107 protein-coding genes and 1 tRNA gene (2 of these 108 only partly in view) are annotated in these 115,343 nt (G+C 45.3%); 71 read left to right on the top strand and 37 right to left on the bottom strand.

Annotated features, from left to right (window positions below):
- From PCO85_13105 to PCO85_13075, 7 genes are all read left to right on the top strand, one after another.
- Positions 1–602, top strand: partial view of a chemotaxis response regulator protein-glutamate methylesterase gene (locus PCO85_13105; GenBank protein ID WJV52190.1) — the 3' portion only. The gene continues 451 nt to the left of window position 1, outside the view; the window shows 602 of its 1,053 coding nt (coding positions 452–1,053); its start codon lies off the left edge, out of view; it ends in the stop codon at positions 600–602.
- 34 nt (positions 603–636) lie between these two features.
- A complete protein-coding gene (cheY, locus tag PCO85_13100; GenBank protein ID WJV52189.1) occupies positions 637–1,026 on the top strand; it encodes a chemotaxis response regulator CheY in 390 nt (129 codons plus the stop codon).
- A gap of 9 nt (positions 1,027–1,035) precedes the next feature.
- Complete coding sequence (gene cheZ / locus PCO85_13095; protein WJV52188.1) at positions 1,036–1,680, top strand: protein phosphatase CheZ; 645 nt, start codon at positions 1,036–1,038, stop codon at positions 1,678–1,680.
- Between the two features lie 230 nt (positions 1,681–1,910).
- The gene (gene flhB, locus PCO85_13090) at positions 1,911–3,062 is read left to right on the top strand and encodes a flagellar biosynthesis protein FlhB (GenBank protein WJV52187.1); all 1,152 of its coding nucleotides are present in this window, start codon (positions 1,911–1,913) and stop codon (positions 3,060–3,062) included.
- A complete protein-coding gene (gene flhA, locus PCO85_13085; GenBank protein WJV52186.1) occupies positions 3,055–5,136 on the top strand; it encodes a flagellar biosynthesis protein FlhA in 2,082 nt (693 codons plus the stop codon). Before flhB ends, flhA begins: the two co-directional genes overlap by 8 nt.
- A gap of 122 nt (positions 5,137–5,258) precedes the next feature.
- On the top strand, positions 5,259–5,459 hold the full coding sequence (locus PCO85_13080) for a flagellar protein FlhE (GenBank protein WJV56081.1): 201 nt from the start codon (positions 5,259–5,261) through the stop codon (positions 5,457–5,459).
- A complete protein-coding gene (locus PCO85_13075) occupies positions 5,449–5,556 on the top strand; it encodes a flagellar protein FlhE (protein WJV52185.1) in 108 nt (35 codons plus the stop codon). The genes PCO85_13080 and PCO85_13075 overlap by 11 nt, the downstream gene beginning before the upstream one ends.
- Positions 5,557–5,605: 49 nt before the next feature.
- Here PCO85_13075 and flgN read toward each other — a convergent pair whose 3' ends face one another.
- From flgN to flgA, 4 genes are all read right to left on the bottom strand, one after another.
- Positions 5,606–5,887 carry a flagellar export chaperone FlgN gene (gene flgN, locus PCO85_13070; GenBank protein ID WJV52184.1) on the bottom strand — a complete coding sequence of 94 codons (282 nt, stop codon included), beginning with the start codon at positions 5,885–5,887 and terminating at the stop codon, positions 5,606–5,608.
- Between the two features lie 5 nt (positions 5,888–5,892).
- On the bottom strand, positions 5,893–6,045 hold the full coding sequence (locus PCO85_13065; GenBank protein WJV52183.1) for a hypothetical protein: 153 nt from the start codon (positions 6,043–6,045) through the stop codon (positions 5,893–5,895).
- Between the two features lie 5 nt (positions 6,046–6,050).
- The gene (flgM, locus tag PCO85_13060) at positions 6,051–6,347 is read right to left on the bottom strand and encodes a flagellar biosynthesis anti-sigma factor FlgM (protein ID WJV52182.1); all 297 of its coding nucleotides are present in this window, start codon (positions 6,345–6,347) and stop codon (positions 6,051–6,053) included.
- Between the two features lie 139 nt (positions 6,348–6,486).
- Positions 6,487–7,104, bottom strand: coding sequence for a flagellar basal body P-ring formation chaperone FlgA (flgA, locus tag PCO85_13055; protein WJV56080.1), 618 nt, complete (start codon positions 7,102–7,104; stop codon positions 6,487–6,489).
- A 207-nt stretch (positions 7,105–7,311) separates the two neighbouring features.
- Here flgA and flgB point away from each other — a divergent pair, with 207 nt between their 5' ends.
- The 11 genes from flgB (at position 7,312) to flgL (ending at position 17,673) form a co-directional block, all read left to right on the top strand.
- On the top strand, positions 7,312–7,725 hold the full coding sequence (gene flgB, locus PCO85_13050; GenBank protein ID WJV52181.1) for a flagellar basal body rod protein FlgB: 414 nt from the start codon (positions 7,312–7,314) through the stop codon (positions 7,723–7,725).
- A 30-nt stretch (positions 7,726–7,755) separates the two neighbouring features.
- Positions 7,756–8,160, top strand: coding sequence for a flagellar basal body rod protein FlgC (gene flgC, locus PCO85_13045; GenBank protein WJV52180.1), 405 nt, complete (start codon positions 7,756–7,758; stop codon positions 8,158–8,160).
- Between the two features lie 12 nt (positions 8,161–8,172).
- Positions 8,173–8,847: a flagellar hook assembly protein FlgD gene (gene flgD, locus PCO85_13040; protein ID WJV52179.1), complete on the top strand. Its 675-nt coding sequence runs from the start codon at positions 8,173–8,175 to the stop codon at positions 8,845–8,847.
- A gap of 63 nt (positions 8,848–8,910) precedes the next feature.
- The gene (gene flgE, locus PCO85_13035) at positions 8,911–10,119 is read left to right on the top strand and encodes a flagellar hook protein FlgE (GenBank protein WJV52178.1); all 1,209 of its coding nucleotides are present in this window, start codon (positions 8,911–8,913) and stop codon (positions 10,117–10,119) included.
- 21 nt (positions 10,120–10,140) lie between these two features.
- Positions 10,141–10,899 carry a flagellar basal body rod protein FlgF gene (locus PCO85_13030; GenBank protein WJV52177.1) on the top strand — a complete coding sequence of 253 codons (759 nt, stop codon included), beginning with the start codon at positions 10,141–10,143 and terminating at the stop codon, positions 10,897–10,899.
- A 27-nt stretch (positions 10,900–10,926) separates the two neighbouring features.
- The gene (gene flgG, locus PCO85_13025) at positions 10,927–11,709 is read left to right on the top strand and encodes a flagellar basal-body rod protein FlgG (GenBank protein ID WJV52176.1); all 783 of its coding nucleotides are present in this window, start codon (positions 10,927–10,929) and stop codon (positions 11,707–11,709) included.
- 129 nt (positions 11,710–11,838) lie between these two features.
- Positions 11,839–12,555: a flagellar basal body L-ring protein FlgH gene (locus PCO85_13020; protein WJV56079.1), complete on the top strand. Its 717-nt coding sequence runs from the start codon at positions 11,839–11,841 to the stop codon at positions 12,553–12,555.
- A 16-nt stretch (positions 12,556–12,571) separates the two neighbouring features.
- Positions 12,572–13,681: a flagellar basal body P-ring protein FlgI gene (locus tag PCO85_13015; protein WJV52175.1), complete on the top strand. Its 1,110-nt coding sequence runs from the start codon at positions 12,572–12,574 to the stop codon at positions 13,679–13,681.
- Positions 13,681–14,640: a flagellar assembly peptidoglycan hydrolase FlgJ gene (gene flgJ, locus PCO85_13010; protein ID WJV52174.1), complete on the top strand. Its 960-nt coding sequence runs from the start codon at positions 13,681–13,683 to the stop codon at positions 14,638–14,640. The genes PCO85_13015 and flgJ overlap by 1 nt, the downstream gene beginning before the upstream one ends.
- A 118-nt stretch (positions 14,641–14,758) precedes the next feature.
- Entirely contained in the window at positions 14,759–16,678 is a 1,920-nt protein-coding gene (gene flgK, locus PCO85_13005; GenBank protein ID WJV52173.1) for a flagellar hook-associated protein FlgK, read from the top strand.
- 32 nt (positions 16,679–16,710) lie between these two features.
- The gene (flgL, locus tag PCO85_13000) at positions 16,711–17,673 is read left to right on the top strand and encodes a flagellar hook-associated protein FlgL (protein ID WJV52172.1); all 963 of its coding nucleotides are present in this window, start codon (positions 16,711–16,713) and stop codon (positions 17,671–17,673) included.
- 232 nt (positions 17,674–17,905) lie between these two features.
- Here flgL and fliR read toward each other — a convergent pair whose 3' ends face one another.
- The 13 genes from fliR to fliF form a co-directional block, all read right to left on the bottom strand.
- Positions 17,906–18,688 carry a flagellar biosynthetic protein FliR gene (gene fliR, locus PCO85_12995; GenBank protein ID WJV52171.1) on the bottom strand — a complete coding sequence of 261 codons (783 nt, stop codon included), beginning with the start codon at positions 18,686–18,688 and terminating at the stop codon, positions 17,906–17,908.
- Positions 18,689–18,690: 2 nt separating this feature from the next.
- Positions 18,691–18,960, bottom strand: a complete 270-nt coding sequence (gene fliQ, locus PCO85_12990; protein ID WJV52170.1) for a flagellar biosynthesis protein FliQ — start codon at positions 18,958–18,960, stop codon at positions 18,691–18,693.
- Between the two features lie 48 nt (positions 18,961–19,008).
- Complete coding sequence (gene fliP / locus PCO85_12985) at positions 19,009–19,791, bottom strand: flagellar type III secretion system pore protein FliP (GenBank protein WJV52169.1); 783 nt, start codon at positions 19,789–19,791, stop codon at positions 19,009–19,011.
- On the bottom strand, positions 19,788–20,204 hold the full coding sequence (gene fliO, locus PCO85_12980) for a flagellar biosynthetic protein FliO (protein ID WJV52168.1): 417 nt from the start codon (positions 20,202–20,204) through the stop codon (positions 19,788–19,790). Before fliO ends, fliP begins: the two co-directional genes overlap by 4 nt.
- A complete protein-coding gene (gene fliN / locus PCO85_12975; GenBank protein WJV52167.1) occupies positions 20,204–20,620 on the bottom strand; it encodes a flagellar motor switch protein FliN in 417 nt (138 codons plus the stop codon). Before fliN ends, fliO begins: the two co-directional genes overlap by 1 nt.
- Positions 20,613–21,635, bottom strand: a complete 1,023-nt coding sequence (gene fliM, locus PCO85_12970; protein ID WJV52166.1) for a flagellar motor switch protein FliM — start codon at positions 21,633–21,635, stop codon at positions 20,613–20,615. Before fliM ends, fliN begins: the two co-directional genes overlap by 8 nt.
- A gap of 5 nt (positions 21,636–21,640) precedes the next feature.
- Positions 21,641–22,126, bottom strand: coding sequence for a flagellar basal body-associated protein FliL (gene fliL, locus PCO85_12965; GenBank protein ID WJV52165.1), 486 nt, complete (start codon positions 22,124–22,126; stop codon positions 21,641–21,643).
- 149 nt (positions 22,127–22,275) lie between these two features.
- Positions 22,276–23,565: a flagellar hook-length control protein FliK gene (locus PCO85_12960; GenBank protein ID WJV52164.1), complete on the bottom strand. Its 1,290-nt coding sequence runs from the start codon at positions 23,563–23,565 to the stop codon at positions 22,276–22,278.
- Entirely contained in the window at positions 23,562–24,008 is a 447-nt protein-coding gene (gene fliJ / locus PCO85_12955; protein ID WJV52163.1) for a flagellar export protein FliJ, read from the bottom strand. The genes PCO85_12960 and fliJ overlap by 4 nt, the downstream gene beginning before the upstream one ends.
- Positions 24,005–25,387: a flagellar protein export ATPase FliI gene (gene fliI / locus PCO85_12950; GenBank protein ID WJV52162.1), complete on the bottom strand. Its 1,383-nt coding sequence runs from the start codon at positions 25,385–25,387 to the stop codon at positions 24,005–24,007. The genes fliJ and fliI overlap by 4 nt, the downstream gene beginning before the upstream one ends.
- On the bottom strand, positions 25,387–26,094 hold the full coding sequence (fliH, locus tag PCO85_12945; protein ID WJV52161.1) for a flagellar assembly protein FliH: 708 nt from the start codon (positions 26,092–26,094) through the stop codon (positions 25,387–25,389). Before fliH ends, fliI begins: the two co-directional genes overlap by 1 nt.
- Positions 26,087–27,079, bottom strand: a complete 993-nt coding sequence (gene fliG / locus PCO85_12940) for a flagellar motor switch protein FliG (protein ID WJV52160.1) — start codon at positions 27,077–27,079, stop codon at positions 26,087–26,089. The genes fliH and fliG overlap by 8 nt, the downstream gene beginning before the upstream one ends.
- Positions 27,076–28,806 (bottom strand): flagellar basal-body MS-ring/collar protein FliF, encoded by a 1,731-nt coding sequence (gene fliF, locus PCO85_12935; protein ID WJV52159.1) that lies wholly within the window; start codon positions 28,804–28,806, stop codon positions 27,076–27,078. The genes fliG and fliF overlap by 4 nt, the downstream gene beginning before the upstream one ends.
- 339 nt (positions 28,807–29,145) lie before the next feature.
- On the opposite strand from fliF, the gene fliE reads away from it, so the two are divergent.
- Complete coding sequence (gene fliE / locus PCO85_12930; protein ID WJV52158.1) at positions 29,146–29,460, top strand: flagellar hook-basal body complex protein FliE; 315 nt, start codon at positions 29,146–29,148, stop codon at positions 29,458–29,460.
- A gap of 159 nt (positions 29,461–29,619) precedes the next feature.
- Here the strand turns inward: fliE and fliT are convergent, their stop codons facing one another.
- The 3 genes from fliT to fliD are packed head-to-tail and all read right to left on the bottom strand — an operon-like array spanning position 29,620 to position 31,896.
- Complete coding sequence (gene fliT, locus PCO85_12925; protein WJV52157.1) at positions 29,620–29,985, bottom strand: flagella biosynthesis regulatory protein FliT; 366 nt, start codon at positions 29,983–29,985, stop codon at positions 29,620–29,622.
- The gene (gene fliS / locus PCO85_12920) at positions 29,986–30,396 is read right to left on the bottom strand and encodes a flagellar export chaperone FliS (protein ID WJV52156.1); all 411 of its coding nucleotides are present in this window, start codon (positions 30,394–30,396) and stop codon (positions 29,986–29,988) included.
- 27 nt (positions 30,397–30,423) lie between these two features.
- Positions 30,424–31,896, bottom strand: coding sequence for a flagellar filament capping protein FliD (fliD, locus tag PCO85_12915; protein ID WJV52155.1), 1,473 nt, complete (start codon positions 31,894–31,896; stop codon positions 30,424–30,426).
- A gap of 289 nt (positions 31,897–32,185) precedes the next feature.
- Here fliD and PCO85_12910 point away from each other — a divergent pair, with 289 nt between their 5' ends.
- The 14 genes from PCO85_12910 (at position 32,186) to PCO85_12845 (ending at position 53,644) form a co-directional block, all read left to right on the top strand.
- On the top strand, positions 32,186–33,385 hold the full coding sequence (locus PCO85_12910; protein WJV52154.1) for a FliC/FljB family flagellin: 1,200 nt from the start codon (positions 32,186–32,188) through the stop codon (positions 33,383–33,385).
- A gap of 144 nt (positions 33,386–33,529) precedes the next feature.
- On the top strand, positions 33,530–36,076 hold the full coding sequence (locus PCO85_12905) for a glycosyltransferase family 2 protein (GenBank protein ID WJV52153.1): 2,547 nt from the start codon (positions 33,530–33,532) through the stop codon (positions 36,074–36,076).
- Positions 36,052–37,212, top strand: coding sequence for a hypothetical protein (locus PCO85_12900; GenBank protein ID WJV52152.1), 1,161 nt, complete (start codon positions 36,052–36,054; stop codon positions 37,210–37,212). Before PCO85_12905 ends, PCO85_12900 begins: the two co-directional genes overlap by 25 nt.
- A 652-nt stretch (positions 37,213–37,864) precedes the next feature.
- A complete protein-coding gene (locus PCO85_12895; protein ID WJV52151.1) occupies positions 37,865–41,386 on the top strand; it encodes a glycosyltransferase in 3,522 nt (1,173 codons plus the stop codon).
- 92 nt (positions 41,387–41,478) lie between these two features.
- Positions 41,479–42,603 (top strand): DegT/DnrJ/EryC1/StrS family aminotransferase, encoded by a 1,125-nt coding sequence (locus PCO85_12890; protein WJV52150.1) that lies wholly within the window; start codon positions 41,479–41,481, stop codon positions 42,601–42,603.
- An 80-nt stretch (positions 42,604–42,683) separates the two neighbouring features.
- Positions 42,684–43,754, top strand: coding sequence for a class I SAM-dependent methyltransferase (locus PCO85_12885; GenBank protein WJV52149.1), 1,071 nt, complete (start codon positions 42,684–42,686; stop codon positions 43,752–43,754).
- A gap of 133 nt (positions 43,755–43,887) precedes the next feature.
- On the top strand, positions 43,888–45,066 hold the full coding sequence (locus PCO85_12880) for an ATP-grasp domain-containing protein (GenBank protein WJV52148.1): 1,179 nt from the start codon (positions 43,888–43,890) through the stop codon (positions 45,064–45,066).
- A complete protein-coding gene (locus PCO85_12875; GenBank protein WJV52147.1) occupies positions 45,066–46,193 on the top strand; it encodes a Gfo/Idh/MocA family oxidoreductase in 1,128 nt (375 codons plus the stop codon). Before PCO85_12880 ends, PCO85_12875 begins: the two co-directional genes overlap by 1 nt.
- A 66-nt stretch (positions 46,194–46,259) precedes the next feature.
- Positions 46,260–48,692 (top strand): glycosyltransferase, encoded by a 2,433-nt coding sequence (locus tag PCO85_12870; protein ID WJV52146.1) that lies wholly within the window; start codon positions 46,260–46,262, stop codon positions 48,690–48,692.
- 413 nt (positions 48,693–49,105) lie between these two features.
- Positions 49,106–49,828 carry an RNA polymerase sigma factor FliA gene (locus PCO85_12865; protein WJV52145.1) on the top strand — a complete coding sequence of 241 codons (723 nt, stop codon included), beginning with the start codon at positions 49,106–49,108 and terminating at the stop codon, positions 49,826–49,828.
- Positions 49,829–49,879: 51 nt separating this feature from the next.
- Positions 49,880–50,392, top strand: a complete 513-nt coding sequence (fliZ, locus tag PCO85_12860) for a flagella biosynthesis regulatory protein FliZ (GenBank protein WJV52144.1) — start codon at positions 49,880–49,882, stop codon at positions 50,390–50,392.
- 525 nt (positions 50,393–50,917) lie between these two features.
- Positions 50,918–51,706, top strand: coding sequence for a phosphate starvation-inducible protein PhoH (gene phoH, locus PCO85_12855; protein WJV52143.1), 789 nt, complete (start codon positions 50,918–50,920; stop codon positions 51,704–51,706).
- A 293-nt stretch (positions 51,707–51,999) separates the two neighbouring features.
- Positions 52,000–53,108, top strand: a protein-coding gene (locus PCO85_12850; GenBank protein ID WJV52142.1) for an IS3 family transposase whose coding sequence is annotated in 2 segments (ribosomal slippage) — positions 52,000–52,252 and positions 52,252–53,108 — 1,110 coding nt in all. Because the reading frame shifts where the segments join, the coding sequence is not laid out codon by codon here.
- 65 nt (positions 53,109–53,173) lie between these two features.
- Positions 53,174–53,644: a VOC family protein gene (locus tag PCO85_12845; protein WJV52141.1), complete on the top strand. Its 471-nt coding sequence runs from the start codon at positions 53,174–53,176 to the stop codon at positions 53,642–53,644.
- Between the two features lie 301 nt (positions 53,645–53,945).
- Here the strand turns inward: PCO85_12845 and PCO85_12840 are convergent.
- Positions 53,946–54,035 (bottom strand) — tRNA-Ser (locus tag PCO85_12840).
- A 186-nt stretch (positions 54,036–54,221) separates the two neighbouring features.
- Positions 54,222–54,860: an RpiB/LacA/LacB family sugar-phosphate isomerase gene (locus tag PCO85_12835; protein WJV52140.1), complete on the bottom strand. Its 639-nt coding sequence runs from the start codon at positions 54,858–54,860 to the stop codon at positions 54,222–54,224.
- 169 nt (positions 54,861–55,029) lie between these two features.
- On the opposite strand from PCO85_12835, the gene PCO85_12830 reads away from it, so the two are divergent.
- Positions 55,030–55,188, top strand: a complete 159-nt coding sequence (locus tag PCO85_12830) for a hypothetical protein (GenBank protein ID WJV52139.1) — start codon at positions 55,030–55,032, stop codon at positions 55,186–55,188.
- 467 nt (positions 55,189–55,655) lie between these two features.
- Here the strand turns inward: PCO85_12830 and fabA are convergent, their stop codons facing one another.
- Both fabA and PCO85_12820 read right to left on the bottom strand, forming a co-directional pair.
- Entirely contained in the window at positions 55,656–56,174 is a 519-nt protein-coding gene (gene fabA, locus PCO85_12825; protein ID WJV52138.1) for a bifunctional 3-hydroxydecanoyl-ACP dehydratase/trans-2-decenoyl-ACP isomerase, read from the bottom strand.
- 86 nt (positions 56,175–56,260) lie between these two features.
- Complete coding sequence (locus PCO85_12820; protein WJV52137.1) at positions 56,261–57,994, bottom strand: Lon protease family protein; 1,734 nt, start codon at positions 57,992–57,994, stop codon at positions 56,261–56,263.
- Between the two features lie 207 nt (positions 57,995–58,201).
- Here PCO85_12820 and matP point away from each other — a divergent pair, with 207 nt between their 5' ends.
- Positions 58,202–58,657 carry a macrodomain Ter protein MatP gene (matP, locus tag PCO85_12815; protein ID WJV56078.1) on the top strand — a complete coding sequence of 152 codons (456 nt, stop codon included), beginning with the start codon at positions 58,202–58,204 and terminating at the stop codon, positions 58,655–58,657.
- On the opposite strand, the gene PCO85_12810 is transcribed toward matP, so the two are convergent.
- Positions 58,635–59,183 (bottom strand): DUF523 domain-containing protein, encoded by a 549-nt coding sequence (locus PCO85_12810; GenBank protein ID WJV52136.1) that lies wholly within the window; start codon positions 59,181–59,183, stop codon positions 58,635–58,637. The two genes, matP and PCO85_12810, sit on opposite strands and share 23 nt — an antisense overlap.
- Positions 59,184–59,291: 108 nt before the next feature.
- Positions 59,292–59,477 carry a GhoT/OrtT family toxin gene (locus PCO85_12805; GenBank protein WJV52135.1) on the bottom strand — a complete coding sequence of 62 codons (186 nt, stop codon included), beginning with the start codon at positions 59,475–59,477 and terminating at the stop codon, positions 59,292–59,294.
- 682 nt (positions 59,478–60,159) lie between these two features.
- Here PCO85_12805 and PCO85_12800 point away from each other — a divergent pair.
- The 5 genes from PCO85_12800 to mdoH all read left to right on the top strand — a co-directional run bounded on the left by PCO85_12800 (position 60,160) and on the right by mdoH (position 68,095).
- Positions 60,160–60,432: a hypothetical protein gene (locus PCO85_12800; protein WJV52134.1), complete on the top strand. Its 273-nt coding sequence runs from the start codon at positions 60,160–60,162 to the stop codon at positions 60,430–60,432.
- A gap of 146 nt (positions 60,433–60,578) precedes the next feature.
- Complete coding sequence (locus PCO85_12795; GenBank protein WJV52133.1) at positions 60,579–60,854, top strand: hypothetical protein; 276 nt, start codon at positions 60,579–60,581, stop codon at positions 60,852–60,854.
- A gap of 658 nt (positions 60,855–61,512) precedes the next feature.
- Positions 61,513–63,183: a methyl-accepting chemotaxis protein gene (locus tag PCO85_12790; protein ID WJV52132.1), complete on the top strand. Its 1,671-nt coding sequence runs from the start codon at positions 61,513–61,515 to the stop codon at positions 63,181–63,183.
- Between the two features lie 840 nt (positions 63,184–64,023).
- Positions 64,024–65,559, top strand: a complete 1,536-nt coding sequence (locus tag PCO85_12785; protein WJV56077.1) for a glucan biosynthesis protein G — start codon at positions 64,024–64,026, stop codon at positions 65,557–65,559.
- A complete protein-coding gene (gene mdoH, locus PCO85_12780; protein ID WJV52131.1) occupies positions 65,552–68,095 on the top strand; it encodes a glucans biosynthesis glucosyltransferase MdoH in 2,544 nt (847 codons plus the stop codon). The genes PCO85_12785 and mdoH overlap by 8 nt, the downstream gene beginning before the upstream one ends.
- Before the next feature lie 108 nt (positions 68,096–68,203).
- Here the strand turns inward: mdoH and mdtG are convergent, their stop codons facing one another.
- On the bottom strand, positions 68,204–69,430 hold the full coding sequence (gene mdtG, locus PCO85_12775) for a multidrug efflux MFS transporter MdtG (GenBank protein WJV52130.1): 1,227 nt from the start codon (positions 69,428–69,430) through the stop codon (positions 68,204–68,206).
- A gap of 145 nt (positions 69,431–69,575) precedes the next feature.
- Positions 69,576–70,496, bottom strand: coding sequence for a Kdo(2)-lipid IV(A) acyltransferase (locus PCO85_12770; GenBank protein ID WJV52129.1), 921 nt, complete (start codon positions 70,494–70,496; stop codon positions 69,576–69,578).
- 372 nt (positions 70,497–70,868) lie between these two features.
- Here PCO85_12770 and PCO85_12765 point away from each other — a divergent pair, with 372 nt between their 5' ends.
- Complete coding sequence (locus tag PCO85_12765; protein WJV52128.1) at positions 70,869–71,918, top strand: rhodanese-related sulfurtransferase; 1,050 nt, start codon at positions 70,869–70,871, stop codon at positions 71,916–71,918.
- A gap of 240 nt (positions 71,919–72,158) precedes the next feature.
- Here the strand turns inward: PCO85_12765 and bssS are convergent, their stop codons facing one another.
- The 3 genes from bssS to pyrC all read right to left on the bottom strand — a co-directional run bounded on the left by bssS (position 72,159) and on the right by pyrC (position 74,183).
- Positions 72,159–72,413, bottom strand: a complete 255-nt coding sequence (gene bssS / locus PCO85_12760; protein ID WJV52127.1) for a biofilm formation regulator BssS — start codon at positions 72,411–72,413, stop codon at positions 72,159–72,161.
- A 360-nt stretch (positions 72,414–72,773) separates the two neighbouring features.
- The gene (gene dinI / locus PCO85_12755; GenBank protein ID WJV52126.1) at positions 72,774–73,013 is read right to left on the bottom strand and encodes a DNA damage-inducible protein I; all 240 of its coding nucleotides are present in this window, start codon (positions 73,011–73,013) and stop codon (positions 72,774–72,776) included.
- 126 nt (positions 73,014–73,139) lie between these two features.
- Entirely contained in the window at positions 73,140–74,183 is a 1,044-nt protein-coding gene (gene pyrC, locus PCO85_12750; GenBank protein WJV56076.1) for a dihydroorotase, read from the bottom strand.
- Positions 74,184–74,364: 181 nt separating this feature from the next.
- Here pyrC and PCO85_12745 point away from each other — a divergent pair, with 181 nt between their 5' ends.
- Positions 74,365–74,652: a putative quinol monooxygenase gene (locus tag PCO85_12745; GenBank protein ID WJV52125.1), complete on the top strand. Its 288-nt coding sequence runs from the start codon at positions 74,365–74,367 to the stop codon at positions 74,650–74,652.
- Between the two features lie 76 nt (positions 74,653–74,728).
- On the opposite strand, the gene rne is transcribed toward PCO85_12745, so the two are convergent.
- Entirely contained in the window at positions 74,729–77,935 is a 3,207-nt protein-coding gene (gene rne / locus PCO85_12740) for a ribonuclease E (GenBank protein ID WJV52124.1), read from the bottom strand.
- 583 nt (positions 77,936–78,518) lie between these two features.
- Between rne and rluC the strand changes: the two genes are divergently transcribed.
- Positions 78,519–79,475: a 23S rRNA pseudouridine(955/2504/2580) synthase RluC gene (gene rluC / locus PCO85_12735; GenBank protein ID WJV52123.1), complete on the top strand. Its 957-nt coding sequence runs from the start codon at positions 78,519–78,521 to the stop codon at positions 79,473–79,475.
- A 44-nt stretch (positions 79,476–79,519) separates the two neighbouring features.
- Here the strand turns inward: rluC and PCO85_12730 are convergent, their stop codons facing one another.
- The gene (locus PCO85_12730) at positions 79,520–80,104 is read right to left on the bottom strand and encodes a nucleoside triphosphate pyrophosphatase (GenBank protein ID WJV52122.1); all 585 of its coding nucleotides are present in this window, start codon (positions 80,102–80,104) and stop codon (positions 79,520–79,522) included.
- Positions 80,105–80,243: 139 nt separating this feature from the next.
- Here PCO85_12730 and yceD point away from each other — a divergent pair, with 139 nt between their 5' ends.
- From yceD to PCO85_12620, 22 genes are all read left to right on the top strand, one after another.
- Entirely contained in the window at positions 80,244–80,765 is a 522-nt protein-coding gene (gene yceD / locus PCO85_12725; GenBank protein WJV52121.1) for a 23S rRNA accumulation protein YceD, read from the top strand.
- Positions 80,766–80,781: 16 nt separating this feature from the next.
- On the top strand, positions 80,782–80,952 hold the full coding sequence (gene rpmF, locus PCO85_12720; GenBank protein WJV52120.1) for a 50S ribosomal protein L32: 171 nt from the start codon (positions 80,782–80,784) through the stop codon (positions 80,950–80,952).
- 28 nt (positions 80,953–80,980) lie between these two features.
- Positions 80,981–82,024 (top strand): phosphate acyltransferase PlsX, encoded by a 1,044-nt coding sequence (plsX, locus tag PCO85_12715; GenBank protein WJV52119.1) that lies wholly within the window; start codon positions 80,981–80,983, stop codon positions 82,022–82,024.
- 6 nt (positions 82,025–82,030) lie between these two features.
- Positions 82,031–82,981: a beta-ketoacyl-ACP synthase III gene (locus tag PCO85_12710; GenBank protein ID WJV52118.1), complete on the top strand. Its 951-nt coding sequence runs from the start codon at positions 82,031–82,033 to the stop codon at positions 82,979–82,981.
- A gap of 18 nt (positions 82,982–82,999) precedes the next feature.
- Positions 83,000–83,929 carry an ACP S-malonyltransferase gene (gene fabD / locus PCO85_12705; GenBank protein ID WJV52117.1) on the top strand — a complete coding sequence of 310 codons (930 nt, stop codon included), beginning with the start codon at positions 83,000–83,002 and terminating at the stop codon, positions 83,927–83,929.
- A gap of 13 nt (positions 83,930–83,942) precedes the next feature.
- Positions 83,943–84,677, top strand: coding sequence for a 3-oxoacyl-ACP reductase FabG (fabG, locus tag PCO85_12700; protein ID WJV52116.1), 735 nt, complete (start codon positions 83,943–83,945; stop codon positions 84,675–84,677).
- A gap of 155 nt (positions 84,678–84,832) precedes the next feature.
- Entirely contained in the window at positions 84,833–85,069 is a 237-nt protein-coding gene (gene acpP, locus PCO85_12695) for an acyl carrier protein (GenBank protein ID WJV52115.1), read from the top strand.
- Positions 85,070–85,153: 84 nt separating this feature from the next.
- On the top strand, positions 85,154–86,395 hold the full coding sequence (gene fabF, locus PCO85_12690; protein ID WJV52114.1) for a beta-ketoacyl-ACP synthase II: 1,242 nt from the start codon (positions 85,154–85,156) through the stop codon (positions 86,393–86,395).
- A 312-nt stretch (positions 86,396–86,707) separates the two neighbouring features.
- On the top strand, positions 86,708–87,511 hold the full coding sequence (gene pabC / locus PCO85_12685) for an aminodeoxychorismate lyase (protein WJV52113.1): 804 nt from the start codon (positions 86,708–86,710) through the stop codon (positions 87,509–87,511).
- A gap of 5 nt (positions 87,512–87,516) precedes the next feature.
- Complete coding sequence (mltG, locus tag PCO85_12680) at positions 87,517–88,533, top strand: endolytic transglycosylase MltG (GenBank protein WJV52112.1); 1,017 nt, start codon at positions 87,517–87,519, stop codon at positions 88,531–88,533.
- A complete protein-coding gene (gene tmk, locus PCO85_12675; protein WJV52111.1) occupies positions 88,533–89,186 on the top strand; it encodes a dTMP kinase in 654 nt (217 codons plus the stop codon). The genes mltG and tmk overlap by 1 nt, the downstream gene beginning before the upstream one ends.
- Positions 89,186–90,199, top strand: a complete 1,014-nt coding sequence (gene holB / locus PCO85_12670) for a DNA polymerase III subunit delta' (GenBank protein WJV52110.1) — start codon at positions 89,186–89,188, stop codon at positions 90,197–90,199. The genes tmk and holB overlap by 1 nt, the downstream gene beginning before the upstream one ends.
- 18 nt (positions 90,200–90,217) lie before the next feature.
- Positions 90,218–91,015 (top strand): metal-dependent hydrolase, encoded by a 798-nt coding sequence (locus tag PCO85_12665; GenBank protein ID WJV52109.1) that lies wholly within the window; start codon positions 90,218–90,220, stop codon positions 91,013–91,015.
- A gap of 317 nt (positions 91,016–91,332) precedes the next feature.
- Positions 91,333–92,766 carry a PTS glucose transporter subunit IIBC gene (gene ptsG, locus PCO85_12660; GenBank protein WJV52108.1) on the top strand — a complete coding sequence of 478 codons (1,434 nt, stop codon included), beginning with the start codon at positions 91,333–91,335 and terminating at the stop codon, positions 92,764–92,766.
- A gap of 169 nt (positions 92,767–92,935) precedes the next feature.
- A complete protein-coding gene (locus PCO85_12655) occupies positions 92,936–93,997 on the top strand; it encodes a malate/lactate/ureidoglycolate dehydrogenase (protein ID WJV52107.1) in 1,062 nt (353 codons plus the stop codon).
- Positions 93,998–94,107: 110 nt separating this feature from the next.
- Positions 94,108–94,458, top strand: coding sequence for a purine nucleoside phosphoramidase (hinT, locus tag PCO85_12650; protein WJV52106.1), 351 nt, complete (start codon positions 94,108–94,110; stop codon positions 94,456–94,458).
- Between the two features lie 152 nt (positions 94,459–94,610).
- Complete coding sequence (gene lpoB / locus PCO85_12645; GenBank protein WJV52105.1) at positions 94,611–95,186, top strand: penicillin-binding protein activator LpoB; 576 nt, start codon at positions 94,611–94,613, stop codon at positions 95,184–95,186.
- Positions 95,146–96,030, top strand: coding sequence for a phosphotransferase (locus PCO85_12640; GenBank protein WJV52104.1), 885 nt, complete (start codon positions 95,146–95,148; stop codon positions 96,028–96,030). Before lpoB ends, PCO85_12640 begins: the two co-directional genes overlap by 41 nt.
- A 54-nt stretch (positions 96,031–96,084) precedes the next feature.
- Positions 96,085–97,113 carry a beta-N-acetylhexosaminidase gene (nagZ, locus tag PCO85_12635; protein ID WJV52103.1) on the top strand — a complete coding sequence of 343 codons (1,029 nt, stop codon included), beginning with the start codon at positions 96,085–96,087 and terminating at the stop codon, positions 97,111–97,113.
- A 59-nt stretch (positions 97,114–97,172) separates the two neighbouring features.
- A complete protein-coding gene (gene ycfP / locus PCO85_12630; GenBank protein WJV52102.1) occupies positions 97,173–97,715 on the top strand; it encodes an alpha/beta hydrolase YcfP in 543 nt (180 codons plus the stop codon).
- A 300-nt stretch (positions 97,716–98,015) separates the two neighbouring features.
- Positions 98,016–99,323: an NAD(P)/FAD-dependent oxidoreductase gene (locus PCO85_12625; GenBank protein WJV52101.1), complete on the top strand. Its 1,308-nt coding sequence runs from the start codon at positions 98,016–98,018 to the stop codon at positions 99,321–99,323.
- Positions 99,324–99,652: 329 nt separating this feature from the next.
- Complete coding sequence (locus tag PCO85_12620) at positions 99,653–100,192, top strand: glycine zipper 2TM domain-containing protein (GenBank protein WJV52100.1); 540 nt, start codon at positions 99,653–99,655, stop codon at positions 100,190–100,192.
- Between the two features lie 203 nt (positions 100,193–100,395).
- On the opposite strand, the gene PCO85_12615 is transcribed toward PCO85_12620, so the two are convergent.
- The gene (locus tag PCO85_12615) at positions 100,396–101,466 is read right to left on the bottom strand and encodes a LacI family DNA-binding transcriptional regulator (protein WJV52099.1); all 1,071 of its coding nucleotides are present in this window, start codon (positions 101,464–101,466) and stop codon (positions 100,396–100,398) included.
- A gap of 316 nt (positions 101,467–101,782) precedes the next feature.
- On the opposite strand from PCO85_12615, the gene PCO85_12610 reads away from it, so the two are divergent.
- The 3 genes from PCO85_12610 (at position 101,783) to PCO85_12600 (ending at position 106,456) form a co-directional block, all read left to right on the top strand.
- Entirely contained in the window at positions 101,783–103,084 is a 1,302-nt protein-coding gene (locus tag PCO85_12610; protein ID WJV52098.1) for an MFS transporter, read from the top strand.
- Positions 103,085–103,117: 33 nt separating this feature from the next.
- Entirely contained in the window at positions 103,118–105,481 is a 2,364-nt protein-coding gene (locus PCO85_12605; GenBank protein WJV52097.1) for a glycoside hydrolase family 31 protein, read from the top strand.
- A gap of 165 nt (positions 105,482–105,646) precedes the next feature.
- Complete coding sequence (locus PCO85_12600) at positions 105,647–106,456, top strand: arylamine N-acetyltransferase (GenBank protein WJV52096.1); 810 nt, start codon at positions 105,647–105,649, stop codon at positions 106,454–106,456.
- A 129-nt stretch (positions 106,457–106,585) separates the two neighbouring features.
- Here PCO85_12600 and yegD read toward each other — a convergent pair whose 3' ends face one another.
- From yegD to mfd, 3 genes are all read right to left on the bottom strand, one after another.
- Positions 106,586–107,941 (bottom strand): molecular chaperone, encoded by a 1,356-nt coding sequence (gene yegD / locus PCO85_12595; protein WJV52095.1) that lies wholly within the window; start codon positions 107,939–107,941, stop codon positions 106,586–106,588.
- A 168-nt stretch (positions 107,942–108,109) separates the two neighbouring features.
- Positions 108,110–109,615 carry an EAL domain-containing protein gene (locus PCO85_12590; protein WJV52094.1) on the bottom strand — a complete coding sequence of 502 codons (1,506 nt, stop codon included), beginning with the start codon at positions 109,613–109,615 and terminating at the stop codon, positions 108,110–108,112.
- A gap of 92 nt (positions 109,616–109,707) precedes the next feature.
- The gene (gene mfd, locus PCO85_12585) at positions 109,708–113,157 is read right to left on the bottom strand and encodes a transcription-repair coupling factor (protein ID WJV52093.1); all 3,450 of its coding nucleotides are present in this window, start codon (positions 113,155–113,157) and stop codon (positions 109,708–109,710) included.
- A 137-nt stretch (positions 113,158–113,294) separates the two neighbouring features.
- Between mfd and lolC the strand changes: the two genes are divergently transcribed.
- The 3 genes in view from lolC to lolE are tightly spaced (each overlapping or abutting the next) and all read left to right on the top strand, a layout consistent with a single transcriptional unit that may run on beyond the window.
- Positions 113,295–114,497, top strand: a complete 1,203-nt coding sequence (lolC, locus tag PCO85_12580; GenBank protein ID WJV52092.1) for a lipoprotein-releasing ABC transporter permease subunit LolC — start codon at positions 113,295–113,297, stop codon at positions 114,495–114,497.
- A complete protein-coding gene (lolD, locus tag PCO85_12575; GenBank protein WJV52091.1) occupies positions 114,490–115,185 on the top strand; it encodes a lipoprotein-releasing ABC transporter ATP-binding protein LolD in 696 nt (231 codons plus the stop codon). Before lolC ends, lolD begins: the two co-directional genes overlap by 8 nt.
- Positions 115,182–115,343, top strand: the start of a protein-coding gene (gene lolE / locus PCO85_12570; protein ID WJV52090.1) for a lipoprotein-releasing ABC transporter permease subunit LolE. Its footprint extends 1,086 nt past the window's final position; only the first 162 of its 1,248 coding nucleotides appear in the window; it begins with the start codon at positions 115,182–115,184; its stop codon lies beyond the right edge, outside the window. Before lolD ends, lolE begins: the two co-directional genes overlap by 4 nt.

Below are 115,343 nucleotides of genomic sequence, written 5' to 3'. Positions count from 1 at the left end.
TGCCATTGCTCAGCAGTGAGAAACTGATCGCAATCGGGGCTTCTACAGGAGGAACAGAAGCAATTCGTCATGTATTGCAGCCGTTACCTCCAACTAGCCCAGCTTTGTTGATCACGCAGCATATGCCACCGGGGTTTACCAAGTCTTTCGCCGAACGTCTGAATAAATTGTGCCAGATAACGGTTAAGGAAGCTGAAGATGGTGAACGTGTTCTGCCTGGTCATGCCTATATTGCACCAGGTGCCAGACATCTTGAGTTAGCGCGAAGTGGCGCGAATTATCAGGTGAAATTGCATGATGGCCCACCAGTCAATCGGCATCGCCCATCAGTTGATGTATTATTTCGTTCTGTAGCACAGTATGCAGGAAGAAATGCAGTGGGCGTTATCCTGACTGGCATGGGAAATGATGGTGCGGCTGGTTTACTAGAGCTTCACCAGGCAGGAGCCTATACCTTGGCTCAAAATGAGGCAAGTTGTGTGGTATTTGGTATGCCTCGCGAGGCTATTGCTCTCGGTGGTGTTGATGAAGTGGTGGATTTGCACCAGGTGAGCCAGCGAATGCTGGCACAAATTTCCGCCGGACAGGCGTTACGTATATAGCAGCTCCGGGTGAGCAATAAAATTAGGAGTAGGTATGGCTGATAAAGAACTCAGATTTTTAGTAGTCGATGATTTTTCAACAATGCGGCGTATTGTTCGAAATCTACTAAAAGAGCTGGGCTTCAACAATGTGGAAGAAGCAGAAGACGGCTCTGACGCGCTTAATAAGTTGCGTTCTGGTGGTTTTGACTTTGTCATTTCTGACTGGAATATGCCCAACATCGATGGGTTAGAACTGCTAAAAACCATTCGTGCTGATGCTGCCCTTTCCAAACTACCAGTATTGATGGTAACCGCTGAGGCCAAGAAAGAAAACATCATTGCTGCGGCACAGGCCGGTGCTAGCGGTTATGTAGTTAAACCATTTACTGCTGCTACGTTGGAAGAAAAGCTGAGTAAAATTTTCGAAAAACTGGGTATGTAAGGAGATGCTATGAAGTCACATCCGATGCCCATTAACGATAACGCATCAGCCACAGAGATCATTTCTCGTATTGGGCAGTTAACGCGTATGTTACGTGATAGCCTGAAAGAGCTCGGGCTGGATCATGCGATTGCGGAAGCTGCGGAAGCTATTCCTGATGCCAGAGATCGTCTTGATTATGTTGTACAAATGACGGCACAAGCAGCCGAACGTGCTTTAAACTGTGTTGAAGCCGCACAACCACGTCAGAATCAGTTGGAAGCTGATGCCAAGTCTTTAAAAGCTCGTTGGGATCAATGGTTTGAAAACCCGATAGAGCTAGCAGATGCACGTGAATTGGTTACCGATACACGCAGTTATCTGCAGGATGTACCAGAGCATACGTCGTTTACTAATGCGCAATTGTTGGAAATCATGATGGCTCAGGATTTCCAGGATCTGACGGGTCAGGTTATCAAGCGTATGATGGACGTTGTTCAGGAGATTGAAAAACAGTTATTGATGGTATTGTTGGAAAATATCCCGGAAAAACAGAGTCCAGCCAGACGTGAGAGTGACGGTTTGCTTAATGGACCTCAAGTCGATAAGAGTGCTGCCGGAATCGTATCGAATCAAGACCAGGTTGATGATCTATTAGATAGCTTGGGATTCTGATTAACGTCCTGCGAACGCCGCTGTATTCAACAAGTAGTACGCAGTTTCTGACTGTACATGTGTGGTTTTTTGCGATCGGGAGCATTCCCGGTCGTAAATTCCCATGCTTATTTTCTTATGCTTTAAATAGCCATGTCTTTTCTCCTTTTTTCCACCCATAAAGTTTGAACATATTTGTCATGCTAAGCAGAAGATATTTCATGACTGCCAAGTGATATAGGTACGCTGTAGTGGCTGATGATAGTGATCTAGAAAAAACAGAAGATCCTACCCCCCAACGAGAGGAAAAAGCTCGAGAAGACGGCCAAGTACCTCGTTCCCGGGAACTAACCTCTATTTTTATGCTTATCGCTGGACTGTCTATCTTATGGATGGGGGGGACCGCGATGGCGCATAAGCTCGCGGTCATGTTGACTCAAGGGTTGTTTTTTGATCATAACATCATCAGCGATGACAAGCAGATGATACGACATGCCGGGGTCATGATTAAATTAGCTGCATCTGCATTGATTCCTATCTTGCTTGGAAGTGTGATAGTGGCTTTGGCTGCCCCCATGCTTTTGGGCGGGATATTATTTAGTGCAAAAGCGATTAAATTCGATTTAAAAAAGCTCGATCCTATTGCGGGAATAAAGCGTGTGATTTCGACGCAGGCATTGGCCGAGCTTTTCAAAGCTATTCTTAAAGCCGTGATGGTAGGAGCCATAACCTACTGGTTTTTATTGTATAACTGGCCAAAGATGTTGCACTTGGTTTCAGAGTCGCCGGTTACTGCATTGAGTGATGCATTAAATCTGGCAGTTAAATGCGGTTTTTTGGTCATCATGGGACTGATTCCTATGGCGGCGTTTGATGTTTTCTGGCAAATCTGGAGTCATATTAAAAAGTTACGTATGACAAAACAGGAAATCCGTGACGAATATAAGGAAAGTGAGGGTGACCCTCATATCAAGGGCAAGATTCGTCAGCAGCAACGTGCCATGTCTCAACGGCGTATGATGTCAGATGTCCCTTATGCTGATGTGATCGTTACCAACCCAACACACTATGCTGTAGCTTTGCAATATGATGAGAAAAAAATGAACGCGCCTAAAGTCCTTGCCAAAGGTGCAGGGCAAGTAGCGCTACGGATTCGTGAGTTGGGGAGCGAACATCGGATTCCTGTTTTGGAAGCACCCCCATTAGCACGTGCGCTTTATCGACATTCTGAGGTCGGACAACATATTCCCGCCGTGCTTTATGCGGCAGTGGCTGAGGTTCTTGCCTGGGTTTACCAACTGAAGCGGTGGAAACGTGAAGGCGGTTTAATACCGCAGAAACCTAAACATTTGCCGGTGCCAGAAGCGCTGGATTTTGCTAAAGAGAATATGACTGATGGCTAATCTGGCCGCTTTACTTCGTTTACCCAGTAATTTGAAAGATACTCATTGGCAAATACTGGCAGGGCCGATATTGATCCTGCTTATTTTGTCGATGATGATATTGCCATTACCACCATTTGTATTGGACCTGTTATTTACGTTCAATATCGCACTGTCCATCATGGTTCTGCTGGTAGCGATGTTCACCCATCGTACTCTTGATTTTGCTGCATTCCCTACTATTTTGCTTTTTTCAACCTTATTACGGTTATCACTGAATGTTGCTTCAACCCGTATCATTCTAATGGAAGGGCATACTGGGGCAGCAGCAGCTGGCCGTGTAGTCGAAGCCTTTGGGCATTTTCTGGTTGGCGGTAATTTTGCCATAGGGATCGTCGTATTCATTATTCTGGTGTTAATCAACTTTATGGTTATCACTAAAGGTGCAGGTCGTATTGCAGAAGTCGGTGCACGTTTTGTGCTGGATGGAATGCCTGGTAAGCAGATGGCCATCGATGCTGATTTGAATGCGGGGCTGATTGGTGAAGACGAAGCTAAAAAACGACGTTCTGAAGTCACTCAGGAAGCTGATTTTTATGGTTCGATGGATGGTGCCAGTAAATTTGTTCGTGGTGACGCAGTTGCTGGATTAATGATTATGGCCATCAATATTGTTGGTGGCTTATTAGTCGGGGTTCTTCAGCATGGTATGTCGTTAGGGCAATCAGCCGAAAGTTATACCTTACTTACCATTGGTGATGGGCTGGTTGCTCAGATACCTGCACTTGTGATATCCACTGCGGCAGGTGTCATTGTGACACGTGTCAGCACCGATCAGGATGTTGGCCAGCAAATGGTCACACAGCTTTTTAATAATCCGCGAGTAATGGTATTAAGTGCCGGTGTGCTTGGCCTGGTTGGGTTAGTACCTGGCATGCCAAACCTGGTTTTCCTTCTGTTTACTGCTGGGCTGCTTGGTCTTGCCTGGTGGATGAGGAAAGATGCGGTAAAAATGCCTTCCCTGGCGGCAGAACCTTCTGTGGCTCATGACTCTCCGCAGATCGTTGAGGCTAGCTGGTCTGATGTGCAACTGGAGGATCCATTAGGTATGGAAGTAGGATACCGGCTTATTCCAATGGTGGATTTTCAGCAGAACGGTGAGTTATTGGGTCGAATTCGCAGTATCAGGAAAAAATTTGCCCAGGAAATGGGTTACCTGCCACCTGTAGTACATATCAGGGACAATTTAGATCTACAGCCGGCCAGTTATCGTATTCTGATGAAAGGCGTCGAAATCGGGAGCGGTGAAGCGCATCCAGGGCGTTGGATGGCGATTAATCCTGGAAATGCGGTAGGTGATCTACCTGGGGAAGTAACAAAAGATCCTGCTTTCAATTTACCCGCGGTATGGATAGAAAGTGCACTTAAAGAACAGGCACAAACCCAGGGTTATACAGTGGTTGAAGCGAGCACGGTAGTTGCGACACACCTTAACCATTTACTTGGTATGCACGCCAGTGAACTGTTTGGCCGCCAAGAGGCACAGCAGTTGATGGAGAGAGTTTCTCAGGAAATGCCTAAGCTAACAGAAGACTTTATCCCAGGTGTTGCTACTCTAACTACGTTACATAAAGTCCTGCAAAATCTGTTGAGTGAAGGAGTTTCAATTCGTGATATGCGTACCATCATTGAAACACTGTCTGAACATGCCCCTGTGCAGACTGATCCTTACGAATTAACGACCGTCGTTCGTATTGCATTGGGTAGCTCAATTACCCAACAATGGTTCCCCGGTAACGCTGAACTTCAGGTGATTGGTCTTGATGGTTCTCTGGAACGTTTATTGTTGCAGGCGTTACAAGGCGGAGGCGGTCTGGAACCAGGCCTGGCTGATCGCTTACTGGAGCAGGCTAAACAAGCGCTCCAGCGTCAGGAGATGCTAGCAGCTCCACCCGTCTTACTCGTAAATCACGCTCTGCGTGCATTGTTAGCGCGATTTTTGCATAGAAGTTTGCCGCAACTGGCTGTTTTATCGAATCTTGAGATTAGTGATAACCGGCAGATTCGTATGACCTCTATTATTGGTGAGGTATGATGATCCGAACGCTGACGACTTCTCTTCTCTGTGGGGGATTGATATTTCCTTTTCTCGTTAGAGCTTCGGCGGGAGGATGGAATGCAAGTCATCTCGGTGTGACACTGGAGTATCGGGGTGTTATGGCGGCTTCTCCAGCATTTTTACCACCCAAAGGACTAAACGTTAGCAGTGCTGATACGGTAACTGTTGTTTACTGGCGTTATTTTTTAACATCACCGCCGCCACCTGATTTAGCTGTGAAGTTGTGTTCTGTGAACCGGTGCGCGAATTTAGACGGTGCGAGTGGGCAAACGAGAGCATTGGGGGGGGGTGCCAGCTAACAGTGAATTCCGATTTATTTATTATATTCCGGGAGGTGGGAGACTGCGTACAGCAGTAGAAGTAAGAAGTAATGAAATTTCAATAAATTATAAATAGATTATAAGAGATGACAGAGACTGTTATTGGGCAAGGTGCCACGTCTGCTTCATATACTTATTTTTCGTCCGGAGATAGATTTGTTTTTAGAGTAACCGTCTGGTCCGTAAAGGGACTGAGTATGGCGAGGTTTTAGAACATCCAGGGCTTCATTGGTGTAAGCAATGTGTTGTTTCAATAGCAAGCCATTATGTTGATTTTTATTGTGTAAATTCTGAGTCATATTCTGAATATTGTCCCAAAGTTGATTTAATTCTCCATCTAAGTCATAAGGAGCCTGTAGGCGTATACGATTCTCTTCCTTGTGGCGGCCTTCTTCAAGATATTGCATGGTAGCTAATAGTGAGCTTTTTTTTTTTCTGTTATCTGCTGAAGTGCTGAACCGTTGATTCGACCTGCGCAGAGCAGCTTTTGCTCTTCATCCAAAATGGTTCCCAGATCGAGCAGGTGATTATACAGTTGCTCTAGCAATGTCTGTAGTTTTTCCATAACAGTCAGTTACCTGAAATCATGTCTTGAGCATCTTTAATTAATGCATCGGCAATTTTGCCAACATCCATTTTTAACGAACCATCTTGAATGGCTTGTTTTAGTGTTTCAACACGTTTCATATCAATATCTTGCGAAGAAGGTTGCATCAGTTTTGACTGTGCATCGCTAAGTTTGACCTGAGTACCTGCGACTTCAGTCTGAGTTCCGGCTGTCTTGTGTTTAGATTTGACAGCATCACCAGGATCTCGAGACTGAACCTGGTTGACCGGTTTCAATGGCTGGGTACGTTCGATGCTCATAATAGTCCACTCTTAATCTGAAAAATAAATGATTAACAATCAAAAGGATATTGTTTCATATGGGAATATCCGGCTGAAATGCAAAGTCATCAACTGTGATGCATATAGCATCGACCACAGTAGGGAAAACTTTAATAATTTATTGTGAGATCAGAATAATCCCATCTTCATTGACTACCCCTGAAACAATTTGCCCTGAAGGGGTTCTGACCCTGGCTGATTGACCGATTGCTGCATTGTTCATCGCTTTGCCTTCGTTACGGATAGTGAAACCTGTGCCTTGGACGAGAATTTGTACATTCTGTCCGGCATGGATAACCCATGGCTTACGTATCATCACAGAAGTAACAGCTTGCCCTGGCGCGATGTTTCGCAATGCTATGGCGCCTTGAGCATCATTCAGTAACAGTATAGCGTGTGTCGGTAACTGGTCGAGCCTTCCTTGCGTAATACGAAGATCATTGTTGCTGAGTGTTGTGCCTCGGGGGATCATCCGGGATGTTACAACGTAATTTCCAGTCACTTGAACGTTGACCTGAATGAATCTTCGTTGCTGATTGCATCGAATGGAGACGGAGACATTCCCCCAGACCTTGGCGTTACTGGACAAAGATAATTGCGGATTATCGCACTGCAACCATTGAGACTGTGGCGATTTTATCACCACATTTATATGGTCAGGTGAGTTTTGAAAATTAGAAGCAAAGAAATTGTTCAACTGAGTTTGAAGATCGGCTGCAATGGCTGCCGTAGGCATGACCACTATGCTTGCCAATAATAAACCAAGACAACTACGAATACCCATCAACGCTCCCCAGACTACATCATGCTAGCTCATCAGTATAACGGTGGAGGTACAAGGTTAAAGCAATAAATAGCGCTGCATTTTATGTCTATTCTTCCGATGACCTTGTCACGATAAGAACTATCCTATCTCCTCCAAATTCTAACTTGCGGAGGGAGCATGCTCGATAAATTGGGCACGTATCTACAGTTTCAGCAAGAGGCGTTGAATCTCCGAGCCCAACGGCAGGAAATTCTGGCTGCCAATATTGCGAACGCAGATACGCCAGGTTATCAGGCTCGTGATATTGATTTTGCCAGTCAGCTCAATAAAGTGCTTGAGCAAGGGCGGGCAAGTGGCACAAGTATCGCGCTGAGCTTGACGTCTGTACGGCATATCCCGGCGCAAAGCGTGCAGCCACCAGAACTCGACTTGCTCTATCGTGTCCCGGATCAACCTGCGTTAGACGGCAATACCGTGGATATGGACCGTGAGCGTACTAATTTTGCTGATAACAGTCTTAAATATCAAGCTAGCCTGACTCTGATCAGTGGGCAGATAAAAGGCATGATGTCGGTATTGCAGCCAAGTTAATGATAACAGCATTGTTACAAGGTAGGTTTCATGTCTCTACTGAACATATTTAATATATCAGGTTCTGCGCTGTCAGCTCAGTCCCAGCGTATGAACGTTAGTGCCAGTAACCTGGCAAACGCTGACAGTGTTACTGGACCTGATGGTCAACCCTATCGTGCCAAGCAGGTTGTGTTTGAAGTTGATGCGGCACCGGGGCAGTCAACGGGAGGTGTGCGCGTCGCCAATATTGTTGACGATCCCTCGCCTGAGAAACTCATCTTCCAACCGGGTAACCCTTTGGCAGATGATAAGGGATACGTTCGTATGCCAAACGTGGATCCCGTCAGTGAAATGGTTAACACCATTTCTGCGTCTCGTAGCTATCAGGCTAACGTGGAAGTATTGAATACCACGAAGTCCATGATGCTGAAGACATTAACGATTGGTCAGTAATCTGGAGGACTCATGGTTACTAGCGTAACGGATACCACTTCCACAGGTAATGTTCAAAGTGCGACTTCAGCGTCTTCTATTGGCGGAAGCAGCAGTGCTGATCTACAGAACAGTTTCCTGACGTTATTAGTTGCTCAGTTGAAAAATCAGGACCCAACTAATCCAATGGATAATAACCAGTTGGTCAGTCAGTTGGCACAGCTTAATACCGTCAGCGGGATTGAAAAGCTGAATACCACGCTGGGGTCTATTTCAGGACAAATTAACAGTAATCAGTCAGTACAGGCTACAACGTTGATTGGTCATGGTGTGATGATCCCTGGGAAAAGTATTCTGGTTGGTCAAGGTACTTCTACGCCATTTGGGGTGGAATTGGGAAGTGCGGCAGAAAATGTGACCGTTACCATTACTGATGGTAGTGGAAAGGTAGTACGCAGTATGGAATTGGGGCAACTGACTGCCGGCGTTCATTCCTATTCCTGGGATGGTAAGAACGATGATGGGACTACTGCCGCAGACGGTTCCTATACAATGGCGGTATCTGCTACCAGTGGTGGCGTGCAACAAGTGGTACAACCGCTGCAATATGGCCTGGTTAATGGCGTGGTTAATACAACGGATGGTGCGGTGCTGGATTTGGGGCTGCGTGGTCAGTCTACGCTGAATGATGTACGCCAGATCCTATAGCAGTAACTGAAAGTGTGCCACGCCTTCTAGTGGGACAGTCATTTAATTTATCTGGAGAGCAATATGGGCTTTTCTCAGGCGGTCAGTGGGTTAAACGCTGCATCTAATAATCTGGATGTAATTGGTAATAACATTGCAAACTCCGCAACCGTAGGTTTTAAATCGGGTACGGTTTCTTTTGCTGACATGTTCGCGGGTTCGAAAGTCGGTATGGGTACCAAAGTTGCTTCGGTAATGCAGGATTTTAGCAACGGCACCATTACCAGCAGTTCACGTGATTTAGATATTGCCATTAATGGTAATGGTTTCTTTCGTATGCAGGATACCAATGGTAGCGTCTATTATAGCCGTAATGGTCAATTTACCCTTGATGGCAATCGCAATATTATTAACATGCAGGGTATGAAGTTAACCGGATATCCGGCAACGGGTACGCCTCCGACAGTTCAGCAAGGCGCTAATCCGGTAGCATTGAGTATTCCAGAAAATACCATGGCGGCGAAAGCGACCACCACGGCTTCAATGCTTGCCAATCTGAACTCATCTGATAGTGCCAATACCTGGAATCCTGCTGACCCAACTAATACATCCAACTACAAAGGTTCCATTACAACCTATGATAGTCTGGGAAATGCGCATGATTTCGCTTTATATTTTGTGAAAAGCAGTACTGCAAACATATGGGATGTCTACGCACAGGACACCAGTATTGCTGGGGCCGCTTTCCAGGCACCGGCTACGCTGACTTTTAGCTCCAGTGGTGCGTTGACCAGTACCACCCCCGCTACCTGGAATATTAATCTGGATACATTGAATGGTTCTGCAGCAAGCACCTTTACAATGTCTTTCGCCGGTAGTGTGCAGCAGAACAGTGGTTCCAACAGTACAAAAACGCCGACACAGGATGGGTATGCACCAGGTGACCTGACGGGATACAGCATCAGTGATGATGGCACTATCCTTGGATCTTACTCCAACCAGAAAACCCAGACGCTGGGGCAAATTGCATTGGCAAGTTTTGCTAACCCAGAAGGCTTGTCTCCTCAGGGTGATAACGTATGGTCTGCCACTGATAATTCCGGACAGGCGGTGATTAATCTGGCCGGGACGGGCAACGTTGGTAAGTTGGTAGGTAAAGCTACCGAGAGCTCTAACGTCGATCTCAGTAAAGAGCTGGTCAATATGATCGTCGCTCAGCGTAACTACCAATCCAACGCGCAAACTATTAAAACGCAAGATTCGATTCTGCAAACACTGGTTAGCTTGCGTTAATCATCGTAACGGGGATATTGCATGGATCACGCTATTTACACAGCCATGGGTGCAGCGAGCCAGACGTTGGAGCAGCAAGCGATCACGGCCAACAACATGGCAAACGTATCGACACCGGGCTTTCGTGCTCAGTTGTCAGCCCTGCGAGCAGTGCCAGTACAAGGGGTGACCAATCCAACGCGTACGTTGGTTGTTGCATCCACACCTGGTGCAGATACTACTCCGGGAGCGATGGATTATACCGGCCGTGCAATGGATGTTGCACTATCTCAGGATGGCTGGTTGGCTGTTCAGGCTGCGGATGGCAGTGAGGCATATACCCGTAACGGTAATATGGAAATCGACGCGAATGGGCAGTTGACCATTCAAGGACATTTGGTTATTGGGGATGGTGGTGGGCCCATTGAGGTCCCCCCCCAGTCGCAGATCACCATCGGTCCTGATGGTACGATTACCGCGCTGAATCCAAGCGATGCACCGAATACTATCGCACAGATTGGACATCTAAAGTTGGTAAAGGCGACGGGTAGCGAAGTTGTTCGTGGTGATGATGGATTATTTCGTGTATCACCTGCTGTGCAGCAGCAGCGAGGCATTGTACTGCAGAATGATGACACTATGCGTGTGATGGCAGGCGTGTTGGAAGGAAGTAACGTCAATGCAGTTGAGACGATGGTTGACATGATTTCTAACTCACGACGCTTTGAGATGCAGATGAAAGTGATTAGTAGTGTTGATGAAAATTCACAACGTGCTAATCAAATATTGGCAATGAGTTAAGCGCCATCGCGCATTAGGAGTGATTCGATGATTCGTTCTTTGTGGATTGCTAAAACCGGCCTGAATGCTCAGCAAACCAATATGGATGTTATATCCAACAACCTGGCAAACGTTAGTACTAACGGTTTTAAGCGTCAGCGTGCGGTGTTTGAAGATTTGATGTATCAAACTATCCGGCAGCCAGGGGCACAGTCTTCTGAGCAAACCGTTTTACCGTCAGGATTGCAGCTGGGTACAGGGGTTCGGCCGGTTGCTACCGAGCGTATTCATACGCAAGGCAGTTTTTCTGAAACGGGTAACGTTAAAGATTTGGCTATCAAGGGGCAGGGTTTTTTCCAGGTGTTGATGCCAGATGGCACAACTTCTTATACCCGTGATGGCTCTTTTCAACTGGATTCTAACGGGCAACTGGTAACGTCCAGCGGTTTTACGGTTCAGCCCGCTATTACTATACCGGCGAATGCAACCAACTTAACGATTGGGCGTGATGGTGTGGTTTCGGTGACACAACAGGGACAAACAGCAACCACGCAGGTGGGGCAGTTGACCTTGGCCACGTTTATTAATGACAGTGGTTTAGAAAGTCTTGGTGAAAATCTGTATGCGGAAACGGGCAGTTCAGGCGCACCGACACAGAGTACTCCAGGATTGAATGGTGCCGGTCTGATCTATCAGAAATATGTTGAGACATCGAACGTTAACGTAGCTGAAGAGCTGGTTTCTATGATTCAGACCCAGCGTGCTTACGAAATCAATAGCAAGGCAATTTCAACAACCGACCAGATGCTACAGAAGTTAACTCAGCTGTAACTGGTCATTAGCGATGTAGCTGGAGGTAGTGAACCCGCCATTCTGGCTGGCAACAAGCTTATCGGGTTCACCACTTTGATTATCAAGATGTTGATATATTTTACATGTAAGGCGATATCCGTAGTGATGATGAATGCAAAGTCGGTTGTGTTTCAACAGTTACGCCGGTCTCGTCTGCCGATATTAATCGTAACGTTAACACTCAGCGGTTGCGCCTATATTCCACACGATAGGGTTGTAAAGGGGCCGACAACCGCAGAACCTTCGTTGCCGACAATGGCGGTACCTAACGGTGCCATCTTTCAGTCCGGCCAGGCGATGAACTATGGCTACCAACCTATGTTTGAAGACCGGCGTCCACGAAATGTCGGCGATACGTTAACTATTGTGCTGCAGGAAAATGTCAGTGCCAGTAAAAACTCCTCGGCAAATGCCAGCCGTGGTGGGTCATCATCCTTTGGTATGACAGTGACACCACGATTGCTTGAAGGGCCGCTGGGGAATAGTCGTGCTGCATTTGATGGCAGTGGAAAAAATGATTTTGCGGGTAAAGGTGGTGCCAGTGCCAATAACACCTTTAGCGGCACCATTACTGTTACTGTCGATCGAGTATTGGCTAACGGCAATATCCATGTTGTCGGCGAAAAACAGATTGCTATTAACCAGGGAACGGAATTTATTCGTTTTGCCGGTGTGGTTAACCCAAGAACCATCAGCGGTAGCAACACCGTTGCTTCTACCCAGGTTGCAGATGCGCGTATCGAATATGTCGGAAACGGCTATATCAATGAGGCGCAAAATATGGGATGGCTGCAGCGGTTCTTCCTTAATGTATCTCCGTTCTAAGATTATGAGGCGCACGATGCGGATTATTTCATTTTTTACCGTGCTGTTTGCTCTGTCGGCGATAGTCGCTACTCCTGCCTCAGCTGAGCGAATTCGTGACCTGGTCAGTATCCAGGGTGTGCGCGACAATGCCCTTATTGGGTATGGTTTGGTGGTGGGTCTGGACGGCTCCGGTGACCAGACCACACAAACTCCTTTTACGACCCAGAGTCTGAGCAACATGCTTTCCCAACTGGGAATCACTTTGCCTACAGGCACGAATATGCAGTTAAAAAACGTTGCGGCCGTGATGGTTACCGCAAAACTGCCTCCATTTGCCCGTTCTGGGCAGGCCATTGATGTTGTGGTTTCCTCGTTAGGGAATGCTAAAAGCCTGCGTGGTGGTACGCTTTTGATGACCCCACTGAAAGGGGTGGATAATCAAACATATGCAATTGCTCAAGGAAATGTGCTGATTGGCGGTGCGGGTGCAGCAGCGGGTGGTAGCAGTGTCCAGGTCAACCAATTGGCAGGTGGACGTATCAGTAACGGTGCGACCATAGAGCGTGAGTTGCCCAGTACGTTTGGCGCCAGCAATGTCATCACGTTGCAATTGAATCAGGATGATTTCACGATGGCACAGAGTATTAGTGATGCCATTAATCGTCGTGGTCTTGGCGGCATTGCCACCCCGCTGGATGCCAGAACGATCCGTGTGGTCGTGCCTCAAGGGAACAGCTCCCAGGTTAGATTCCTGGCTGATATGGAAAATATCGAGGTTAATGTAGGTACGCTGGATGCTAAGGTTATTATCAACTCGCGTACTGGATCTGTGGTGATGAATCGTAATGTTCAATTGGAAAACTGTGCTGTTGCACAAGGCAATCTGTCTGTGACGATTAACCAGCAATCGAACGTCAGTCAGCCAAATACGCCGCTGGCAGGTGGACAAACGGTGGTGACACCACAGACGAATATCTCTCTGCGTCAAGAAGGTGGAGCGCTACAGCGAGTGAATTCCAGTGCCAATCTGAACAGTGTCATCAGAGCACTAAATTCTCTTGGGGCCACATCCATGGATTTGATGTCTATCCTCCAGGCGATGGAAAGTGCAGGGTGTTTACGGGCTAAACTGGAAATCATCTAATGAACGATATTCAGACATTAGGCAATGCCGCCTATGACGCGCAATCACTGAATTCACTGAAGCGGGAGGTTTCAGATAACCCGCACAGTAAAGAAGGGATCCGGGCGGTTGCCAGGCAAATGGAAGGCGTTTTTGTACAGATGATGATGAAGAGTATGCGTGCGGCATTACCGCAGGATGGGCTGTTCGATAATGATCAGACGCGTATGTTGACATCAATATATGACCAACAAATTTCTCAGCAGGTATCAAGTGGTAAAGGTCTGGGGCTGGCCGATCTCATGGTTAAGCAGATGTCTGGACAAGGGATTGCTGGCACGAGTACTGGCATGGGCGCTAATCCAGTTCCATTCGAGTTTGGTAGTGATCTGGTGAGCAATATGCCGTTATCTACTGTGGAGCAGATGATACGTAAAGCCGTGCCAAAATTTGCAGATAACAGTGCACAATTACCGCTAAGCAGCACCAATTTTATCTCCCGTCTCTCCGCACCTGCACAGCTTGTCAGCGAGCAAAGCGGTATCCCGCATCACTTAATTGTGGCCCAGGCTGCTTTGGAGTCAGGTTGGGGAAAACACGAAATACCGACGGCTGACGGACAGTCCAGCCATAATATCTTCGGTATCAAGGCAGGTAGCAATTGGGACGGTCCTGTAACAGAAATCACCACGACTGAATATGAACAAGGTGTGGCTAAAAAAGTTAAGGCAAAATTCCGCGTTTATAGCTCGTATCTGGAAGCAATCAGCGATTATGTGAAATTACTAACGCAGAATCCGCGTTATGCCGATGTCGTTAATGCTACGACCGCTGAACAGGGGGCAATGGCGTTACAGCAAGCAGGTTATGCTACCGATCCTGGTTATGCGAAAAAACTGGTGAATATGATTCAACAGATGAAAAGTACCGGTGAAAAAGCTGTCAAAGCTTATACGCATGATCTGAGCGGGATATTTTAAATTATCTTCAAGTTTTAGTTTTGCCAGCCGATAACACAGCAAGTACTAGGGTGGTTTGTGCACTACTAACACCTATTTAATGATGCACTGCTCCGCGAATGTGTAAAAGGAACTCCGCATGTCTAATTTAATTAATACCGCGATGAGTGGGTTAAGTGCTGCACAGGCGGCACTTAGTACAGTCAGTAATAACATCAGTAATCAGGCGGTAACGGGTTATAATCGTCAGAATGCACTTTTTGCACAAGCCGTTGGTACCGATACTTCGGCAGGTTATATCGGTAATGGTGCGAATGTAATAAGCATTAATCGTGAGTATAACGATTTTATTGCAGCACAGCTCCGTTCCGCAGAAATGCAGAGTAGTACTACTTCAACGTATTACGATCAGATTTCCAAAATCGATAACCTGCTGGCTGATAGCACAACCAGCCTGTCCTCGACATTGCAAGATTTTTTCCAAAATCTCCAGAACCTGACCAGTAATTCTGGTGACTCCTCCGTTCGTCAAACGGTATTGGGTAAAGCTCAAGGGTTGGTAAACCAGTTTAAAGTAACGGACAACTATCTGCGTGATATGGACAACGGAATAAATAGTCAAATTAGCAGTACCGTTCAGCAGGTCAATACTTATTCCAGTCAGATTGCTGATCTTAATAATCAAATTATGCGTCTCAAAGGTGCAAATGGCGGAGATGAACCGAATGCCCTGCTCGATCAGCGAGATAAATTAGTTAGCGACCTAAATAAGCTTGTTGGTGTTGATGTTACTGTACAGGATGGTTCCGTTTATAACGTATCATTAAAAAATGGGTTTAATTTAGTACAAGGAACGCGCAGCAATAATTTAGTAGCGATGAGTTCCAGCAGTGATCCTGGTCGTACAACGGTAGGATATAACGATAGAATTGCTGGTGTTTCTGAAATTAATGAAAAAACGCTAACCGGCGGATCGTTGTCAGGATTGTTGACTTTTCGTACTGAAACTCTCGATAGCGCACGCAATCAACTAGGACAGATGGCACTGGCATTTGCCGATGCTTTTAATGCTCAGCATAAAGCTGGGTATGATATGAATGGTGCGCCGGGGGGCGATTTTTTTGCTGTTGGTGGTTCGAATGTGTTGAAAAATGATAAGAATACATCCACAACAGAAATAACGTCTTCTTATGCCAGTGATAAATATTCACTTCAATTTGACGGTTCCAATTGGAATATCACACGCTCCGATAGCTCAGTTGCTGCAACCTTTCCGTCGGGTACGACTGCACTGAAGTTCGATGGTTTCGAGCTTGATGTGGCAGGGACACCTGCTACTGGTGATGCATACAAATTTTCAGTATCTCCGGGGGTTTCTGACATTACACAAACATCCACTGGTACTGCTGGTGCTTCACTTGCCAGAAATGATGATAACTACATCAAGGCCAGTGATTATTCAGTGAAATTTATGGGGCCAAACCCGCAGGACTGGAAGATTACACGATTGTCAGATAACGCCGATCTTTCATCTTCCGCTAACTACACGGCGGCGAGTGGTTCAACACCAGCCAGTTTGGTGTTTGATGGCATGAAGCTTGATATTACGGGTACCCCTGCTGTCAAAGATTCATTTACTGTAAAAAGTGTTACTGATGTTGTGGCGAATATGTCGGTTAAGATTACCGATTCTAATGCTATTGCAGCCGCAGGGGTGCCTATTACATCGTCTGACGGTGGTGTAGGTGATAACAATAATGCCAAGGCACTTTTGGATTTACAAACGAAAAAGATTATCGAGGACAAGTCTACGGTCAGCGGTGCATATGCCAGTTTGGTCGGTGATATCGGTAATAAAACCAACACAACCAAGATTAATAATACGTCTCAGCAGAATGTAGTGAAACAATTGACCGCTGAACAGCAATCTGTTTCAGGTGTTAATCTGGATGAAGAGTATGGTGAATTGATGCGATTTCAGCAGTACTACCAGGCTAATGCACAGATTATCCAGACCGCAGCCACGATTTTTAGCACCTTGATTGGTATTCGTAGTTAATTAATCACCGCCTGGAAAGGGGAATATATACCATGCGTCTGAGCACCAGCATGATTTACCAGCAAAATATGCAAGGCATTACTGATGGATTGTCTGCCTGGCAAAAAACCGGTAATCAACTTGCAACAAACAAGCGTGTTATCAATCCTTCAGATGATCCCGTTGCTGCCTCTCAGGCTGTTATGGTTCGTCAGGCTCAGTCTCAAAATCAGCAATACACATTGGCGCGTACGTTTGCTAAACAGAATATGCAGCTTGAGTCTTCTATCCTGGACAGCGTAAATACGGCGATTACCAGTGCAAGTAGCGAGGTTATCAGCGGTGGTGGTGTAAAAAGCGATGATGACCGTAACTCTGTGGCTCTGACGCTTCAAGCGTTGAAAGATCAACTTCTTAATCTGGCCAATACGACAGATGGCAATGGTAACTATATTTTTGGCGGCTATAAGACGGATTCCAAGCCTTTTGTCACCGATGCATCAGGTACGGTGAGTTATGCTGGGGGAACGCAGCCTATTTCTCAGCAGGTTGATGCCAGCCGTTCGATGAATGTGAGCCATACAGGTAACCAGGTATTCAGTGGTGTAACTGGAGATGCTGTAAAAGAGCCGGATGGCGTCACTGTTCAATCCGATTTATTCCAGACCCTGGATATCGCTATTGCTGCATTAAAAAAACCATATAATAATGCCAGTGATGCAGATAAAGCGCTAATTGATGCGGATCTTGCCAAAGCAAACCGAGGATTACGTAACTCGCTGAATAACGTCTCTGCGGTTAATTCTGAATTGGGTGTACAGTTAAAAGAAATTGATTCGCTTGATAGCCTTGGCGCAGATCGTGATATGAATAATAAAAATGAACTCAGTGCTTTGGTTGATGCTGATATTATATCAGTCACATCAACATATCTGATGCAGCAGCAATCACTGCAAGCAGCCTATAAAGCGTTCACAAATATGCAGGGATTGTCACTGTTCCAGATTAATAAATAATAGGCTAACCCAACTAAGCCACTAGAATTTGCTGGTGGCACATGCTTCGGATACGCTTAAACCGGGCGTATTCTTTAGGCATGTCATCTTTAATATAAAGAAGATGACATGCCATTTTTTGTGTTCAACATAATGAGATCTGCCCTCAGCTTCATTTCCTCGCCATTCTTTTATATTTTATCTACATTCAGTCTTTAATTAATCATCAGATCATCAGAAACCCTACTATCATTCACGTTGGCATTTTACTTAATATCTCAGCAAGTAAGTCGAACACTTCCCCGAAAAGCTTTTCCGCATAAGGGGAAATTAGCAATATTAAAAAACCAACGGTGATAATGCCAGAGAGTAACGTAATGGGAAAACCTATTACGAAGATGGTTAGCTGTGGTGCCATTCGGCTTAAAAAGCCTAAAGTCATATTAATGGTTAATAGCAGAGTAATAAGTGGTAATGCTAACATTAAACCATGTGAGAATATTAACCCTCCGGCTTTTGCTAATGCTAGAAATGCATTGCTATTAACTGGAGTGGCGCTGATCGGAAGAGTATGGAAGCTGTCAGCCAATAAGGAAATTAACCACAAGTGCCCATTAAAAGTGAGAAACAACAAAATAGCCAATAAATTCATGAGACGGGAGATAACCGGCATATTCGGTCCGCCGGAAGGATCGAAAAATGTGGCAAACGATAACCCCATCTGTAGACCAATTATTTCACCAGAAAGTCTGATGGCAGCAAATGCTAACTGCATGGATAAGCCTAAAGCAGCACCAATCAATATTTGCTGCATGAGTAGCCATACTCCAGCTGCAGAAAGAATGGGCGTATTGTTTGGCGGTAGATAAGGGGCAACAAGAATAGTAATAAACAGTGCTAAACCGACTTTTACACGTCGGCTTACGGATCGTTCGTTAAATATAGGTGCTGTGCTGAGGAGAGCGAGGATCCTCACCAGTGGCCAAAAGAACTGGTTAAGCCAGCTCATTATGTCAGCACTGTTAAACGTGAGCATACCTATCCGATAATATGAGGTAGTTGGCTAAATAAAGTGCGCATATAGTCGAGCATGAGATTCAACATCCAAGGGCCAGCAATGACGAGAGTAAGAAATACCGTGAGCACTTTAGGGATAAAAGAAAGTGTCATCTCATTAATCTGAGTTGCGGCCTGAAGTAAACTGATAATCAAGCCACTGAATAATGCGGCAAGGAGAGGTGGTGCAGCCAGCGCCAGGGCTATCTTCATCGCTTCATATCCCATCGCCATGATGGATTCGGGTGTCATGTATTATTCCTCTATGAAGCTTTGGATGTTTGATATAAGCATTATGTGCTAACTGTAAAAACTTTGTGCTAGCGAACCCAGCAATAATTGCCAGCCATCTACTAAAACAAAAAGCATCAGCTTAAAAGGAAGAGATATAGTGGCTGGAGGAACCATCATCATCCCGAGTGCCATTAACACGCTGGCGACAACCAAGTCAATTATCAGAAAAGGAATGAATATCGTAAATCCGATTTGGAATGCTGTTTTTAACTCACTGGTGACATAAGCTGGAACCAAAACCCGCATAGGTACCGCTTCAGGGCCTTCCAGTGAAGGAATTTCTGCTAATCGGGTGAACAGTGCCAAATCAGTTTCTCTTGTTTGTCTCAGCATAAACTCGCGTAAAGGTTTAGCTCCTTTATCGATAGCTACCTCCATACTGATTTTATTCTCACTAAAGGGGAGATAGGCATCTTGATAGATGCGGTTTAATACCGGTGACATGATGAAAAACGTCAGAAAAAGACTCAGTCCGAGAAGTACCTGATTAGGTGGCGCTGTTGGTGTGCCGAGTGCATTTCTCAGTAAGCTTAATACGATAATGATACGGGTGAAACTGGTCATCAGTAGCAATACTGATGGTATAAAAGTCAGCGAAGTGAGGAATACCAGCGTTTGTATCGGTAAAGACCAGCTTTGCCCGCCGTTAGCCAGCGGTTGACTGACAATACTCGGTAACTGTGCCCAAACAGTCGGCGTAATAAAAAGAAAAACGAAGGCTAATGGATAGCATAAAAAACGGAACTGTATATGGGAAAAGGAGGTTAACAACCGTGAGGCGATGTTCATTCCGATTTTTCCGGACGTTTAGTGATTTTTTGTAAGAGTTGGCGAAAGTCAACTGACTTGATTTGGACTGTCGATGAACTATTGGCAACAGGTTGTGCGGGCATTGTATGCAGCTTGGTGATTTGTTGTGCCGTCACACCTAACACAAGCCATGTATTCTCAATTTCAACAATGACTATACGTTCACGCTGACCAACCGGACAACTCGAAACCACTTTCATCATATGGTTATGCCTGGACTGGGGAGCTAAACCCAGTTTGCGAACCAACCAGGCAATAAACAGGATTAAAAGTAATACACCACCCAGCACACTACTGACTTGTGTCAGCAGAGTGCTGCCGGTCAATGGAGACTCAGCCACAGCGATTGTTGATTGCTGAGTCGTCAGCGTAGACTGTTGCTGAGTTGGCATTAGCGGCTCAGTCTGCGCATACGCTCAGAAGGCGTTATGATATCAGTGATACGTACACCATACTTGTCCGAAACCACAACGACTTCACCTTGGGCAATGAGATAGCCGTTGATCATAATATCCAACGGTTCGCCGGCCAAACCATCAAGAGCGACCACAGAACCTTGAGATAACCGTAGTAGTTCTTTGATTGTCATTTTAGTACGACCTAATTCGACCGTTAGCTTGACGGGAATATCCAAGATAAGATCAATATCCTGCATTCCACCCAGATTATCCTGCGCATCAAGCGTTTTAAAAATTCCGTCAGTGCTGGCACTTTTTTCTTTTTCTACTGACTGTTGCTCGTTAAATGCATCAGCCCACAGATCGTCTACAGAATCCTTTTCTTCAGACGGTTTCTTGGTGTCATTCATCGGGCTGTTCCTCGTTATTCAGAGAATTCAAAATAGGGTTAATCAAATGTTCAACACGCAAAGCATACTGCCCGTTTAAGGTACCGTATTGGCAGGTTAGAACAGGGACACCGTCAACATGAGCAATCAGGCGGTCGGGTTTATCTATGGATAGGACATCGCCAGGCTTAAGTTTTAAAACTTTAGATAAGCGTAAGGGAATATCTGTAAAATTTGCTACCAATTCCAATTCAGAATGCTGGACTTGTTTAGCCAGGGTTTCACGCCAGTTTTGGTCTTCCTGCCTGGAGTTCTCAAGAGGAGGGTTCGCCAGCAACTCACGTAGGGGCTCAATCATCGAGAACGGAATACAGATGCTGAACTCGCCTGTCAGCGTACCGATTTCCACATGGAATGGTGTTGTGACCACAATATCATTAGGTGATGTTGTGATATTGGTAAACTTAACCTGCATTTCAGAGCGGACGTACTCAACATCAAGTTTGTAAATGGCGTTCCAGGCTTCACCATAAGCCTCCAGTGCCAACTTCAACATCCGTCTTACTACTCGTTGTTCCGTATGTGTAAATTCACGGCCTTCAACTTTGGTGGGGAAACGTCCGTCGCCACCAAAAAGGTTGTCGACAGCAATGAACACCAGGCTTGGTGAGAAAACGAATAATGCCGTACCGCGCAAGGGCTTCAGATGTATCAAGTTTAGGTTCGTAGGTACCGGGAGATTACGCGCAAAATCATGATAAGGCTGGATTTTAATTGCACCTACGGTGATGTCAGGACTACGGCGTAATAAATTGAACAACCCCATACGAAACTGGCGAGCAAAACGCTCGTTAATAATTTCCAGTGCCTGTAAACGCTCGCGAATAACGCGACGTTGCGTGTTAGGATCATAAGGTTTAACGTCGCCGACACCGGCGTCGTTTTTTGCTGGCGTAGTGGTATCGTCATTGCTGTCACCACTATCGCCGTTTAACAGTGCATCAATTTCTGCTTGTGAAAGAATGCTGTCGCCCATAATGATTACCGCAAGATAAAGGCAGTGAACAAGACATCAGTTACCACCTGGTTTGGCTGGCCGGGGACCAGCGGTGGACTCAGCACCTGTTTAATATCTTCAATCAGTTTTTGCTTACCTTGTTCTTTAGACAAAACAGTCGCATCCTGACGTGAGAGTAACAATAACAATCTACTGCGCACTTCCGGTAGATAACTAATTAGCTTGGCGCGGGTAGCTTCATCCGGGAGACGTAATGTGAAGCCGATGTATAACACGCGATCCAAGTTGTTATCGGGACTCGTCAGATTAACAGTAAATGTATCCAAAGGCATAAAGACCGGCTTTGGCGGTGGTGGGGGTGCTTGTACTGTAGCCTCAGCATTTTTCTGATGTAAAAACCACCAACTTGCCCCTGCGGCAGCCGTCGCAGCAAGTGCAATTATAATCAACAATATCAGCCAGATGGAACGTTTACGTCCCGACTGGGCTTTTTTACCATTCGTAGCCAATGATAGGTCCTGTTACTTATCGATACTTAGCCGTGAATACATCACAGTTAAATTAATGCGTAATATTAATGATTATCCCGTCTATTCAGGCGATCAATAGCGTGAATAGGCCAAGAAAACCGCGTTAACTTATGCGTTCATCCTCAATATCAGGCAAAAATATCAACCCCGTTTACTGAAGAAACCATAGATTGCAACCGTGTCGGAATGGGCAGTGGGTCTACTGTTTTACTGGTCGTTTCACTAAACTGCTGTTTATAGGATGATGAATTACCAGAATTGCTATTATTGTTGTTCGCTGTCTGTTGCTGGGCTTGTTGCCAACCTGCTGCGTCGCTGCCTACACTGCTTTGTCCAAGGTTGATTCCACTTTCTGCCATAGCATTACGCAGATGTGGCAATGCGGCTTCCAGTGCTGAACGAACCTGGCTGTTACCCGATATCAGATGGATCTGTGCTTGGCTATCATCCAGCTTAAGACTGATCTGGAGTGACCCTAGCTCTTCAGGGTGCAAGCGTAATTCAGCGGTTTGCTGACCGCCACGCATGAACATGATCACTTGTTGACTCAATGTGTCATTCCACTGCTGGGTTCCTACCGGTACATTGATCTGTCCGGTGACATGCTGTGCAGCAGGAAGTGAAGGTACTGACACATTTGTGAGTGTGGATGTCATGTTTTGGAGGGATGCAGCATTAGACGTGTTATTGGTGTTAGCTGAGAGTGCCAAGGTTTGTTCCACGCTATCTTTTGCTGTTCTCACTAGTGTGGCGTCAACTTTTATTTGGTCCTCTGGTGTCTGAGATGGATGCTGGTTCTGTAAGCGACTATCTTTCAGTGAAACCTTAGTGTCTAAACTCATGAAAGATAATGCGCTGTCTGATGCATCATCCTTGCTCTTTTTATCATCGGATTTCACGGTATCGGTAAACAACGCTGGATTGCCATTTCGTTTATCATTAACTGACTTGGGTAAAACGTTCACACTGCCAGTTTTGTTGACAGCAGTTTTCGTGATAGATGTTTGGGTATTTTGAGTAGGCAACATTGCAAAAAGCGCCTGCATGGCCAGCGCATTATCGTCAGATTTATTGTCCTTCTTCTCTTCAGTCTTTTTCACTTTGGATAAAAGGTCGGTTACAGAATTTAAATCTTCCAGAGAAATGGAGCCATTTGAAAATGCACTAAGAAGATCATTGAGATCGTTGTCATTGACCATGATGCCGTTTTGCTGAAGTGTATTCAGAAGATCGTTTTTTTCACTATCAGTAACAACGGCTTCTTTACTACTGTTGCCAGTCGCTAAATTCTTACTCAAAAGCTGAATAAAATCTTTAGGTAAATTATCCTTCCCTAAAAGAGCGGAGAGGGTATCACCCGGCGAAACACTGCCTGTATTGCTGATATTGGTCGTAGTAGATAATGCGGGCAGATTCATGGTTCTATTTTCCTCATTGAGGCTCGTTGAGCAAATTCATCCATTTGCTTTTGTTCTAACCGATTTTCCCGGGCAAGCTGTTTACTTTGTTCACGATCTCGCAAGGTTTCAAAAGCGTTCAGACGCTGCTGTTTTTCTTGCCAGGTCTTCATCACCAGATCCAGACGAGAAGTCCACTGTAATAGTTGTTGTCGATGTTGTTCAATCGCTTTATCCAGGGTCAGGATAAATTGTTGATAGTTTCGCCAACTGGTATTCGCCATACCGTCTGTCATCGAATCATTAAGCTTCTGTCGATAGTCGTCTTGGTAGTTTAACAGCATATTTAGCTGTTGTTCAGCCTGCTGATACGCTTGTTGTACTTGCCCCAGTTGACTGGTTGCCTTTTCAACTTCTTTTTCCGCTAATTCGCGTAACATGGCAAGAGATGACGGATTTTTCATCTTTCCTCCTGTTCATTACGAGGAAAAATGGTATTTAATGCCTGATAAGAGTCTGCATAATTACTTCGTTCAAACATCCCTTGCTGTAGAAAAGCTTCCATTTGCGGATATAAACGGATAGCGCGGTCAAGTGTCAGATCACTGCCTGCAGCGTACGCCCCAACGCTTACCAGGTCGCGGTTACGTTGATAGCTTGATAATAGCTGTTTGAATTGACGAACCGAGCCATAATGCTCCTCGTCGATCAGAGACGTCATGGCACGACTAATGGATGCCTCTATATCAATTGCTGGATAGTGCCCCGCTTCAGCCAACTGCCGTGAAAGTACTATATGCCCATCCAGAATTGCGCGAGCTGAGTCTGCAATAGGATCCTGTTGGTCGTCACCTTCAGTTAAAACGGTATAAAAAGCAGTTATAGAACCACCGCCATGAATACCGTTGCCTGCGCGCTCAACTAATGCAGGCAATTTAGCGAAAACAGAAGGGGGATATCCTTTGGTTGCCGGAGGCTCCCCAATCGCTAACGCAATTTCGCGTTGTGCCATAGCGTACCGGGTCAATGAATCCATGATCAATAATACATGCTGACCACGGTCGCGAAAATCTTCAGCTATGCGTGTCGCATAAGCAGCACCTTGCATGCGCAGCAACGGTGAAACGTCTGCCGGTGCAGCGATAACGACAGAACGTGCGCGACCCTCTGGGCCTAGAATGTTCTCAATGAAATCCTTTACTTCGCGCCCACGCTCACCGATCAATCCCACAACAATGATATCCGCCTGAGTGTAACGTGCCATCATTCCCAGCAATACACTTTTACCGACACCGGAACCGGCGAATAATCCCATACGCTGCCCACGACCTACGGTAAGCAGAGCATTGATTGCCCGAACGCCGACATCAAGTACATCTTCAATGGGGGTCCGTTGCAAAGGATTAACGGGTGGCGTAATTAATGCTGCGCGATAACCTGTATCTGGTGCCGGTAATCCATCCAGTGGTTTTGCGCTACCATCAAGAACACGTCCTAGTAACTCAGGGCCTAATGGTAATTGTTTTCCCTGGGTTTTCCCCTCTGGGCCTATTCGTTCGTAAACACGGGCACCCGGTATAATGCCTTCTACTTCTTCCAATGGCATGAGAAATAGTTTTTGTCCGTTAAAACCGACAACTTCACTCTCCACTTCCTCGACCTGATTCCCGTTCTGGCGCTCAATCAGACAGGTTGCCCCCAAAGGCATATGTAAACCGGTAACTTCGAGTACCAAACCTGTTGCCCGAGTCAGTCGGCCATAACGACGCACCGAAGGCGTATTGGCAATCCGCTTCTCAAACGAATCCAACGTGGAAAGCCAGCGAGAGAGACGGGCAGTCATTATAGATCTCCCGGTGCTGCCAGGCGGCAGAGTTCGTGCCAGCGAGTAGCTATACTGGCATCAAGGTCACCTTCTTCCGCACTGACTTTACAACCACCAGGATGGAGCTGATTATCGGCTAATAATCCCCATCCATGAAGGCTGAGCGTTGGGCCGAGATGTTGCTCAACCCGTTCTATATCTGAAGGGTGCACCCGTAATTGTGGTTTACCAGTGAACAGCGGTTCTTGTTGAATGAGGTGTTGAATCTGGCTTAGTAATGCGTTTCCATCACAAATCGCTGTCTGACCGATAACCTGCTTCGCAGCGGTGAGCGCCAATTGCATCAATCGAGATGCAATGACGCTGTCAAGCGCATCAAGAGATTGCTGGAATTCAGTTACCATCTGCTGCATTTGGGTAATCATCGGTTGCTGCTGTTGTACCGCATCTTGTTGAGCTTGTTGCAGACCCGTCTTCAATCCTTCTTGATAGCCTGCGTCATATCCTTGTTGGTGACCTTCCGAATATCCGGTATCGTGCGCTTGCTGTTGCACCTGCACACGTAGCGCTTGCAAGCTGTCATCATTCTGCTGATTGATAATGTCAGTAGAAATTTGTGGCGGCTCAATGAAATCAGACTCTTGCACCGGTGCTTGGGCTCCAGAGGACGCAAGGTCGTCTGGTTTCCAGAGTTGCCAGGGCAGGTTATTAGATGAATCAGACATAAGCGTCATCGCCACCACCAATGATCATTTCCCCGCTATCTGCCAGACGACGAACAATAAGCAGGATTGCTTTCTGTTCGTTTTCTACCTGAGACATGCGTACTGGACCACGGGTGGCCAAATCGTCGCGCAAAATCTCTGCGGCACGTTGGGACATGTTGCGCAGGAATTTTTCGCGCAGGCCCTGCTCGGCACCTTTCAAAGCAATCAGCAGAGATTCGGACTCCACTTCCTGTAGCAAACGCTGGATACTGCGGTCGTCCACTTCCACCAGATTTTCGAACAAGAACATTTCGTCGATAATTTTTTGCGCCAGTTCACCATCAAATTCGCGCACGGCATCCATAACAGTTTCTTCGTGCTGCGTTTTCATCAGGTTGATGATTTCAGCAGCAGTACGAATGCCACCCATCTTACTGCGTTTCAGGTTCTGTCCATCCAACAGGCCATTAAGAACTTCGGTTAATTCAGCCAATGCTGATGGTTGCACTCCGCCGAAAGTGGCGATACGCAGCATGACATCGTTGCGCAGCCGCTCATCAAATAAAGCAAGAATATCCGCTGCCTGGGCGCGTTTTAGGTGAACCAATATGGTGGCAATAATTTGTGGATGCTCGTCCTTGATAAGGTCGGCAGCACTTTGTGGTTCCATAAAGTTAAGCGTTTCCATGCCGGAAGATGTTTCTTTGCTTTCCAGAATATCTTCCAGCAGGCTGGATGCCCGCTCTTCACCTAACGCTTTGACCAAGACAGAGCGCAAGTAATCACCAGCATTTATACTCAGTGCCGCATATTGCTCGGCGTCACTTTCAAATTCTTTCAGCACTTCCAGCAATTGTTGTTGTGAAACTTGTCGCATACTGGCCATCGCCGTACTGAGATGTTGGACTTCACGTGTGGAGAGATGAGTGAATACATCCGCTGCGCGATCTTCTCCGATGGTCATCAATAAAATGGCGCTTTTTTCTGTACCGGTCATACTCATAGTTCGTTCCCCATCCATTGACGGATTACCAGTGCGACGACACGAGGATCGTTTTCGGCCAGTTCACGTATTCGTTGACTTTGTAGTTCGGCATGAACGCGTTGCTGGGATTTCCTCTGTTGTTCCTCTTCATCTGTGCTGATACTGACAGTGACATCATCATTCCCACCGCTACTATTACGTAATCCAGCGGCTGCCTGAGCGGCTTCTTGCTGTTGTGCTTTTCGTTGTAGATGCGGGCGTACCAGTTTTCGGTACATAAGCAAAGCAACAATCAGTACCAGCAGCCAGCGTCCACCTTCTATTAACAGGTTGAAGAATGCAGGTGTCTTCCAGAAGGGGAGTTCACCGCCACTTTGATCAACTTCTGAGAACGGTGTATTGACTACATTGAGAGTATCGCCACGTTTGCTAGAGAACCCCATTGCTTCACGAGTTAATGATTCAATTTGCTTAATTTGTTCTGCAGTTAATGCGGTTGGCTTACCATCAGTCCCAGTAGGGAGATAGTTTACGACAACGGCTACAGATAAGCGCTGAACATCGCCGGTGCTATGTTTAGTGTGAAGGATAGTGCGGTCAACTTCATAGTTAATGGTTTGATCATGACGACTGTTGAACGTCTGGTTTGCAGACGAGGTTCCTGCTGTTTGCGCCGTACTAGTACCAGTGTTAGCTCTATTCGTATTATTGTTGGCATTGTTGGCATTGTTGGCATTGTTGGCCGGTGGTGTTGAAATCGGTGCTGTAGGTGCGGGTGCCGGTGTATTAGATAATGCACCAGGAACGCCCCCTACATTTGGGCCGCCACGCTGTTCGCTCTGACTTGTTTGTTCAGAACGTACGGCTGATTGGTTCGGTGCCTGGTTTGGCTGATACTGCTCGTCGGTTTGTTCGCGACTTGAAAAATCAATCTGGGCCGTGACCTGGGCGTGAACATTTCCGGAACCAACAACAGGTGCAAGGATCGATTCAATCCGGCGTTGATAACGGCTTTCTACTTCGCTTGCATATTTTAGTTGCGTGGAATCCAAACCGCGGCCAGCACCGTCGGATTGAGTTAGTAAATGACCCGACTGGTCAACAACCGTCACTTTATCTGCTGGTAATCCTGCTACGCTACTGGAAATCAGGTAAACAATGGCATTGATCTGACCATCATCGAGTGCGCGCCCCGGCTGTAATGTCAATGTAACTGAAGCGGAAGGCGACTTTTGCTCACGAACAAAAAGAGAAGGCTTTGGAATAGCGAGATGGACTCGTGCACTTTGAACCGGTCCCAACGTTTCCATGGTACGCGCCAGTTCGCCTTCCAGTGCTCGTTGGTAATTAATCTGTTCACTGAACTGGCTGATGCCAAATTTCTCTTGATCAAGCAATTCAAAGCCGACTGCTCCACCTTTCGGCAACCCTAGTTGCGCGAGACGTAAGCGAGTTTCATAAACTTTGTCTGTAGGAATCAGAATGGCCCCACCACCTTCAGAAAAGTGGTAGGGGATATTCATTTTACCTAATTCCGTGACGATAGCACCACCGTCACGGTCATCTAAATTACTGTAGAGTACCTGGTAATTTGGCCCCTTGGCCCATAAAGATAAAGCTATAACGATGGCAATGGTTGCTGCCGCTGCTATTAATAGAGGTATTCTGGGATTGGCACGCAAGCGGTTGAGTATTTCGCCAAAGCCATTTCCACCGGCAGCTGTTCCTGATGTTGAGGCATTCATACTCTATTTCTGCCTAATTGTTGGACAATATAGCTAACGTTGTTACGTGACAAAACAGAACTCCGTGATTGCGCAATCATAAACGATTCATTGCCTACACTTGTCGGCATGTCATTATTTTACGTAATGCAAAATTCGATGGGCCGATAAGCCAGCATTTTTAACGCTAATTAACCGATTTAATACATCATGCATATGGTAGGGTGGCAGCCGTGAAATAAAAAATAGTGAATCACCGTGGATATACAAGGCATCCAGTTCTTTTTATTTCATTATTTATGAGTAGGTTAGTGTGAATCCGCGGTTAAACCGATTTACCCGATAGCAAGTGAGGGCAGTATGTCAGTTCAAGGCATTGATGGTGTATTACAACAAATGCAGGTTGCCATAACACAGGCAGCAGATAATCCGGTCACCAGACCTGCTATGGGACCAGGGTTTGCCAGCGAATTAAAATCAGCCATTGATAAAATCAGTGACACTCAACAGAGTGCCCAGGTTGAGGCCAAAAATTTCACTATGGGTGTCCCTGGGGTTGCACTGAACGATGTCATGGTGGATTTACAGAAGGCATCTGTTTCACTTCAAATGGGTATTCAAGTTAGAAATAAACTGGTTTCTGCTTACCAGGATGTGATGAATATGACCGTGTGAGTGTGATGTAAACATCATTACGACATAACTTACTGTTCTATATTATTTTTTATTCCAGTTTATGTTTGTTTGAGCATGAAATTCAGTAGAAAGCCAGCTTTTGATTGCTGGCCCATGGTTTATCAATAATGATGTGATATGAATTTATAATTGTCATGCTCATGATTGTGGATCGCCAGGTAGTGTTCGATGTTGAGAAAATTTACCATATGCATCATTAATATTTTTTTGATTTAGTGATTTACCCATCAGTTCACCCAACTCATCCATCCGTTTCTGGAGCAAATGCTTAACGGTGGCTTCGTTATCTACAATTTCCTGCAAAATTTCCCGGAAATGCAACTGCGTAACGCTATCAATATTTGCAGGCAGCGGCGCCTTTGTTAGTGTTTCCACTGATTGGATATAAATAATTTCCTGTTTAACTAGTTCATCCCAGTGGCCATTAATAGCTAAAGCTAAAATCTCTTTGCTGAGAGATAAAAGCTGCCGGTAATTGTTGAGAAACTGATGGAGATTGTCCATTTAACGCACTTCCTGCTCAGGTTGATAATTTGGACCAATTCTGCGCCATGCATCAGCAATATTTTCCAGTAAGATTTCGACTTCAATTATTGCCTGTTCATCGTTGTGTTGGTTAGCGTGTAATAATCTACGGGACATGTAGTCATAGAGCTCAGAAAGGTTATCTACCAGTTCATCATTACCTTCTGTATCCAGCCCTGCTTTTAAACCATTAATAATAATGTTAATAGCTTTTGATAAAGCATTACCTTTGCCCTGAATATCACCTTTCTGCATCAGGATTCGAGCACGGACAAGTGCGCTGTGCGCGCCGTCAAACAACAGTACGATCAGTTGATGGGGGCTTGCGCTCATTACACTACTTTCTAAGCCTACTCTCTCATAGACTTGACTACCATTTCTGTTATACATAAATTTCTCTCTTATCAACTGCTCAAACTACTTGCTACTGGAACTCGAAGAACTCAGCAAGGAAGTCAGAGAACTACTGGTTCCGTTTAACTGTGATACCAACGTATTGAGCTGAACGAATTGAGCCTTATAGCGCGCAATATTATCATTAATACTGTTTGTCGTATTTTCGATCTGCTTACTCAGCGTTTTTAACGAGGTGTTGATGCCATCTGTAGAAGTTTGAATAAGCCCGTTGTTAGTATTTAACACTTCTGTTAGATACTTGCTACTCTGTGTAGCAAAGCCTGTTGTTTTTCCATCACCCAGAAAGAATGCTTTTACATTATCAGGTTGTTCATTAAGTGCTTTTTGTAATTTCGTTGTATCAACTTCCAATTTCCCTTGATCGGTACCAGTAGCGATCTGTTTAATCCCTAAATCATTAAGGATTTTGAGTGTGCCACTTTGGCTTTGTATCGAAGTCAACTGGCTTTGTAATTGACGTTGGATACCCTGAACGGTACTGTTGCCTAATAATGCCCCATTACCTGTACTCTGAGTAGTATCACCTGGATTAACAGCAACGTATTTGGTTTGTGACTGAATAGTGGTTTGCAGCGAGTTGTAAGCATCGACCCATGCTTGAATAGCCGTCTGTAACTGGGATGTGTCTTTAGAAATCGTCAGATTTTCAGTTTTATATGTAGAAGGTGTGGTGGTGGTATCAAGATCTGATTGTTTTTTCAGATTAAAGGTGACGCCATCAATGGCATCGTTGATCGTATTGCTCTGGCGTTCTATTGATATGCCATTTAATGTAAATGTAGCGTTTTGAGCTGCAGTGAGCTGAGTGGATTTATTATTAGCTGGCGTAGTGGTTTCATAATGAAGCAGACTATCTAAAGAAGTGTCATTAGATTGGACGGTGATTTCAGATTTTAGTCCAGTGTCCTTAGCTGTTAACATCAGTTGAAAACTATTATCGTTGGCTTTCACTATACTTGCAGTTACGCCAGAATCCGATTTATTGATGGCGTCACGAATCTCGGTCAGAGACGTCTGTGAGTCGGATAACGAAATCGTTGTTGTTTTATTTAGCCCCGGTTGGGCAATCGTTAGTGTTCTGTCAGTGGTCGGCGTACCTAGCTTGTCAGTCTCGCTGGCTACTGAGGTGGATATCAGTGATTGCGCCTGTGCGATCTGGGTTACAGCCACGGCATAGTTGCCCGCTGCCGCGTTGGCGGTGGTCGTCGCAGTGAACGCGGTATTGGAGCTACTGACGGAAGTTGTAGCGATATCGTTTATTTTCGCCAGCGATTCAGTGGCAGTATTCAGTTTGTCCAGCGACGTTTTTAAAATGCCAAAGGACGTGATTTGGCTGTTATAAGCTGTTTGCTTATTGGTTAAAGGAGTAAGGCGACCTTGCTCCTGAGTTGTTATGTTGCTAAGCAGACTATTTAAATCTAGTCCTGAAATATTTAAGTTATTTATGCCCGCACTCGCACCTGTACTTGCCATGAGTATTGATCCTTATTTTTGTGCTAATGATGCTATATCGGATGTTGCGCTGAAAAGTTTATAGTAAAAATGAATTTTATTACCTCTCATAACTATATGAAAACGTAATGTCATGATGGGTAATGCGGTGCCATGAGAAAGTACCTGGTTCTTAAAAGGTTCAACCGACTTTTTTAAAAAAAACTAAAGCTTCTTTAGGCTGTGCCGATACAGCTTAGGACGGTGATTTAACGCCGTGGGCAACAGCCCGAAACCTAAAACCGACTTGAATTGAAAAGGAAACACCATTATGGCACAAGTCATTAATACAAACAGCCTGTCGCTGTTGACCCAAAACAATCTGAACAAATCTCAGTCATCTTTGAGCACTGCTATTGCTCGTTTGTCTTCGGGCCTGCGTATTACTAGCGCTAAAGATGATGCAACCGGTGAAGCTATTGCTAACCGTTTCACTGCTAACATCAAAGGGTTGACTGTCGCTGCACGTAATGCCAACGACGGTATTTCCATCGCACAAACCACTGAAGGTGCCCTGGACGAAATCAACAACAACTTACAACGTGTGCGTGAACTGACAGTTCAGGCACAGAACGGATCCAACTCTGCTAGTGACCTTTCTTCTATGCAGGATGAAATCCAAGCCCGTATGGATGAAATTGACCGTGTATCGGCTCAAACTCAATTTAACGGTGTAAACGTACTGAGCAAAGATACCACCATGTCTATTCAGGTGGGTGCTAATGATAACCAAACTATTGATATCGGACTGAAAGAAGTAACGTCCAAAACTCTGGGCCTGGATGGTTTCAATGTAACTGGTCCAAACGGCGGCACTGCAACGGGTGCCTTGGCTACGGCAGATTACCAGAAAGCTTATGGTTCAACTACCAATGTAACGGGTACTACTGCCGCTGAATCAACCCCTGGTGATTTGGCAACAAAACTGGGTGTCGCTTCTGGTAGTGTTACTGTTGCTACGGGTGCCACTCAGGATAGTAAAGGCAACTGGTTTGTTAAAGTTGACATCACTGCTACCAGCGCTACTGAAGAAAACAACCTGAAAGCAAACGGTTTTGATATCGCTTCTGGTACTACTGGTTCCTTCTACATTGCAGTAGATCCGCAGAGTGCCGATACCAGCACGACTACTGGTACCGCAGCATTTAAGCTGGATACAGCGAACATGAGTCTGAAGAAGCTGACTTCTGGTGCAACGAGTAGCCCGTTGGCTGCAATTGATAAAGCAATATCATCGGTTGACGTACAGCGTAGTTCGTTGGGTGCGATTCAGAATCGGTTCACCTCTGCTATCAGTAACCTGAACAATACTGTTAACAACCTGACGGAAGCTAGAAGTCGTATTCAGGATGCTGATTATGCAACTGAAGTTTCTAATATGAGCCGTGCCCAGATCCTGCAACAGGCGGGTACTTCTGTTCTGAAACAGGCTAACCAGGTTCCACAGACCGTTCTGTCTCTGCTGCAGTAATAGCTGTGAATTTTACGTTCAAACCCGGCGAAAGCCGGGTTTTTTTTGCTCTTAACCAGCCATTGGTATTATTTCAGTATGCTAATGTGCGTATTCTGTTTTTCTATCTGCCCCTCGACGATGCTTACTTTCAAGGATATTTATATGCCTCGTGCATTATTGAGTATTAATCAACTTTCTGAATTCCACTATGAGCAAGTCGTCATACTGGAGGCCATTCGCTATTTAGTGACTAATGGATGGTTGGTTGATGTTTATACACATTATTATGGTGGTGCATGTCAGAAAGAAATAGGACAGTGGGATTTAAAAGATCAGATCCTCATCGTCGACCAATGGAGTCATGAGAGTTATGAATTTGATAACCATTATGAGTTTCTATGGGTGCAGGATTCGATTTTCAGTGTTGATATGCTGAGTCGATTAGAATCTACTGGCATTGAAAGTAATATTGTCTTTTCCCACTTAAGTACTTCACCGACTACGTATCTTAACCATTATTTGGAAGGCCAATTAGCCGATAGCATACTTTGTGTATCCTCTGCTCATGCACAAATGTTTATTCAGGCGGGTATTTCGCACGATAAAATTGAGTCTGGTTATTGGGTAGCTGAACATTTCTGCAAGTCGGAGCATTATCGTCGTTGTGAAAAACTATCTCACGCGCTCATTATTACAGAGCAGTCTGCGCAGGAAGTCTATGAATTACAGAAACAATTGATGGTTAATGGAATAACCAGTGATTGTGTTACGAGTGGAGCTGTATCAGCCGCGCAATTTAATAGTGCGGATGTTGTTATTTCTACTCTGGAAGGGGTTGCCTATGCGCTATGTATGGGGATTCCCGCTTATGTTTATGGTGAGCATGGTGGCATTGGCTACCTTAGTGACAAAAATATTCAGTTGGCCATCAAAGAAGGTTTTTCAGCTAGTGAATCATCACGCAAGATTGATATTGCTTCACTGATTAATGAATTGCGCAGCGGGTTTGAGATTGCTCTAAATTTCTCGGTTGCACATCAAGCTGAATTCATTAACCGCTGGAGATTCTCTCGGCGTTTTAGTTCATTACTGGAAAAACTGGCTCCTCCTTATCTCAAGAAAATTTCCGAACCAGTAGTCCAGGAATTAGCGCTTCACAATAAAATACGTAAAAGTGTCGCTCTGCCACCATATTCACTGGCTCGCTGGCAACAAGATCGGCGACCATCTGCTACCCGAGCCATATTGTTACGTACTATTCTTGAGTCGCAGGACAGTTTGGGGAAAATAGCGGTAGTGCTGGTTGATAATAAGGGAAACGCTATAGAAATCAAACGGTCTTTAGCGAGTCTTAGCGAACAATTATTATCACCTAATCAGTTATTGATCATTTCACCATTGGCACAGCCTGATGGTTTTACTCAGGGTGAATGGATTACGAGTTCGGTCCACTGGGCGGAGGAGATCAACACTCGTTTGACAGCCTTTAATGAGGGCTACCTATTTGTTATCCATTCTGGCGATCTCCTTGAACCACAAGCGTTGTTACTATTGGCGGAGCATCGAGTATGTAATAGCCATTCATTAGTTTGCTATGTCGACGAAGATGTCCTTAATGGCTGTGAGCCAGAAAAATTAGTGCTGAAACCGGATAGTAATATCGACATGCTGCGTAGTTTTCCCTATATCGGCAAATCGTTAGCTTTTTCTCCTCAACATGCTGTTCAGGTTGGTGGGTTGAATGCTGAATTACAGGATGCAGTGCTGGTTGATTTAGCTTGGCGATTTGTTGAGCAAGTGGGGGCTCAGGCACTGGGACATGTTCCTGAGGTGCTATTACATGCTGAAGAGTCAGTGGTTGATTGGTTGCAAAAAGGTAAGGTACTAGACCTCTCCGCAACGGCGGTAAAGGCTCACTTATCGCGATTGAGTATCGGCGCACAGGTTAGTGAAGGTGCATGTCAGGGAACGCTAAAAATAAGTTATAATCTCCCTGTTCAGCCACTCATATCAATTGTGATCCCAACTCGCGACAATCTGTCGGTACTCCGTAAATGTGTTGAGAGTCTGATGGAACGGACACTATACCCACATTATGAACTGTTAATTGTAGATAATAATTCACAGGATGCAGCGGCCTGTCAGTTCCTTAACCAACTGGATTGTATGAAGTTGGACAATATTCGGATACTACGCTGGCCGGATGCTTTTAACTTTTCAGCCATTAATAACTATGCTGTAGAACATGCTCGCGGTGACGTTCTACTGTTTTTAAATAACGATATTGAAATCACAGATAGCAACTGGTTATCTGTGTTGTTGCAACATGCATTGCGTCCTGAAGTGGGCATTGTGGGTTGTAAGCTGGTATTTTCCAATGGCAGTATTCAACATGCCGGGTTCATTTTAGGGCTGGATGGCGCTGCGGCTATTGCTTGTCAAGGGATGGATGGTAATAGTGATGGATATCTGAACGGTTTGAAAGTTACACATAATGTCAGCGCGGTGAGTGCGGCATGTATGATGATGCGTCGGGACGTTTTTACTGAGCTGGGCGGGTTTGATACACAGGATTTTCCTGTTTATTTTGGCGATGTCGATCTGTCACTTAAAGCCCGCCAGCTTGGCTATCTTATTGTCTGGACTCCTGAAATTCAGTTGCATCATCAAGGGGGGCAACCCGCTTGCGATCCGACTTGTTTGGTATAGAACCTCAGGCTGATGACGTTCAGATTGATAGGCTTTTTCAACATTGGTTACCCCAGTTGGCTAATGATCCGGCTTATCATCCGGCATTCAGCCGTGAAGTGCCTGGATTTCAGTTCTCAATAACATCATCCCGTTGTCAGACACCATTGCCAGGACGTCCGTTGCCGGTTGTTCTGGGATGCCATGCTGACTGGTTTGGTTGCGGGCATTACCGGTTAATACAGCCATTTAAACATCTTGAACAAAATGCCTGCATTGAAGGTGGGCTTCATCTGGGGCCGATGATTAATCTCACTGATGTCGCGCGCATCGATCCTGATGTGATCATCTTACAAGGTGTGACCGGTGAGAAAATTCCTCAATTGATGCAGCATTATCGCAAGTATAATCGGGCTAAGGTTGTGTTGGAGTACGATGATTACTTACCCAATATTCCTGTAGCAAGCCATGCTCGTCATAGTATTTCTCAGGATGTGATAAGACGCATCAGGAGAGCAATAGAGCAGGCCGACTGGTTGGTTGTTTCTACACCTGAATTAGCAAAGGAATATGAACCGTTTCATTCTGATATCCGGGTTGCACTTAATCGCTTGTCTCCTGAGTTATGGGAAAATCTTGCCAGTTATCGCCGTGTTAGCAAAAAAGCGCGTGTAGGCTGGGCCGGAGGAAGCTCACACGCCGGAGATTTAGCGCTGATTAAAGGTGTCGTGAAAGCGCTCGAAAATGAAGTTGAATGGGTATTCATGGGGATGAAACCCAGTGATGTGGCTTGTGAATTCCATATGGGCGTCCCTATTGAGTTTTATCCAGAAAAACTTGCCAGCCTGAATCTTGATTTGGCTATAGTCCCCTTGGAAATAAATCAATTTAACCGATGTAAAAGTAACCTCAGGTTGCTTGAAATGGGGGCCTGCGGTGTACCGGTAATTTGTACCGATATTGAACCATATCGCTGCGATCTTCCTGTGACGTTGGTGAATAATCGATTCAAGGATTGGGCGGATGCGATTCGGATGCACATTAATGACATGGAGGCGACATCGCGTATGGGGGATGCTTTACGTAATGCAATCCGTCAAAACTGGATGTTGGAAGGAAAGGGACTAGAAAGCTGGCTTACGGCCTGGATGCCTTAAAAATAAATTATCTACGTGCAAGGAGGCGTTATCTCTCCTTGCTTTTTAAAAAGAATCTGTAATAGGACATTAAGTCCCCTCATAGTATTTATCTCGAGAGTTTATGGTGAATAGTATTTTCAATGCAGGGAATAGAGCAGGAAAACAATAGGTATTCATAGGCTAGATTACGTGTCTTGCATGCCAGTTAATGATGTTTTTATTGGTATCATGGGGTGGGTATCCTTTGCGTACTGTAATGGTTTTTTACAAAAACGGGCAGTTGGTCTGGTATTCGGATGAATTACTTGATGCAGGCAATATTCCTGCATCTTGATGATGTTATAAGCGTGTTGGTTGCTGTGAGCCAAGGCGGTAGCGTGACCCTTGCGTTTTTCTCATATGTCGAAAAGACATCAGTATATCGTTTGTAAATGCCACACAACTGTAGGTGTTATTAGCCTATGGCCTTTTTATTTAAATGAATATATAAGAACAATAAATAAATATACCCATCATATTTCACGTTGTAGGTACGTTGGCTGCCATTGCTCACCTCAGTCACTTATTTATGTAAGCTCTTGGCGGTCCATTTGATTACTGCTTTCCTGCAACTCGAGTTATTTAAGGTATAAATCACGTTGAATGTTTCTCTTTTATCGTCGGATTACTAATGAGCAAAAAAAATAAATATCCATATTATATTACATCACCAGATTACAGAGAGTCTTCTTCTGGCATCCGGGTGCTTCATCGTTTGTGTCATTTAATTAATGAACAGGGCGGAGAAGCATATATGGTGGGATGTAATGTAGTAAACCCTGACTGGAATGCTCCTTTATTGAGCGTAGACGATTCGCAGAGACATCAATCAAATGGCGGGGTTTTTATTGCGATATATCCGGAAATTATTTCAGGCAACCCGATTGATGCGCCTGTATGTGTTAGATTTATGCTTAACAAAGAAGCATTGCTTAATGGAAATATGCTTGAAGAAGGCGAGGATGATTTATTCTTCTATTTCCGTAAAGAGCTTGCTGATAATGAAGCTAACGTAAATCTACTACGATTGGATTTTTATGATTTCAACCTATTTTGTGATGACAATAAAGAAAAAGATCTTGATCTTTTATATTTAAATAGAGTGAGTCCGGATTCTGTCGATTTTTTAACTTTACCTGAAGGTATACGGATATTATCTATTTCCGATCCACTACCATTGAAAGAATTAGCGCAAGTACTTAAAAGAGGCCGGGCATTATATACTTATGAAGCATCGAGTACTTGTGTACTAGCAACATTGTGCGGCTGTCCTGTCATCTCAAGGGTTGCACCTGGTTATGAAAAGTATGCCATTACACAAGAAACAATGTCTGATATTGGTAATGTTGGTGTGGCCTGGAGTAATGACCCGGCAGAACTAGAGTCAGTAAAATCTAATCTCTATAAAGTAAAAGAGCATTATGAAAGATTAGAAAATATATTTTTTCAGCAATTAAATGTGTTTTTTGAACTGACACAGAAAAAAGCCGAACAATATACGCGTACAAAAGCAGTATGTGATTTGAATGGTTGGCTATCTACACGAATGGTGTCATCTGGGCAAAAATTATTAATCCAGAAAGCATTTGACGAGCATCATATGATGCCTAAATTTTGTATTGCTATTCTTAATATTGGTGGCGATAAAGATGATATATATTCAACCATTGATACATTGGCTGTGGCCAGACAAGAATATCCATACATTGAGTGTGTTGTCCTGACCGCTGATCATATTGAATTATATGAATCTGTAACAGATTGGGTAAGCCTTCTCATTGCAGAACAACCACATACACTACTTAATCAGGTTATAGAACAGTATGATTTTGACTGGTTACAGTGCGTATATTCAGGTACATATTTTACTCTAAATGGCTTACTTATCGCCGGTTTAAACCTGGTAAAAAACGAGAGTTGCTATGCGGTTTACAGCGATATCCTGGTGTGTGACTCTGAAGATAATATTACTGCTGAGTTTTTCCCGGATTTTAATCTTGATTTATTACTCAGTTTGCCACAGAGAATGGCTAAAGACTGGTTATTTCATCGTCAGGCATTAATTGATATCGACGGTTTTGATTTGGACTTCATTGTATCGTTTGAGTTCGATGCTATTATTCGATTAATTGAAAGTAAAGATATCTCGGGTATTGGGCATTTATCTGAACCTATATTGATTGAGGCTCATCGAATCAATAACTCCCATGAAGAAAACATTTCTATTATCATGCGCCATTTGCAGAATAGAGGCTATTCGGGGAGCCAGGTCATTCCACATTCCGTAGGTGGATATCGGCTAGTATATGGACATCAGCAAGCGTCGCCACTGGTTTCAATTATTGTCATCGCGCAAGGCTCACTTTCCTCGCTGCAACGTTGTGTGACCAGCCTGCTGGAAAAAACGCAATATGCTAAATACGAATTAATTCTTGTTAAAGGACAGACATGCAATAGTGAAATCCATACCTGGCTAAGTGCGGTGGCAGAAATGGATTCATCACGTATCCGCGTTTTGTCATATCCCCATTTGTCAGCTATTCCGGCATTAATGAATCATGCAATAGAGGAAGTCAGTGGTGAATTCGTACTACTATTGGATATAAATGCGCTATTGGTTCAGGTAGATTGGCTTGATAATCTTTTAAATCAGGGTTTGCGTCCTGAAGTGGGGTGCGTAGGTGCTAAGCTGATTAACCTTGATAGAACAATAGGTTCTGCTGGTGTCATCTTGGGATTGAATGGTATTTCTGACAGCCCATTTATGGGAGAAATATTTGACAACGCCGGTTATATGCAGCGCCTGAACGCTGACCAAAATTATTGTGTGTTGAGTGGGGATTGTTTGCTGGTTAAGAAATCGGTATATACTCATGTCGGAGGAATGGACGAGAATATTCAGATTAGTTCACTTCGTGATATTGATTTTGGACTTAAAGTCAGAGAATCAGGATACATGTCGGTATGGACTCCATATGCTGTTATTGCTCAGGACAATACAGGAAGAGCGTCATCTTCGTATGAAGCATTGAGTGAATATGAAGTTGATGTCTATCGGCGTTGGTTGCCTTTGATAGCAAATGACCCTTCTTATAATAAAAACTTGTCATTAAAAGGGAAAGGGTATGAGCCTGAATGGAATTCAGCACTAACCTGGCAGCCGCTGAGTTGGCGTCCAGTACCGATGATCATGGCTTGGAGCGGTGAAGATAAAAGAAGTGCTAGTTCGCGTATCATACATCCACTGGAAAAGATGAAATCTGAAGGGTTTTTGGATGGAATCGTGATTCAGAAAGGTTTAACCATTCCTGAATTTTATCGTTTTAATCCTGATGTGTTGGTTGTCCAGGGATGCCATCTCGCTGAATATCATCGTTGGTTGGATCAAATCAAAACTTTAAACCCTATTTTTACCGTGTGTGATATCGATGAACATTTCTTATCTGCTGGTTTAATCAAGAAGAACGGACATGGGAAAAGTAAACATTTAATAGCACAATTTGACTTTATTGATCGTGTGGTAACAACGTCAGAGACATTAGCTGAACTTTATAGTAAAGATCACCGTGATATCTGCATTCTGCCTTCTTTTCTGAACAGTGAATGGAAAGCTCTGCAACAGGAGTGTCAACCATCTGAAAAAGTGAGAATAGGGTGTGTTACTCATGATTTAAGTCCTGGTGATATTATTTTATTAGCGACTATTATCCGGGAATTATCGGAAAAAGTAGAATGGATCTTTCTTGGAAAATATCCGGAAAGGCTTAAGCCTTATATTACTGAGTTCCATCGATACTCTGGTAATGTAGATTATCCCAAGGTGCTTGCCAGCCTTAACCTGGATCTTGCTATTGCACCTCTGGAAGACACTTTATTTAACCGATGCAGAAATAATTTACGCTTGCTGGAGTTTGGTGCGTGTGGCATTCCTGTTATTTGTAGCGATATAGAAAGTTATAAAGATAATCTCCCTGTTACAAGAGTTAAAAATCGTTATAAAGATTGGCTATCTGCCATCCAGATGCATTTGCATGATAGAAATGCAATGAATGCTAAAGGTAAAGAATTAAGACATCATGTCTTTAGCAACTGGATGCTTGAAAACGATAATATTAAATTATATCTCCGCTCTTGGTTACCAAAAAAATCATGATAATCGCTATACGGTTATTTTTGTGAACTTGTTATTTATATATCCTCTGGTTTGGCAGGATATATAAAATCTTGCGAATAAAAGGTCGCATTATGAAAAATAATATATATGTTACAAGCCCATTATTGCCGCCACTGAATGAGTTTATTCCTTACCTGGAAAAGATCTGGGAAAATAAATGCCTGACAAATGGGGGACCATTCCATCAACAATTAGAGAAAGAACTAGCTGATTATCTTGGGGTGGAGCATTTGTGCTTATTTACTAATGGCACCTTGGCCTTATTGACCGCATTACAAGCGCTGAAAATTACAGGGGAAGTGATTACGACTCCTTATTCATTTGTTGCTACATCTCATACCTTATTATGGAATGGATTAAAACCGGTTTTTGTCGATATCGATCCTGTTACCTGTAATATTGATCCTGACCGAATCGAAGCCGCTATTACACCCGAGACGTCAGCTATTTTACCCGTACATTGCTATGGCATTCCTTGTGACGTTGATAAAATTCAGAATATTGCTGATACCTATGGTTTGAAGATCATCTACGATGCAGCACATGCCTTTGGTGTCAAAAAAGGCAATAGTAGTGTGCTGCGTTATGGCGATCTTTCTGTTCTTAGCCTGCATGCGACAAAAGTTTTCAATACATTTGAAGGTGGGGCAATTATTTGTCCTGATGCCAAGATGAAACAACGAATAGATTACCTGAAGAATTTTGGTTTTGCGGAAGAAACCAAAGTAGTTGCTCCAGGGATCAATGGTAAAATGAGTGAGATACAAGCCGCATTCGGGTTGCTTCAGCTAAATTACATTGATGATGCATTGATAGAACGACAGTCAATATGTAATCGATATTGTGAATTATTAGCCTATGTTCCTTATATTTCAATACCGAGTGTTCCCGAATCTATAGAGTGGAATTATTCTTATTTCCCAATATTTATCAAGAATAACTCTCCTGTTAGTAGAGATGAGTTGTTTGCTGCACTAAAAGAAAATGGAATTTTCACCAGACGATATTTTTATCCTTTGATTAGTGATTTTCCCATGTATCGGGGATTACCCAGCGCATGTGCTTCATTGCTGCCCATGGCTAATAGTGTTGCATGTTCTGTTCTTTGCCTCCCTATCTATCCAGGGTTATCAGCATCTGATCAAGATAGAGTTATTTCTATAATAACATCTTCAATAGCTACAGCATCGCATTAACTGATATCTACATATGATGATAATTTACTGGTTGAGCACCTTAAAACGGCATCTCAGACGTACATTTTAAAGGTTATTTTATGAACAATAAAAGTAAATTACTTGTCTTCCCCTGTAATTTACCAGAAGCAGAGGAATACGCACAATCAGCGATACTTATGGGAATGGAAGTGGTTCGTGCGTCTTCTAATCCTGAAGGATTAAGCTACAAATCGGCTTATCTACCCTATATCAGTCAGGACAGCTTTGATAGTGAATTTAAGTCACTTTTGCTTAAAGAAAATATTAGTCATATTTATGCACCTCATGACGTAGTACTAAATTATCTGGAAAAATTAAAAGAGAAAAATAAGACAGAATTTCATTTCCAATTATGTAATGATTATATACATAAGCAGTTATATAAAAAATTTGATGCAGCTTATAATTGGGCTGAGAATTGTATTGATGATGTATTCCGAAATATAGAGCTAACGGCCCCGGCACTTAGAAAAAACCAGTACGCAAATTTAATTATTAATTACAATAACGTACCAGGACAAAGTGATGAAAGTAAACTTAAAGTGTTGTGCTATTTATTTAGAAATATCCCCTGCGGGGATATTGTAGAAGTTGGTACTTTGTGGGGAAGATCGGCATATGCAATGGCTTGGTTGGCAACGAAGCATAATATCGGAAATGTGATATGTGTGGATCCATGGGCCTATATTTATGTCGGTGATCAAGGTGAACAGGCAAAACTTGTTAATGATATGGCAGATACTATTAATTATGACAAGATTTTTGAAGGTTTCCTCGTCTCAGCAGCAGAGCTTGATAATATTAATTATATTCGTGAACCTTCCGTTATTGCCGGTGAAACATACGCCGGATGTACATCTGTTGGTAAATTAATTACACCAGAATTTGGTGAAACATCTATCAATGGTAAAATATCCATTCTTCATGTTGACGGCAATCATAAGTATGAAGATGTAAAAAATGATATTGAAACCTGGATGCCATATGTACAGCAGGGAGGATGGATATTGCTTGATGACTATGATTGGGCCTTTGGCGATGGTCCCAAACGTGTAGGTGATGAATTAATTCATCATCCGCGAGTTACATCACATTTCTTAATTAGCGATACGCTATATATAAAATTATAGACATGAAAATATTTGTTTTTATCAGGAGAATGGATATCACCCTTTTTCGTTAATACTATTTATTACAGACATTATAGGAAATAATCATTAATCTGTCTTCTATTATTATAAGTAGCATTATCTGGGAGCAATAATGTCAAAAATAGATACGCTGATCCTTGATGCTGGTTTTTCTTCCTTGCCACTTCTCCAGGCCAGTATGTCTTTTGGGCATTCGGTGGGAGTTTGCAGTGGTAAACTTTCTGATCCAGGTCACTTATTGGCTAAAAAATCATTTCCGATAAACTATGCCAATCGAGAAGAGGTTCTTAAACTGGCTCGAAAAGAAAATATTCAGGCGATATTGCCAGGCGTAACCGATATGTCTTATCTCAGTGGCGCATGGATAGCAGAACAATTGGGATTGCCTGGTTTTGACTCTACGGATACAACTAACCTTTTACTTAAAAAAGATAAGTTTAGAGTATATGCGCAAAGAAAAGGCTTTCCGGTTCCCAATGCAGTAACGTCGGTTGAGGCTGCTAACCAGCTGCACTATCCTATTTTAGTTAAACCGACTGATGCATATAGTGGTCGTGGTGTTGTTCAGGTAAATCAGAAAGAAAATGTAAAGGAGGCCTACCAGACGGCTATTCGTGAGTCAGTTTCTGGCGAGGCGGTACTGGAAGAGTTTAAAGAGGGGTCTTTACACAGTCATTCGGCGTTTATTCGTGATGGGCGTATCGCGTGTGAGTTTTTTGTCAATGAATTCTGCACTATTTATCCTTATCAGGTTAACAGTAGTTGTTTGAATATTCAAATGGATGAGACGCTGAAAAATAGAATCAGTGATTGCTTGCAGGCTCTAGTTTCAGATCTTCAGCTTTGTGATGGACTATTACATACGCAGTTTATTTATAATGGAAAAGATTTTTGGCTGATTGAGGTAACACGGCGCTGTCCTGGTGATTTATATAGTCAATTGGTTCAATATTCGACAAATATCGCTTACTCAACATTATTTGTTGCACCATTTTTTCGACATTCAGTGCCTATTTCTGAATACAGACCAGCGCTAAAACGATTTATTTCCAGACATACCGTATCAACCAGTGAATCTGTTCCTTTTATGGCGCTCCAATGTGAAAGGGCGCCTTGCAGAGTTATTGAAGCTGTTTTGCTTAAAACATGTGGAGAGGTTTTACAAGCAGCACCACAGGATCGTGCAGGTATTATATTTTCTGAGTTTAAGAATGTAGAAGAAATGTCATTCCATACTCAGTTTCTTAAAGACTATTTTTTTGTTAAAAGTACTTTTGCGAGGCAGGAATAATGAGAGATATCTCAAAGCACTATCCGAGGCTGAAGATTGGTTTCATCGGCGGAGGAATAAATTCAGCTGTGGGCGAAACCCATAAAATTGCTTCTCAAATGGATGGTAGCTTTGAGCTGGTTTCCGGTTTTTTCAGTCGTGAAGCACAAACGAATAAAATTACCGCAGATGATTGGGGTGTCTCACTTGACAGGGCTTACAGCAGTCTTGCTGAGTTTCTTGAAGCAGAAAGAAAAATGCTAGACGCAGTAGTCGTACTCACGCCTACCCCTATGCATAAAGATGTCGTTATCTCCTGTATTGAACAGCAATTACCCGTGATTTGTGAAAAGGCATTAGCCGGGAGTATCTGTGAAGTCGAGGAAATTCGTACTGCATTGAACTCTCATCAGGGGACGTTATTAGTTACGTTTAATTATTGTGGTTATCCCATGATTAGAGAATTGCGCCAGCGAATTGCTCAGCAAGAATTTGGGGTAATAAGGCAAATAATGATTGAAATGCCCCAGGAGGGTTTTTTACGTCATACAGCAGAAGGTGAGTCTCCCCGGCCTCAGAATTGGCGCCAACACGACGGTGTAATACCTACGGTTTCATTGGATCTTGGGGTACATGTCCATCAAATGGTTGACTTTTTGATTGGAGAAAAAGCCCTGGATGTTTATGCTACACATCATACATTTGGTGAAGTTCCACATGTTATCGACACTGTTCATTGCATATCTAATTATACTAATGAAATAGTGTGCAATTATTGGTATAGCAAAGCTGCTCTTGGTTATCGTAACGGTCTAAAAATACGTGTGTTTGGTAGTAAAGGCTCGGCTGAATGGATACAGATGGACCCTGAACATTTGCATATCAGTAACATAAGTGGTAGTTCCTGGACTGTTGACCGTACACACCCGGATAATATTGTGGCTAACCAGGCACGATATAGTCGATTCAAAGCCGGGCATCCTGCTGGGTTTATTGAAGCTTTCGCTAACTCTTATGAGGATATTGCTGCTTCACTCAGAGGAGAATGCAATAGTGATGTCTTTGGTATTGATGTCGCGTACCAGGGTCTTGATTTTTTAAATAAAGTCAATACCAGTGCAATTAAAGGATGTAAGGTAAAAATATAATTATTACTATTGCTTAGCATTATATTAATCGTGCCATTATATCCTTAAAATTATAGAGACCTGAGTATGCGTGCTGAAAATAACTTATTAAATGATGTCATTAGCAACGTGAATAATGACGCTATACCTCCAGCCAGAATTGTCACTTCTCTTGATGTGGATAGCAAGTCTCTTACTGTGGATTTTGATGAGAATAACTCCCCTTTCTTTTCTATTATTATTCCTGTATATAATGGCGAATCCTATATTCATAATTGCTTATTAAGCATTGAAAATCAGAAAAAAGTCAATTCCTTGATGTTTGAAGTCATTGTTATTGATGACTGTTCTACCGATCAAACACTCAGTCAATTGCAATTATTACCGCATAGTTTCAATATTAATATATTAACCACGCCGATTAATAGTGGTCCAGGCATTGCGAGAAATATAGGAATATCCGCAGCAAGAGGTAAGTGGATTATATTTTTAGATGCCGATGACCTTCTCTCTGTTGATGCACTTGAGATACTTTATAACTACATTAAAGATAACGATGTTCAGATTGTTGGATTCGATTGGCAATATACCCAAGAATGTAGAGAAAATCAGCGCGGTGGGAGAACGGATTTAGTTAATTTGACGGAGAGGAAACAAAAACTAATCTGCGACTATATTTCATTGAAAATGGATGGATCCGTCATCTATACTGTTATAGAACGCAGGTTAATTATTAATAATGAGATTGTTTTTCATCACGGGTTTCATGAGGATATAGATTTCATTTTCAAAGTATATTTCCATGCAAAAAAAATAGGTGTTGTAAATAATAAAATTTATTTAAAAAATAATAGAAGTGGTTCTATAATTAATCGCATAACATCCTCTCATATTGAAGGTTTTTTCCGGGCCTTTAATGAAATTCATGATTTTTTGATTAAGCAAGATTCGTTATCCCCATTGTTGCTCAGAAATTTGTATGTGGGTTTTATTGGTATAGTAGCGACTCGCATCAGAGAAATATGGATGTTAGATCCTAAAGATAAAATGGAATTGTATCAGGTCATTTATACTTTATGGAAAGAGGCAGAAAACAGACTGTCTGGTGTAAAGAAAATTGTTTTGAAAACAAAGTATTTCCTAATACATGAGAAATTTGTATCTCTAATGGAAACAAATGATGATGCTGTTGTATCAAAGATATCTTCATTTATGAAAAATATAAAAAATAAAATGTTGAGTTGCTATGATTTACATCATTCGGTATTTTTCGCTCCGGATGAAATCCGTACTTGCTGCAAACGATTCTTCGTAAATGGTATAATGAAAGGCGATGTGGTACTTTTAAATAAAAATAACTATACTTTCAATCAGTTTACAAACGAGAATATATTAAAAGAGAAAAAGGATTTATTTTCACGCATTAATAAAGGTGAAGCCCCTGAATGTGATGGATGCCCATTCCTGGAATTTGATGAGTGGGGGGATCTTGATGAACTGAAACCTGAACATCTTTCATTAGAATATCACTCTGTATGCAACATGAAATGCGAATACTGTAGTGATAAGTATTATGGCGGAAAAGAAGCCAGCTATGATATTTATGATTTATTGAAAAATATAGACCTTTCATTATGTAATTCTATTGTTTGGGGTGGAGGTGAACCAACTCTGGATAAAGAATTTCCTGCGCATCTAAGATATTTATCTAATAAATTTCCCAATTTGAAACAGCGAGTTATTACTAATTCAACCAAATTTATCGATGCGTTATCTGATGCCATTAATAATGATAGAGCAAATGTCATTACCAGTATCGATGCAGGGACAAAGAGCAAGTTTTTTCAAATAAGGCAGAATAAAGGATTTGATAGAGTTATTAATAATTTAAAGAAATATGCTTCATTAAGACCACAAAACATAACAATAAAATACATTTTTACGGAAAATAATAATGATAAAAGCGAAGTATTAGCTTTCGTTAAAACCATGCTTGAAAATGAACTTTTATCTTGTAATTTTCAGATAAGCTATGACTTTAAAAAAGAAACAGTTGATGCTATGCCAGCTGTGTCAGCTATTTTACTGTATGGGCTTTTGGTTAAAAGTGGATGCCGATATGTGTTTTTCGACGATTTACTCCGTCAGAGGATATCGTCTATTCCCTTGGATAGATATACCGAGATAGTAAGCATATTATCTTCAATAGGGCAGGAAAATATTTTGGCAAATAAAGAAGATTTTTCGAGTGTGATTATTTGGGGTGCGGGTGCGCAGACAAAATTATTACTGGAAAATTCTAACTTCTTTAAGATGGTATCGGTTAAATATATAGTTGATAATACGCCTTCAAAGATAAATACTCAATTTTTAGGTGTTGATGTTTATCATCCGGATAAATTGTATGAATCTGATGATCCAATATTAATTTCTGCTGTGCAAAGCAGTCCCAAGATACTTGAAGTTTTTAACAATATGGGATTGTCTTCACAAAGATTAATAAAGGGATTGGTGATTTAAATTTAGCAAATGGCGATGAACAACTTTTTATAAAACACTTCATGGCTTTTGTTCTCACTGGTTAAAGCGATGGATTGATAACACGAATAATAGAAAATCATTTTGTGTGTCGTTGATAATAGTTATCATTAATAACGTTTTAACAGGCCATTTAATAACGCTAGGGTAATATTTCTCAAATAAGGTAGCATATTGTGCTAGTTATGCTTAACTAGTAATGTCAGACTGAGATGCTGAATAGTGGCGTACTGCTTACATTAGGTGCTACGTGGGCTGTTTTGGCCTGAGAAATGTAAAGATTTTTCAGTATGGGAAGAAATAGCGGCTCTTTTATAGAGTTATTCATTCGATTATCTATGTAGACCAAACGCATAATAGTATCGATAACATTATCATCGTAGGTATTTGTCACTGTGAGCGATCTGTATACCGCCGAAGGCACAATGGATAAAAATTCTCTCTGGCAGCGCTATATCCCCTTGGTGCGGCACGAGGCTCTGCGATTACAGGTTCGTCTCCCTGCGAGCGTAGAGCTTGACGATCTGTTGCAGGCGGGAGGTATTGGTCTGCTCAACGCAGTGGAGCGTTATGATTCGTTGCAAGGCACGGCATTTACGACTTATGCCGTACAGCGTATCCGTGGTGCGATGTTGGATGAACTCCGGAGTCGGGATTGGGCACCTCGTAGTGTGCGACGTAATGCTCGTGAAGTGGCTAATGCTATGCGTCAGGCTGAACAGCTGTTAGGCAGGGCACCCACTGAGCAAGAAGTTGCTCAGGCTCTGGATATCACTCTGCAAGAGTATCGTCAGATCTTGTTGGATACTAACAATAGCCAGCTGTTTTCTTACGATGAATGGCGCGAAGAACATGGTGATAGCGCTGGTGCGTTGTTGGAGGGAAATGAAGAGGCCAATCCGCTGCGTCAGCTCATGGATGTTAGTGTTCGTGAGAGAGTGATGGAGGCGATTGAAAATTTGCCAGAGCGTGAAAAGCTGGTGCTGACTCTTTATTACCAGGAAGAACTGAATCTGAAGGAAATCGGTGCTGTTCTGGATGTTGGGGAGTCACGAGTTAGCCAGTTGCATAGCCAGGCGATAAAGCGTCTGCGTGTAAAATTAATGAACGATGTTTAATTGGAAGCGTAGACATGTAGTTATCTTACTATACTGTTATGGAATGGACTCATGTCGCAATCAACTAGGAAGAAACAACTTCTCAGCCGTTATTTAAAAGACTTCAAACATAGACAAACGCATTGTGCCAATTGTGGTAAAGAATTAGATCGTGTTTCGTTAGTATTTCGTAATCAACTTATCAATAAAAAATCAATCGGTGGTATGGATCAGTTAATTGATAACGCTGTCTGGTTATCAGTGCAGGAGGAGTTAATTCCACTATGTCGTTTCTGCAGTGAAGTATTCTGCAATACACATGCTAACTATTTTGATATTAAAGCATTTACACAATATCTGATTGAACAGACGGAAGTCCGGCATAGCACAATGCGTGAATATGTTATTCGATTGAGACGACTGGATGAGCTGTTAGTAGCGAAAAATTACCCACAGGAACGTTTTGTAACCAGCGATAATATTCAGCAGAGAATCTGTGATTATTTACCGGATATTGAGCAAAATACCTACCGCAGCGCTTTGCGAAAATATGATCAATATCTCAGTTGGCAGAGGCATTATTGATTGGATCGTTTTCATCGAGTTGCGAGGGCGATACTTATCGAGTATATGTTTATGTTATGGCAGTGTGAAAGTGCTTGCCAAAGCGGGGTAGATTATTGCACTGTCATAATACTGAAACCGTCTGGCGGTAATTTTACTTCAGATAGTTATCAGGATCTTTAATGCGGACAATCATTATTCGTGGGAATAGTGATTGTCACAGTGAGGAGCTCGAATGGCAGAGTCCTTCTTTGGACGAAATAGTCAACAAATCCAGTATTTCCTTCTACCGACTTATCAATGCGGAGGACTTCCCTCCCACTTCATTTCTTCACTGTGTTATCGCTTTATCTTTTGTCTATATGACTATCCGCATATACGTCGAACGCCGATTGCAACCCCGCGATGCTACTTCGCACGAGGGGTCATCGGCTTTTTTCATTTCATGTTCTTCACCGGCTTAATAAGGAAGCCAAACCTCATTTGTGAGTGAAACGCCGTAGGATTTGAGTCTACGGTAAGTGAAACAAACTGTAAGGTGCCACTATGGGAAGACAAAAAGCAGTGATCAAAGCACGTCGTGAAGCCAAGCGTGTTATCAGACGTGAATCACGTAACCATCGGCAGCGTGAGGAAGAATCGGTCACTTCTCTGGTTCAGATGGGGGGTATTGAGTCTATCGGAATGGCGCGGGAAAGCCGTGATACGTCGATGATAGAAGCCCGTACATTCGCCCAGGAACATTACTTGTCTGCAATAGAAAATAAACAGTTGGTTTTTGCCACTGGAGAGGCTGGTTGTGGCAAAACGTTTCTCAGTACGGCCAAAGCGGCCGAAGCACTAATTCATAAAGAGGTTGAGCGAATAATCGTGACCCGTCCGGTATTACAGGCCGATGAAGATTTAGGCTTTTTGCCTGGCGATATCAATGAGAAGTTTGCACCTTATTTCCGACCGGTATACGACGTCTTACAGCGTCGTCTGGGTTCTTCTTTTCTGCAGTATTGCCTGCGGCCTGAAATAGCGAAGGTGGAAATTGCGCCTTTTGCTTATATGCGCGGTCGGACATTTGAAAATGCAGTGGTTATTCTGGATGAAGCGCAGAATGTCACTGTGAATCAAATGAAGATGTTTCTAACGCGTTTGGGTGAAAATGTAACAGTGATAGTAAACGGTGATATTACGCAATGTGATTTGCCGTCAAGTGTGAAGTCGGGGCTCTGTGATGCTCTGGAGCGGTTTATAGAAGATGAAATGGTGGGTATTGTGACGTTTGATAAGGACGACTGTGTACGTTCTGAATTATGTCAACATGCCTTGGTTGCTTACAGCTAAATCCAGGTCATCGAGGGCTGTATTGCCGTCTGGTCCTCGGTGTGTTTGTGGCTGAAAAGCGAGTTTCACTGTTGTAGATCCTGAAATTAATCGTATTGCTTCACTATAGAAAAGCCCCTCTGCCGCAAGTCAGGGGGGCTTTTTTTACGATCATGAGCTACCCGTTGGAAAAACTGGCGTCATTATGTCGCTGGATAGAAAAGCAAGCTTGCATTGTACTGTAGTCCCCCCTGAATTTAGTCTTACCGCACAATGGAGTTCTCTGGTTAAAATACAACCAACGGAGGCTCATCATGAAGAAAGCGCGTTTCACTGAAACTCAGATCCTACGTGTTCTGAAAGAGGTTGAAGGTGGTCGGCATGTGAAGGATGTGTGCCGAGAAAACGGTGTGTCGGAAGCCAGCTATTACAATTGGAAAGCCAAATATGGTGGCATGGAATCCTCTGATATCAAACGAATGAAAGAGCTGGAAGAGGAAAATCGCCGGTTAAAGCAAATGTACGCATCCCTTAGTTTAGATCATGAAATTCTTAAGGATGTTGTATCAAAAAAACTTTAACGGTGCCTGAGAAGCGTGAGCTGGTGCGTTACGTCATGACGGAACATCAGGCCAGCGAACGACGCGGGTGCCGGATTATCGGTATTAGTCGAAGCCTGTTGCATTATTGCCCGAACACGGCGCGGGATCTGCCCGTGGTCGAGGCATTACAAAAACTTGCACATCAGCATCCGGCCTATGGTTTTGGCCTTATGTTCAATAAGTTACGTCAAGCAGGATTATCGTGGAATGCAAAACGGGTTTACCGGATCTACCGATTATTAAAACTGAACCTTCGGTGTAAAGGAAAAAAACGCTTACCTAACAGGCATCCACAGCCGTTGGTTATTCCGCATAAAATGAACCACTGTTGGTCAGTTGATTTTATGAGTGATGCCTTGATCGACGGGCGGCGATTCAGGTTATTTAACGTCGTCGATGATTTTAATCGGGAAGCGCTGGCAATCGAGGTTGATTTGAATATACCAGCTCATCGCGTTGTACGCATCCTGGAGCGGTTAAGTGCTGAAAGAGGCTATCCGGCATTTATACGCAGCGATAACGGGCCAGAACTTACAGCCGCTGCTTTAGCTGAATGGGCAGAGTTGCACGGCGTGATACTCGATTTTATTCAGCCAGGCAGGCCAATGCAGAACGGATTTATTGAGCGATTTAACAAAACGCTACGAACAGAAATACTCGATATGTATCTGTTCAGAACACTGTCAGAAGTCCGTGTGCTAACAGAAGACTGGCGCGCAGAATATAACGAAGAACGTCCGCATAGCTCACTGGGTGATATGCCACCCGTTATCTATGCGAGGCAAAAACTGGCCGGAGATCCTCATTGGCGGTGGTACTAAAAACCGGAGGGACTACAGTACGAACTACACTATTCGATTGAAACGTGGTCAGAAGAGGAGGGCATATGGTTCGCGTCGTTGGGATAGATCATCTTGCCATTCGTGTCGGCAACCTGAAGGAATCGAAGCATTTTTACGATAGCGTGCTGAACTTCATGGGGTTTGAGCTTGAATGGGAGTTCGATGAGGTTGTTGGCTGGAATAACGGAGAAACCATGTTCTGGATCACCCAAGCTGACGCGATGGGCGTGCGTCATAAACACCGTACGGGCGATGTTGGTTATCACCATTATGCCTTCGAGCTGGCGGCACGAGAAGAAGTCGATGCACTCTATGATTTTCTGATGAAGGAGAAAGTGACGATCGTCGATGCCCCGGCAGATTATCCCAGTTATGGTGAAGGCTATTACGCTGTCTATTTCCTCGACCCTGATGGTTTGAAGCTTGAGGCAATGCATTTTGTTGAGAAGGAGAAGCGTCGGGCGCGTCGTATTCGTGAGAAAGGTTCTGATAATGAGATAGGTGAAAGACAGTGAGCTGACAACTTCATTGACACTGCCAACGCCACCATAATTGATCGATAATCGATGGAGCGAGCGAGCCGCTTCTTGGCGTGCTGGCGGAATATGTGGCGCTTCATGAGAATATTGCGGTCAAGGCACCCGTATGACGAGGAAGCGTCCACCTTGCCGGTCGCAGCAGACAGGATTTACTCTCATTGAGATGCTACAAAATGCCAAGTGCAGGGCTGAAGCGTAGAATCGGCGATCGCTATTCCGCTTGGTGCCATGCGGTGATCGGCAGGAATATCGTGCCACAGAGGGCAATCAGCGGGGCTGGCGGTGAGGGAGGGATTCGAACCCTCGATACGTTTACACGTATACACACTTTCCAGGCGTGCTCCTTCAGCCACTCGGACACCTCACCGGATTCGCTGCCACCTGGGCAACGGGGCGCTACTATATGGAGTCGCCTTCATGCGGTCAAGTAGTATTTAGTGGTTTTGAAACATTTGGTTAAGCATTGAACGTGGTATGAAAAACAAGGGTAAACCTGAAACAGGAAAGAGATAAAAGCCACCGGCAATGCGGTGGCTGGATGTTACATTTGCAATTAGGCTAGCAGTGATTTGATATAGCTGGTGAGTACTTCGTCTTTACTGTTGGCGAAGAAATATTCCTTGAATTTAGGACCAGCAATAGCGCCTTTCAGCAGGTCTTGATCAATACCTTTCAGGATGCTGATCAGATCGTTATAAGCAACTGCCTTGACGGCATCTAAAATCTTTTTGTTACGCTGTTCTGGAATCACGCGATCACGTGGATAACCCTGGCCACCTTCGCATTCAAATAATTTTTCAAAGATATATTGCAGGTTCAGTTCAGCGCCCCAACCAAAACCTTTGGCGAATGGTAGCGCGATAGCGTTACCATCGTTGATCTGGGCAAACATGTACGCATCAGAGGGATCGATCACCAGACCGCAAATGACCCCTGGAAAAGTGTTACATGCCAGCATGGCACCGGAACCAGTGCCACACCCGGTTACCACATAATCAGCCGCGCCTGAATTAAGCAGGATGGCTGCTAGAATACCGTTTTGAACATATGTCAGCGCAGCGGTATCTTCAGCAGAATATTGACCGTAATTGAAAACAGTATGGCCCATGGGTTCAACCACTTTAGTCAAGGTCGCGGCAATCAGTTCGTTTTTGGCAGCCTGGCTGTTTTCGTTAATTAGAGCAATTTTCATGTTTGTTCCTTTTTTGTGACGGACAACTACATTTTTTAAAACACTATTTCAATTAACCACTGGCAGTATACCGTGAGAAAAAGAAAGCGCAAACCATCCGCTTCAAGATCACACGACTCTATGATCACTATCGCAATTCGTTGGATCGTTTAACCCGAGGGAAGCGACTATGCGTCATTTGATCCGTCAACTGGCGCAAGCCATTAAGTCTCGTCCCGATCACAACAAGTGCCGTTGCAAACACCACGGCAGTGGTTATAGGCTATTGTGGCGAAACGCAAATCAACAGTGCCGCCATGAAAACCTGGCTGGCATTCTGGGCCAATAGTATGCACTCTCCGGCGCTAAAACGGCTACAGCGAGTCAACAGTCGCTGACGCTATTCCCACTTGTGTGTTGCGTTCCGACGGGGGATTATCCCGTAAACGTCCCCGGATGGTAGCGACAGGAATGGCGGGTTTGATTGATGGTTGATGATTGTGCAGTGCATTGGCTGGCGATGAGTTTAACCATGAAGAGGCATTACTCATTACCGATGATTATATTGATCAGCAGTTGGCTGGAAGCTGAATAGGTGTGTGGATCAAATCTGCTTTTCAAGCATGACGTTATCTGGAGAGACAGGTAATCTATGCTGATTTCATATCGATAACAGCATGTGGCGGGGGGATTGATATCCCTGACGACGTATTATTTTCGAGCTCTATTCTCCGTGATATACCGATACTGTGCTCCAGCTTTGTTATTGTGGCGATTGATCCCGGGCGAAAGCGATATGCTTGCCCGAGAATTCGCTTAGAAGTTGCTGGTGTCTTTAAACAGACCAACTTTCAGATCGCTGGCGGTATAGATGACACGGCCATCTACCAGCACTTCGCCGTCAGCAATCCCCATGATTAGTTTACGATTGATAACGCGTTTGAAATGTATACCGTAAGTCACTTTTTTGGCGCTTGGCAGTATCTGGCCGGCGAATTTTACTTCACCTACGCCTAGTGCCCGACCTTTGCCTTCACCGCCTAGCCAGCCGAGGTAGAATCCGACCAACTGCCACATGGCATCTAGACCGAGACAGCCTGGCATGACGGGGTCACCAATAAAATGGCAGCCGAAAAACCACAAATCCGGTTTGATATCCAGCTCTGCTTCTACATAGCCTTTTCCATGTCGACCGCCATCTTCAGTCATTGTAATGACACGATCCATCATGAGCATATTACCGGCAGGCAGCTGAGGTCCCTGTGGACCGAACAATTCACCGAGACCACTGAGAATGAGATCTTCGTTTGAATAGGATGCGCGTTTATCTACCATGTTTCTTTAAGCCCTGTTTTTGTGAAGCACGCAGGTTAGCGTACAGATGTACGCTGAGCAAGTATTGTTAGTGCTGGTTAAACCAGTTATTTGGCAAAAAACCAGGGGAACCTCCGTCGTTCCTGTGGTTGTACCAGAGCAATGCGCTCACGGATAATAGAAAGCAAGTTAGGTTGCTGCTCATCATCATAGGCAACATTAGTCAACAACGGTAGAGCCTCTGCGACGGTTTCAACCGGGTAGAGATGGAATTGTCCTGTCCGTACCGCTTCAACAACGTCAGGGTGCAAGCAGAGATGACGCTGATTGGCCGCTGGCAGAATTACGCCTTGATGACCCGTCAGGCCACGCCGCTGACACACTTCAAAAAAACCTTCGATCTTTTCGTTCACACCACCAATAGGCTGAACGTGACCAAATTGATCAACTGATCCTGTGGCGGCAAGCTGTTGATTGATAGGTTGCAAAGCCAGTGCACTGATTAATGTGCTGAACTCCGCTAGAGACGCACTGTCACCGTCAACCTCACCATAAGATTGTTCAAACACAATTGATGCGGAGAAAGGTAACTGTTGTTCCAGCTCCAGTTCTGAAATTAAGAAAGCTTGCATAATCATCATACCTTTGGCATGAAGATTTCCGCCAAGTTCTGCTTTACGCTCAACATCGGTAAATTCACCGTCACCGGGATGTACCACACAACTGATACGTGTCGGTTCTCCAAACATTATCGGATAACCGGGGTATTCCAGCACCGATAGACCATTAATCTGACCTATCACATAGCCTTCGGTTTCAATCAGAATTTGACCAAGCTCGATCTCATCTTGCATGCGTTCACATAGGTAACCTTCACGCCAGCGCCGTGCCGTTACTGCATCAATAATAGCTTGTGCGGTAATTTCTTTCTGTTGTTGCGCATACAGCGCTGAATACTGTAGCTGATGTGTCAACCATTGCGGACAAAGCGGTAGGCAGCCTTGATCGCCACTATAACGTACCGCCAGCGTAAACAGTTCATTCCAGGCATCGGCAGCCAGCAGCGGTAGCTGATTTTCCAGGCACAATGCATTGATATAGGAACACCAGTGCACCATATCTTCGGGTTCAATCAACTGCAATTGTGATTCGAATTCACCGTAGATGGCCAGTTCGCCCAGCTCGGGTTCCATATCATGAATATCACCCAGACTTTCTCGATCACCCAGGATAATGACACGTATATTGATGGGCATCGGAGGAATGTTTACCGGCAAAGGTCGGCGTTCATCAGGAGAAAGCCAGTAATATTGACCGTCAAGAACGATCTGCTTTAATCGAAGCCACATCAGTGGTTGTGCTAGTAACGTCCTGGCAGAAAGAATCAGCGTTCCGCCATTAACCTGATGAATCAGTCCCGGCTGGAGTGAGATCTCATCCTGGAAACAGCGGACGCAGCCGAATAACTGCTCTGGTTCAATCCATTCCCGATACCCACAATGAATGGTGGCCGCAAAGTTGTCATCTTGACGTTGTGCTGGCTGGACGCTGATCTGATGTTTCTCTATCTGATACACGCTACCATATAATTCATCACTGGACGGGACCAGTGTGTTAACCGCATTGGCAATCAGCGCCAGATAGGCGTTGTTCTCCTGTGCCTTCAGCAGCATAAAGTGGGAAGGTGAGCGCGGATGACAAAAAATATTCAACGCATCAGCGAGACGAGCCTGAATCGCTGAAAATTCAGCGGGAGCGAGCTGTGCAGCCTGGGAAAATAACGTCTGATATGGCGTATAGTCGGGCAGTAGATGCTGCCATTCGAGTTGATTGCTGGTCAAAGTGTCTAATATAACCGTCTGAAGGAAAACCGCAATTATACAAGAATAATGCCAGCTGCACATGAGCAGAGTTGAACGATTCATCAGTTGATTCACGTTGTGATGATATCGTGTGAAAAATAATCAGCAAAAAGTTGCTTGAAAAGGAAACTCAGGCAACAATGAAAGAACAATGGGTTACGTTACACGGTCACTGAAGAATTTATGATGAAATATCAGCAATTAGAAAATCTTGAGTGTGGTTGGAAATGGAAATATCTGGTGAAGAAACACCGTGAAGGTGAGCCAATAACACGTTTTTTGGAGCAGAGTGCTGCGGAAGAAGCAGTGAATGCATTATTGAACATGGAGAGTCAACCAATAAAAGTGTTGCAGTGGATTGAACAAGACATGAACCCGGCATTGGCAAACCGGATGAAACAAACCATTCGTGCCCGGCGCAAACGCCATTTTAATGCCGAACATCAGAACACGCGCAAAAAATCTATCGATCTGGAATATCTGGTCTGGCAGCGTTTGGCGGGACTGGCGCATCGGCGTGGCTGTACACTTTCTGAAACCATTGTGCAATTGATTGAGGATGCTGAACATAAGGAGAAATATGCCAGTCAGATGTCGCTACTCAAACAAGATTTGCAGGCTATTCTGAATAATAAGGCGTGATGCGGCTCCTTTCTCTCACACCTTCCTGGTTTTGCTGATCATCCTCTGACACTCGTTGTACTAATGCGCTTATATTATGCTCTGCAAACACCTCAATACCATGAATCAGAAGAAGCTCGGCTACTACGCCATAACCAGCCATTGTCTGCCCATTAAATTGGCCGTTGTATACTCTCTGGCTTCCGCAAGAAGGACTCCCCTCTGTCAGCAATGCGAAACGACAACCATGCTCTTTGGCCATTTTCAGTGTCAACCAGGCACCGAGAATGTACTTTTCTGTGACATCCTCACCAGAGGGTTCGATTACTCGAGCACCCTGTGTAATAACAGCTCGTCCTGATAAGGAGGGAATAATTTCTGCTGAAGGTCGAGGTGTGGGGAATCCTGCTGCCAGCTCTGGGCAAAAAGTAACCAGCCGGTTTTCTTTGCGCCAGATATCCAGGTATTCCGACACCATTTTTTTATCAGACCCATTATAACGGACCGGAAATCCTGCCAGGCAGGCGCTAATCAGGATTTTGCTCATCTGAAGCCTTTAATCATTAATCACATGAGGACGATGGCATGATACGACGATTGTGGCAAGTCATGCATTATACAAGGAAATATTAGTTAATTTATTAACTAATAATAATTAAAAAAATGAAAAAACCAACACCACAGGAAAACTTAATGGCCATGTCAGGCCTATTATCAACGCTGCCAGGAAACGGATAAACAAGGAATTATCACGACTCATTAGAAAGGTAAATAACATTGAAACCACAAGGCCAATGAAATAAACATATTCCATGATTTCCCATAGGTTATGATGCAACACATTTCTTTCCTTAGTATATAGAGTACAATTATTATAAAATATTAGTATTTAATTATCAATAAGTTAACTTGTCATTCCCGACTGTTCCAAACACGTCGTCAGGATGGTTAGCAAACCATAGTGATAAGTCTAGTCTGGATAAGCCAGCATCTGCTTTGTGTGAATATACTTTCCCATGTAAGTGGACCCCTATAAAGATTTGCATATGCTATCAATATTAAGGATAGATTATGGCATCACTGTTTGTTGCTTTATTCATCAGTGTCTGACTATTGTTGCTGAATAATGTTAACGCTAACGGCATCATTGTTTCTGATGGGCATGTCAAAGAAAAAGTTATTTGGTCATCAATCTCAGCCTATTCAGGAAACTCCCTTGTCCGTTTAATATCACCAGCAGTGGTTGGTTGTCGTTGTGAAAAGCGCTGTGTATGGGATAGACAAGGTGGGTAGTGCCTCTATTTATTACAAAAAGGAGGTAACCGGGAAAAAGATCACACAGTGGAGACAGGAAATGCCCAATCCACTCGTTAACCAGTAGTATGTGTAACATGTTCATAATGCAGCGACAGTAGGTGTTTAAGTCATATTTATGACAAAAATATTAATTTTTTGTTCTCCTATGGACATCATAAAGAGAGTAGCATAGTTTGGGTCTTTATCTCTGTGATAAAGGTAATAAAATGAGTGAGATATCAAGTTTGTCGTTAAAGATTCCCTTGAGTCTGAAAGAGAAGATTAAAGTAGCTGCGCTGGAGAATCAGGTTTCGATCAGTACTGAGGTAAGCAATCGGTTGCTGAAAAGTTTTGATACTGATGTCCATTCCAGTGATGTTGATGTTATCGATAACCAAAATACCGAAGAAATGGCAGAGTTACCTCTTACAGCCAAAGAGATTAAAAAATTACGTCAGTTGCTGAAAGAAAAGCCTAAAAGCGCCTCCAAAAAAAAGTAATGCCTTCCTGAATGCATGCTGTATCACGTTCTGATATAGCATGCTCTAAATCTGTGAATCCCTAGAATGTGAACAAGGTCGATAAAATATCTTCGCTTTGTGCCGATAGACTACCTATAGGCTGATTTATCTGACAGGGAATAAACATGCTCATGGGTACACTAAAAGAAACGTTACTGTTTGGTGCAACCGGTCAAGCTGGGGTTCATCGCTATGAAATCTATAAACATGAGATGAAAGGTGGTTATTTTGCCATCATCTATGTACAAAAAACGATAGCTGTCCATGACAATAGTATAATGATGTGGGTAATGGAGAATTCATATTTACCACTAAAATCAAATTTTGTACCGAATGCCCGCATGGAATGTGAAGTACATTGGCAAGAAGAAATTGCACCATCTCTCTGTTCTGGGGATTAATGGATTAAACCTGTGACGGGTGGTTCGTAGCTTAATAAACGGATGAGAAGACAAGGACGTTATCTAAATGATACATAAAAACATTTGTTTGATGAAAATTTTACTATTAACACGATTAACTTTTAAGAATTTTAATACGTAGAATACGTAACCGCTATCAAACCAACGTTAGTGCTCTTTCGATAACTTACTGATCTAGTAAAAACCGTACAAAAATTAATACCAGGCATTATCTTTGCAACACTGATCTGGTCTGGTTGCAGAGAAGGCACAACATCGTTTACGATATCTCACTGCAATTGATTCAAGGAGGATGAAAATGATTTTTTCTATGTGGGAAATAACAGATAGTTGCATTGGATATGTCCATTCTTTGATTTTTATCAAAAAAATTATCACATCGGCGACTGCCAACCTGACTTGATTTTCTGTGAACAAAACTGTTTTTGTCAATTATTCTGTTTTTCTATTATGGAAATGTTTACTGCGCCAGCTCAAAAATAATAGTCTCAAATATTACATGACATTGATAATCTTTCTACTAAAGGAAATTAAATCCACAAGGTAGGATCCTGGATAAGCATATTATTCAATAATAGTAGCAATTTTTATTTTACTGGATTGTTAATAATAGGATTGAAGTTCAAAGGGGATTTATATGAGTTTTTCTAATTTACGCATAGGTTATCGCCTGGCTATTGGGTTCTTTTTCTTGATATTCATGTTATTGATCGCTGGAGGGGTGGCATTATTTAATATGAGCGATTTCAATAAAAAAATGGATAGTACGGTTTCAGAAATTTACCCGCTCACAGCCAAAGGTAATCAATTAATTGAGGAGTTGAATAATGCACTAATGGGACAACAGGTTATCCTTTTCCTCAACTCCGAAGCTGATATCACCCGTAAACTGGAGGAAATCAAGGGGCACTCTGCCACTATCACTACAGTACTTAGTGATCTTGAAAAGTCAGTTCACGACAAAAAATCCGTTGATTTGCTTAATGAAATTCAGAGAATTCGCAAAGAATATATGATCTCTGGCGATAAAATCATGGCGTTGGTAAAGCGTGGCCATAAAGATGAAGCAGTTTCGGAGTTGTTGAATGTCGCACTAACGATTCAAAGTAAATATAAAAATAAGGTTTCAGAGTTTGTTGACTATCAAGATGACCAAATGGTTGAGGCAAAAAATGAGGTGAAAAAAAGTTATTTTGAAGCTCGTTTATTGCTGATTTCGGTATTTCTAAGCAGTGTTGTTGTCGGTGTACTCATTGCGTGGTTGATGACTCGTAGTGTTACTCATCCATTACAGGAAGCATTGTTGATTGCTGAAAAAGTGGCGAAAGGAGATCTTTCTTCTGAAATAAAAACTGAGCGTAAGGATGAAACAGGTATGTTGTTGCGGGCACTCAACAATATGAATGCGAGTCTGCGTCAGATTGTCAGTCAGGTTCGAGATGGGGCTGAAATGATTTCCACTGCAGCTTCACAAATCGCTGCCGGTAACCAGGATCTTTCTGCCAGAACGGAAGAGCAGGCTAGTTCTCTGGAGGAAACTGCAGCATCTATCGAGCAACTGACCTCGACTATTAAAAATACCGCTGACAATACGTCACATGCAACATCGCTTGCTAGTGAGGCTTCTGAAACCGTGGAGAAAAGTGGTGAGATGATGGTAAGTGTGACGCGGGAGATGCATGAGATTAAAGATTCATCTCAACGGATGGCAGAAATCATCGGTGTTATTGACAGCATCGCCTTCCAGACCAATATTTTGGCGTTGAATGCTGCAGTTGAAGCGGCAAGGGCGGGTGAGCAGGGCAGAGGTTTTGCCGTAGTGGCCAGTGAGGTTCGTGCGTTGGCGCAGCGTAGTGCAACAGCAGCAAAAGAAATTAAAGAACTCATCGACGACTCAGTGGAAAAAGTTCTGGATGGCATGTCTCTAGTTGAAAACACGGAATTAACTATGGGGTCAGTGATTCAGAATGTCCAAAATGTGAACGGCATAATCAATGAGATTGCCCAGGCAAGTCATGAACAGAGTGATGGTATTAATCAAATTAATCTGGCGGTTGGACAGATTGATACCACAACCCAACAGAATGCGGCACTAGTTGAAGAATCTGCCGCTGCTGCTCGTTCATTACAGGATCAAGCGCAGAATCTGACTAGAATGGTCAGTGTTTTCAAACTCGGCACATTTCATGTGCAGTATGGTGAAAGCAAATATGTCTCGGAAAATAACCAATCGGCATTAGTTACGGATTTACCCGATGTAAAAGGAAAGAAGATTACAGAGGATATGGCCGATTGGGCAACGTTCTGATATCACTAACATGATTTTTACGCTGAAAACCGTCGTGGTCGCCATGACGGTTTGTGCGTTTCCATTCTGGAATTGACCACAGCTGTGAAACATTCGACCCTGCCCATTGAGGACAGATTAACCTGATTCCATGCATGCCAACACCATAGATTACTTCTCTTGATAATCGGCGACTGATGAACTGCTTTCTTGCGCTTCGGATGCGAAGCTATCTGGGAAGAAAACGACAGGTGTATATTCTACCAGTCTATTGAGCCCCGATGAATATAATCCAGCCAGGCCGGAAAATGTTGCCGGTATAATTGAAGACATACTTAACTTATCAGGAGACAATGAACATTACCTGAATCATGATAGTGAGGTTATGGGAATGTTCTCCCTCTGTGATTTGATGTGAAATTCCGTGGTGAATTTTTCAAAAAAACATGTCTATTCGAGTGATTAGAGGGAAGCACTTGCTACCTGTAGTGTGGAAGAGGACAATCAGCTTCTTTCTGTGTCAAAGGACTATTCTTAGGAATATCCTAGTTAGTATCCGTTATGGTAATAGCCATGCATAGAGCAATAACCGGACTGGGTATTGAGGTGACAATGCACTGGAATTATTGAAGACCTAAATGATTTCTTGCCGGTGCAATAGGTCGATCGGTGTTTTGCTATAAAAAAGCCGTTTATTGTCTTATAAAGATGTCTGTTGTCTAAACACTGACCTATTATGATAGACCGTGTCTTTATGAAGTTGTCGGAAGGCTAACTTATCCATTAATATGGATTTTAGTTGATTTAAGCACAGATACAGGGGGAGATGTGCTGGTTAATAATTTTAGGGTTAAACAGCGAGTGGCAAACCTTCGCTGGCTTTCAGCAGTGGTTATGTTGTCTTTGACTTCTTTACCCGTCTGGGCATTTTCTATTGATGATGTTGCCCAGCAGGCTGAGAAACTGGCCGCAAAAGGTTTTGAAGCGCCGAAAAGTAATCTTCCTACACAATTTCATGATATGAAATTTGCTGACTATCAGCAAATTCGTTTCAAGCAAGATAAATCATACTGGAATGCAGCCAAAACACCGTTCAAACTGCAATTCTATCATCAGGGGATGTATTTCGACCTGCCTGTTAAGATCAACGAGGTTACGGCTACTAGTGTAAACGAGATCAAATATTCCCCAGACTATTTTGATTTCGGTTCTGTAAATCATGATCCTGAAACAGTGAAAAATCTGGGTTTTGCCGGATTCAAAGTACTTTATCCTATTAACAAGGCTGATAAGTACGATGAAATTGTTAGCATGCTCGGAGCAAGCTATTTCCGGGTCGTCGGTAAAGGTCAGGTGTATGGTCTGTCTGCACGTGGTCTGGCAATTGATACTGCACTGCCTTCTGGTGAAGAATTTCCTCGTTTTCGTGAGTTCTGGATTGAGCGTCCAAAACCGAATGACAACCATTTAGTCATTTATGCGTTGTTAGATTCGCCACGCTCTACAGGGGCTTATCGTTTCGTTGTATATCCGGGACGTGACACTGTTGTAAATGTGGAAGCGCGAATTTATCTGCGAGATAAGGTGGGTAAGCTAGGTATTGCTCCGCTTACCAGCATGTATCTCTTTGGTGCGAATCAACCTTCGCCAACGTTGAATTATCGTCCAGAGCTGCACGATTCAGACGGTTTATCTATTCACGCGGGCAATGGTGAGTGGATTTGGCGCCCATTGAATAACCCGAAACATCTTGCTGTTAGTACCTATACTATAGAAAGTCCGAAAGGTTTTGGCCTGTTGCAACGTGGTCGTAATTTCTCGTCTTACGAAGATCTTGACGATCGTTATGATCTGCGTCCGAGTGGTTGGGTTGAGCCTTTAGGAGATTGGGGTAAGGGTAAGGTTGAATTGGTAGAAATACCGACGTCTGATGAGACTAATGATAATATCGTCGCGTTTTGGACACCCGATGTATTGCCGGAAAAAGGCAAGCCACTGGATATGAAATACCGTTTGCGCTTTACCAGCGATGAAGACCAACTGCATACCCCTGGTATTGCCTACGTTAAGCGAACGATGCGCTCAACCGGTGATGTAAAACAGTCTAACCTGATTCGTCAACCAGATGGAACCACTGCTTTCCTGGTGGATTTTGTCGGACCGGAAATGGCAAAAATGGACCCGGCTACTCCCGTTACTCCACAAGTGAGTATCGGCGCTAACGGTGAAATTGTAGAAGACAGTGTACGTTATAATCCGGTCACTCATGGTTGGCGTTTGACACTACGTTTACGCGTCAAGGACAATAAACAGCCAACAGAAATGAGAGCAGCATTAGTTAATGGTGATAAGACATTAACTGAAACCTGGAGCTATCAGTTGCCTGCTAATGAATAAGTCAACTTCTTCCTTCGATTATATCGATAAACTCCCTTTGTCTGCTGAGCAAGCGGGTGTCCTGCGTGAAAGATTATCGCGGGCAGATATCCAAGACCAGTCGGCGATCCATCAGGCATTGTCTGATAGGACGGCCGTCAATACCTTTTCAGGCGATGATGTCGCTCTTGCATCAGTGCAGGCACGCCTTGAAATTGCCTGGCCTGACGGGTTAAACGAAGGTAAACAGATAAGCAAAGACAAAGAAGGCCGTACGGCGTTACAGGCGATGCCAGTGATTACTCGTACGTCGATGTTTCCTGATGCATGGCAAACCAACCCGTTGGTACGCTGGTGGGATGGTTTGCTTGGTCGAGCCAAACCACCCCGCCATCACTCAGAGGAGACAGTGTATGAAAGCAGATGGCGTATGGTTGGAACTATTCGTCGCTATATTCTGTTGATATTAACTTTATTTCAGACAGCCATTGCCACTTGGTATATGAAAACGATTCTACCTTATCAAGGGTGGGCACTTATTGACCCCTCTGAAATGATACATCAGGGGTGGTTTCAGATAGTAGTACAACTCCTTCCTTATATGCTGCAGAGCGGGATTTTGATTCTGTTTGCAATCTTGTTCTGTTGGGTTTCTGCCGGATTCTGGACAGCGCTGATGGGATTTTTGCAACTACTTATTGGGAAGGATAAGTACAGTATTTCTTCGACTATTGTTGGCAATGAGCCTTTGAATCCCGAACATCGTACTGCACTGATCATGCCGATTTGTAATGAAGATGTGGACCGTGTTTTTGCTGGTCTGCGTGCGACTTATGAGTCAGTGGAAGCAACCGGGCAGCTCGACTATTTTGATATCTATGTCCTGAGTGATAGCAATGATGCAGATATCTGTATTGCAGAGCAAAAAGCCTGGATGGATTTGTGCCAGAAAGTTGGAGGGGCCGGGCGTATTTTCTATCGTCGCCGCCATCGACGTGTTAAACGCAAGAGTGGCAATATTGATGATTTCTGCCGTCGTTGGGGAACGCAGTACAGCTACATAGTGGTACTGGATGCAGACAGTGTGATGAGTGGCGAATGTTTGACGTCGCTTGTCCGTTTGATGGAGGCTAATCCTAACGCTGGTATTATTCAGTCCTCACCAAGAGCGTCCGGTATGGATACCCTTTATGCTCGTTGCCAGCAGTTTGCCACCCGGGTTTATGGACCGTTGTTTACCGCCGGTCTGCATTTCTGGCAGTTGGGTGAGTCTCATTATTGGGGTCACAATGCCATTATCCGCCTGAAACCTTTCATTGAGCATTGTGCATTGGCTCCTTTGCCTGGGGAGGGTTCTTTTGCCGGTTCTATACTTTCTCATGATTTTGTTGAAGCGGCGTTGATGCGTCGGGCTGGCTGGGGGGTATGGATCGCTTATGATCTGCCTGGCAGTTACGAGGAGTTACCACCTAATTTATTGGATGAACTAAAACGTGACCGACGTTGGTGTCACGGTAATTTAATGAATTTCCGCTTGTTTTTGGTGAAGGGAATGCATCCTGTGCATCGTGCGGTATTCCTGACTGGCGTAATGTCTTATCTGTCAGCACCACTGTGGTTTATGTTTTTGGTATTGTCGACTGCTTTACAGGTAGTACATACTTTGATGGAGCCACAGTACTTCCTGCAACCGAGGCAATTGTTCCCAGTTTGGCCTCAGTGGCGTCCAGAGCTAGCAATTGCCTTGTTTTCAACCACGTTGGTTTTGCTGTTCTTACCCAAGTTGCTGAGTGTGATGTTGGTGTGCGCAAAAGGGGCAAAGGCTTATGGTGGCATATTCCGGGTGTTTATTTCGCTATTGGTAGAAATGCTGTTTTCCGTATTATTGGCACCAGTTCGGATGTTGTTCCATACCGTTTTTGTTATCAGTGCATTTCTTGGTTGGTCTGTACAGTGGAAATCACCTCAGCGTGATGATGATGCCACTCCCTGGAGTGAGGCATTTGTTCGTCATGGCTCCCAGCTAATCATTGGGCTGGTATGGGCGATTGGTATGGCTTGGCTGGATCTACGCTTCCTCTGGTGGCTGTCACCTATTGTTTTTTCTTTGATCTTGTCTCCGTGGGTGTCTGTGCTTTCTAGCCGTGCGAATCTGGGACTGAGCTGCAAGCGTTCAGGTTTATTATTGATCCCCGAAGAGTATGATCCGCCGTGTGAGCTGGTAGCGACGGATAAATATTTTCGTCTAAATCGTGATGGTAAATTGGACAACGGATTTATGCATGCGGTGTTCGATCCGTCGATTAATGCATTGTCTAGTGCTATGGCAACTGCTCGGCATCGGTTCAGTCAGCCGATTGAAAATATACGTGAACAGCGTGTAGCCGATGCATTGGCTCAAAAGCCACAACAGATTGATAATAACCAACGATTAGCATTAATCAGTGATCCGGTTACATTGTCCCGTTTGCACTATCGTGTCTGGCAGCAACCAGAGCATTATGCCGCCTGGAGCAATTACTATCGAAGTTTACCTGTGCCGGTGATTAAAAATTAATCTTTTTATATCTAGCTATCTGAAAAGCGACAACATAAGTTGTCGTTTTTTTATTTGAAAGAATAAAGAAGGCGTTTAAATCTATCCTGAGTGAGGATGAACAATCATCTAATCACCCGGTAGTTCTATCCGAGTGGGTTTACGCTGCAAGCTCCACCACGAATAAACTGTATTGAGTAGTACCACACAAGCCGTCGCAATAAATACTGCCCTGAAACCATAATTAGCAGACACCGTGGCACCCAATAATGGGCCGGTTACATTTCCGGCATCCCGGAACGATTGATTATAACTGAAAATTCTACCAGCGACCTGATTGGACGAATGATAGATCAATAAGGTTTGTACCGCAGGCAGTAATGCGCCATCAGCCGCCCCCAATAAAAAACGCAAGACAGCAAGCTGCCATGGAGATTGAACTAACGCCATAGGTATTAATAAAATCACTGATATTGCCAGCATGGCGGTCAGAATACGTTCGGGGCCGACTTTGTCACCGAGTTTGCCTAGTCTGGGAGCACTGATTAACGCGGAAATTCCAGGAATCGCCGCTATCATACCGCTAATGAAGGCCAGATTTTGAGTTTGTCCAGCCAGATCCCTTACATATAAAGTAAGAATCGGGGCGACAGAACCGGTAGCGATCTGAATAATCATCGTTGTAACAAATAAGCTGAGAATAAGCTTTGGATTTTTAAGTGAAGTCATCACTTGTCTTCCATTCAACATGTGTTTCTTGTCTACCGGCGCAAAGTGCTCACGAACATTGAAAAGTGTAATCACAAAACATAGAAAGAGCACAGATGCTGTAATGAAAAATACAGGTTTGAGTCCATATATATCAGCAAGATAACCACCGATCAGTGGACCTATCAATGCACCGCTGACGGTGCCGGTTGACAGTGTCCCCAAGGCCCATCCACTTCGGTGGCGTGGTACTTGTGTGGCGATGAGTGCATTAGCATTAGGAACAAAACCTCCCAGCATACCTAAGGCAGCACGCAGAAATAAAAATTGCCAAATATTTTGTGCGAGACCCATTAATACCATGACTATAGCCATGCCAAGCGCAGAACGTAATAGCATCAGCTTTCGCCCTTTACGGTCGGCGAGTCTTCCCCAGAATGGTGACGCGATAGCAGAAAAAAGGAAGGTAATACTAAAGACCAGGCCTGACCACAGATTCAAGGCTTCATGACCCGTGATGCCAAGTTGTTCCACATAGAGTGGTAGGAAAGGCATGACTAGACTGAATGCCGCGCCGGTAAAGAAACAGCCTAGCCAAGTAACATACAGATTGCGTTTCCAATCAATCGGTTCTGTTTCAGAGGTCATAAATTCCTAATACAAATGATGCATATCCCGAACCGGTGATAGAGGCAATGTTGCTGAAACTTAACTAACAGTATGTGCCTCTGGTCTTATGCCAGTAAATCGAATATTACATGGCATAAAGGGTATTCTCAGTGAGTTTTCCAACTTAATAAAGGGACGGCTCCCCTTCGGGGCGTGTCTTAAAGCGGCGATGTAGCCACATATATTGATCAGGTGCCAGCAAGATATTTTGCTCAATGAGACTATTCATCCAGGCAACGGTGGTTTCTTCATTTTCAAGCGGTATATCCGTTTCTGCTGGCTGAATAATTAATTCATATCCGTTGGCATTAGGCAGTCGGCGGGGGACAAATGGGACAACCGCCGGTTTGGCTGCACGGGCCAGCATGTAACTCCCTACGGTTGTGGCCGCTTTATCTACCGCAAACAGAGGAACAAAGACGCTACTACGTGGGCCATAATCATGATCTGGTGCATACCATATAATTTCACCCTGTTTGAGCGCTCGAATCATGCCTTTCAGATCTTTGCGATCTAACATGGATTTGTTGGAGCGCATTCTTCCCCAGGTTTGTAACCAGTCGAGCAATTTATTGTCATTGGGTCGATAAACACCGATGCCGGCGTTTTGCATTCCAAAGATACGTGCACCCAATTCCAACGTAAGGAAGTGCAGGCCAATCAGCAGAATACCTCGCTTTTCCTGTCGCAATGGCAACATGTGCTCTATTCCGATGACGGTAACCCAACGGTTGATTCGCCAGTCTGGCCAAAACCAGGCTATACCGGTTTCCATTATCCCCATTCCTACAGACTCAAAGTTTTTTTTCACCATGACGTTACGTTCTTCCAGAGACATATCAGGAAAACAAAGTTCAAGATTGCGGTGGGTAATTTCTACGCGTCGCTTCAGAAAGCGCATTGCCAGACGCCCTAATGTAGTACCAATATGATAAATAATTGGATAGGGAAGCAGCACGATCAGATAGAGAACACCAATGCCTAGCCATGTTAGCCAGTAACGGGGGTGAAGCAGAGAGCGATTAAATGAAGGGATTTGTGTCATGGTCTCAAGTATCAAAATCGGCACAAACAGCGCCAGTTATTAATAATTATAAATCAGAACTCACTCGGCAGGTGGATCACCACTGCATTGATAGCGTCTGTGATTACTATGCTGCAGTCTGATTTTTATACGAAAATATAACATGAGGATTATAATAACATCTGTTATTGCCTGTTTTAACTTTTGATGGCAATCAATGAAACAGAACATCATTTTATATATAGCAGAAAACTTGATTTTTATATCAGGATAGTAATTTTACTACCCTGACAGATAGTGTCTAATCAGGTATCATGCCAGCCCACACATTCAAGCAACAATGCTATAACATAGCATTGATGTTCTATCTCACTAAAAACAGGAAAGTACACCATGCCAGTGCTACATAACCGTGTTTCCAATGAGGAGATGAAGGCGCGCATGCTCGCAGAAACAAAGCCTCGCATGACCATCTCCTTTTACCGATATTTTCATATTGATGACCCACAGGTTTTTCGCGACCGATTATATATGGCGTTCACTGCACTTAATGTTTTTGGTCGGATTTATATTGCTCAGGAAGGCATCAATGCACAAATCAGCATACCGCAGAACCGCTTTGACGACTTCAAGACAACATTATTCAGCACCCATTCAGAACTTGATCACATTCGACTCAATATAGCTCTGGATGACGATGGAAAATCATTTTGGGTTTTGCGAATGAAAGTTCGTGACAGGATCGTGGCTGACGGTATTGACGACCCGACGTTTGATTCATCTTTGGTCGGACATTATCTGAAAGCGGAACAGGTTAATCAGATGGCCGAAGATCCCGATACGCTGTTTGTTGATATGCGTAATCATTATGAATATGAAGTTGGTCATTTTGAGAATGCGATAGAAATTCCTTCAGATACCTTTCGGGAACAGCTTCCGATGGCAGTAGATATGCTTACTGATTCACGTGAAAAAAATATTGTCATGTATTGTACTGGGGGCATTCGCTGTGAGAAGGCTAGCGCATATCTACTGCATCGTGGCTTTAAAAATGTTTATCATGTCGAAGGTGGCATTATTGAGTATGCACGACAAGCCAAAGTCAAAGGTCTGCCGCTCAAATTTATTGGCAAGAACTTTGTGTTTGATGAACGTATGGGCGAACGTATCTCAGAACATATCATTGCGCATTGTCACCAATGCGGAACGCCATGTGACAGTCACACTAATTGCCGTAATGAGGGGTGTCATGTGCTGTTTATTCAATGTCCTGTATGTGCGGAAAAATATGAAGGATGCTGTAGTTCAGCGTGTCAGGAAGAGCGAAAATTACCACTTGAACAACAACGATCCCATCGTAGTAACCGGGAAAATGGCATGAAAATTTTCAATAAATCAAAAAAATTACTGAATTTAACGCTACATAAACCTGGAATGAAATGAGTAAATAAACAAATATTGCTTATCTGAGTTACCAATTGATTTCAGGAAAATAGACAGTATGGTTTGCTTTTACTCAACGCGTAATTTTGAATAAAGGCACTCATAATATGAGTCGATGTGCCTATTAACGAGAAGGTTTACCTGAAATTAAAAAAAGACTCTGTGAGCTAAGACACCGCTCATTAAGAGCGGTGTCTATAGTGCTGAAAAGAAAATTGATGTAAATATAAAAATAAAATATCAGTGTTTTAGGTAATCAATAGCTTGAAATTCAGTCGATTCGATCTTGGCAATACCGGCTTCTAAAATATAAATAAGCTGTCTTGCCACATCTGTTGTTAACCACAGTGTGCGATCAACTTGCGCCTCATCGGGTGTTTGATCTGCTTTTGATAAATAATGCAAGCGAATCATCATTGCGTCATAACTGTCAACTGTACTGATATCCCAACCCACGAGTGGATGTGTTTGAATAACTTCATTTTTTCTGTCCATAAATACCCCTTATTGACTAGTTACTAACGTGAGTGACTAACGAGGTTTAAGGCGGCTCTTATCAAGTGAGCAATATCAGTATATCGTTGCTGGATTCATTTATGGAAATTAATTGTAGGAAATTTGCAAATAAAGATGTCGGTCAATAATTATTCAGACAAGATACAGAGAGTGATAAACAATAAAACCCGTTAACATGAGGAAGCTATTGCTTCATTGGCAAATAGTAATGTAGGCAGATCTCAATAAAAACAAGGTGCAGCTACACTGGTGAGTCCGCCTCTAAGCCGAAAAAAGCCAAATGATGAAGGAGAAAAACGATCATTCGTATTGTGCAAATTCATGATATGTGGGCTCTCATTATTCAGATATAAACCAATCGTCAGCACTCTCCCAAGTTTCCTGTAAAATTTCTGAGATCTTTTCTTTGTCTTCCTTACTCCCGCCCAAAACACTCAGATTGTTGGCTGCGGCGTATCGTACCTTAACCGCCGTTTCCGGGTAATAGTGACTAATTCGCAAACTGAGCTCATGAGTTAGCGCTTCAATGGCGCCAATGGGCAGGATTGATGTTTTTGCTATAGTGACTTCGACGCGCATGATATCCTCCAAAGTTAACTGTTTATTTATACAGCTGTTAACGCATAAGGACAAGACATTGAATGAAAATTTTTATTTACGGTTAAGTGAGGTTTCACCCTGTCGGAGCAGGGTGAAAAAAGCCGATCAGCGAATAGACCAGTTTAATGTCTGGCCAGCAAGGAATGGAATCAATATGTTGTCACCAGCTTGAATCTCTTCAGGGAATGTAGTGGCTTCACGATGGAGTTCAATAAACGAGTCGTTTACCGGTAAATCATAAAAATGAGGGCCATTAAGTGAACAGAAGGCTTCTAGTTGGTCCAGCGCATTCATTTCCTCAAATACAGTAGCATAAGCACTTAATGCTGCCTGCGCATTAAAAACTCCGGCACATCCACAGGATGACTCTTTGTGATGTCGGGCATGGGGAGCTGAGTCGGTTCCCAGGAAGAATTTTTTGCAACCGCTAGTAACTGCATCACGCAGTGCCTGTTGATGCACATTGCGTTTTAGTATCGGTAGGCAATAAAGATGGGGGTGAATACCGCCAACTAACATGTGGTTACGGTTAAACATTAAATGTTGAGGGGTAATGGTGGCAGCCAGAAAGTGATCCCCTTCTTGCACATATTGTGCTGCTTCTCGTGTTGTAATGTGTTCAAAAACAACCTTTAACTCAGGAAATCGTTTTCGTAACGGCTCCATGACCCTCTCAATGAAACGGGCTTCCCGATCAAATATGTCTACCGCAGGGTCAGTGACTTCACCATGAACCAGCAGTGGTATGCCTAACTTTTGCATCATTTCCAGTACGGGATAAATTGTTCTGATGTCAGTCACGCCATGGCTGGAATTAGTTGTCGCATGAGCGGGGTAGAGTTTGGCGGCAGTGAATACGCCCCGTTCGTAACCTGATTCCAGTTCTGCCTTATCAAGAGAGTCCGTCAGATAGCATGTCATCAGCGGCTGAAAATTATTCCCTGCTGGGCGTGCGTCTAGAATGCGTTGTCTGTAAGCGACGGCACCTGCAACTGTCGTTATGGGAGGCGTCAGATTTGGCATAACGATGGCTCGGGCAAAAAAGCGGCTAGTGTGTGGCAGGACAGATTTAAGCATCTGATCGTCACGTAGGTGAAGATGCCAGTCGTCAGGGCGACGAATCTTCAGAACATTTGGCAAGGGGGTCATGAATAACGCTCCGGCGGTCAGTGAATAAACATCATAATTAATGAACTGATACGGCGGGGAATAAGCATAAGCGGAAAGCCCCATCAATGCATCCGTTTGTTGATAAACGGTTGAAATTAATTCCGTACTAGCGTTTTATGGTTAAACATTCAAATACTTATGTAAATAGTAGAGGATAGTTATGGAAATTCGTATTGTTGCCAGTGTGCAGGCCAAACCTGAATACATTCAGGAAGTCACGGCAGTGCTAAAACAGGTGGTTAACCCTAGTCGTCAGGAGGCTGGGAATCTACAGTATGATTTACACGAAGAAATCAATAAACCAGGTACTTTCGTGTTTTTTGAGCGTTGGAAAAGTCAGGATATGCTGAATAAACATGAAAAAACGCCACACTTCCAACAGTTAGTTGCACAGCTAAATGGTAGAATTGAAAGTATGGACATCAATTTATTGAAATCTATTGTATAAAAAGCCCGTCATAGACGGGCATAGAGATAGAAAAACAGAGCACCACGAGATGAACTTACGTGGTGCTTTTTTATGGTCAGTCTTCAGTCGTTGATGATGGCTTTGTCGCCGGTACACTAGCCTGATTAGCTGCGGCATGGCCACCCGCTGATCCTTTACCATCAAAATGATAGCCTGAGCGTTGCCAGTCACTCAATTTTGGCGTGTCAGGCACATAAGAGGGAGCTGGTGCTTTTGTCATCGGTGCAGTTGCATGATGATAATGTGACTTATCATCGGCATCATGCTGTTCAATGACGGGTGATGGTGCAGACTGAGGTGCTGCGACATAAGGTTCTGGTTGCTCAGCAACAGGCTGAACGTCGATTATCTGTGGAGATAACGGCACCACTTCCTGCATTTCCTCGACGATTGGCTGAACAGCAACATCTGAAGATGTCTCTTGAGTCAGCGCGGCGACTTCTTCAATAATGTTAATGTCAGTTTCAAGAGCCGGGGATACATCGTGTGAGACATGTGTTTCCAGCGGTGATGGCGATTGTGCGCTAACTGCTTCTTCTGGTGCAATTATCGTATTTACCTCAGCTTCAGTGGCTACAGACTTAACTTCTGGTGACATGTCGTGGGATGTTTCCGTCACAATAGTTTCAGTCGCGAGCGTATTTTCTGTAGCCGCTGCTACCGGTAACAAGGGTAATTCAGATGAAGGCACCACGTCCTGTATCTGTTCCTCAGGAACTTCAGGCAATTGAGGTTGTGCTACAGGATATTTAATCCAGACTTTTCCTGATGCTATTTCAGGTGCAGATGCAGCCTGGGCCAATGGCATAGGGGAACTGACCGGATAACGCTCATCACGATAGCGGCGACGGCGTTGTCCGCTGACGCGTAGATGCCGAGGAGAGCGGCGTGAACGCCGTGGCATCCCATTTTCACCAGTGGTACCACCACGATTAGTTTCTGTGATCTGATGGTTTTCCACTCCATTAGAATTACCTTCGACTTCAACCGTTGCTTCTTCCACATCAGCCTGGCGGGGCAGCACCAGAGAAACTTCCTCAATAATACCGATTGACGTATCAACAACATCATCCGTGGTAGATACATCACGAACACGGACTTTTTGCGTTAACTGACGACGCTGACGACGTTGCATTACCGGAGCTGGCTTATCCTGTTCCGCCAATGGGGAGGTCTCTTCTGCACTCTCGACAGTAGTATCTAGCGCTTTGACTTCTGGTTGTGTCGGCCGTTTTTCTTCCTGTCGACGTTTCTGACGATCTGCTCGTTGTTCACGACGCTGTTCATCATGAGGTGCTTTTTCAGTCGTTACAGCAGCAGTACCACTTTGGTTTTGGTCATCATCGGATACGACGTTCTGTACGCGCTTATTCCGGCGCTGATCTTCACGCGGTTCTCTGTTCTCGCGGGGAGTTCTGTCACGGCGATTGCTGGACTGGCGACGGCTGTTATTCCGACGCTCCTGGCGTGGTTCTTCAGTAACAACAGGTACGATATCTTCTTTCTTATCCGTCTCGGTAGCAGGAGAAGCGAAAATACCTTTCAATGCACCGAACAGCCGACCGAATAAACCAGGTTCAGTAGGTGCTGAGTTGGTTTCAGATGATGTCGCCGGGGAGACCGCTGGCACTTTTTTCTCAGAAAGTGGAATGTCCGGCATGGTAAAGGTTGTCAGTGCGGGTTGTTCCGGTATTTTCCGTTCAATAGGTTGTTGTTCTTCCAGTGCCTGCTGAGTTTCAGCTTCCAGCAATTGGGGAAGCAGGTAGCTGAGCGTCGGCTTCTCTTCGCCTTTGCGAACGCGGACGACAGAATAATGTGGTGTTTCCATGCCATCGTGCGGAACGATAATTGCGCGCACACCGCCTTGTCGTTTTTCAACTGCGTTTACGGCATCACGTTTTTCGTTCAGCAGGTAAGAGGCGATAGGTACCGGAACAATGGCGTGAACCTCTTGGGTATTCTCCTTCAGCGCCTCTTCTTCAATCAAACGCAAGATGGACAATGACAGGGATTCATTATCTCGGATAGTTCCCATTCCGCTACAACGTGGACATACGTGATGGCTGGATTCACCCAACGAAGGACTGAGGCGTTGACGAGACATTTCTAACAGGCCAAAGCGTGAAATCCGCCCAATCTGGATACGGGCACGATCCTGACGAACAGCATCACGCAGACGGTTTTCAACTTCTCGCTGATGGCGTACTGGGGTCATATCAATATAATCAATGACAATCAGGCCACCGAGGTCGCGCAGACGGAGTTGTCGTGCAATTTCATCTGCGGCTTCAAGATTGGTGTTAAATGCCGTCTCTTCGATATCCCCTCCACGGGTAGCCCGTGCTGAGTTGATATCTATAGCAGTCAGTGCTTCGGTGCTGTCGATAACGATAGAGCCACCGGAAGGTAGTCGGACTTCGCGCTGGAAGGCCGATTCAATTTGAGACTCGATCTGATAATGGCTGAACAATGGAATCTCACCGCTGTACAGCTTGATTTTACTACTGAAATCTGGACGACCCAATGCAGCAATATGTTCTTTGGCTAATTCGAGAACTTTTGGATTGTCGATCAGAATTTCGCCGATATCCTGACGCAGATAATCACGAAATGCGCGCACTATCACATTGCTTTCCTGGTGAATCAGGAACGGTGCCTGTCGGCCTTCTGCTGCTTTTTTAATGGCTTCCCAGTGCTTCAAGCGGAAAGCCAAATCCCATTGCAGAGAGTCAGCCGATTTACCGACACCGGCGGTACGGACAATAAGTCCCATACCATCGGGTAGTTGTAATGAGCCCAGTGCTTCTTTCAGTTCTGTACGGTCATCACCTTCAATTCGGCGAGAAATTCCGCCGGCTCTTGGATTGTTTGGCATTAGCACCAGATAACTGCCGGCCAGACTGATAAACGTTGTAAGAGCTGCCCCTTTGTTACCACGCTCTTCTTTATCGACCTGAACGATAACTTCTTGTCCTTCACGCAAAACATCTTTGATGTTCGGGCGACCGTGAGAAGCGTAATTACTGGGGAAATATTCGCGCGCGATTTCTTTAAGTGGGAGGAAACCATGTCGTTCTGCACCATAATCAACAAATGCTGCTTCCAGACTTGGCTCAATGCGTGTGATTTTACCTTTGTAGATATTTGCTTTCTTTTGTTCATGACCCGGACTTTCAATGTCCAAATCATAGAGGCGTTGACCATCAACCAAGGCAACACGCAACTCTTCTTGCTGAGTTGCGTTAATCAACATTCTTTTCATCGTAACTTACTCATTATTTTTACAATACATTATTGATAGAGCTGCGGATAAATACGGTGCATGACCGGAGAGAACCGATGGCCTCGAGGCTTATTGCAGAGACGTCAACCTCCCGGTTGTCGACTGCATAGAGACGCATTTTTCGGTAGCCTGTAGATCCTGGCGGGAGTTACAGCGCATTTACTGCGGGAACAGCTTCTGAAAAATATATTACCAGATCTGATTCCATATGCCGGCCAAGCTGCAAACCGCAGCTCGCTAACTGCTTGATTAAACAATACGTCTTACGCCATTGCTGCGTTTATGTGTAACCAGGCAAATATAATAATTCCGCAATTTCCCTTGTTCTAATGGAAATCAGCATGGAAAACTAAAGCATTATTCCATTGCTGACACGTTTATAGCAAGGTGACTTTGCCTGTCTGTATAAAGCTTGTCGTGCTGTTTTTAACCAAACTAGCAATAGTTGATACTAGTACCGGCGAGGCAAACCACTCTAACAATATCTTCATAAGTCAGACTGACAGTTAAGCATAGAAAAAGATGTGGCGCTATCTACCTGTGCTCTTTAGAATCCCGTTTCATGAAAACAGATAATCCATCAGTACAATTTTTGACGATTTCTGCTGAAGAGGCAGGTCAACGAATAGACAATTTTTTGCGCACTCATCTTAAAGGTGTGCCAAAAAGCATGATTTATCGCATTTTGCGTAAAGGTGAAGTGCGTGTGAATAAGAAAAGGGTTAAGCCGGAATATAAATTGCTTGATGGCGATGAGATCCGTCTTCCGCCCGTACGGCAGTCAGAACGGGCTGAGAGCACTGTTTCGGCCAGCCTTGATAAAGTCTCTGCATTAGCAGATTGCATAATTTATGAAGACGACTATCTATTAGTGCTGAATAAACCTTCTGGTACCGCTGTACATGGTGGCAGTGGCCTCAGCTTCGGCGTTATTGAGGCATTGCGGGCTCTGAGGCCGGAGTCACGTTTCCTTGAACTGGTACACCGACTGGATCGGGATACGTCTGGTGTGTTGCTGGTGGCTAAGAAACGTTCTGCGTTACGGGCTCTTCATGAGCAATTACGGATGAAAAATATGCAGAAGGATTACCTGGCGCTGGTTCGGGGACAATGGCAATCTCATTGCAAAGCTGTGCAGGCACCACTATTTAAGAATGTTCTTCAAAGCGGAGAACGTATTGTCCGGGTAAATAGTGAAGGAAAAGCATCAGAGACTCATTTTAAAGTCGAAGAGCGGTTTGAACATGCTACGTTGGTCAAAGCCAGCCCCGTAACAGGAAGGACACACCAAATTCGGGTGCATGCGCAATATGCTGGCCATCCTATCGCTTGTGATGACCGTTATGGTGATCGTGATTTTGACCGACAACTGGCGGAAACCGGATTAAAACGGCTCTTTCTTCATGCGCAGGCGCTACGCTTTGAACATCCTAATACGGGAGAAACATTGCGGATCGAAGCTCCAATGGATAAGGAACTACAGCGCTGTCTGCGGGTTTTGCGACAGGCTAAAAAATGATGCATAACGCCTGTCGCTGTTACAGGCATTTTTTCTGATGCCGTTTATTGCAGGAGTGGGTGAACCCCTTCTTTACGCAGCATTTCCAATAAAGCAATTAACGGTAGTCCAATTAGGGTATTGGGATCGCGGCCTGACAATCTTTCAAATAATGTGATCCCCAACCCTTCACTTTTGAAACTGCCAGCGCAATCCCAGGGTTGTTCTTTATCTACGTAATGTTCGATCTCTGTGTCGCTAAGGTGACGGAAGTACACGTCAAAAGGCTCTGTGATACATTGAAGATGTTGTGTCCCACTATTTAACAGTGATAATCCGGTAAAAAAAGTAACACAATTCCCGCTAATCTGACGTAGTTGCCGCATAGCATTATCCTTGTTATGAGGTTTCCCTGTGATTTCGCCAGACAGAACACAAACTTGATCAGCACCGATGATTAAATGTCTGGGATATTGGGTAGCCAGTGTCTGTGCTTTCGCTGCTGCCAGACGTATGACAAGCGCAGTGGCATCTTCCCCGGGGAGTGGTGTCTCATCCACGTTGGGTGATGCACAAATAAAAGGGATATCCAGCTTTTCCAGCAGAGACTTGCGATAAATAGAAGTAGATGCGAGAACGATTTGATGCATAAATTTTTTGGAAACCATAGCGTAATGATGAAAGGCATTCTACACTGGGCGCCGCTCAGGAAGCGAATAGAGGTAAGTGAACTGCTTCACTACCTTTTTCTTTGACTCTATGTCGTTACGACGTTAATATGCGCGCCCTATGCAAAAGGTAAAATTACCCTTAACCCTTGATGCGGTTCGCACTGCTCAAAAGCGTTTAGATTATGTCGGTATCTATACTGCTGAACAAGTAATGCGTGTTGCCGAATCAGTGGTGAGTGTGGACAGTGATATTGAAGCTGTGTTGTCATTCAGTATTGATAACCAAAGATTGGCTGTGATTAATGGAAGCGCTGATGTTGCGGTGACGTTACTTTGCCAACGTTGTAACAAGCCTTTCAAGCATCAAGTTCACGCTACGTTCTGTTTTAGCCCGATCATCAATGATGAGCAGGCCGAAGCTTTGCCGGAAGTATATGAACCGATCGAAGTCAATGAGTTCGGTGAGGTTGATTTATTGGCAATGATTGAAGATGAAATCATTCTGTCTTTGCCAATCGCTCCGGTGCATGATTCTGAACACTGTGAAGTGTCCGACGCGGATATGATATTTGGTAAGTTGCCGGAAGAGGCAGAAAAACCAAATCCATTTGCCGTATTAGCCAGTTTAAAGCATAAGTAATTAAGGAGTAAGGTCCATGGCCGTACAACAGAATAAACCTAGCCGTTCCAAGCGTGGTATGCGTCGTGCTCACGATGCACTGACCACTTCTGCCATTTCCGTAGATAAAGTTTCTGGCGAAACTCATCTGCGTCATCACGTCACTGCGGATGGCTACTACCGCGGTCGTAAGGTCGTTGCCAAGTAATTCCTGCGAATTTCAGCAAGGAAATACATTGACACGCCTGACTTTGGCGTTAGATGCAATGGGCGGGGATTTTGGCCCTTGTGTCACAGTGCCTGCTGCATTGCAGGCACTGGCTTCCAGTCCAAGCCTCCATTTGTTACTGGTTGGCGATCCTGTTGTACTTATTCCATTACTTGATAACGTCGATTCCTCCCTACTTTCCCGCTTGGATGTTGTACCCGCTGAATCGGTAATCTCTGGTGATGTTCGTCTATCACAGGCGATCCGTAACAGCAGGGGAACCTCTATGCGTGTCGCATTGGAGTTGATAAAGGAAGGGCGGGCAGAGGCATGTGTCAGTGCGGGTAATACCGGAGTATTGATGGGGTTGGCAAAATTGCTGCTAAAGCCGCTTGAGGGAATTGAGCGCCCTGCCTTGGTTACCTTGTTGCCGCACCAGCGACAGGGCAAAACGGTTATTTTGGACTTGGGTGCCAATGTGGAGTGTAGCAGTACCATGTTGGTGCAGTTTGCCGTGATGGGCGCGGTCATGGCAGAAGAAGTGTTGGGACTGACAAATCCTCGTGTAGCACTTCTGAATATTGGTGAAGAAGAAAGTAAAGGCCTTACTAATATCCGAGAAGCTGCCGCACAGTTAAGAATGACACCGTCGATCAACTATATTGGCTATTTGGAAGGTAATGAATTGCTGACCGGCAAGACAGATGTGATGGTCTGTGACGGCTTTGTGGGTAATGTCGCATTGAAGACTCTGGAAGGTGTGGTGAGGATGTTTTTGTCGCTTCTGAAATTTTCTTCGGGTTCAGAACACAGACAAAAACCGTCCTGGTGGCTGAAATTTTTGGGGCGTTGGTTGCAAAAACGACTTGCGAAGCGTTTTAAACACCTGAACCCTGACCACTATAATGGCGCATGTCTGTTAGGATTACGTGGAACTGTAATTAAGAGCCACGGTGCCGCGAACCAAAACGCGTTTGCGGTAGCTATTGAACAGGCGATGCAGACGGTACAGAGGCAACTTCCGGAGCGGATTGCTGCGCGACTAGAAGCTGTATTACCCAAGAGTGACTAAGCGTACATGTATACAAAAATTATCGGAACGGGAAGCTATTTGCCCGCACAAATCAGGACAAATGCTGATTTAGAAAAAATGGTGGATACGTCAGACGAATGGATTGTTACTCGTACCGGTATCCGTGAACGACGCATTGCGGCACCTGATGAAAGTGTTGCAACAATGGGGTGTCGTGCGGCTCAGAAAGCGCTTGAAATGGCAGACGTGGATAAAAACAAGGTTGGATTGCTGATTGTTGCAACGACTTCCTCCAGTCATGCCTTTCCAAGTTCGGCTTGCCAGATCCAGCAAATGCTGGGAATCAAAGATACTATCGCCTTTGATCTTGCGGCCGCCTGTGCTGGTTTTACTTATGCACTTAGTGTTGCTGACCAGTATGTGAAAAATGGTGCAGTGGATTATGCTTTGATAATTGGAGCAGATACATTGTCTCGTACTTTGGATCCGACCGATCGTGGCACACTGATCCTGTTCGGTGACGGTGCAGGTGCAATGCTGTTAACCAAATCTGAAGAGTCAGGCATTATTTCCACACACTTACATGCAGATGGCCGCTATGCTCAGTTACTGACGTTACCCAATCCGGAGCGTACTGGTCAAGAATCCGCTTACCTGACAATGGCGGGTAATGAGGTTTTTAAAGTTGCGGTGACGGAATTGGCCCACATCGTTGAAGAAACGCTGGTGGCATCTAATCACGATAAAAGTGAATTGGATTGGTTAGTGCCCCATCAGGCAAACCTACGCATCATTAGCGCAACGGCTAAAAAATTAGGTATGAGCATGGATAAGGTTGTTGTGACTCTGGATCGCCATGGTAATACTTCAGCCGCTTCAGTTCCTTCCGCTTTGGATGAGGCGGTGCGTGATGGGCGTATCAAACGCGGACAATTAATCTTGTTGGAGGCCTTTGGTGGCGGTTTTACCTGGGGTTCGGCATTGGTTCGTTTTTGAGTAAACAGGATTTTTGATATGAAGCGATTTGCAATGGTGTTCCCTGGACAAGGTTCCCAATCAATGGGTATGTTGTCTGAATTAGCTGAAAAGTTCCCGCAAATAGCAGAAACCTTTGCCGAGGCATCTGCTGCTTTGGGGTATGATCTTTGGCAGCTGGTTCAGCAAGGGCCTGCAGAAGAATTGAATAAAACATGGCAGACACAGCCAGCGTTACTGACGGCTTCTGTTGCTATATGGCGGGTTTGGCAACAGCAAGGTGGCAGAATTCCTGCATTGATGTCTGGTCATAGCCTTGGTGAATATTCTGCTCTGGTTTGCGCTGGAGTGTTGGATTTCAAGCAAACGGTCAGTTTGGTTGAATTACGCGGTAAATTGATGCAGGAAGCTGTACCTGAAGGTACTGGTGCGATGTATGCCATCATCGGTCTGGATAACGAATTGATTGCTGGTGCTTGTATTGAGGCTGCGCATGGACAGGTAGTTTCGCCGGTTAATTTTAACTCTCCGGGTCAGGTTGTTATTGCTGGTAACAAGGAAGCGGTCGAACGTGCCGGGGGCCTTTGTAAAGCGGCGGGAGCGAAGCGTGTTTTACCTTTACCCGTGAGTGTTCCTTCGCATTGTGCTTTGATGGAACCTGCTGCCCGTAAGTTGGCGGATGCATTGGAGATAATCACGTTTTGTTCTCCCCATATTCCCGTGGTGAATAACGTGGATGCACGCATTGAAACCTCGTCAGAGGCGATACGCAGCGCGCTGGTTCGCCAGCTTCATAATCCGGTACGTTGGACTGAGTGTGTCGAATTTATGGCTTCGCAGGGTGTGGAAACATTACTAGAAGTCGGGCCGGGTAAAGTTTTAACCGGATTAACTAAAAGAATCGTTAGTACCCTGACTGCGGTAGCAGTAAACGATTCTGCTTCTCTGTCAGCGGCACTTGAACAATAGAAACGGTGAAAATATGATTTTTGACGGAAAAATTGCTCTGGTTACCGGAGCCAGTCGAGGAATTGGACGGGCCATCGCTGAAGTATTGGTTGCACGTGGCGCAAAAGTTATTGGCACGGCAACCAGTGAGAAAGGAGCTGCAGATATTAGTGCCTGGTTGGGAGAAAAGGGAAAAGGTTACCTGTTGAATGTCGCTGATGCGGCTTCAATTGAGAGTGTGTTGGCAGATATCCATGCGGAATTTGGTGATATTGACATTCTCGTCAATAATGCCGGTATTACTCGAGATAATTTGCTGATCCGCATGAAAAACGATGAATGGCAGGATGTGCTGGATACGAACTTAAGTTCAGTATTCCGCCTATCCAAGGCCGTATTGCGTACCATGATGAAAAAACGTTTTGGACGTATTATAACCATCGGTTCTGTTGTTGGTTCCAGCGGAAATCCCGGACAGGCTAACTATGCGGCTGCCAAGGCTGGATTGATTGGGTTTAGCAAATCTCTGGCATGTGAAGTCGCCTCTCGTGGTATCACGGTGAATGTTGTTGCTCCAGGATTTATTGAAACTGACATGACACGGGCATTGACAGATGAACAACGTGCAGGCATTTTGGCGGATGTTCCTGCCAACCGTCTGGGTGATGCGAAAGAAATCGCTAGTGCTGTTGCGTTTTTAGCCTCTGATGAGGCGGGTTACATTACCGGCGAAACATTGCATGTCAACGGTGGCATGTATATGATCTAATGAGTACGACCGTAATTTGCGTTAATTTGCGGCGAAAACCGCAAAAAAGCACAAAATCTTGGTTCGACCAGTCTTGATTTTGTTGCATCTTTTTCAACATTTTATACACTACGAAAACCATCGCGAAAGCGAGTTTTGATAGGAAATTTAAGAGTATGAGCACTATCGAAGAACGCGTTAAGAAAATCATCGTTGAGCAGCTTGGTGTTAAAGCGGAAGAAGTGGTAAATAATGCTTCTTTCGTAGATGACCTCGGCGCTGATTCTCTTGACACTGTTGAGCTGGTAATGGCACTGGAAGAAGAGTTTGATACTGAAATTCCAGATGAAGAAGCTGAAAAGATTACAACTGTTCAGGCAGCCATTGATTTCATTCAGGCTAATCAGCAGTAATCGAACATATCTAGGCGGTCATTCGACCGCCTAAGTTTCTTTTTTTGCACCCCTGTATCATTTTTCCCTCCTTGGAGGTTCAGCGTGTCTAAGCGTCGAGTAGTTGTGACTGGTCTGGGCATGTTATCTCCTGTCGGCAATACAGTAGAGTCAAGTTGGAATACTTTGCTTGCCGGTCAGAGTGGTATCAACCTGATTGACCATTTTGATACTAGTGCCTATGCAACGCGTTTTGCTGGCTTAGTAAAAGACTTTAACTGTGAGGAATTTATCTCGCGTAAAGAAGCACGCAAGATGGATTCTTTTATTCAATACGGAATTGTGGCCGGTATTCAAGCCATGCAGGATTCTGGTCTTGAGGTTACGGAAACCAATGCTCCCCGTATTGGGGCCGCAATTGGTTCTGGTATTGGTGGCTTAGGACTTATTGAAGAAAACCATAACTCCCTGGTTCATGGCGGGCCTCGTAAAATCAGTCCGTTTTTTGTCCCGTCTACCATTGTTAATATGGTCGCGGGGCATCTGACTATTATGTATGGTCTGCGCGGGCCAAGTATTTCTATTGCTACAGCGTGCACATCTGGTGTGCATAATATTGGCCATGCTGCACGCATTATTGCTTATGATGATGCGGACGTGATGTTGGCTGGTGGGGCTGAAAAAGCCAGTACGCCATTGGGTGTCGGCGGTTTTGGCGCTGCCCGTGCATTGTCGACTCGTAACGATAATCCGCAGGCTGCCAGTCGGCCCTGGGATAAAGACCGTGATGGTTTTGTTCTGGGTGATGGTGCCGGTATTATGGTACTCGAAGAGTATGAGCACGCTAAAAAGCGCGGTGCCAAAATTTATGCAGAAATAGTGGGTTTTGGTATGAGCAGCGATGCTTACCATATGACTTCACCACCAGAAGATGGTGCTGGAGCTGCATTGGCAATGGTAAATGCGCTACGTGATGCCGGAGTTAGTACCTCTCAGGTGGGATATATCAATGCGCATGGAACCTCAACATCTGTAGGCGACAAAGCGGAAACGCAAGCTGTCAAATCCGTCTTTGGGGCAGATGCCTCCCGCGTGCTGATTAGTTCAACAAAATCCATGACCGGTCATCTGTTAGGTGCGGCAGGTGCTATTGAGTCTATCTTCAGTATTCTTGCACTGCGTGATCAGGCTGTACCACCGACGATCAATCTGGATAACCCTGACGAGGGATGTGATCTGGACTTTATTCCTCATGAAGCACGTCAGGTAGCCAACGTAGAATACACTTTGTGTAATTCCTTTGGATTTGGTGGTACTAACGGCTCACTGGTATTCCGTAAGATCTAATATGATGTTTTAGTAAAAAACCCGGTTTTACCGGGTTTGAGTTTGATGACAACGTCTATATAGCGGCGATAATGAGAAGATCGTAAAGACGCTGCAAGTACCTCCCTGTAAGCTCAAACCGCGCCATCCTTGGCTCGGATGCTTTACTCTTCTCTCTCATTATCACCGCTCTGACTCGATACATAGGTTTGTCAACGGTCTGAAACCCGGTTTTACCGGGTTTTTTTTGGATCTATATAAAATCAGATAGCGGCTACTTGTGAATGATGGCATGCACTGACAAGCTGATTTGGTCAAAGGAGAGTTAATACTATGCTCTGGATTAATGGTGAACAGGAACAACAACTGTCGGCATTGGATCGTGGTACTCAGTTTGGTGATGGCTGCTTTACCACAGCAAGAGTGGTGGATGATCGTATCGTATGGTTTGAGCGTCATCTGCAACGTTTACAGCAGGCGGCAGAAAAATTGATGTTACCCACCGTGGAGTGGCAAAAACTTGAGGCTGAAATGCATCAGGCTGCTCGTGGATACAGAAATGGTGTTGTGAAGGTTATCATCACCCGAGGGCAGGGTGGGCGAGGATACAGCCCTGGTGGTTGCCAAGGATCCACGCGTATTGTTATGCAGTCTGACTATCCTGAACATTATGCACGTTGGCGAAGCGAAGGCATTAGCCTGGCGGTTAGTCCGGTAAGATTAGCCAGAAGCACATTGTTGGCCGGGATAAAGCATCTGAATCGGCTTGAACAGATATTCATCCGTATGCATCTTGAACAGACCAGTGCTGATGAGGCCTTGGTGCTTGACACCGCTGGCTGGGTGGTGGAATGCTGTGCGGCTAATTTATTCTGGCGCAAGGGAAACGTGGTATATACGCCAGATGTATCGCAAGCTGGTGTGGATGGCGTGGCGCGGCAGCATATTATTGCGCAGTTGGCAGTGTCAGATTTTCGGTTGCAGATTGTAAATGTACCGCTGGAGACATTGGTGGATGCGGAAGAACTGATAGTTTGTAATGCATTAATGCCAATAATTCCCGTAAATCAGGTGAATACCTGGTGTTATCGCTCAAGAAAGCTTTATGATTTTCTGAGCCCTAACCATGAGTCATGATTTTTATGCAGAGAACCAAAATTGGTCTTTTGATCGTAACCTTTCTGATTATTGGCGCAGTCGTTTTTTGGAAACAGGTACAGCGTTTTGCACTATCGCCACTATTGATCAAGCAGGATATCATTTTCACGCTCCCAACAGGAACTGGCCGCGAAGCGCTGGAAACACTGTTGATTGAAAAGCAGGTGATAAAGAAGAGTGCATGGTTTCCCTGGTTATTACGGATAGAGCCTGAATTGGCGAACTTCAAAGCTGGCAGTTATCGATTTATTCCTGGCATGACCGTCCGTGACATGCTGGCCTTACTGGCCAGTGGTAAAGAAGCTCAATTTCCTATTCGTTTTATTGAAGGTTCCCGCCTGAAAGACTGGCTGGAGATATTGAAACAGGCCCCTTATATTAAACATACTCTGAGCAATGAAAGTGTTCAGGATATTGCCGATGTATTGAACATCAAGGATAAACCTAACCCAGAAGGCTGGTTTTATCCCGATACTTATTTGTACACCGCAGGTACGACCGACAAATCACTGTTGTTGCGCGCACATCAGCGTATGGAAAAAACACTCAGTAATATTTGGCAGGGACGTCAGAAAGGGTTGCCCTATAAAACACCGGATGAATTGCTGACCATGGCGTCGATTATCGAGAAAGAAACGGCGGTGAATGAAGAGCGGGCACTGGTCGCCTCAGTTTTTATCAACCGTTTACGGGTAGGGATGCGCCTGCAGACAGATCCTTCGGTTATCTATGGTATGGGGGACAGCTACGATGGTGTCATTACGCGTAAAGCGCTTGATACGCCAACCCCATACAATACTTATACTATTATCGGTTTGCCGCCGACACCGATTGCGATGCCTGGCAAGGCATCCCTGGAAGCTGCCGCACATCCTGCCAAAACAAATTACTTCTACTTTGTGGCGACGGGTAAAGGTGGGCATACATTTACCACCAACCTGGTGGAGCATAACCGAGCTGTTCAGCAATACCGTTCAGTTTTGGCCAGCGAAGGAAAATAATGAACAGTAAATTCATTGTCATTGAAGGCCTTGAGGGAGCAGGGAAAACCAGTGCTAGAAATGTGATAGTTGATACATTGCGCCGGTTTGGTATTCAGGATGTGATGTTTACCCGTGAACCGGGGGGCACACCATTGGCAGAAAAACTGCGTGATCTGATTAAGCAAGGGATTGATGGCGAAAAGGTAACGGATAAAGCCGAACTGCTGATGCTTTATGCTGCGCGGGTACAGTTAGTTGATAATGTGATAAAACCCGCATTGGCTCGTGGAATCTGGGTAATTGGTGATCGCCACGACCTCTCTTCTCAGGCTTATCAAGGTGGCGGGCGGGGTATTGATCCTCAGTTACTACTATCGCTACGTGATACGGTGCTGGGCGACTTTCGTCCTGATTTGACATTATATCTCGATTTACCACCAGCAATGGGTCTTCAGCGTGCTCGCCAACGCGGTGAACTGGATCGTATCGAACAGGAGTCACTAGCATTTTTTGAACGAACTCGGACGCGATATCGGGAATTGGCTGCTCAGGATGACAGTATCATTACGATTGACGCGTCCCAATCCATTGACGAAGTTGGCAACAATATTAGTAATGTCTTGTCGCAGTGGTTACGGCAGTCGGGAATCTCTGGTGAGGTACAAGACTGATGGAATGGTATCCGTGGCTTAATTCTTCTTATCGTCAGCTGCTTGGGCAGTATCAGTCAGGACGTGGGCACCATGCATTGCTGATTCACGCATTGACTGGCATGGGCGATGCCTCGCTGGTGTATGCGTTAGGTCGCTGGCTATTGTGTCAGCAGCGAGAGGGGATTAAAAGTTGCGGGAAATGCCATTCTTGCCAGTTAATGCGTGCTGGTACTCATCCTGATTGGCATGTGCTCCGTCCTGAAAAAGGAAAGCAGAGTCTGGGGGTCGATGCAGTACGTGACGTGCTGGAGACAATATATCAGCATGCCCGTCAAGGGGGAGTGAAACTGATTTGGTTGCCGCTGGCAGAGTCATTAACCGAAGCTGCGGCCAATGCTTTGCTGAAAACGCTTGAAGAGCCACCGATGGAGACCTATTTCTTACTGGGATGCAGAGAGCCTTCTCGCTTGTTGTCAACCTTTCGCAGCCGTTGTTTATACCATTATCTTGATGTGCCGGATGAAGCGTATAGCGTGCAATGGCTGAGTAGTCACTATCCGATGGACAGTCAGGCGACACTGACGGCGCTGAGATTATATGCCGGTGCACCGCTGGCTGCCGCTAAACTGTTGCAGCCTGAACATTGGAAACCACGGCAAACACTGTGCTTGACGTTGTCTGATTGTTTGACACAACGGAACTTTTTGCCATTAGTTACCCCGTTGAATCACGAAGATGTTGATGATCGAATTCACTGGTTGTCTGCGCTGCTACTCGATGCCATAAAGTGTCAGCATGGAGCAGAGGACTATCTGGTTAATCAGGATCAGCTTCATCTGGTGCAACAATTGGCGAACACGCTGGACAGTGATCGACTACACCATGAATTGCGTCAATGGTTACAATGCCGTCATCAGTTGCGCGCCATCACCGGTGTGAACCGCGAATTATTGTTAACAGAACGGCTGCTTAACTGGGAACAAAATCTGTCGGTAGCAACGCTTTTGCCATCCCATCCATTTTCTGTCTGATTACTACTGGATAGCTATATGTTGTTAGTTGATTCTCACTGCCATCTTGACGGACTGGATTACCAGTCTTTGCATAAAAATGTCACCGATGTGCTTGAAAAAGCGCAATGCCGGGATGTTGGGTTTGTGTTGGCTGTTGCAACCACATTGACTGGTTTTCGCGCGATGACTGAGCTTATCGGTGAAAGAGAGAATGTCGCTTTTTCCTGTGGAGTACATCCGCTTAATCAGGATGCGCCTTATGATTATGCTGAACTGCGCGAGTTGGCTTCTTCTCCTGCGGTGGTGGCAATGGGGGAAACCGGCCTGGATTATTATTATCAGCAGGAAACCAAAGTGCAGCAACAAGCGTCTTTTCGGGAGCATATCCGCATTGGCCGCGAGTTAAACAAACCGGTCATTGTGCATACCCGTTCGGCCCGTGAAGACACGTTGACGATTCTGGAAGAAGAAAATGTAGAAGCCTGCGGCGGCGTATTACACTGTTTTACAGAAGATCTGCCAACAGCAAGGAAACTGCTGGATATGGGGTTCTATATCTCTTTTTCAGGTATTGTCACGTTTCGTAATGCAGAAGAGCTACGCGAGGTTGCTCGATATATACCGCTGGACAGAATGCTGATTGAAACTGATTCACCGTGGCTAGCACCGGTGCCCTATCGGGGCAAAGAAAATCAGCCTGCCTATGTCCGTGACGTCGCTGAATATTTGTCTGTCCTCAAAGGCGTCAGTCTGGAAACGTTGGCAATGACCACCACCCATAACTTTTCACAGCTATTTCATATTGATTCAGCACGGTTGACCGCCACTGAATAGTGGTTGAGAATAGCCGGGTTTTTTTTCGCTTCGTAATTAATGGACAAGAATATAAGTCTAACTCGGCATGTATCTGGGCCGGGTTGTGGCTTTTTTTAGTGATTGATAGCAAATAACGAGACTTTTAGTATGGATGCTGTCTATCCGTACATTAAAACGTGACTGTTATCAAACATTGAACACGACATTTATTTTACTCTGCGTAAAAATTATAAGGGTGCTAAGACACCCAACACCGGGAAGAATGTTATCCCCACCTTCAATGCCATATAAGAAATAAAAGTACTAGCACTATATACTCAGGAGCACTCTCAATTATGTTTAAAAACGCATTTGCAAACCTGCAAAAAGTAGGTAAGTCGCTCATGCTGCCGGTATCTGTACTGCCTATTGCAGGTATTTTGCTGGGCGTCGGATCGGCCAATTTTAGCTGGTTACCTGCGGTTGTCTCTAGTGTCATGGCACAAGCCGGTGATTCGGTATTTGCCAATATGCCACTGATTTTTGCTATTGGTGTCGCGCTGGGCTTCACCAATAACGACGGTGTTTCAGCACTGGCTTCAGTAGTCGCCTATGGCATCATGGTCAAAACCATGGCCGTTGTGGCACCATTGGTACTGCATTTGCCAGCGGCAGAAATCGCTGCCAAGCATTTGGCCGATACTGGGGTTCTGGGGGGGATTATTGCAGGCGCCATTGCGGCGTACATGTTTAATCGTTTCTACCGCATTCAGTTGCCGGAGTATCTGGGTTTCTTCGCCGGTAAACGGTTTGTACCGATTATTTCCGGACTGGCTGCAATTATCACAGGTCTGGTTCTGTCTTTCATTTGGCCACCAGTGGGAAGCGTTATCCAGACTTTCTCTCAGTGGGCGGCTTATCAGAACCCGGTAGTAGCCTTCTTTATCTACGGTCTTGTCGAACGTAGCCTGGTACCGTTTGGTTTACACCATATCTGGAACGTACCTTTCCAGATGCAGATTGGTGAGTTCACCAATGCGGCGGGTCAGGTATTTCATGGCGATATTCCTCGTTACATGGCGGGTGACCCGACTGCTGGCAAACTGTCTGGTGGTTTCCTGTTTAAAATGTACGGTCTGCCGGCTGCGGCCATTGCCATTTGGCATACAGCCAAACCGGAAAATCGCGCTAAAGTCGGTGGGATTATGATCTCTGCGGCATTGACCTCTTTCCTGACAGGGATCACTGAGCCGATTGAGTTCTCTTTCCTATTTGTGGCGCCAATTCTTTATGTAATCCACGCTATTCTGGCAGGTCTGGCATTCCCGATCTGCATCCTGCTGGGTATGCGAGATGGCACCAGTTTCTCCCATGGCCTGATCGACTTCATCGTATTAAGTGGCCACGGTAGCAGACTGTGGTTGTTCCCGATTGTGGGCCTTGGTTATGCGCTCGTTTATTACACTATTTTCCGTGTGTTGATTGTCAAACTGGACTTGAAAACACCCGGTCGTGAAGATTCCACTATCGAGCAGCTCTCACAGAACAACACCGAAATGGCGGCTTCGTTGGTATCGGCATTCGGTGGTAAAGAAAATATCACTAATCTGGACGCTTGTATTACTCGTTTGCGTGTTAGCGTAAGCGATGTTGCCAAGGTGGATCAGGCTAGTCTGAAACAATTGGGTGCGGCCGGTGTTGTTGTTGCCGGCTCTGGTGTCCAGGCTATATTTGGTACCAAGTCTGATAACCTTAAAACCGATATGGATGACTATATCCGCAATCACTAAGCAAGATAGTGGTTGTTATTGGGAAGAGGGCGCGAAAGCGCCCTTTTTCATGCGTAAAAAACAGTCTGGACATGAAATCGATAATCGGTTCCCTCTCAGAGGATTTCAGCAGTAGGATAAAAGGACAACCGGTAGCAACATGATTAACCATACTTTGAAGGGAAGAGTGATGCAGATTTCAGCCGACCAGTTAATACAGATTTCGCGTGAATTGTTACGAAAGGCAGGATGTGGGGAAGATGAAGCGTTATGCGTGTCCGATCATCTGGTGGCCGCCAACCTGAAAGGACACGATAGCCATGGTGTCGGCATGTTGCCGGACTATGTCAGCTTTATTGCCCAAGGCTTGATGCACCCGAATACACCTGCGCGTTTATTACGTGATGCTGGTGCTGTGCTACAGTTTGCCGGTGATCGTGGCTTCGGTCAGCGTACCGGGAAAGAGGCGATGCAAGCTGCTATTGAGCGAGTAAAAACAACCGGTGTCTGCCTGATGACATTATCATCGACTTGCCATCTTGGCCGAATTGGAACGTATGGAGAAATGGCGGCCGAGGCCGGCATGATAGCCATCCACTTTGTTAACGTTAATGACCTGCCGCCGCTGGTTGCACCTTTTGGTGGCAGCGAAGCGCGTTTCGGAACCAATCCGATTTGTATTGCTTTCCCTGGCACTCACGAGCACCCAGCGTTTATTCTTGATTTTGCTACCAGCATGGTCGCGTTGGGGAAAACACGGGTGGCTTATCTGGCTGGCAAAAAATTTGATGACGATGTCATGCTGGACCAGAAAGGGCATCCGACCAACGATCCCCGTGTTATGTGGGAGGGCGAAAGTACCGGCGCGCTGAGGCCGATTGCTCTGCATAAAGGCGGTGGACTGGTACTGGCGGCAGAGTTGCTGGCCGGTATTTTGTCTGGTGGGGGAACGGTTCAGCCAAACAACCAACGCCAGGGAGCAATTGTGAACAACATGACGACCATTGTGATCGATCCTTCTCAGCTGGTTGCCATGGAGTGGCTGCAACGGGAATATGATGACATGCTGGAGTACGTCCGTTCCTCAAAAGCCACGGATCCGAATACACCAATATTGATTGCGGGTGAGCCGGAGATACAGACACGGCAACAGCGTACCGAGGTTGGTGTAACGGTTTCAGATCAGGAATGGCAGAGAATTGTCGCTGCCGGGCGTCAGCTGGGAATGTCCGCTACAGCATTTTCTGTATAACCATAGGGTTAGTTTGCTTAAAGCGACAAAGAAAGTTGAAAATAACCAGATTCAACACGCATACTGCCAGCACACTGCTAACCAGTGTCGATTTTTAAAGGATATATATCATGGCTGAAGAAACTATTTTTAGTAAAATTATCCGCCGGGAGATTCCTGCCGATGTGGTCTACCAGGATGAATTGGTCACGGCTTTCCGTGACATCGCACCACGAACACCTACCCATATTCTGATTGTTCCGAATGTGTTGATTCCAACCGTTAATGACACCACCGCCGAGCATGAAGCCGCTTTAGGTCGCATGATTACGGTTGCCGGAAAAATTGCGCAGCAGGAAGGGATTGCTGATGATGGTTACCGCTTGATTATTAATTGTAATCGTCATGGCGGACAGGAAGTTTATCACGTACATATGCACCTTCTTGGCGGATGTGCGCTGGGGCCTTTGCTGGCTATTTAATTTATGCCTGTCATGTGCAGATCCATTGATACCCTGTCCGGTGACGGTGTCATTTTTCTGACAACATGCAGAATATTTTTCAATGCACAGTAGCTGAAATGTGAGACAGGCACGTTTTCAGCGCTTTCGGTAGGCATGTTACGAGGATAAATATGAAAAAATATCTAGGACTATTGCTGTTGGCGCTGGTACTGGCTGGGTGTTCCAGCCGTCCACCCGAGTCTGGACAACCGCCTGCCAGCATTGAGCCGGTACAACCGGAAAAACCAGCATTGCCGCCACAAAGTGAGCCCCTACCTGTACCGCCTAAACTTCTGACATTTGACTGGGACGCGAGCATAACACCATTGATTGATCAGATGCTCAAGACGAGCGGCATCAACAAGGGCAGTATTCTGTTGGTGGATAACATGAAAAATAACACCAACGGTGCGCTGCAAACAGTCAACGCCACCACGTCTCTCTATCATGCACTGGCAGCTAACACGGTGTTTACGGTGGTGTCACGGGAACAATTAGCCGTTGCCCGACAAACATTGGGAATTTCTGCGGAGGATAGCCTGGGATCACGGACCAAAGCCATTGGTCTGGCGCGTTACATCGGCGCACAATATGCACTGTACAGCGATGTCAGTGGTGATGTGAATTCGCCCAATCTGGATATGCAACTGATGCTGGTACGAACCGGTGAAATCGTCTGGTCCGGCAGTGGCTCGGTACGCCAGTAAAAATGAGTTGGTGGCACTCATCCGTCAGGTTATCCCGACGGTGGTAGCCACCGGTTTTCATTTGGTGCCGATCAGCGGGCTGAGTTCGGAAAACTGGCGGATTTGCACGTCGCAAGGTGATTGGCTGGCACGTCCCCAGTTATTGGCGGGATTACAGATTGGTACTGATCGCCAGCGTGAGTTTGTGATATTGCGTCAGATGGCGGCGCATGGATTGTCGCCCCGACCGCTATGTTGGCAGCAAGGATGGCTGATTATTGAGTGGTTATCCGGCCATATCGCCACACAGGAGACATTCATTGATGCAGTCAATGATGGCAGTCTGGCTGTCAGTCTGGCGCGTTTGCATCAGCAAGCTGGCTATGGTTTTCCGCTTGATCTGAAAACACGGTTTGTCCGCCACTGGCAGTTGATGGACCCTGGTCGTCGTTCGCCGACATTATTAAAACGACATCAGATGTTTCAACATCGTCGCCTTCCTGAAGGTGGTATCTTCGCACCTCTGCATCTCGATATACATGCTGGCAATCTGCTGCAAAAACAGGATCAGTGGTGGTTTATTGACTGGGAGTATGCCGCTGATGGTGATATTGCGCTGGAAGTGGCTGGGCTATTTCGCGCCAATGATCTGAACGAGGCATCACAACAACGTTTTCTGGACGCGTATTGTCATCAGTGGCCGGGATTATGCCCTGATGTGCTCGGGCATCGGGTTTACCAGTGGTTACCCTGGGTCGACTTCATGATATTGATGTGGTACGAAGTGCGCTGGCAGCAAACACACCAGAAATCATTTTTGCAGGCTGCTGACGCGATGCGGCTGAGATTGGGAATAACACCTTGAAACGGCAGGAGCCGTGACCTATACCATACCGAGCGGATAAATAAAGGGGTTTTTGTGGGGCCGTTAATGTTAGATGTTGCCAGCTATGAGCTGGATGCTGAAGATCGTGAAGTTTTACAACATCCGTTGGTCGGTGGCGTGATTCTATTCAGCCGCAATTTTCATGATGTCGTACAGTTGCGAGAACTGGTGAGGCAAATCCGCCAGGTTTCTGGGGAGCGGCGGGTGATAGCGGTGGATCAGGAAGGTGGCAGGGTGCAACGGTTTCGTGAAGGTTTCACCACGTTGCCAGCAGCACAGGCATTTGCGGCACTCAACGATCTGCCCCGTGCCCAGCAGTTGGCGGAAGAGGCAGGGTGGCTGATGGCGGCGGAACTGGTGTCAATGGATATTGATATCAGTTTTGCCCCGGTATTGGACGTGGGTCATCAGTGTACCGCGATTGGCGAGCGTTCATTCCATGACCAACCGGAAATTGCATTGGCCGTGGCGGGGCGATTTATTGATGGTATGCACCGCGCGGGAATGAAAGTTACGGGTAAGCATTTTCCCGGACATGGTGCTGTTATTGCTGATTCGCATAAGGAAACCCCTCGAGATGACCGCCCGCTAGATCAAATTCGTACGCGCGATATGTGGATGTTTCGTGAGTTGATTTCACGTCAGCAGTTAGATGCCGTCATGCCTGCCCATGTCATTTATACTCATGCTGATCCGCATCCTGCCAGTGGTTCTCCTTACTGGTTAAAACAGGTACTTCGCCAGGAGCTGGGTTTTGGCGGCGTCATATTTTCTGATGATCTCTCAATGGAAGGTGCGGCTGTGTTGGGAAGTTATACGGAGCGTGCGCAGGCGGCTCTGGATGCCGGGTGTGATATGATTCTGGTGTGTAACCAACGTAAGGGCGCCGTCAGTGTACTGGATAATTTGTCTCCGGTTATGGCAGCGGGAATAAGCAATCTTTATCATCGGGGAACCTTTACCCGTCAGCAATTGCTAGACTCACCGCGTTGGAAACAGGCCAATCAAGCGTTGATTGCGTTGAATGAACAGTGGCAGACGTACAAGACGGATAAGCTATAAACACCTATTCTATTAGGTGATAACCTGGTGTGTCAGTAAATGCAGTGGTGAGGATACAGATGATTATCTACTTACACGGTTTTGATTCAAGCAGTCCCGGTAACCATGAAAAAGTACTGCAGTTGCAGTTCATTGACGACGATGTTCGTCTGGTTAGCTACAGCACATTACACCCCCGTCATGATATGCAACACCTACTGAAAGAAGTGGACAAACTGTTGCAGTTTAGTGCTGATGATCGTCCACTTATCTGTGGTGTCGGGCTGGGGGGATTTTGGGCAGAGCGTATTGGTTTTCTGTGTGATATTCGACAGGCTATCTTCAATCCTAATCTGTTTCCACAGGAAAACATGCTAGGGAAAATTGATCGTCCCGAAGAGTATGTGGATATAGCCACCAAATGCGTGGATAACTTTCGTGAAAAAAATCGTGATCGTTGTCTGGTAATGTTATCCCGTCAGGATGAAGTTCTTGATAGCCAACATACTGCCCAAGTGCTGGATAACTACTATGAAATTATTTGGGATGAAACTGAAACCCATAAATTCAAGAATATCTCACCGCATTTGCAGAGAATGAAAGCGTTTAAAACGCTGGGATAATTCCTTTCAAATTTCTTTTTTCTTTACCTCATCAGGCTCAGCATGATACGGGCCTGATGCACCTTTCTAAATGAATAAATCCACACTAACTTATTGAATTGCCATTTAAAATAGTGGTTCCGCGATCTATGTAACTAAAATAAATTGATATATATCAATTTTGGTATGACCAAATAACCACACATGTTATTCTGATGGAAATCACTTGGTTCAATTTAAACATAACACCATGTAATATAAGGTTATTATACATTTAACTTATTATTAACTATTGGTTCATGATTTTCTCAGGGGGTTATTTTGACATCAATGCCAATCAAAAAAATCGTGATTGTCGGTGGCGGCGCGGGCGGACTGGAACTGGCAACCAGTTTGGGTCAAAAACTAGGGCGCAAGGGTAGCGCTGAAATTACGTTGATTGATCGCAACCATAGCCATCTCTGGAAGCCGTTATTGCATGAAGTCGCCACCGGTTCACTGGATGATAATATGGATGCGTTGAGCTATCTGGCGCATGCCCGCCATCATCATTTCCGATTCCAGTTGGGTACGTTGACGGACATAGATCGTGAAAAAAAAGTGGTTCAACTGGCGGAAATCCGTAACGAACAGAGCGAACTTCTGGTTGTGGAGCGTACCTTACCATATGACATTCTGGTAATGGCGCTGGGTAGCGTGTCGAATGATTTCGGTACTCCTGGCGTTAAAGATCATTGCATCTTCCTGGATAACCCCAGGCAAGCACATCGTTTTCACAATGAAATGCTGAATCTGTTCCTGAAATTTACTGCCCACCATGGTAAGAAAGATCGGGTAAATATCGCTATTGTTGGTGGCGGTGCCACAGGGGTTGAGCTGTCCGCTGAACTGCACAATGCGGTTAAGCAACTGCATAGTTACGGGTTTGACGGATTAGATAATCAAGCACTGAACGTGACGCTGGTAGAAGCGGGCGAACGTATTCTGCCGGCGCTGCCAGCACGAATCTCTGCCGCCGCTCATCAGGAGTTAACCAATATTGGTGTTCGGGTATTGACTAAAACCATGGTGACCAGTGTGCAATCGGACGGATTGAATACCCGGGATGGTGAATTTATCAATGCCGATCTGATGGTTTGGGCAGCGGGTATTAAAGCACCAGACGCGATAAAGGACATTGCGGGTTTGGAAACCAACCGTATCAACCAGTTGGTGGTTGGGGCAACGTTACAGGCAACCCGTGATCCTGATATTTTTGCCCTTGGTGACTGCGCTTCCTGTCCGCAGCCAACAGGAGGTGTTGTGCCACCGCGTGCTCAGGCCGCGCACCAGATGGCGTCACGCTGCTATAGCAATATTCTTGCGCTACTGAATGGTCAGCCACTGAAACCTTATATATACAAGGATCATGGCTCACTGGTTTCGCTGTCTAAATTCAGCACGGTTGGCAGTCTGATGGGCAACCTGATGCGAGGATCGGTGATGATTGAAGGTCGAATCGCCCGTATCGTTTATATTTCCTTGTATCGTATGCATCAGATAGCACTACATGGATATATTAAAACGGGATTGATGATGCTGGTAGGTGGTATCAACCGAGTGATCCGTCCGCGTCTGAAGCTGCATTGATCGTTTGTCCCTTCTGGTCTGCATTCGGCAGGCCAGCTACATTATTGATACTCTACTCTGAGCAGCAGAATATCCCGTCTTTTTGCGCACTCTCGTTAAGAAAATTCCCAATTGGGTTTTTATTGTCACCAATCTGCTATTTTTAGTTAACAAATCCTATTGTGAGCGAGAAAGACATTGTGCAAACTCTCGCATGTTTACTGGCGGCGGCGGTGTATATGTCTCTATCCCTGAAAGATGGTTCTGTAGATGTAATCTCTGCGCTGCCGTGTAATGCATGTCGGGGAAGATGATGAACAATGTATAGTCATAGAGTCAGGAGGTTTCCTGTGAACAAATCAATGTTAGCGGGTATAAGTATCGGGATGGTTGCGGCATTGGGGCTGGCTGCAGCTGCCAGTTTGGATGTCTTTTCGTCCAAACCTCAGTTTGCGCAAGTGTTGACAGCGATTCCAATTAAAGAAACGGTGAAAACGCCACGTAAGGAGTGCCGTAATGTGACGGTCACACATCGTCAACCGGTGCAGGATGAAAATCGTCTTGCCGGTTCGTTACTGGGGGCAGTCGCGGGCGGTGTACTTGGACATCAGTTCGGTGGTGGTCGTGGTCAGGATGTGGCAACAGTTGCTGGTGCGCTGGCTGGTGGTTATGCCGGGAATCAAGTTCAGGGGAAAATGCAGAATAGTGATACCTATGTGACCTCCCAACAGCGTTGTAATACGGTCTATGATAAATCGCAGAAAATGCTGGGCTATGACGTGACCTATAAAATTGGTGATCGGCAAGGCAAAGTCCGAATGGATCACGATCCTGGCACCCAAATCCCACTGGACCGAAATGGCCAGTTAGTGCTTAATCCGCAGGTTTAAATTTGAGTATCAGATAAACAAAAACGGCGTTTTTACCGTAATGATTGTCGGTTATGAAACCCGGCTACATAGAAAAACACCACGTTAGGTATCTCTCTGGGAACCCAACGTGGTCCCTCTCCTTAACACAGGTCTAAGTGAACAGTATTAAGGTGTTGGCTAATATTATATAGCCAATGCTTTTTCCCGCTGGATATGGCTATTCAGTCATAAAGATTATCTGCCTGTACCGGGGCATGTATTTTACTCGGGCGAATGCGTTTAACCGAATCACGGATCACCAGCGTGCCATTCAATAGCAGATTACCCATTACTCTGTCCGGCTGCATAAGCTGGAGTTGTAGTAATCTGACGGCTTCTTTACCCAACTCGTCTCGTGGTACCTGCACCGACGTCAGGGGAATATCATGAATTGCTGCCAGATTAGCGCTATCCATACTCATGACAGAAACCTGCTGTGGTACGCGTAAATGGGCTTTATGCAATGCATTTATTACACCTGCCGCCATAAAATCACCGCCGACCAATATGACTGTCGGCATCTGTTCTGGCGAACAAGCGGCTAAAAATTCAGTGACTTTCTGTTCTGCCTCTGTCGTGCTAAATCCTTGAGTAGTCAAGAGACATCGCGCTTCGTCAAAGGATAAATTATGGCTTTGGTAGGCATCACGGATACCTGCCAGACGAAGCTCCATGGTGTAACGCCGCAGACATAAAAGAGTAAGTATCTCGCGGTGCCCTTGTTCAAATAAGTAGTTAGCTGAGAATTCGCCAATCAATTGATGTGCTGGCGAAACACCCGGTAGCTTCATTTTGCGATCAATACAGTTGATCAGAATGCAGGGTTTACCCAGGTCGGTTGCCAGTGCATGAACATAGGGATCATCAATACCCACCAACATGGCGGCTTCTGTTTCAGGATCACGCATTTTTTCCAGAAACAGCGCCACATCACAATCGTTCTCTTCCAGACCACAATATCGCAGGCGCACATCATGTAATGACAGCGCCTCGATGATGCTTTGAATAACGTTGTGATAAAAAATGTCAGACCGTACATTGAATGCCCGGGATGGCGCGAAAATCATCAAACTCTTCAGTAATAAACGCCCCACGACCAAATCATCCAATACGCCCTGCTGTCGGGCTGAATGGAGTATGCGTTCTCTGGCAGTGTTGCTGGTATTGGTTTTTCCCGACAACACACGAGAGACTGTACTGATCGAAAACCCCGTTTGTGCCGCGATTTCGCGTATTTTCAGGTTTCTTTTCATTTTGTGATCTCACTACATTTATCAAATGAAAAAATTTTCATGACAGATAAGTGGCTTTCATACGTGTGCTTTCTGTCGGAAAGATGCTTCTCTGAACATAACATGAAAATAATTGCAAAAATTCGGGTATTCCCAGGTTTTCAATTCTTCTATCTTGACTCAGACAAATCAACTCAGTGCTTATCACTGGGTTCATTAACCATAAAATGTTTAAAAAACAAAAAGATAAACATATAACTCTGCACAGCTCGATGATTGGCGGGTTTGGCATATAGCAGAACACTGTCAGTCAGTGCGGTCCTACAAGGAGATCATCATGAGTCTCGACATTAATCAGTCTTCATCAGTAATAAAAGAAAAACGTAAATTGAAAAATTTGCGCTGGTGGATGCTTGTCCTGTTCCTGCTTGGTGTAACGGTAAACTACATTACTCGCAACTCCCTGGGTATTCTGGCCCCGGAACTGAAAACCAGCCTCAATATCAGTACTGAACAATATTCATGGATTGTCGGCGCTTTCCAACTGGCCTATACCATTTTCCAGCCATTATGCGGTTGGTTGATAGATGTGATTGGCCTGAAAGTGGGCTTTATGGTCTGCGCCATTATCTGGGCAATGATGAGCCTGTTACACGCAGGCGTCAGTGGCTGGTTACAGCTTGCTGTTCTGCGTTTCTTTATGGGCGGAGCGGAGGCGGCCGCTACTCCGGCCAATGCCAAAACCATTGGTGAATGGTTCCCCAAAAAAGAGCGCCCAATTGCGGCCGGTTGGGCCGGGGTCGGGTTTTCCATTGGTGCGATGTTGGCACCGCCGATTATTGTTCTGGCTCACGTGTCTTTTGGCTGGCAAGGTGCATTTTTGTTTTCCGGTCTGCTGGCAATGGTGTGGGTGGTACTCTGGGGGGTGTTTTACCATAGCCCGGAAACGCATCCCAATTTGAGTCGTGAAGAGCTGGCAATTATCAAGCAGGATAATGAACCGGCTCCGGTCAGGCAGCCGTTTTTCACTGCGTTGGCGACGGTGGCAAAGAATAAGCGTTTTTATGGTATCGCTATTCCGGCATTCATGGCGGAGCCGGCGTGGGCCGTACTGAGTTTCTGGGTTCCGCTGTATCTGGCCAAAGACCAGGGAATGGATTTGAAGCATATTGCCATGTTTGCCTGGCTGCCTTTTCTGGCGGCTGATTTTGGTAGTGTAATCAGTGGTTATCTGACCCGGTTATATGCTCGGTTGTTTGGTTGTTCCCGGATTAACTCCGTCGTCGCCAGCTCAGTAACCGGTGCCTTTCTGATGATATCGTTGGCGTTGGTCAGCATAACTAAAGACCCTTACGTCGCTATCATGTTGATTTCGATTGGTGGATTTGGTCATCAGGTGATCTCGTGCATGCTCAGTGCGCTGGTGGTGGAATCGTTTGACAAAGGGCAGATGGCCACTGTCAACGGTATGCGCGGATCTTTCGCCTGGATTGCCAGCTTTCTATTCTCACTGTTGATCGGTGTGACTGCGGACAAGATTGGTTTTAACCCGTTGTTTATCGCCATGGGCTTTTTCGATCTGTTTGGTGCAGTGTTCCTGATTGCATTTATCGCTGAGCGTCGCTCACGAGTACATTAAATCTGCTATCGCCATAATGAAAAAGAGTTACGCATGAAAACACTAAAAAACTGGGTATTCCATCAGCAAACCGCTGATCGGATTGAGTTACTGGTTGATGATAGGCATATTTTCCAACTTTATGTTCTTGAACCTGGCCTATGTCGGGTATTAATTAAACAGGATGGAAAGTTACACCTGAACCGTACCTGGAGTATTGCACCGCAGCAGGATGTGCCGTGGCAGGGGCGGTCGCGTGAAAGTACGGATGGATTTAGTCTGCCAGGGTTCTCCCTGCGACAACAGGATGGTGAGTTACAACTCAGTACTGATCGCCTGCGAATAACGATTCATCAGCCTTTGGGGCTGGAGTGGGAATATTGCGATTCGCAGGGCAAATGGCAGCCATTAGCCGCCGATCGGCCGACCGGCGCGTATCTGCTGAATCAACATGGTGATGGCGTTGAGCATTATCAACGCCGTTTCCCTGAAGATCATTACTACGGTTTGGGAGAGAAAAGCGGCGATCTCAATCGGACGGGCCGTCGGTTTGAATTCCGTAATCTGGATGCAATGGGGTATAACGCGGCAACGACGGATCCGCTCTATAAACATCTTCCCTTTACCATTACTCACCGTAGAAACGTCAGTTTTGGTGTTTTTTATGACAACCTCAGCACGACATGGCTCGATTTGGGCAATGAAATCGACAATTACCATCAGCCATACCGACGCTATCAGGCACAAGCCGGCGATCTGGATTACTATCTGTTTCTCGGCCCCCAAATTCTGGCGGTGACTAAAGCATTTGTCCGGTTGACCGGGAAAACCCTGTTCGGACCTAAATGGAGTCTGGGATACAGTGGCTCAACTATGCACTATACCGATGCGCCTGATGCTCAGCAGCAGCTAATGAAGTTTATCGCGTTGTGTCAACAACACGATATTCCCTGTGATTCGTTTCAACTCTCTTCCGGATATACTTCGATCGGTAGCAAGCGCTATGTTTTTCACTGGAATCGGGACAAAGTGCCGAGCCCGCAGATTATGTCGCAAGCCTTTCATGATGCGGGCATCAAACTTGCCGCTAATATCAAACCTTGCCTGTTACAGGATCATCCACGGTATCAGGAGGTCGCCTCACAAGGCTTGTTCATCCGTGATGCCGATTGTGACGCTCCCGAGCGTTCCAGTTTCTGGGATGATGAAGGTTCCCATCTCGACTTCACCAATCCGGCGACGGTGGCATGGTGGCAAGAGAACATCACGCTCCAATTGTTGGAAAATGGCATAGATTCGACCTGGAATGACAATAATGAATTTGAAGTCTGGGACAAAGAGGCTCGTTGTCACGGGTTTGGTGAAGAAATTGCCATCAAACATATCCGACCTGTTATGCCATTACTGATGATGCGGGCCTCACTGGAAGCTCAGCAACGGTTTTCCCCACAGTTACGTCCTTATCTGATTTCTCGCTCTGGTTGTGCGGGAATGCAACGTTATGTCCAGACCTGGAGTGGCGATAATCGTACCAGTTGGCAGACGCTGCGTTATAACACCCGTATGGGAATTGGAATGAGCCTGTCGGGGTTATATAACATCGGCCATGACGTTGGGGGATTCTCCGGGCATCAACCGGATGCGGAACTGTTTGTGCGTTGGGTACAAAACGGGATTATGCATCCACGCTTTACCATTCATTCGTGGCATGACGATGGTACGGTCAATGAGCCGTGGATGTATCCGGCGGTAACACCAATCATTCGTGATGCCATCATGCTGCGCTACCGGTTGTTACCATACTTTTATACGTTGTTGTGGCTGGCCAGCGCCGAAGATGAACCTATGCTGCGCGCGACCTTTCTCGATCATGAGCATGATTTACAGACGTTTGTCGAAACCGATGACTTCATGTTGGGACGGGATCTGCTGGTTGCCAGTGTGGTAGAACCGGGACAACGACAACGTCAGGTCTATCTGCCGGATAATGAGACCGGCTGGTATGAATTTTATAGTGGTCAATGGTACAGCGGGGGACAAGCGATAACACTGGATGCGCCATTGGAACGTTTACCGTTGATGGTAAGGGCCGGGGCTATGATTCCGGTTGCTGCACGGACGCGCTTTGTTTGCCAGGCCGATGATGACCAGCGAGCGTTTTTGGTATTCCCACCACTTGCTGCAGGGCAACAGCGTGGCGTGTTGTTTGAAGATGATGGAGAAACCCATCGTTGGCGGCAGGGAGATGCATTATGGCTGTACTGGGAAATGACGTGTGATAGCCAGCGTATTGATGTTTGTTTCACCCCGAAGGGCAATTTCCATCCGGCTTGGCAGCACATTACACTGCAATTGCCACCGGGAGAAAAACGGCAACTGTACATTAACTCGCGTAAAACCGATTGTTATTCTCTCTGAGTAATAGTCCATTGTTGTAGAGGAACGCGTTACGCTAGCATAGGTCAACGCGTTTCTTATTCCAATTGCAGTCGTAAAATAGAAAGTTGCAGGTTTATCAATATGATCGTCGGCGTTATTATCTGAGATAATGAGTGAGATTAACCGGCTTATCGAGGATGAAAAATGCTGGATAGCACACAATTACATTGTTATCTCCAGAGAATTGGCGTTGATTCACTGCCTTCAGAACCGTTATTGTTATTACGAACTCTGCATATCGCTCATCTCAGAAATATCCCGTTTGAAAATCTGGATGTGGTTTTTAAAAGAAAGATAACACTGAGTCAATCCGCTATTTATAAAAAAGTTATTGAAAATGGACGCGGTGGTTTCTGTTATGAACTAAATTATGGCTTCTACCTGTTATTAAAAACCCTGGGTTTTACTACGCAGTTGCTATCTGGCCGGGTATTTAATGTTGAAGGATATGGCGCTTATTTTGACCATCTGCTTTTACTGGTTGATCTGGATAACCAGACGCTCATCGCTGATGTGAGTTTTGGTGATTCATTTTGTATTCCGCTTTTACTGGATGGAACGGTTTCTCATGAAGATGCCGCGAGCTATAAAATTATTCCTTTTGATGATGGCTATCAGTTGTTACAAAAGAAACCGCATGTCGACTGGGCACCGTTGTATATTTTTGATTTACATCCCTGGCAGTTGGATGATTTCGCGGTTATGGCCGATTATCATCAAACATCCTCTCAATCGTTGTTTACGAAAAAATCGATTTGTAGTCGGGTAACGGAAGATGGTCGAATAACGTTGTCGGATAATCAATTAATTATTACGCGGCAGGGCAACAGAACTGAAAACGTCATTACGGATTGTAGCCGTTATATTGAGTGCTTAAGCCACCATCTCGGAATCTGTTTGCCGGAAGATTATAACGTTCAACACTGGTTTGACTCGTTAGCTTCTCCATTATGAAATAATTCAAATCCACAATTAGCAAAAAACTCAGTTCACGATATAAGGCGTTCAGACCCCATAGTCTGAACGCCTGAGAGAGAATGGCAGAAGCTGTAGCTGCTATTGGCATTAGCCAGCTAGTTTGATTTATGCTTCCCGGAACACAATTTCCGCCCAGCGGGCCAGGCCTGCGGTGACAGAACCGAAATCATCGCCACTGGCAATCGGGATGCCGGGCAGACACTGCTGTACGGCGTCGCGCAACAGCGGTGAGCGGGCGCTGCCGCCTGTCAGATAAATGACATCCGGTCGAGTCTGTCCGTCTTTCTGCACCAGCGCAATCTGCTGCTTGATATGTTCCAGCGGCTGGACAATTGCCTCTTTCAACTGACTAGTGGAGATCCGGGTTGTCAGATCGGGTGCAATGAAGGGCAAATCAGCCAGTGTGGTTTCACTCGCCGAAAGCGCAATCTTGTGCTCTTCAGCCACACGTACCAACCGATAACTCAGCTTTTGTTGCCAGACGGTCAATAATCGTTTTACCTGCTCAGGTTCGTGGGCGTCACGAATCAGGTCGCGCAGAAGCTTCCCACATGCCGCACTGTAAAATTCGCTTTGTGCCGGTACATCATTAATGGCAACGGCATTCCACCAAGGCAGAATCGGCAATGCTGTCCCTTTTTCCGTGCTGCCATTCATCCCGAGCAACGGGCAAAGTTGTTTGAAAGCCAGCATAATATCCAGATCGTTACCACCAACCCGGCAGCCGCTGTGCCCGAGCAAACTCTGCTGACGTTCGTGTTTCCGGTGCCAGTTTGGTCCCATCAATAGCATTGAGCAATCGGTGGTACCGCCGCCGATATCCACTACCAGCACGCGTTTCTCTTCGTGCAGCGTGGCCTCAAAATCCAGCCCGGCTGCGACCGGTTCAAATTGAAACACCACATCCTGAAATCCGGCACGTTGTGCGGCCCGCGCCAGAATACCTTGCGCTTGCTGGTTGGATTCTTCGCCGCCGATACCTTGAAAATTAATCGGACGACCAATTACAGCACGATTAATGTTATCACCGAGCTGTCGCTCAGCCTGTAGGCGGATATGCAGCATCATGGCGCAGACCAGGTCTTCAAACAGAGCCACCTGTTGTACTTTCAAGCCAATGGCGCCAAGAAAGGATTTCGGCGATTTAACAAACCAGACTTCTTGCGGGTCGTCCATATAGTGTGACAGTGAGGCTTGGCCAAACTGAACACTACCGGAGTGAACGTGAATATCCTCTTCGCGGTTAAGGTTGATCGCCCGCTGTAATAATTGCGCATTTTCCCCGTCGGCAGGCACCTGATGGTGACGCCATAGCCATTCACTGACGGCTTCTCGCATTGGCGCACAAAGCATCGACGGCATATAGGGTGAACCGTTTTCCAATGGAAGTAGCCGTGGTGTACCCTGGTCCATTACCGCGACAGAGCAGTTTGCCGTGCCATAATCAAAACCCACAAACATTGTTATATCCCCATGCCATTAGAGAAGGGGCGGGAATTTACCGCTTTAAAGAGGCAGTTGTAAAGATGGATGACTGATAAATATCTGTTTTGATAATAAGGTGTCAGAGGGCTGCACTTAGGGTGTATCTTCACTGAGGCTTGTTTATCGTTGTCGCGTGTCTTCAATCTACGGTTTATCCAGCCATGTTTTTACCAATTCAGCAAAAGGCATGGGTATTGAAAACAGGTAACCCTGTAGAAAATCAATTTTTCTGCTGGAAAGAAACTCAGCCTGAAATTCAGTTTCTACGCCTTCGGCGATAGTTACTAATCGCATTTTCTGTGCCATATCAATGACGCAGTTCACCAGTACGCTGGCTTGCGGGTCTTCTCGATTAATCATACTGACAAATGATTTATCAATTTTGATGATATTTACTTGTAGCTTTCTGAGATAGTCAAAATTTGAATATCCAGTACCAAAGTCATCCAGTGCGATCAAAATACCTGCTGCACTCAGCTTTTTGAAAAATGAAATAGTTTCCGGGGTGATATCAATTTTTTCACGTTCGGTAATTTCAACCATCAACCGAATTTTTTTATCACCGAGCGCATCCATGAAATTCTGGCAATCGGTGATAAAATCATCGTATTGACAATGCTGTGCGCTGATATTAATGCCAATGTGCAAGCCGTCGGGCAGCTTATCCAGATAAAAACTGAGATCCTGGATGACACGGTTCATTAGTGACCGCGTCAAAGGAATAATCAGACCACTTTGTTCGCACAATGGAATAAATACGTCCGGAGATATAATTCCTGTTCGGGGATGATTCCACCTGGCCAGTACCTCAAAACCATATATTTCGCGTGACTCGGTAGTTATTACCGGTTGATAGAAAGGAATGATTTCCTGATTTCGAATGGCTCTTTTTATTTCATCATAAGGTGATTTGTTTTGTGTTAAGTATTTATAAGTCAAAACCCCGGAACTGAGTGAAATCAGCAAAATAACCAGGAATGTCATTTTTTCCTGATGCCAGAAATCGTTAAGCGAATAGTCATCGGCGGAAGAGAATAAAACGGCAAAATGATATCGGTTGGACGGGATGATAACAAAATTACGATGATTGTCCGGATTGAATGGCATCACTTTACCGTCAACGGAAATCCAGGTATAGCCAGCTTGCATATACAAGCTCCGTCGCTTACTGAGAAAATTAAGTACGCTGATGAGGGGGGGGACATGAATGCCTATTCCCACACTACCGTTAGGGGTGGTTTTCAGGTACATCAACAAGGGGGTATTTGGCGTAACTGTGTTGCCGGCTAATAACGCCAGTTGGCCTTTATAAAAACGTTCCAGCATTGCCGGGCGATGGTCTACACCAAATAACGAGGAGCAATAAACCACATTGTCTTTAATCAGGCTTACGGTTCTCAGATGACTCTCTCTGGCCGCCATCATATTGAGCTTTCTGATGACGTCGGGGGTACAGGATCGCCTCAGCAAGGGGATGCTGAGTTCAGCCGTCTGTTGCGCTTCATTAATAACCTTTTCAATATTATTGACAGCTTCCTCAGCATTAGATGCCGCTAATTTATAATCAGCCTGATAATCCTGATAATAAATAATCCCCACCCCGATGATTAGCATCGTTAAAAAGGTTAAAGAAGCAATTAGTTTATTCATCTATTCATGGCCTCTACCAACCTTCTTGTCTTGCTATATCGGCGCTTGTAACGCCGACTTGAATTAAACCATGATAGTTTTGATGAAAAACGTCATACTGCACAAGTGTGTTGTGCCATATTTCCCAATAGATTGTCGATAAATTCAAGACGTTGCTGGCGGTCAGTCAAATCCTTGACAAATTTTAACCGTGCAGGGCCATCCAGCCGATAAACCTTGGGTTCCCGTTGTAGCAAACCAATCAGGTGTGTGGGATCAACACAGTTATTTTGACTAAATTCGATAAAACCGCCTTTTTCGTTACTTTCAATTCGTTTAATTCCAAGTTTACGTGCCTGCTGGCGTAGCGCGGCAATCTGCAGCAGGCTGCGGGTGGCATCTGGCAGTTGTCCAAAGCGATCAATTAGCTCGACTTTTAGATCATCCAGCTCGTTTGTTTGTTTGGCGCTGGCGATACGCTTATAGAATGAGAGCCGGGTATTTACATCCGGGATGAAGCCATCAGGCAAGAGCGCCGGCAAGCGTAGTTCCACATCGGTCTGACTGCTGATGAGATCTTCCAATGAGGGTTCGCGGCCTGCTTTGAGCGATTCGACAGCACTTTCCAGCAGTTCCATATACAGTGAAAACCCGACACTTTCCATCTGGCCGCTTTGATCTTCCCCCAGCAATTCACCGGCACCACGAATTTCCAAATCGTGAGTGGCCAGCGCAAAACCGGCGCCCAAATCTTCCAGCGAGGCAATGGCTTCGAGGCGTTTGTGTGCATCGACACTCATTGCTTTGGGATTCGGCGTCAGCAGATAGGCGTATGCTTGATGGTGAGAGCGCCCCACGCGTCCGCGTAACTGGTGCAATTGTGCCAGACCAAAATGGTCGGCCCGCTCGATGATGATGGTGTTGGCGCTGGGAATGTCGATACCGGTTTCAATAATAGTAGTACATACCAGCACATTGAAACGCTGATGATGGAAATCGTTCATGACGCGTTCCAGATCGCGTTCACGCATCTGACCATGTCCGATGGTGATGCGAGCTTCCGGCACCAGTTCATTCAGACGTTGCGCCGCCTTTTCAATATTTTCGACATCGTTATAGAGATAATACACCTGACCACCACGCAGAATTTCACGCAGGATCGCTTCCTTCACTACCAGACTGTCATATTCACGCACGAACGTTTTCACCGCCAGACGTCGCGCCGGTGGGGTGGCGATAATAGACAGATCACGCATACCACTCATTGCCATGTTTAGCGTGCGGGGAATTGGTGTGGCGGTCAGTGTCAGGATATCCACATCGGCACGCATAGCTTTAATGCGCTCTTTGTGTCGGACACCAAAGCGGTGTTCTTCATCTACGATCAGCAAGCCGAGATCGTGCCAGTGCACATCACTCTGCAACAACTTGTGGGTGCCGATCAGAATGTCGACTTTCCCGTCCAGCGTCTGTTCCAGTATCTTGGTTTGTTCACGCTGGCTGCGGAAACGGGAGAGCATCTCGATTTTTACCGGCCAGTTGGCAAAGCGATCGAGGAAATTGTCATAGTGCTGCTGAGCCAGCAGTGTCGTAGGTACCAGCACCGCAACCTGTTTATGGTTTTCTATGGCCAGAAACGCGGCACGCATAGCCACTTCGGTTTTACCGAATCCCACATCACCGCACACCAGACGGTCCATCGCCAGCGGACGGCACATATCACTCAACACCGCGTTGATGGCTTGTTCCTGATCGGGTGTGGTTTCAAACGGAAATCCCTGACAGAACAACTGATACTGCTGTTTATCATGCTTAAAGGCAAAACCGCTCTTGGCGGCTCGCTGTGCATAGATATCCAGCAACTCGGCCGCGACATCGCGTACTTTTTCTGCTGCTTTCTGTCGGGCGCGTACCCAGGCGTCGCCGCCCAGCTTGTGCAGTGGGGCACTGTCGTCGGCACCGCCAGCATAACGACTGATCAGATGCAGGGAGGATACCGGAACATAGAGCTTGTCCGCTCCGGCGTAATTCAGAATCAGATATTCAGCTTTGATGCCACCCGTTTCCAACGTGGTCAGACCAGCATAACGTCCAACTCCATGCTCCAGATGAACTACCGGCTGACCGGGACGTAACTCGGCCAGATTACGGATCAGTGTATCGGCATTGATGGTACGTCGATTATCTTGACGACGACGGCTGACGCGTTCTCCCAGCATATCGCTTTCGCAGATCAGCGCTCGCTGACGTAGCGTGTCAATAAAGCCGTGTTCGCTGGCCCCAATCAGTAGATAAGGGCCTTTGGTTTTAGCCTGTTCCAGACGGGTAATAGGAGAGGGTGCCAGCTTGATGCGGGACAGCAGTTCCTGCAAGGTTTCACGGCGGCCTTCGCTTTCTACGGAGAAGATAATCTGACCGGTAAACTGTTCCACAAAGCGGCGTAACGCATCCAGCGGAGCCTTGAGCTGATGCTGGACTGCAAGATCGGGCAGAGACTGGTAGCCCAGGTTCACGTTAGCGGTTTTGTGTGGCAGTGTATCGGTACGAAGTTGTACGCGTGGCCAGTTTTTCAACTCCCCGAACAGGACGTCAACCGGTAGCCATAATACGTCGGGTGACAACAATGGACGCATGGGGTCAATGCGGCGGTTTTCAAAGCGCTGCTGGATATCCAGCCAGAAACGCTCCGCACTTTGTTGGATATCGCCACTGTTTACGATCAGCGAGTTATCCGGAAGATAGCTGAACAACGACGGTAAAGGCTGGTTGAAAAACAGCGGCTGCCAGTATTCAATACCCGCCGGCCAGCTATTTTTACTGACTTGCTGGTAGATATGTTCGGCATCACGGCGGACATCAAACTGCTCGCGCCACTGACTACGGAACAGCTCGATTGCTGTTTTGTCAGTCGGAAATTCATGTGCGGGCAGCAGGTTAATATGGCTGACTTCACTCAGTGTGCGCTGGGTATCGATATCAAACAGACGCAGACTATCGATTTCGTCGTCGAAAAAATCGATGCGGAAGGGTTCTTCACTTCCCATCGGAAACAAGTCCAGCAAGGCTCCCCGGGTGGCAAACTCACCGTGCTCCATCACTTGGTCGACACTGCGATAACCCGCCTGCTCCAGTTGTGACCGTAACCTGTCCCGTGACAGGTGCTGCCCTTGTTTCAAGACCAGCGCATGACCATGCAGGAACGAATGCGGGCATACTTTCTGCATCAGGGTGTTGATCGGCAGAATCAGTACGCCGCGTTTCAATGTTGGTAACTGATACAGCGTGGATAAACGACTTGAGATAATTTCCTGATGAGGAGAGAAGCTATCGTAAGGTAGCGTTTCCCAGTCAGGCAGTGTGATGACCGGATGTTCGGTAAATTGCTGAACCTCATCCCGTAACCGCAAGGCATTTTGCATATCAGGGGCGATGAGCACGACCAACCCGGTATGGCGTTCAATGATTTCGGCACATTCTACGGCGCAGGCAGCGCCAGTCAGTTGTCCCAGCAGGCGTTGCTCACCCATTTTGCATGGCAACGTATAACGATATTGTTCAGGCATAATCTGATTATCAGGTCTCAGCCTCAGTATCCGTCAAGAAAAAGCCGGAGAGAGAGGTAGTTAGGGTTCCATAAAGCGGTGCTACCCTTTATTATCCTTGATCACTTTGCTTTAGCAACCTCATCCAGACGGATTTCATGTATCAACCTGTCGCTTTATTTATTGGCTTGCGCTACATGCGTGGGCGGGCCTCGGATCGTTTCGGGCGTTTTGTTTCCTGGCTGTCAGCTATTGGCATCACGCTGGGGGTAATGGCGTTAGTCACCGTGTTATCCGTTATGAACGGATTCGAGCGAGAGCTGGAGAACAATATCCTGGGGCTGATGCCGCAGGCGCTTATCACCACTCCCCTGGGGTCACTTGACCCGAAAACACTACCTGCTTCCTCGCTTGACAGTCTGAAGGGGATAAAACGTATTGCCCCGTTGACCACCGGTGAAGTGGTTTTGCAGAGTGCCCGCAGTGTGGCGGTCGGCGTGATGCTGGGTATTAATCCTGATGAGCCGGACCCGTTGTCTTCTTATCTGGTTAATACCCGGCAGCAACAATTACAGCCAGGGAGTTATCAAGTGATTCTTGGCGAGAAGTTGGCGAGCCAACTAGGGGTGAAGCGAGGCGATCAACTGCGTCTGATGGTGACCAGCGCCAGCCAACTGACACCGATGGGGCGTATCCCGAGTCAGCGTTTGTTCACTGTCGCGGGTACCTTCGCCGCCAATAGTGAGGTAGACGGTTATGAACTGTTGGTTAATCAACAGGATGCTTCACGTCTGATGCGCTACCCGCTGGGCAATATTACCGGCTGGCGTCTGTGGCTTCAGCAACCATTGAGTGTCGATACGCTCAGTCGGCAGACACTGCCGCCTGGGACGGTGTGGAAAGATTGGCGGGAACGTAAGGGCGAATTATTTCAGGCGGTAGGAATGGAGAAAAACATGATGGGACTGTTGCTCAGCCTAATCATCGCCGTTGCCGCTTTTAATATCATTACTTCACTGGGGTTACTGGTGATGGAAAAACAGGGCGAGGTTGCCATCCTGCAAACGCAGGGGCTGACCCGAGGTCAGATTATGGCGGTATTTATGGTACAGGGTGGTAGTGCCGGGATTATTGGCTCACTATTGGGGGCGTTGTTAGGCATGTTGCTGGCCAGCCAGCTTAATGCATTGATGCCAATGTTGGGGTTGTTGATTGATGGTGGTGCACTGCCGGTCATGATCATGCCGGAACAGGTGGCGGTTATTGCGTTGATCTCAATGCTGATTGCGCTGCTTTCCACGCTTTATCCTTCCTGGCGCGCGGCCGCCGTACCTCCTGCTGAGGCTTTACGTTATGAATAATTCATTTTTATTGCAGTGTAACCGCCTGTGCAAACGCTATCAGGATGGAAAACTGTCTACCGATGTGCTGCGCGATGTCTCTTTTGAGATGCGCAGCGGAGAAATGATGGCTATTGTCGGCAGTTCTGGTTCTGGTAAAAGTACGCTGCTGCATTTGCTGGGAGGCTTGGATTCTCCCACTTCGGGAGACGTTATTTTCAAGGGTAAAGCACTGGATAAACTCTCTTCTGCTGCCAAAGCTGGGCTTCGTAACCGGGAATTGGGATTTATTTATCAGTTTCATCACCTGTTGCCGGATTTTTCTGCGCTGGAGAATGTTGCCATGCCGTTACTAATTGGCAAGGTTGCCCCCGGGGAGGCGAAAGAAAAGGCCCTTGAAATGTTGGCAGCGGTAGGTCTGGAAAAACGGAGTCAACATCGTTCTTCCGAGCTTTCCGGGGGGGAACGCCAGCGGGTTGCCATTGCTCGTGCACTGGTTAACAACCCGTCGTTAGTGCTGGCAGATGAACCGACCGGCAACCTTGATCAGCATACTGCGGATACCATTTTTGAGTTATTGGGTGAACTGAATGTACGTCAGGGGACGGCATTCCTGGTTGTGACCCATGACTTGCATCTTGCCGGTCGTCTGAGCCGTCAACTGGAGATGCGTGATGGTCAGTTGCAGTTGATGGGAGCGCAACAATGACGTTTCCTCCGCTCTCCCTGCTGGTTGGTTTGCGCTTTAGTCGTGGCAGGCGGCGTAGCGGCATGGTGTCACTGATTTCGGTGATTTCCACCATCGGTATTGCTCTGGGGGTCGCCGTCCTGATTGTGGGGCTGAGTGCGATGAATGGCTTTGAGCGC

This window comes from Prodigiosinella aquatilis, assembly GCA_030388725.1.
In the GTDB taxonomy this organism is placed as follows: Bacteria; Pseudomonadota; Gammaproteobacteria; order Enterobacterales; family Enterobacteriaceae; genus Prodigiosinella; species Prodigiosinella aquatilis.
This window is presented reverse-complemented; position numbering and strand designations above follow the sequence as displayed.

What these genes read in the sequence shown, in the direction of transcription:
- cheY (WJV52189.1), top strand. Translation starts at nt 637, where the DNA reads ATGGCTGATAAAGAACTCAGATTTTTAGTAGTCGATGATTTTTCAACA.
- cheZ (WJV52188.1), top strand. Translation starts at nt 1,036, where the DNA reads ATGAAGTCACATCCGATGCCCATTAACGATAACGCATCAGCCACAGAG.
- flhA (WJV52186.1), top strand. Translation starts at nt 3,055, where the DNA reads ATGGCTAATCTGGCCGCTTTACTTCGTTTACCCAGTAATTTGAAAGAT.
- PCO85_13080 (WJV56081.1), top strand. Translation starts at nt 5,259, where the DNA reads ATGGCGGCTTCTCCAGCATTTTTACCACCCAAAGGACTAAACGTTAGC.
- flgN (WJV52184.1), bottom strand. Translation starts at nt 5,887, where the DNA reads ATGCAATATCTTGAAGAAGGCCGCCACAAGGAAGAGAATCGTATACGC.
- PCO85_13065 (WJV52183.1), bottom strand. Translation starts at nt 6,045, where the DNA reads ATGGAAAAACTACAGACATTGCTAGAGCAACTGTATAATCACCTGCTC.
- flgM (WJV52182.1), bottom strand. Translation starts at nt 6,347, where the DNA reads ATGAGCATCGAACGTACCCAGCCATTGAAACCGGTCAACCAGGTTCAG.
- flgA (WJV56080.1), bottom strand. Translation starts at nt 7,104, where the DNA reads ATGCCTACGGCAGCCATTGCAGCCGATCTTCAAACTCAGTTGAACAAT.
- flgB (WJV52181.1), top strand. Translation starts at nt 7,312, where the DNA reads ATGCTCGATAAATTGGGCACGTATCTACAGTTTCAGCAAGAGGCGTTG.
- flgC (WJV52180.1), top strand. Translation starts at nt 7,756, where the DNA reads ATGTCTCTACTGAACATATTTAATATATCAGGTTCTGCGCTGTCAGCT.
- flgD (WJV52179.1), top strand. Translation starts at nt 8,173, where the DNA reads ATGGTTACTAGCGTAACGGATACCACTTCCACAGGTAATGTTCAAAGT.
- flgE (WJV52178.1), top strand. Translation starts at nt 8,911, where the DNA reads ATGGGCTTTTCTCAGGCGGTCAGTGGGTTAAACGCTGCATCTAATAAT.
- PCO85_13030 (WJV52177.1), top strand. Translation starts at nt 10,141, where the DNA reads ATGGATCACGCTATTTACACAGCCATGGGTGCAGCGAGCCAGACGTTG.
- flgG (WJV52176.1), top strand. Translation starts at nt 10,927, where the DNA reads ATGATTCGTTCTTTGTGGATTGCTAAAACCGGCCTGAATGCTCAGCAA.
- PCO85_13020 (WJV56079.1), top strand. Translation starts at nt 11,839, where the DNA reads ATGAATGCAAAGTCGGTTGTGTTTCAACAGTTACGCCGGTCTCGTCTG.
- PCO85_13015 (WJV52175.1), top strand. Translation starts at nt 12,572, where the DNA reads ATGCGGATTATTTCATTTTTTACCGTGCTGTTTGCTCTGTCGGCGATA.
- flgJ (WJV52174.1), top strand. Translation starts at nt 13,681, where the DNA reads ATGAACGATATTCAGACATTAGGCAATGCCGCCTATGACGCGCAATCA.
- flgK (WJV52173.1), top strand. Translation starts at nt 14,759, where the DNA reads ATGTCTAATTTAATTAATACCGCGATGAGTGGGTTAAGTGCTGCACAG.
- flgL (WJV52172.1), top strand. Translation starts at nt 16,711, where the DNA reads ATGCGTCTGAGCACCAGCATGATTTACCAGCAAAATATGCAAGGCATT.
- fliR (WJV52171.1), bottom strand. Translation starts at nt 18,688, where the DNA reads ATGCTCACGTTTAACAGTGCTGACATAATGAGCTGGCTTAACCAGTTC.
- fliQ (WJV52170.1), bottom strand. Translation starts at nt 18,960, where the DNA reads ATGACACCCGAATCCATCATGGCGATGGGATATGAAGCGATGAAGATA.
- fliP (WJV52169.1), bottom strand. Translation starts at nt 19,791, where the DNA reads ATGAACATCGCCTCACGGTTGTTAACCTCCTTTTCCCATATACAGTTC.
- fliO (WJV52168.1), bottom strand. Translation starts at nt 20,204, where the DNA reads ATGCCAACTCAGCAACAGTCTACGCTGACGACTCAGCAATCAACAATC.
- fliN (WJV52167.1), bottom strand. Translation starts at nt 20,620, where the DNA reads ATGAATGACACCAAGAAACCGTCTGAAGAAAAGGATTCTGTAGACGAT.
- fliM (WJV52166.1), bottom strand. Translation starts at nt 21,635, where the DNA reads ATGGGCGACAGCATTCTTTCACAAGCAGAAATTGATGCACTGTTAAAC.
- PCO85_12960 (WJV52164.1), bottom strand. Translation starts at nt 23,565, where the DNA reads ATGAATCTGCCCGCATTATCTACTACGACCAATATCAGCAATACAGGC.
- fliJ (WJV52163.1), bottom strand. Translation starts at nt 24,008, where the DNA reads ATGAAAAATCCGTCATCTCTTGCCATGTTACGCGAATTAGCGGAAAAA.
- fliI (WJV52162.1), bottom strand. Translation starts at nt 25,387, where the DNA reads ATGACTGCCCGTCTCTCTCGCTGGCTTTCCACGTTGGATTCGTTTGAG.
- fliH (WJV52161.1), bottom strand. Translation starts at nt 26,094, where the DNA reads ATGTCTGATTCATCTAATAACCTGCCCTGGCAACTCTGGAAACCAGAC.
- fliG (WJV52160.1), bottom strand. Translation starts at nt 27,079, where the DNA reads ATGAGTATGACCGGTACAGAAAAAAGCGCCATTTTATTGATGACCATC.
- fliF (WJV52159.1), bottom strand. Translation starts at nt 28,806, where the DNA reads ATGAATGCCTCAACATCAGGAACAGCTGCCGGTGGAAATGGCTTTGGC.
- fliE (WJV52158.1), top strand. Translation starts at nt 29,146, where the DNA reads ATGTCAGTTCAAGGCATTGATGGTGTATTACAACAAATGCAGGTTGCC.
- fliT (WJV52157.1), bottom strand. Translation starts at nt 29,985, where the DNA reads ATGGACAATCTCCATCAGTTTCTCAACAATTACCGGCAGCTTTTATCT.
- fliS (WJV52156.1), bottom strand. Translation starts at nt 30,396, where the DNA reads ATGTATAACAGAAATGGTAGTCAAGTCTATGAGAGAGTAGGCTTAGAA.
- fliD (WJV52155.1), bottom strand. Translation starts at nt 31,896, where the DNA reads ATGGCAAGTACAGGTGCGAGTGCGGGCATAAATAACTTAAATATTTCA.
- PCO85_12910 (WJV52154.1), top strand. Translation starts at nt 32,186, where the DNA reads ATGGCACAAGTCATTAATACAAACAGCCTGTCGCTGTTGACCCAAAAC.
- PCO85_12905 (WJV52153.1), top strand. Translation starts at nt 33,530, where the DNA reads ATGCCTCGTGCATTATTGAGTATTAATCAACTTTCTGAATTCCACTAT.
- PCO85_12895 (WJV52151.1), top strand. Translation starts at nt 37,865, where the DNA reads ATGAGCAAAAAAAATAAATATCCATATTATATTACATCACCAGATTAC.
- PCO85_12890 (WJV52150.1), top strand. Translation starts at nt 41,479, where the DNA reads ATGAAAAATAATATATATGTTACAAGCCCATTATTGCCGCCACTGAAT.
- PCO85_12885 (WJV52149.1), top strand. Translation starts at nt 42,684, where the DNA reads ATGAACAATAAAAGTAAATTACTTGTCTTCCCCTGTAATTTACCAGAA.
- PCO85_12880 (WJV52148.1), top strand. Translation starts at nt 43,888, where the DNA reads ATGTCAAAAATAGATACGCTGATCCTTGATGCTGGTTTTTCTTCCTTG.
- PCO85_12875 (WJV52147.1), top strand. Translation starts at nt 45,066, where the DNA reads ATGAGAGATATCTCAAAGCACTATCCGAGGCTGAAGATTGGTTTCATC.
- PCO85_12870 (WJV52146.1), top strand. Translation starts at nt 46,260, where the DNA reads ATGCGTGCTGAAAATAACTTATTAAATGATGTCATTAGCAACGTGAAT.
- fliZ (WJV52144.1), top strand. Translation starts at nt 49,880, where the DNA reads ATGTCGCAATCAACTAGGAAGAAACAACTTCTCAGCCGTTATTTAAAA.
- phoH (WJV52143.1), top strand. Translation starts at nt 50,918, where the DNA reads ATGGGAAGACAAAAAGCAGTGATCAAAGCACGTCGTGAAGCCAAGCGT.
- PCO85_12845 (WJV52141.1), top strand. Translation starts at nt 53,174, where the DNA reads ATGGTTCGCGTCGTTGGGATAGATCATCTTGCCATTCGTGTCGGCAAC.
- PCO85_12835 (WJV52140.1), bottom strand. Translation starts at nt 54,860, where the DNA reads ATGAAAATTGCTCTAATTAACGAAAACAGCCAGGCTGCCAAAAACGAA.
- PCO85_12830 (WJV52139.1), top strand. Translation starts at nt 55,030, where the DNA reads ATGCGTCATTTGATCCGTCAACTGGCGCAAGCCATTAAGTCTCGTCCC.
- fabA (WJV52138.1), bottom strand. Translation starts at nt 56,174, where the DNA reads ATGGTAGATAAACGCGCATCCTATTCAAACGAAGATCTCATTCTCAGT.
- matP (WJV56078.1), top strand. Translation starts at nt 58,202, where the DNA reads ATGAAATATCAGCAATTAGAAAATCTTGAGTGTGGTTGGAAATGGAAA.
- PCO85_12810 (WJV52136.1), bottom strand. Translation starts at nt 59,183, where the DNA reads ATGAGCAAAATCCTGATTAGCGCCTGCCTGGCAGGATTTCCGGTCCGT.
- PCO85_12800 (WJV52134.1), top strand. Translation starts at nt 60,160, where the DNA reads ATGAGTGAGATATCAAGTTTGTCGTTAAAGATTCCCTTGAGTCTGAAA.
- PCO85_12795 (WJV52133.1), top strand. Translation starts at nt 60,579, where the DNA reads ATGCTCATGGGTACACTAAAAGAAACGTTACTGTTTGGTGCAACCGGT.
- PCO85_12790 (WJV52132.1), top strand. Translation starts at nt 61,513, where the DNA reads ATGAGTTTTTCTAATTTACGCATAGGTTATCGCCTGGCTATTGGGTTC.
- mdoH (WJV52131.1), top strand. Translation starts at nt 65,552, where the DNA reads ATGAATAAGTCAACTTCTTCCTTCGATTATATCGATAAACTCCCTTTG.
- mdtG (WJV52130.1), bottom strand. Translation starts at nt 69,430, where the DNA reads ATGACCTCTGAAACAGAACCGATTGATTGGAAACGCAATCTGTATGTT.
- PCO85_12770 (WJV52129.1), bottom strand. Translation starts at nt 70,496, where the DNA reads ATGACACAAATCCCTTCATTTAATCGCTCTCTGCTTCACCCCCGTTAC.
- PCO85_12765 (WJV52128.1), top strand. Translation starts at nt 70,869, where the DNA reads ATGCCAGTGCTACATAACCGTGTTTCCAATGAGGAGATGAAGGCGCGC.
- bssS (WJV52127.1), bottom strand. Translation starts at nt 72,413, where the DNA reads ATGGACAGAAAAAATGAAGTTATTCAAACACATCCACTCGTGGGTTGG.
- dinI (WJV52126.1), bottom strand. Translation starts at nt 73,013, where the DNA reads ATGCGCGTCGAAGTCACTATAGCAAAAACATCAATCCTGCCCATTGGC.
- pyrC (WJV56076.1), bottom strand. Translation starts at nt 74,183, where the DNA reads ATGACCCCCTTGCCAAATGTTCTGAAGATTCGTCGCCCTGACGACTGG.
- PCO85_12745 (WJV52125.1), top strand. Translation starts at nt 74,365, where the DNA reads ATGGAAATTCGTATTGTTGCCAGTGTGCAGGCCAAACCTGAATACATT.
- rne (WJV52124.1), bottom strand. Translation starts at nt 77,935, where the DNA reads ATGAAAAGAATGTTGATTAACGCAACTCAGCAAGAAGAGTTGCGTGTT.
- rluC (WJV52123.1), top strand. Translation starts at nt 78,519, where the DNA reads ATGAAAACAGATAATCCATCAGTACAATTTTTGACGATTTCTGCTGAA.
- PCO85_12730 (WJV52122.1), bottom strand. Translation starts at nt 80,104, where the DNA reads ATGCATCAAATCGTTCTCGCATCTACTTCTATTTATCGCAAGTCTCTG.
- yceD (WJV52121.1), top strand. Translation starts at nt 80,244, where the DNA reads ATGCAAAAGGTAAAATTACCCTTAACCCTTGATGCGGTTCGCACTGCT.
- rpmF (WJV52120.1), top strand. Translation starts at nt 80,782, where the DNA reads ATGGCCGTACAACAGAATAAACCTAGCCGTTCCAAGCGTGGTATGCGT.
- PCO85_12710 (WJV52118.1), top strand. Translation starts at nt 82,031, where the DNA reads ATGTATACAAAAATTATCGGAACGGGAAGCTATTTGCCCGCACAAATC.
- fabD (WJV52117.1), top strand. Translation starts at nt 83,000, where the DNA reads ATGAAGCGATTTGCAATGGTGTTCCCTGGACAAGGTTCCCAATCAATG.
- fabG (WJV52116.1), top strand. Translation starts at nt 83,943, where the DNA reads ATGATTTTTGACGGAAAAATTGCTCTGGTTACCGGAGCCAGTCGAGGA.
- acpP (WJV52115.1), top strand. Translation starts at nt 84,833, where the DNA reads ATGAGCACTATCGAAGAACGCGTTAAGAAAATCATCGTTGAGCAGCTT.
- pabC (WJV52113.1), top strand. Translation starts at nt 86,708, where the DNA reads ATGCTCTGGATTAATGGTGAACAGGAACAACAACTGTCGGCATTGGAT.
- mltG (WJV52112.1), top strand. Translation starts at nt 87,517, where the DNA reads ATGCAGAGAACCAAAATTGGTCTTTTGATCGTAACCTTTCTGATTATT.
- tmk (WJV52111.1), top strand. Translation starts at nt 88,533, where the DNA reads ATGAACAGTAAATTCATTGTCATTGAAGGCCTTGAGGGAGCAGGGAAA.
- holB (WJV52110.1), top strand. Translation starts at nt 89,186, where the DNA reads ATGGAATGGTATCCGTGGCTTAATTCTTCTTATCGTCAGCTGCTTGGG.
- PCO85_12665 (WJV52109.1), top strand. Translation starts at nt 90,218, where the DNA reads ATGTTGTTAGTTGATTCTCACTGCCATCTTGACGGACTGGATTACCAG.
- ptsG (WJV52108.1), top strand. Translation starts at nt 91,333, where the DNA reads ATGTTTAAAAACGCATTTGCAAACCTGCAAAAAGTAGGTAAGTCGCTC.
- PCO85_12655 (WJV52107.1), top strand. Translation starts at nt 92,936, where the DNA reads ATGCAGATTTCAGCCGACCAGTTAATACAGATTTCGCGTGAATTGTTA.
- hinT (WJV52106.1), top strand. Translation starts at nt 94,108, where the DNA reads ATGGCTGAAGAAACTATTTTTAGTAAAATTATCCGCCGGGAGATTCCT.
- lpoB (WJV52105.1), top strand. Translation starts at nt 94,611, where the DNA reads ATGAAAAAATATCTAGGACTATTGCTGTTGGCGCTGGTACTGGCTGGG.
- ycfP (WJV52102.1), top strand. Translation starts at nt 97,173, where the DNA reads ATGATTATCTACTTACACGGTTTTGATTCAAGCAGTCCCGGTAACCAT.
- PCO85_12615 (WJV52099.1), bottom strand. Translation starts at nt 101,466, where the DNA reads ATGAAAAGAAACCTGAAAATACGCGAAATCGCGGCACAAACGGGGTTT.
- PCO85_12610 (WJV52098.1), top strand. Translation starts at nt 101,783, where the DNA reads ATGAGTCTCGACATTAATCAGTCTTCATCAGTAATAAAAGAAAAACGT.
- PCO85_12605 (WJV52097.1), top strand. Translation starts at nt 103,118, where the DNA reads ATGAAAACACTAAAAAACTGGGTATTCCATCAGCAAACCGCTGATCGG.
- PCO85_12600 (WJV52096.1), top strand. Translation starts at nt 105,647, where the DNA reads ATGCTGGATAGCACACAATTACATTGTTATCTCCAGAGAATTGGCGTT.
- yegD (WJV52095.1), bottom strand. Translation starts at nt 107,941, where the DNA reads ATGTTTGTGGGTTTTGATTATGGCACGGCAAACTGCTCTGTCGCGGTA.
- PCO85_12590 (WJV52094.1), bottom strand. Translation starts at nt 109,615, where the DNA reads ATGAATAAACTAATTGCTTCTTTAACCTTTTTAACGATGCTAATCATC.
- mfd (WJV52093.1), bottom strand. Translation starts at nt 113,157, where the DNA reads ATGCCTGAACAATATCGTTATACGTTGCCATGCAAAATGGGTGAGCAA.
- lolC (WJV52092.1), top strand. Translation starts at nt 113,295, where the DNA reads ATGTATCAACCTGTCGCTTTATTTATTGGCTTGCGCTACATGCGTGGG.
- lolD (WJV52091.1), top strand. Translation starts at nt 114,490, where the DNA reads ATGAATAATTCATTTTTATTGCAGTGTAACCGCCTGTGCAAACGCTAT.